General features: G+C 37.8%; 102 protein-coding genes and 3 pseudogenes (1 of these 105 running past the window's edge). 26 read left to right on the forward strand and 79 right to left on the reverse strand.

Annotated elements, in window-relative coordinates; genetic code table 11:
* From Q0162_RS06995 to Q0162_RS07040, 10 genes and pseudogenes are all read right to left on the reverse strand, one after another.
* Positions 1-1867: pseudogene (locus tag Q0162_RS06995) on the reverse strand (hypothetical protein); the annotation flags it as partial.
* Between the two features lie 104 nt (positions 1868-1971).
* Positions 1972-2964 (reverse strand): OmpA family protein, encoded by a 993-nt coding sequence (locus Q0162_RS07000; RefSeq protein ID WP_297890651.1) that lies wholly within the window; start codon positions 2962-2964, stop codon positions 1972-1974.
* A 125-nt stretch (positions 2965-3089) separates the two neighbouring features.
* Positions 3090-3770, reverse strand: a complete 681-nt coding sequence (locus Q0162_RS07005; RefSeq protein WP_297890652.1) for a hypothetical protein — start codon at positions 3768-3770, stop codon at positions 3090-3092.
* A 157-nt stretch (positions 3771-3927) separates the two neighbouring features.
* Positions 3928-5406 carry a proline--tRNA ligase gene (gene proS / locus Q0162_RS07010; RefSeq protein WP_297890653.1) on the reverse strand — a complete coding sequence of 493 codons (1479 nt, stop codon included), beginning with the start codon at positions 5404-5406 and terminating at the stop codon, positions 3928-3930.
* Between the two features lie 19 nt (positions 5407-5425).
* Positions 5426-7069, reverse strand: coding sequence for a S41 family peptidase (locus Q0162_RS07015; protein ID WP_297890654.1), 1644 nt, complete (start codon positions 7067-7069; stop codon positions 5426-5428).
* Positions 7070-7078: 9 nt separating this feature from the next.
* Positions 7079-9103: a thioredoxin family protein gene (locus tag Q0162_RS07020; RefSeq protein WP_297890655.1), complete on the reverse strand. Its 2025-nt coding sequence runs from the start codon at positions 9101-9103 to the stop codon at positions 7079-7081.
* A 530-nt stretch (positions 9104-9633) separates the two neighbouring features.
* Positions 9634-10845 carry a methyltransferase domain-containing protein gene (locus tag Q0162_RS07025; RefSeq protein WP_297890656.1) on the reverse strand — a complete coding sequence of 404 codons (1212 nt, stop codon included), beginning with the start codon at positions 10843-10845 and terminating at the stop codon, positions 9634-9636.
* A 179-nt stretch (positions 10846-11024) separates the two neighbouring features.
* Positions 11025-12611 (reverse strand): OmpP1/FadL family transporter, encoded by a 1587-nt coding sequence (locus Q0162_RS07030; protein WP_297890657.1) that lies wholly within the window; start codon positions 12609-12611, stop codon positions 11025-11027.
* Positions 12612-12628: 17 nt separating this feature from the next.
* Complete coding sequence (locus Q0162_RS07035; RefSeq protein WP_297890658.1) at positions 12629-13645, reverse strand: hypothetical protein; 1017 nt, start codon at positions 13643-13645, stop codon at positions 12629-12631.
* 68 nt (positions 13646-13713) lie between these two features.
* The gene (locus Q0162_RS07040; RefSeq protein WP_297890659.1) at positions 13714-14019 is read right to left on the reverse strand and encodes a DUF4286 family protein; all 306 of its coding nucleotides are present in this window, start codon (positions 14017-14019) and stop codon (positions 13714-13716) included.
* 76 nt (positions 14020-14095) lie between these two features.
* Between Q0162_RS07040 and Q0162_RS07045 the strand changes: the two genes are divergently transcribed.
* Both Q0162_RS07045 and Q0162_RS07050 read left to right on the forward strand, forming a co-directional pair.
* Positions 14096-14353 carry a hypothetical protein gene (locus Q0162_RS07045; protein WP_297890660.1) on the forward strand — a complete coding sequence of 86 codons (258 nt, stop codon included), beginning with the start codon at positions 14096-14098 and terminating at the stop codon, positions 14351-14353.
* Positions 14354-14416: 63 nt separating this feature from the next.
* Positions 14417-15391: a lytic transglycosylase domain-containing protein gene (locus Q0162_RS07050; RefSeq protein ID WP_297890661.1), complete on the forward strand. Its 975-nt coding sequence runs from the start codon at positions 14417-14419 to the stop codon at positions 15389-15391.
* An 18-nt stretch (positions 15392-15409) separates the two neighbouring features.
* On the opposite strand, the gene murI is transcribed toward Q0162_RS07050, so the two are convergent.
* The 8 genes from murI to Q0162_RS07090 all read right to left on the reverse strand — a co-directional run bounded on the left by murI (position 15410) and on the right by Q0162_RS07090 (position 24780).
* Positions 15410-16225, reverse strand: a complete 816-nt coding sequence (gene murI / locus Q0162_RS07055; protein ID WP_297890662.1) for a glutamate racemase — start codon at positions 16223-16225, stop codon at positions 15410-15412.
* 102 nt (positions 16226-16327) lie between these two features.
* On the reverse strand, positions 16328-16861 hold the full coding sequence (locus Q0162_RS07060) for an OmpH family outer membrane protein (RefSeq protein WP_297890663.1): 534 nt from the start codon (positions 16859-16861) through the stop codon (positions 16328-16330).
* A gap of 35 nt (positions 16862-16896) precedes the next feature.
* Positions 16897-17814 carry an OmpH family outer membrane protein gene (locus Q0162_RS07065; RefSeq protein WP_297890664.1) on the reverse strand — a complete coding sequence of 306 codons (918 nt, stop codon included), beginning with the start codon at positions 17812-17814 and terminating at the stop codon, positions 16897-16899.
* Between the two features lie 20 nt (positions 17815-17834).
* Positions 17835-20366 (reverse strand): POTRA domain-containing protein, encoded by a 2532-nt coding sequence (locus Q0162_RS07070; RefSeq protein WP_297890665.1) that lies wholly within the window; start codon positions 20364-20366, stop codon positions 17835-17837.
* Positions 20367-20370: 4 nt separating this feature from the next.
* On the reverse strand, positions 20371-21093 hold the full coding sequence (locus tag Q0162_RS07075; protein ID WP_297890666.1) for an isoprenyl transferase: 723 nt from the start codon (positions 21091-21093) through the stop codon (positions 20371-20373).
* A gap of 7 nt (positions 21094-21100) precedes the next feature.
* Complete coding sequence (locus Q0162_RS07080) at positions 21101-21802, reverse strand: DUF6089 family protein (protein WP_297890667.1); 702 nt, start codon at positions 21800-21802, stop codon at positions 21101-21103.
* A 295-nt stretch (positions 21803-22097) separates the two neighbouring features.
* Positions 22098-23504: a dihydrolipoyl dehydrogenase gene (gene lpdA / locus Q0162_RS07085; protein WP_297890668.1), complete on the reverse strand. Its 1407-nt coding sequence runs from the start codon at positions 23502-23504 to the stop codon at positions 22098-22100.
* A 31-nt stretch (positions 23505-23535) separates the two neighbouring features.
* The gene (locus tag Q0162_RS07090) at positions 23536-24780 is read right to left on the reverse strand and encodes a hypothetical protein (protein ID WP_297890669.1); all 1245 of its coding nucleotides are present in this window, start codon (positions 24778-24780) and stop codon (positions 23536-23538) included.
* Positions 24781-24905: 125 nt separating this feature from the next.
* Here Q0162_RS07090 and prmA point away from each other — a divergent pair, with 125 nt between their 5' ends.
* The 3 genes from prmA to Q0162_RS07105 are packed head-to-tail and all read left to right on the forward strand — an operon-like array spanning position 24906 to position 27931.
* Positions 24906-25742, forward strand: coding sequence for a 50S ribosomal protein L11 methyltransferase (gene prmA / locus Q0162_RS07095; protein WP_297890670.1), 837 nt, complete (start codon positions 24906-24908; stop codon positions 25740-25742).
* A complete protein-coding gene (locus tag Q0162_RS07100) occupies positions 25742-26428 on the forward strand; it encodes an SMUG2 DNA glycosylase family protein (protein WP_297890671.1) in 687 nt (228 codons plus the stop codon). Before prmA ends, Q0162_RS07100 begins: the two co-directional genes overlap by 1 nt.
* Before the next feature lie 3 nt (positions 26429-26431).
* Entirely contained in the window at positions 26432-27931 is a 1500-nt protein-coding gene (locus Q0162_RS07105) for an NAD(P)/FAD-dependent oxidoreductase (RefSeq protein ID WP_297890672.1), read from the forward strand.
* Here Q0162_RS07105 and Q0162_RS07110 read toward each other — a convergent pair.
* The 24 genes from Q0162_RS07110 to lepA form a co-directional block, all read right to left on the reverse strand.
* On the reverse strand, positions 27895-29958 hold the full coding sequence (locus Q0162_RS07110; RefSeq protein WP_297890673.1) for a M13 family metallopeptidase: 2064 nt from the start codon (positions 29956-29958) through the stop codon (positions 27895-27897). The two genes, Q0162_RS07105 and Q0162_RS07110, sit on opposite strands and share 37 nt — an antisense overlap.
* 150 nt (positions 29959-30108) lie before the next feature.
* Positions 30109-31356, reverse strand: coding sequence for a methionine adenosyltransferase (gene metK / locus Q0162_RS07115; protein ID WP_009412826.1), 1248 nt, complete (start codon positions 31354-31356; stop codon positions 30109-30111).
* 277 nt (positions 31357-31633) lie between these two features.
* On the reverse strand, positions 31634-32164 hold the full coding sequence (locus tag Q0162_RS07120; RefSeq protein ID WP_297890674.1) for a hypothetical protein: 531 nt from the start codon (positions 32162-32164) through the stop codon (positions 31634-31636).
* Between the two features lie 8 nt (positions 32165-32172).
* Complete coding sequence (locus Q0162_RS07125; protein ID WP_297890675.1) at positions 32173-32556, reverse strand: hypothetical protein; 384 nt, start codon at positions 32554-32556, stop codon at positions 32173-32175.
* An 8-nt stretch (positions 32557-32564) separates the two neighbouring features.
* Entirely contained in the window at positions 32565-33590 is a 1026-nt protein-coding gene (gene mltG, locus Q0162_RS07130) for an endolytic transglycosylase MltG (RefSeq protein ID WP_297890676.1), read from the reverse strand.
* A 12-nt stretch (positions 33591-33602) separates the two neighbouring features.
* A complete protein-coding gene (locus Q0162_RS07135; protein ID WP_297890677.1) occupies positions 33603-33755 on the reverse strand; it encodes a hypothetical protein in 153 nt (50 codons plus the stop codon).
* Between the two features lie 6 nt (positions 33756-33761).
* Positions 33762-34181: an HXXEE domain-containing protein gene (locus tag Q0162_RS07140; protein ID WP_297890679.1), complete on the reverse strand. Its 420-nt coding sequence runs from the start codon at positions 34179-34181 to the stop codon at positions 33762-33764.
* A 125-nt stretch (positions 34182-34306) separates the two neighbouring features.
* Positions 34307-36541: a polyribonucleotide nucleotidyltransferase gene (locus Q0162_RS07145; RefSeq protein WP_297890681.1), complete on the reverse strand. Its 2235-nt coding sequence runs from the start codon at positions 36539-36541 to the stop codon at positions 34307-34309.
* Positions 36542-36663: 122 nt separating this feature from the next.
* Positions 36664-36933: a 30S ribosomal protein S15 gene (rpsO, locus tag Q0162_RS07150; protein WP_002677173.1), complete on the reverse strand. Its 270-nt coding sequence runs from the start codon at positions 36931-36933 to the stop codon at positions 36664-36666.
* A gap of 99 nt (positions 36934-37032) precedes the next feature.
* On the reverse strand, positions 37033-37473 hold the full coding sequence (locus Q0162_RS07155; RefSeq protein ID WP_297890684.1) for a dCMP deaminase family protein: 441 nt from the start codon (positions 37471-37473) through the stop codon (positions 37033-37035).
* Positions 37436-38362, reverse strand: coding sequence for a bifunctional riboflavin kinase/FAD synthetase (locus Q0162_RS07160; protein WP_297890685.1), 927 nt, complete (start codon positions 38360-38362; stop codon positions 37436-37438). Before Q0162_RS07160 ends, Q0162_RS07155 begins: the two co-directional genes overlap by 38 nt.
* Positions 38359-40131 carry a long-chain fatty acid--CoA ligase gene (locus Q0162_RS07165; RefSeq protein ID WP_297890686.1) on the reverse strand — a complete coding sequence of 591 codons (1773 nt, stop codon included), beginning with the start codon at positions 40129-40131 and terminating at the stop codon, positions 38359-38361. The genes Q0162_RS07160 and Q0162_RS07165 overlap by 4 nt, the downstream gene beginning before the upstream one ends.
* A 120-nt stretch (positions 40132-40251) precedes the next feature.
* Positions 40252-40704: a pantetheine-phosphate adenylyltransferase gene (gene coaD, locus Q0162_RS07170; protein WP_096088828.1), complete on the reverse strand. Its 453-nt coding sequence runs from the start codon at positions 40702-40704 to the stop codon at positions 40252-40254.
* 17 nt (positions 40705-40721) lie between these two features.
* Entirely contained in the window at positions 40722-41699 is a 978-nt protein-coding gene (locus Q0162_RS07175) for a D-alanine--D-alanine ligase (protein WP_297890687.1), read from the reverse strand.
* A gap of 13 nt (positions 41700-41712) precedes the next feature.
* Positions 41713-43017, reverse strand: a complete 1305-nt coding sequence (gene der, locus Q0162_RS07180) for a ribosome biogenesis GTPase Der (RefSeq protein ID WP_297890688.1) — start codon at positions 43015-43017, stop codon at positions 41713-41715.
* A gap of 59 nt (positions 43018-43076) precedes the next feature.
* Entirely contained in the window at positions 43077-44000 is a 924-nt protein-coding gene (locus tag Q0162_RS07185) for a DUF4300 family protein (RefSeq protein WP_297890689.1), read from the reverse strand.
* Positions 43948-44490 carry a GNAT family N-acetyltransferase gene (locus Q0162_RS07190; protein ID WP_297890773.1) on the reverse strand — a complete coding sequence of 181 codons (543 nt, stop codon included), beginning with the start codon at positions 44488-44490 and terminating at the stop codon, positions 43948-43950. The genes Q0162_RS07185 and Q0162_RS07190 overlap by 53 nt, the downstream gene beginning before the upstream one ends.
* Before the next feature lie 146 nt (positions 44491-44636).
* Positions 44637-47108 (reverse strand): M1 family metallopeptidase, encoded by a 2472-nt coding sequence (locus Q0162_RS07195; protein ID WP_297890690.1) that lies wholly within the window; start codon positions 47106-47108, stop codon positions 44637-44639.
* A gap of 108 nt (positions 47109-47216) precedes the next feature.
* Positions 47217-49619 carry a TonB-dependent receptor gene (locus tag Q0162_RS07200; protein ID WP_297890691.1) on the reverse strand — a complete coding sequence of 801 codons (2403 nt, stop codon included), beginning with the start codon at positions 49617-49619 and terminating at the stop codon, positions 47217-47219.
* Positions 49620-49690: 71 nt separating this feature from the next.
* Positions 49691-50068 carry a DUF6331 family protein gene (locus tag Q0162_RS07205; RefSeq protein WP_297890692.1) on the reverse strand — a complete coding sequence of 126 codons (378 nt, stop codon included), beginning with the start codon at positions 50066-50068 and terminating at the stop codon, positions 49691-49693.
* Positions 50069-50143: 75 nt separating this feature from the next.
* Positions 50144-50740 carry a hypothetical protein gene (locus tag Q0162_RS07210; RefSeq protein WP_297890693.1) on the reverse strand — a complete coding sequence of 199 codons (597 nt, stop codon included), beginning with the start codon at positions 50738-50740 and terminating at the stop codon, positions 50144-50146.
* Positions 50741-50804: 64 nt separating this feature from the next.
* The gene (locus tag Q0162_RS07215; protein WP_297890694.1) at positions 50805-51278 is read right to left on the reverse strand and encodes a Panacea domain-containing protein; all 474 of its coding nucleotides are present in this window, start codon (positions 51276-51278) and stop codon (positions 50805-50807) included.
* Complete coding sequence (locus Q0162_RS07220; RefSeq protein ID WP_297890695.1) at positions 51275-52084, reverse strand: hypothetical protein; 810 nt, start codon at positions 52082-52084, stop codon at positions 51275-51277. The genes Q0162_RS07215 and Q0162_RS07220 overlap by 4 nt, the downstream gene beginning before the upstream one ends.
* Positions 52085-52088: 4 nt before the next feature.
* Positions 52089-53885: a translation elongation factor 4 gene (lepA, locus tag Q0162_RS07225; protein WP_297890696.1), complete on the reverse strand. Its 1797-nt coding sequence runs from the start codon at positions 53883-53885 to the stop codon at positions 52089-52091.
* Positions 53886-54118: 233 nt separating this feature from the next.
* Between lepA and Q0162_RS07230 the strand changes: the two genes are divergently transcribed.
* The 8 genes from Q0162_RS07230 (at position 54119) to metG (ending at position 64484) form a co-directional block, all read left to right on the forward strand.
* Positions 54119-55054 carry a phospholipase D-like domain-containing protein gene (locus Q0162_RS07230; protein ID WP_297890697.1) on the forward strand — a complete coding sequence of 312 codons (936 nt, stop codon included), beginning with the start codon at positions 54119-54121 and terminating at the stop codon, positions 55052-55054.
* A 10-nt stretch (positions 55055-55064) separates the two neighbouring features.
* Positions 55065-56177, forward strand: a complete 1113-nt coding sequence (locus Q0162_RS07235) for a hypothetical protein (RefSeq protein WP_297890698.1) — start codon at positions 55065-55067, stop codon at positions 56175-56177.
* Positions 56174-57652, forward strand: coding sequence for a YfcC family protein (locus tag Q0162_RS07240; RefSeq protein ID WP_297890699.1), 1479 nt, complete (start codon positions 56174-56176; stop codon positions 57650-57652). Before Q0162_RS07235 ends, Q0162_RS07240 begins: the two co-directional genes overlap by 4 nt.
* A gap of 13 nt (positions 57653-57665) precedes the next feature.
* On the forward strand, positions 57666-58292 hold the full coding sequence (locus tag Q0162_RS07245) for a rhomboid family intramembrane serine protease (RefSeq protein ID WP_297890700.1): 627 nt from the start codon (positions 57666-57668) through the stop codon (positions 58290-58292).
* An 85-nt stretch (positions 58293-58377) separates the two neighbouring features.
* Positions 58378-58662, forward strand: a complete 285-nt coding sequence (locus tag Q0162_RS07250) for a hypothetical protein (protein WP_297890701.1) — start codon at positions 58378-58380, stop codon at positions 58660-58662.
* Positions 58663-58675: 13 nt separating this feature from the next.
* Positions 58676-59476 (forward strand): hypothetical protein, encoded by an 801-nt coding sequence (locus Q0162_RS07255; RefSeq protein ID WP_297890702.1) that lies wholly within the window; start codon positions 58676-58678, stop codon positions 59474-59476.
* Positions 59477-59606: 130 nt separating this feature from the next.
* Positions 59607-62336, forward strand: a complete 2730-nt coding sequence (locus Q0162_RS07260; RefSeq protein ID WP_297890703.1) for a PD-(D/E)XK nuclease family protein — start codon at positions 59607-59609, stop codon at positions 62334-62336.
* Between the two features lie 81 nt (positions 62337-62417).
* A complete protein-coding gene (metG, locus tag Q0162_RS07265; protein ID WP_297890704.1) occupies positions 62418-64484 on the forward strand; it encodes a methionine--tRNA ligase in 2067 nt (688 codons plus the stop codon).
* 77 nt (positions 64485-64561) lie between these two features.
* Here metG and serC read toward each other — a convergent pair whose 3' ends face one another.
* The 3 genes from serC to Q0162_RS07280 are packed head-to-tail and all read right to left on the reverse strand — an operon-like array spanning position 64562 to position 66881.
* Positions 64562-65623 carry a 3-phosphoserine/phosphohydroxythreonine transaminase gene (gene serC, locus Q0162_RS07270; RefSeq protein WP_297890705.1) on the reverse strand — a complete coding sequence of 354 codons (1062 nt, stop codon included), beginning with the start codon at positions 65621-65623 and terminating at the stop codon, positions 64562-64564.
* Positions 65610-66575, reverse strand: coding sequence for a D-2-hydroxyacid dehydrogenase (locus tag Q0162_RS07275; RefSeq protein ID WP_297890706.1), 966 nt, complete (start codon positions 66573-66575; stop codon positions 65610-65612). Before Q0162_RS07275 ends, serC begins: the two co-directional genes overlap by 14 nt.
* A gap of 24 nt (positions 66576-66599) precedes the next feature.
* Entirely contained in the window at positions 66600-66881 is a 282-nt protein-coding gene (locus Q0162_RS07280) for an N-acetyltransferase (protein ID WP_297890707.1), read from the reverse strand.
* A gap of 159 nt (positions 66882-67040) precedes the next feature.
* Here Q0162_RS07280 and Q0162_RS07285 point away from each other — a divergent pair, with 159 nt between their 5' ends.
* Positions 67041-67706 carry an alpha/beta hydrolase gene (locus tag Q0162_RS07285; RefSeq protein ID WP_297890708.1) on the forward strand — a complete coding sequence of 222 codons (666 nt, stop codon included), beginning with the start codon at positions 67041-67043 and terminating at the stop codon, positions 67704-67706.
* 3 nt (positions 67707-67709) lie between these two features.
* On the opposite strand, the gene mraY is transcribed toward Q0162_RS07285, so the two are convergent.
* Both mraY and Q0162_RS07295 read right to left on the reverse strand, forming a co-directional pair.
* Positions 67710-68948 carry a phospho-N-acetylmuramoyl-pentapeptide-transferase gene (mraY, locus tag Q0162_RS07290; RefSeq protein WP_297890710.1) on the reverse strand — a complete coding sequence of 413 codons (1239 nt, stop codon included), beginning with the start codon at positions 68946-68948 and terminating at the stop codon, positions 67710-67712.
* 96 nt (positions 68949-69044) lie between these two features.
* Positions 69045-69743: a hypothetical protein gene (locus Q0162_RS07295; RefSeq protein ID WP_297890711.1), complete on the reverse strand. Its 699-nt coding sequence runs from the start codon at positions 69741-69743 to the stop codon at positions 69045-69047.
* Between the two features lie 145 nt (positions 69744-69888).
* On the opposite strand from Q0162_RS07295, the gene Q0162_RS07300 reads away from it, so the two are divergent.
* The 5 genes from Q0162_RS07300 (at position 69889) to Q0162_RS07315 (ending at position 73735) form a co-directional block, all read left to right on the forward strand.
* The gene (locus Q0162_RS07300) at positions 69889-71145 is read left to right on the forward strand and encodes an ABC transporter permease (protein ID WP_297890713.1); all 1257 of its coding nucleotides are present in this window, start codon (positions 69889-69891) and stop codon (positions 71143-71145) included.
* Positions 71120-71569 carry a thioesterase family protein gene (locus tag Q0162_RS07305; protein WP_297890714.1) on the forward strand — a complete coding sequence of 150 codons (450 nt, stop codon included), beginning with the start codon at positions 71120-71122 and terminating at the stop codon, positions 71567-71569. The genes Q0162_RS07300 and Q0162_RS07305 overlap by 26 nt, the downstream gene beginning before the upstream one ends.
* 328 nt (positions 71570-71897) lie before the next feature.
* Positions 71898-72161 (forward strand): DUF3289 family protein, encoded by a 264-nt coding sequence (locus Q0162_RS13290; RefSeq protein WP_315039218.1) that lies wholly within the window; start codon positions 71898-71900, stop codon positions 72159-72161.
* Positions 72162-72563: 402 nt separating this feature from the next.
* Entirely contained in the window at positions 72564-73214 is a 651-nt protein-coding gene (locus Q0162_RS07310; RefSeq protein WP_297890715.1) for a hypothetical protein, read from the forward strand.
* Positions 73211-73735, forward strand: a complete 525-nt coding sequence (locus Q0162_RS07315) for a hypothetical protein (protein WP_096088808.1) — start codon at positions 73211-73213, stop codon at positions 73733-73735. The genes Q0162_RS07310 and Q0162_RS07315 overlap by 4 nt, the downstream gene beginning before the upstream one ends.
* Before the next feature lie 72 nt (positions 73736-73807).
* Here Q0162_RS07315 and Q0162_RS07325 read toward each other — a convergent pair.
* The 23 genes and pseudogenes from Q0162_RS07325 to Q0162_RS07435 all read right to left on the reverse strand — a co-directional run bounded on the left by Q0162_RS07325 (position 73808) and on the right by Q0162_RS07435 (position 95774).
* Positions 73808-74426, reverse strand: a pseudogene (locus tag Q0162_RS07325) (hypothetical protein).
* Positions 74427-74433: 7 nt separating this feature from the next.
* Positions 74434-75744 (reverse strand): phenylacetate--CoA ligase family protein, encoded by a 1311-nt coding sequence (locus tag Q0162_RS07330; protein ID WP_297890718.1) that lies wholly within the window; start codon positions 75742-75744, stop codon positions 74434-74436.
* Between the two features lie 73 nt (positions 75745-75817).
* Entirely contained in the window at positions 75818-77821 is a 2004-nt protein-coding gene (locus tag Q0162_RS07335; protein ID WP_297890719.1) for a hypothetical protein, read from the reverse strand.
* A gap of 79 nt (positions 77822-77900) precedes the next feature.
* Positions 77901-79154, reverse strand: a complete 1254-nt coding sequence (locus Q0162_RS07340; protein WP_297890720.1) for an NAD(P)/FAD-dependent oxidoreductase — start codon at positions 79152-79154, stop codon at positions 77901-77903.
* A gap of 44 nt (positions 79155-79198) precedes the next feature.
* Positions 79199-80872 (reverse strand): VWA domain-containing protein, encoded by a 1674-nt coding sequence (locus tag Q0162_RS07345; protein ID WP_297890721.1) that lies wholly within the window; start codon positions 80870-80872, stop codon positions 79199-79201.
* Positions 80873-80924: 52 nt separating this feature from the next.
* Positions 80925-81281, reverse strand: coding sequence for a 4Fe-4S binding protein (locus Q0162_RS07350; protein ID WP_002677354.1), 357 nt, complete (start codon positions 81279-81281; stop codon positions 80925-80927).
* Between the two features lie 79 nt (positions 81282-81360).
* Positions 81361-82011, reverse strand: a complete 651-nt coding sequence (locus tag Q0162_RS07355; protein WP_297890722.1) for an ElyC/SanA/YdcF family protein — start codon at positions 82009-82011, stop codon at positions 81361-81363.
* A 109-nt stretch (positions 82012-82120) separates the two neighbouring features.
* Positions 82121-82717: a hypothetical protein gene (locus Q0162_RS07360; protein WP_095902200.1), complete on the reverse strand. Its 597-nt coding sequence runs from the start codon at positions 82715-82717 to the stop codon at positions 82121-82123.
* A 262-nt stretch (positions 82718-82979) separates the two neighbouring features.
* A complete protein-coding gene (locus Q0162_RS07365; RefSeq protein WP_009414234.1) occupies positions 82980-84143 on the reverse strand; it encodes a sigma-54 dependent transcriptional regulator in 1164 nt (387 codons plus the stop codon).
* Between the two features lie 137 nt (positions 84144-84280).
* On the reverse strand, positions 84281-84832 hold the full coding sequence (locus tag Q0162_RS07370; RefSeq protein WP_297890723.1) for a thioredoxin fold domain-containing protein: 552 nt from the start codon (positions 84830-84832) through the stop codon (positions 84281-84283).
* 30 nt (positions 84833-84862) lie between these two features.
* Positions 84863-85873 (reverse strand): tetraacyldisaccharide 4'-kinase, encoded by a 1011-nt coding sequence (lpxK, locus tag Q0162_RS07375; RefSeq protein ID WP_297890774.1) that lies wholly within the window; start codon positions 85871-85873, stop codon positions 84863-84865.
* Positions 85874-85901: 28 nt separating this feature from the next.
* Positions 85902-86579 carry a TIGR02117 family protein gene (locus Q0162_RS07380; RefSeq protein WP_297890724.1) on the reverse strand — a complete coding sequence of 226 codons (678 nt, stop codon included), beginning with the start codon at positions 86577-86579 and terminating at the stop codon, positions 85902-85904.
* Complete coding sequence (locus Q0162_RS07385) at positions 86576-87598, reverse strand: NAD-dependent epimerase/dehydratase family protein (RefSeq protein ID WP_297890725.1); 1023 nt, start codon at positions 87596-87598, stop codon at positions 86576-86578. Before Q0162_RS07385 ends, Q0162_RS07380 begins: the two co-directional genes overlap by 4 nt.
* A complete protein-coding gene (locus tag Q0162_RS07390; RefSeq protein ID WP_040360619.1) occupies positions 87598-88128 on the reverse strand; it encodes a ferritin in 531 nt (176 codons plus the stop codon). Before Q0162_RS07390 ends, Q0162_RS07385 begins: the two co-directional genes overlap by 1 nt.
* An 80-nt stretch (positions 88129-88208) precedes the next feature.
* Positions 88209-88976, reverse strand: a complete 768-nt coding sequence (locus Q0162_RS07395; protein ID WP_297890726.1) for an ABC transporter ATP-binding protein — start codon at positions 88974-88976, stop codon at positions 88209-88211.
* Positions 88973-89854, reverse strand: coding sequence for an ACP S-malonyltransferase (gene fabD / locus Q0162_RS07400; protein ID WP_297890727.1), 882 nt, complete (start codon positions 89852-89854; stop codon positions 88973-88975). The genes Q0162_RS07395 and fabD overlap by 4 nt, the downstream gene beginning before the upstream one ends.
* A 35-nt stretch (positions 89855-89889) precedes the next feature.
* Positions 89890-91074, reverse strand: a complete 1185-nt coding sequence (coaBC, locus tag Q0162_RS07405) for a bifunctional phosphopantothenoylcysteine decarboxylase/phosphopantothenate--cysteine ligase CoaBC (protein ID WP_297890728.1) — start codon at positions 91072-91074, stop codon at positions 89890-89892.
* An 84-nt stretch (positions 91075-91158) separates the two neighbouring features.
* Positions 91159-91473, reverse strand: a complete 315-nt coding sequence (locus tag Q0162_RS07410) for a DNA-directed RNA polymerase subunit omega (protein WP_002677367.1) — start codon at positions 91471-91473, stop codon at positions 91159-91161.
* A gap of 7 nt (positions 91474-91480) precedes the next feature.
* Positions 91481-92287, reverse strand: coding sequence for an outer membrane protein assembly factor BamD (locus tag Q0162_RS07415; protein ID WP_002677223.1), 807 nt, complete (start codon positions 92285-92287; stop codon positions 91481-91483).
* A 36-nt stretch (positions 92288-92323) separates the two neighbouring features.
* Positions 92324-93070: a 3-oxoacyl-[acyl-carrier-protein] reductase gene (gene fabG, locus Q0162_RS07420; RefSeq protein WP_002677431.1), complete on the reverse strand. Its 747-nt coding sequence runs from the start codon at positions 93068-93070 to the stop codon at positions 92324-92326.
* Positions 93071-93104: 34 nt separating this feature from the next.
* Positions 93105-93428, reverse strand: coding sequence for a translation initiation factor (locus tag Q0162_RS07425; protein ID WP_297890729.1), 324 nt, complete (start codon positions 93426-93428; stop codon positions 93105-93107).
* A gap of 2 nt (positions 93429-93430) precedes the next feature.
* Positions 93431-94954, reverse strand: coding sequence for a DUF4270 domain-containing protein (locus Q0162_RS07430; RefSeq protein WP_297890730.1), 1524 nt, complete (start codon positions 94952-94954; stop codon positions 93431-93433).
* A 10-nt stretch (positions 94955-94964) separates the two neighbouring features.
* Positions 94965-95774: a glycogen/starch synthase gene (locus tag Q0162_RS07435; protein WP_297890731.1), complete on the reverse strand. Its 810-nt coding sequence runs from the start codon at positions 95772-95774 to the stop codon at positions 94965-94967.
* A gap of 110 nt (positions 95775-95884) precedes the next feature.
* On the opposite strand from Q0162_RS07435, the gene panC reads away from it, so the two are divergent.
* Entirely contained in the window at positions 95885-96727 is an 843-nt protein-coding gene (panC, locus tag Q0162_RS07440; protein WP_297890732.1) for a pantoate--beta-alanine ligase, read from the forward strand.
* A 13-nt stretch (positions 96728-96740) separates the two neighbouring features.
* Here panC and Q0162_RS07445 read toward each other — a convergent pair whose 3' ends face one another.
* The 4 genes and pseudogenes from Q0162_RS07445 to glmM all read right to left on the reverse strand — a co-directional run bounded on the left by Q0162_RS07445 (position 96741) and on the right by glmM (position 100635).
* Positions 96741-98192: a beta-N-acetylhexosaminidase gene (locus Q0162_RS07445; RefSeq protein WP_297890733.1), complete on the reverse strand. Its 1452-nt coding sequence runs from the start codon at positions 98190-98192 to the stop codon at positions 96741-96743.
* Between the two features lie 37 nt (positions 98193-98229).
* On the reverse strand, positions 98230-98853 hold the full coding sequence (locus tag Q0162_RS07450; RefSeq protein ID WP_297890734.1) for a rhodanese-like domain-containing protein: 624 nt from the start codon (positions 98851-98853) through the stop codon (positions 98230-98232).
* A 25-nt stretch (positions 98854-98878) separates the two neighbouring features.
* Positions 98879-99145: pseudogene (locus Q0162_RS07455) on the reverse strand (YfbK domain-containing protein); the annotation flags it as partial.
* Positions 99146-99249: 104 nt separating this feature from the next.
* A complete protein-coding gene (glmM, locus tag Q0162_RS07460; protein WP_297890735.1) occupies positions 99250-100635 on the reverse strand; it encodes a phosphoglucosamine mutase in 1386 nt (461 codons plus the stop codon).
* 149 nt (positions 100636-100784) lie between these two features.
* Between glmM and Q0162_RS07465 the strand changes: the two genes are divergently transcribed.
* The 5 genes from Q0162_RS07465 to Q0162_RS07485 all read left to right on the forward strand — a co-directional run bounded on the left by Q0162_RS07465 (position 100785) and on the right by Q0162_RS07485 (position 106005).
* Positions 100785-101939, forward strand: coding sequence for an ATP-binding cassette domain-containing protein (locus Q0162_RS07465; RefSeq protein WP_297890736.1), 1155 nt, complete (start codon positions 100785-100787; stop codon positions 101937-101939).
* An 87-nt stretch (positions 101940-102026) separates the two neighbouring features.
* Positions 102027-103049, forward strand: coding sequence for a hypothetical protein (locus tag Q0162_RS07470; protein ID WP_297890737.1), 1023 nt, complete (start codon positions 102027-102029; stop codon positions 103047-103049).
* A gap of 67 nt (positions 103050-103116) precedes the next feature.
* Positions 103117-104142, forward strand: coding sequence for a hypothetical protein (locus Q0162_RS07475; RefSeq protein WP_297890738.1), 1026 nt, complete (start codon positions 103117-103119; stop codon positions 104140-104142).
* An 80-nt stretch (positions 104143-104222) separates the two neighbouring features.
* On the forward strand, positions 104223-105086 hold the full coding sequence (locus Q0162_RS07480) for a hypothetical protein (protein WP_297890739.1): 864 nt from the start codon (positions 104223-104225) through the stop codon (positions 105084-105086).
* A gap of 73 nt (positions 105087-105159) precedes the next feature.
* The gene (locus tag Q0162_RS07485; protein WP_297890740.1) at positions 105160-106005 is read left to right on the forward strand and encodes a hypothetical protein; all 846 of its coding nucleotides are present in this window, start codon (positions 105160-105162) and stop codon (positions 106003-106005) included.
* 46 nt (positions 106006-106051) lie between these two features.
* Here Q0162_RS07485 and Q0162_RS07490 read toward each other — a convergent pair whose 3' ends face one another.
* The gene (locus Q0162_RS07490) at positions 106052-108082 is read right to left on the reverse strand and encodes a recombinase (protein ID WP_297890741.1); all 2031 of its coding nucleotides are present in this window, start codon (positions 108080-108082) and stop codon (positions 106052-106054) included.
* 146 nt (positions 108083-108228) lie between these two features.
* Entirely contained in the window at positions 108229-111105 is a 2877-nt protein-coding gene (locus Q0162_RS07495) for a TonB-dependent receptor (RefSeq protein WP_297890742.1), read from the reverse strand.
* 354 nt (positions 111106-111459) lie between these two features.
* On the opposite strand from Q0162_RS07495, the gene Q0162_RS07500 reads away from it, so the two are divergent.
* Positions 111460-112779 carry a sugar MFS transporter gene (locus Q0162_RS07500; protein ID WP_297890743.1) on the forward strand — a complete coding sequence of 440 codons (1320 nt, stop codon included), beginning with the start codon at positions 111460-111462 and terminating at the stop codon, positions 112777-112779.
* A gap of 43 nt (positions 112780-112822) precedes the next feature.
* Here Q0162_RS07500 and Q0162_RS07505 read toward each other — a convergent pair whose 3' ends face one another.
* From Q0162_RS07505 to Q0162_RS07515, 3 genes are all read right to left on the reverse strand, one after another.
* Complete coding sequence (locus tag Q0162_RS07505) at positions 112823-113473, reverse strand: hypothetical protein (protein ID WP_297890744.1); 651 nt, start codon at positions 113471-113473, stop codon at positions 112823-112825.
* 79 nt (positions 113474-113552) lie between these two features.
* Positions 113553-115241: a lysine--tRNA ligase gene (gene lysS, locus Q0162_RS07510; RefSeq protein ID WP_297890745.1), complete on the reverse strand. Its 1689-nt coding sequence runs from the start codon at positions 115239-115241 to the stop codon at positions 113553-113555.
* Positions 115242-115273: 32 nt separating this feature from the next.
* A protein-coding gene (locus tag Q0162_RS07515) for an acetyl-CoA carboxylase carboxyltransferase subunit alpha (protein WP_297890747.1) crosses the window boundary here: on the reverse strand, positions 115274-115343 show its 3' portion. 884 nt of this gene lie beyond the right edge of the window; the window shows 70 of its 954 coding nt (coding positions 885-954); its start codon lies off the right edge, out of view; its stop codon occupies positions 115274-115276.

Here is a 115343-nt window from a genome sequence, read left to right on the forward strand (position 1 = left end):
CAGATTTAGGGCAAAGACTGTAAGTTAGCGTATAAGTCCCTGCAGGCGTATGAGCTGGCAAGAGCACTTCACCTGTAGCAATTGCAATGTAAGGGACATTTGTCAATGCGATGGTTGTGCTAATGGTAACACTTGCCGTCGTTACCGATTGAGTGTTGTAACTATCGTTGGTGAGGATATTGCCTAAGACAATTGTTTGGGTTGTAGTGGTATGACTGAAAGTATCATCGGTAGTTTGTAGTTTTATAGAAGAAGGATTGACGATTACTGTAACGGTAGCAACTCCACTGCAATTATAAGGGGCTGATTTAGCGCAGAGTCTGTAAGTTAGTGTATAAGTGCCTGCAGGAGTGTGAGCAGGTAAGAACACTTCACCAGTTTGTGTAGCGATGTAAGGGACATTTGTCAATGCGGTGGTTGTGCTAATGGTAACACTTGCCGTCGTTACTGATTGAGAGTTATAGCTGTCATTGGTGAGAACATTACCTAAGACAATGGTTTGGGTGGTAGTGGTATGGCTAAAAGTATCATCGGTAGTTTGTAATTTTATAAGATGTAAAAGTGTTTCCTCTATAGGAATGGTTACTTCTTTTTTGATTGAGGTATAGAGAGGAGTAGCCATACAAGTTTCTCTACCGCTTTCTTCTGTGGTATAATATACCATTTTTGAAGAAGGCACAAACGTCAGTTTTTTATTGGTTTGTAATTTTAAAGTATAATCAAAAGAATCGTTTTTCTTTTTCCCTTGAGGCAATAAAAATGTATATTCTGTGACATTTTGAGATAACGGCACTACACTTTTTAAATCTCCCAATGAGAATACAGGTGTAATTCCTACTGGCAATTGTATTTTAAAATATGATTTTTCACCCATTTGGATTGTTTTATCAATTGAATTTATTGTAATTTTTCCTTTATACACCACTTCATCTGTGATTTCACCCCTTATTTTGCCTTCTTGATAGGAGAATAAGTTTGAAACAGTATAGTTGGAAACTATTTTTTCAGTAATTTTAGAGGTTTCAAACAAACCTTCCGTTGTAAAATCACTTCCCCAATAAACTTGATATTGTATAGGTGTAGATGAAAAACAATTGGTTATCTCATATATTTCAGAAAAAGAAACTCCTATAACGCTTTCTTTTTTCAGCACACCTGCGTTTACTTTATAAAAATACCGTCCTTTGTTAGCAAGTTCTTTAGGAACTGTATTTTCTGGAACAAGTAAATATTCTTTACCATTATTTTTCCTATAGCTAAGAGCTTTATTCTTTATGTTATCGGGATATTGTACAGAAAGATAAAATTCCTTTATAGCACCTTCTCCTAAGTTTTTAACACTAAAACCTCTTCTGTTTTCTCCTTTTTCTCCTACTTCTATAGGTTCTGTTACTATTGATAATTTGGGAAATCTAAATTGATAAGGCACAGAAGTAGATTTTTCAATTGTTTTGCCTCCAATCATAGCTTCTACTACATCGTTATAATTCACATTTGCCTTTACACATTTGCTAAATTTTCTATAAACTAAAAAATTTACAACACTTTCAGGCTTAGCAGTGACTACAAAAACGGGATTATTGATTGTAGAATCAGTTGTTTTTTCGACCTTAACAAGTGTTTTTTCTTGTTGAGGCACTTCAATTCTAGAATAATTTATTCCTTCAGGGAAAGAAACCTTTAGAGTTACAGAAGTCTGCTCTTTGGGGATTTTGAGTTGAATTACCAAAGGAGCTTCAAAATTTACAGTGGCGATGTTGATAGTAGAATCAAGTGTTAATCTACTAATAATATTTTGGCTGTAAGCAGTGCTTATTATAAAGAATAACAGAAGACTGCTAATGAATATTTGTACTTTCCTACACATTTTCTCGTATCATTTAGTAAATACGATGCAAATATAGGAATTTTATTTTAACAAAACAAGAATAAAAATTAAATCTTTTTTGTCAACATTTAACATATCAAGTTTTAGTCGACGATAAACTCTACACGTTTATTTGCCTGATGTTCTTCTTCAGTGCAAGGCACTCCTTTTTCACAACCATTTACTAACTGGGTAGCACCATAGCCTTTCGCAATAATACGGTGAGAAGCAATACCTCGTTTGATGAGCCATTGTTCAATAGATTTTGCCTGTACCTCAGTAAGTTCTCTGTTATATTTATCATCTCCCCTACTGTCAGTATGTACTTTTACGATAATTTTTAAGGTAGGATTATCTTCTAGAAAAGCAACTATTTTAGCTAATTGTACTGAAGCATCTTTGCGAATATTAGTATGTCCAAAATCAAAATAAATATTATCGATATTGAATATATTAGCCAAATTATCTCCTTTATTTATCTGAAAAACATTAGGATATAAGCTGTATACTTTCTGCTGTGCTGTAGTTAAAACAATAGGCTGACTCATCAGTTCGTAGTTAGGTTTTTGTATTTCGATATAGGCTTCTTGGAAGTTAGGATATATTTTATTAACCGAAAAGACGAAAAAGCCATTTATATCGGTAGTATCGGTGAGAGTTTCGCCTGCAGCATTTATTAAGAGGATTTGTGCCCCCTCTACTACAGTTCCTTTCTCGGCATCGGTAACTAATCCCATTAAATCATTTGGGGTTGTATTGGGGTGTTTAGTAAAAAGCAATTGCATTTTATCATCAAAGATATTCATTTGCTTTTTAGCTTCATTTTTTTTATTAGTTTTTTGTAATAGTACAGCATAACGATAATGCTCTATAGGTTCTAATTGATAACCTATCCCCCTCATCAAATTTTGATAGTATTTGAGTGCTTGAATCTCGTTGTGATTACTGTAGTAGTAATTAGCCAAACGCGTTACTACTTCTTGTGTTTCATAACCTCGCTCTACTATTTTTTGATAGAGTTGAGCAGGAATTACTTGTACTTGTGCTGTAGCCAAAGTAACATTGACCAATAACAGCCATAAAACTTTTGCTTTCATATTATTATATCTTTCTTGGCTACAAATATACAAAAAATAATCACAAGTTGTATTTATAAAAGTAAAAATAAAATAGGCTTCTTGATAAAACAAGAAGCCTATTTTATTTTTTTATAAACTACCTATTAGAAGTAAGCGTTCAAAGTAGCAGATAGGATACCAAAACCTTCTCTACTTCCTATATTGAAAGAGAATTTGTTAGTTTCAGTGTTACCATTGTTAGTAAACATAAGACCTGCTCCATAAGTGTATTGAGCACCAAGAGCTACTTTAGGGAAGATAAAGTATTCAACTCCTGCAAAACCTTGAACTCCAAGACCAAATCCAAATTCTTTTTTAGCAGGAGCTGTAAAGCCTACTAAAGCATCTGCCCCATAGAAGCCTTGCAAACGAGTAGTTCCTTTTCTCCACTCTTTACCATAACCTACAGTTAAACCGAAAGCGGTAGAAGCATCAACATCTTTTTGTTTATCGATATTGAAGTTAAAGTTAACTGTATAACGAGTTGCTTTGTTATCTTCGTCGAATTTTTTACCTACAAAAGTAATACCTTTTACAGTGCTTGAAAGAACACCGGTACTAAAGTCTAAAACGTTAGAACTTTCTCTAAAAAGATCGTTTCCTGAGTTAGTTGTACTTCCATTGAAAGCTTGACCTAAGTAAGTTAGAGCATTTCCAACATTGAAACCGATTGACCAGTCACCTTGTTTAGGTAGATATTCTTCACCTTTTGAAGAAACTAATTCTTGAGCTGAAGCAGCACCAAAAGCAAATACAGCTGCTAGTGATAAAATGATTTTTTTCATCGTATAAATGTTTTTAGTTAAAAATTATAAGGCAAAGATATACTCCTTTTGTATATATACCAAATAAAATGTGAAAAAAATCACAGTGTTTTTTTAAAAACAAATGAAATACAACAATTTATAAATACACAAGCAACTACTTTTTTTCTACATTTTTTTAATAAGCTTTAGCAAATAGCACACGTTTAGTAGAGGGTTTACCTGAGTAAATACATACCCCAGCTTCTTCTTTAGCATCCAATGGAATACAACGTATTGTCGCTTTAGTTTCCTCTTTGATACGTTCTTCGGTTTCGGGAGTACCATCCCAGTGAGCTGAAAGGAAGCCGCCTTTAGTTTCGAGCAATTCCTTGAACTCATCATAGCTATTTACCTCAGTAATATGGGTATTGCGGTACTCCAATGCTTTGCTATAGATATTGGCTTGTATATCCTCTAATAATTGCTGAATATGAGCTACAATTTGGTCTCCAGCTACTGTTTCTTTGGTAAGAGTATCACGACGGGCTACCTCAAAGGTGTTATTTTCTATATCGCGTTGTCCTACAGCTAAACGAACAGGCACTCCTTTGAGTTCGTACTCGTGGAATTTAAATCCTGGTGATTGAGTATCACGATCGTCGAATTTCACGCTAATACCGCGTCTTTTAAGTTCTTCTACCAAAGGTTGAATGTGTGTACGCACTTTCTCTAATTGTTCCTCACCTTTATAGATAGGTACAATCACTACTTGTATAGGAGCTAATTTAGGAGGTAAAACTAATCCGTTGTCGTCACTATGGGTCATAATCAAAGCACCCATTAAGCGGGTTGAGACCCCCCAAGAGCTCGCCCATACGTATTCTTGTTTACCTTCTTTGGTAGCGTATTTCACTTCAAAGGCTTTGGCAAAATTCTGACCTAAGAAGTGTGAGGTTCCTGCTTGTAAGGCTTTACCATCTTGCATCATTGCTTCTATACAAAATGTTTCATCAGCACCTGCAAAACGCTCACTTTCAGTTTTCAATCCTTTAATTACAGGCACTGCCATAAAGTTCTCTACAAAGGTAGCGTAGACATTCATCATTTTTTCTGCTTCTTCAAGAGCTTCGGCTTTGGTAGCGTGAGCGGTGTGTCCTTCCTGCCATAAAAACTCAGCAGTGCGCAAAAACAAGCGGGTGCGCATCTCCCAACGCACTACATTTGCCCATTGATTGATGAGTATTGGCAAATCACGATAAGACTGAATCCAGTTTTTATAAGTACTCCAGATAATTGCCTCGGAAGTAGGACGTACAATGAGTTCTTCTTCTAATTTAGCTTCGGGGTCTACTATTAATTTTCCTTTTTCATTAGGGTCGGTTTTGAGGCGATAGTGAGTTACTACCGCACATTCTTTAGCAAAGCCTTCGGCATTTTTTTCTTCTGCTTCAAAATAGCTTTTGGGGACAAACAGCGGAAAATAAGCATTGGTATGCCCCGTTTCTTTGAACATACGGTCGAGCTCTGCTTGCATTTTTTCCCAAATAGCATAGCCATAAGGTTTGATTACCATACAGCCACGCACGCCTGAACTTTCGGCTAAATCGGCTTTTACAACCAATTCATTATACCATTTAGAATAGTCTTCACTACGTGATGTTAAATTCTTGCTCATATATTTTTTTAAACTCTTTTTATAAATTAGCGGCTCTTCTCTTTATAGTTCTTGTTTTATGAGGAGAAACGGTTGTGTGTTTTGTTTCGTAGTAATACAAACATTTTTCTATATAAAAATCATTCTGATTGCGAATGAGTCCTGCTACATTGTCGTTGAACCAAATTTCGGCTAAACTCGCTTTGAGATGTTTAGATATATCACCGATATTTCTATTGAAATCTATTTGGATTCGTCTATTTTTTAGGAAAGCGGCAAAGGCTTTCAGCATTTCTTTTGATATTTTATAATCGGTGATGAAATGTGCCTTGGAGGGTTTCCTATTTTGTAAAGGGTGTTTATCCAAAAATTCAAACAAAAAGAAATTTGTAAGTCCTGAATTGAGCACCTCATTCACCATATAAGTTTCAGGTTTCATATCTATAGGAACATATACATCGGGGTAAATTCCGCCGCCGCCATAGACGATTTTTCCTTTAGGAGTGATAAACTTGAGTGAATCGGGGATGGAAGCTTCATCTATTTCAAAACTTCTGCGCTGATGACGCAAGTTATAAGGTTTCTGGATAGAGCGCCCTGTAGGAGTGTAGTAACGGGCAGTAGTAAGGCGTACTGCAGAACCATCGGGCAACGGCATTTCACTTTGTACCAACCCTTTACCAAAAGTTCTGCGTCCTACAATCACTCCCCTATCATTATCTTGCAAGGCTCCTGCTACAATTTCACTTGCTGAAGCACTATTTTCGTTTACTAAGACAAACAAAGGTTTATTCTCAAAAAGTCCTCCTTCGGTAGCATAAGTTTCTTCTATTTCTTTGCGATTGTTTTTAGTATATACAATCATCTTGTTCTTATGCAGGAATTCATCGGCGATTTGTATACCTACATTGAGGAATCCACCTGAATTGTTTCGTAAGTCTAAAATCAAACTGTTAATACCTTCTTTTTCTAAAGCTTTCAAAGCAGATGTAAATTCATCGGTAGTGGTTTCGGCAAAGCGATTCATACGAATATAGCCCAGTGTGTCATTCACTTTGTAGAAGCAATCTATACTCCTAATAGGGATAAACTTACGCTCTATAGACAATTTGAAAATACTATCGCTGCTTTTGCGGTAGATTGTCAAATCGACTTTAGATTCCATTTCACCTTTGAGGATATTTTTGATTTTATCGGTGTTTAAATGTTTCTTAAACAGCGTATCACGTCCAGCCATCAAAATTCGGTCGCCAAAGTGGATACCTTTGTGCATTGCATCGCTTCCCTCAACAGGTTTGATTACAGCAATTGTATCATTATACATATAGAAGCTAATGCCTACACCGACAAATTTACCACTCATTGTTTCGGCTACCTCTTGAATATCGGTTTTAGAAATATAAGTGGAATGAGGGTCTAACTTGCGCAAAATACTATTAATTGTAAGGTCTACGATGCTATCGGTATTTACCTTATCCACATAATCTTCCTCTATATAGTCTATAAGTTTACCGAGTTTTACCTTATAAGGATTTTCGGGTACCGTATCTATATCGGTGATAGGCATAGGTACGGGAGGAGGCGGTTTGGGAATATAGAAGTTCGCCAACTGACGACCTAATATAAGCCCCAATGCCAAACTTAAACCTATAAGAATTGGGAGTATGTAGAGTTTGTTTTTCATTGAATGATATTATTTGCCAAAGGCTGTAATCCCCTGTTTGAGCCATTTGTAAAACTCATCGGGGTCATCGGTATCGAGGGTATAACCAATAGGTGCTACCAAGTTCTCTCCTTGGTGATTCATCAACACATAAAAAGGTTGAGTGTTAGCTTTATACTTGAGAGTTTGAAATTCACTCCATTTTTGCCCAATAGTTTTAATCATCTTGCCCTCTCTGATTTGCGATGGTTTCACTTCGCTCTCAGGGAGTTCGCGTTTGTCGTCTACATATAATGAAATCAATACCACTTCATTTCTAAGGGCATCAAGTACTTGAGGATTAGGCCATACGTTTTGTTCCATTTTACGGCAGTTTACACAAGACCATCCTGTAAAATCTAACATTACAGGTTTATTCACTTGTTTGGCATAAGCCAATCCTTTTTCATAATCATTAAAAGTAACGATATTATGAGGTTTGAACAAATGAGCTCCTTCAGGAAGAGCCCCTTCATCTACATTTGTACTACCTCCTCCAGCGGTATAGCCTACACCATAAGGAGATTCACTATAGTGTTGTGGAGGTGGAAATGCATTGATAAGGTTGAGTGGCGCACCCCATAGCCCTGGAATCATATAAACTGTAAAACTAAGGGTTAGTAAGCCTAATAGCAAACGACCTACAGAAATACGATCGGTAACATCATCGTGAGGCAAGCGTATTTTTCCAAAAAGATAGAGTGATAAGGCAGCGAAAACAGCAATCCAAATAGCGATAAATACCTCACGTTCAATCCAATGGTATTGCAATACCAAGTCGGCATTAGAAAGGAATTTGAACGCTAACGCCAATTCTAAAAATCCTAATACTACTTTCACGGTATTCATCCAACCCCCTGATTTAGGCAATGAATGCAACCAGCCAGGGAAGGCTGCAAACAAGGCAAAAGGCAAGGCTATTGCTAATGAGAAGCCGAACATACCGATAATAGGAGCAATACCTCCTTCGGAAGCTGCTTGTACTAATAAAGTTCCCACAATAGGACCTGTACAAGAGAAAGATACTATTGCCAAAGCTAATGCCATAAAGAAAATTCCTACAAAACCACTGCGATCAGCTTGTGCATCTACTTTGGTACTCCACGAGCTAGGCAAAGTAATTTCGAACGCTCCTAAAAACGAAATGGCAAACACTACCAATATCAAGAAAAAGATAAGGTTGAACCAGAAATTACTTGCTAAAGCATTCAAAGCATCTGCTCCAAAGATAGCGGTAATTGCTGAACCCAACAACACATAAATCACAATGATAGAGATTCCATAGATTACAGCATTTTTGATGCCTTTAGCTTTAGTTTTGCTCTGTTTGGTAAAATAGCTCACAGTCATAGGTATCATAGGGAAGACACAAGGAGTGAGCAAGGCAGCAAAGCCTGAAAGGAAAGATATAAAGAATATTGTCCAAAGACCTTGATGTGAGATAGGGGTAGTAGCAGGAACTTTTGGTGTTGTTTGGCTTACAGTAGTTGCAGTAACTGTATTATTGGCATCGGTGTTATTACCAAAAGTAAACTGAGGAGTTGCGCCTTGATTAGCCGCAGCAATCCCTGAAAGGAAAAATTCTAAATCTACTGAATCGGGGGGCAAGCAGTTGCTATCGTCACAACTCATAAACTCAACTTCTGCTTTGATAGACATAGAAGTAACTTCACCCAAGAGTTTAATACGTTGTTTGAAGACTGCTTGTTTATAGAAATAAGCAATCTCCATATCAAACACCTTATCGTGTTTTACAATAGGTTTTGACTCTTCAGTTTTTCCTACCAACTCAAAAGTAGGCTCTTGGGTATATTTAAATGAAGTAGGTACCGGTCCGTTAGGTGGGATGTTTTGTCCGTAGAGTTTCCAGCCTGCCTCAATGGAAGCTGTTGCTACCAAATAATATTCGTTATCGTTGATTTTTTCAACCGCTGTTTTCCATTTTACAGGGTTGTGTATTTGAGCATTTGCTATAGCTGCAAAAGCAATAAGTAGTAATGTAATGAGTTTTTTCATTTGGTCGTTTTATTTAAGAGTGCAAAATTACAACAAAATAATGATATAGACAATAACAGACTTTTATAAAGTCTTAAAGCTCTCCGACTCACTCAGCAGACAATAGGCAACAGAGCTAATTTGCAAAAATAATTAACGTGAACTCAATATAAGTAATCATTTAACAATCAGTTAAATATTCTAAAATCTCCAACAAATTTCACGAATTTGAGATTGTATAAAACTCTTTACTTTATATTATCTCACAAATTTTCACCTAATGGTGAATTGTTTTGTAAATATATTATGATACAAAACTGTAAAATCAATGTTCTGTTATATCGAACTGACGTTATAGATTGCAAATAAATAATAAGGCTGCACAAAAAGGCCTATTTATAAGAAGGTGTTCAAAAAGTTTTTTGTGAGGGCGTTTGCAAAACGCCCCTACATACCCCCTATATAACATACCTTAAAAGTAATTGATTAGCAATGCAATCAATTTTGATACAGTAGCAGTAATAAACAGCTTTGCTGTAACTGATGTTATATTAAAGGGAAAGTCTTGCCATATAGAAGCCATCATAACCTGATTGATGTGCAAATATCACTTCTTCAGCTTCTAAACGAAAATCTTTTCCTGCTTCTGAGGCTAAGAATTTTTCTATTTGTTGGTGGTTTTCAGAAGGCAATATAGAACAAGTTGCATAGATGAGTTTTCCTCCTTTCTTGAGTAATTTACTATACTGTTGTAAGATTTCTTGTTGGGTAGCACGTATCTCGTCTAAAAACTCAGGGCGTAATTTCCATTTGGCATCGGGGTTACGGCGCAATACTCCCAAACCACTACAAGGGGCATCAATAAGTACACGGTCGGCAGTGCCTTGTAAGCGTTTGAGTTGTTTAGGATCTATGAGTTTGGCTTCTATGTTGAAAGCCCCATTACGGCGCGCTCGGCGTTTAAGTTCTTGCAACTTCTGTTCATAGATATCCATTGCAATTACCTGACCTTTGTTTTGCAATAGATTGGCTATATGAAGCGTTTTGCCTCCTGCCCCAGCACAAGTATCGATTACACGCTTCACCTTGTCGTCTATTTGCATAAAAGGAGCAACTTTTTGAGAGGAAGCATCTTGTACCTCAAATAGACCATCGGCAAAGGCTTGGGTTTTAAAGATATTGCCCCGTTCTACTAATTGCAAGGCATTAGGGTAGTTACGCAAAGGATAAGTCTCTATTTTTTCTTGTCGTAGAAACTGTTGCAAGCGTTCCAAAGAAGTTTTGAGGGTATTGACACGCAACACCACTGGAGCTAAACTATTGAGAGCGTGCAGTTCGTCATTCCACAAGGTTTCGCCTAATTCTTGTACTCCCAAGGTATCTAACCAATCGGGTACTGATTCACGGAATTTTCTGAGTTTAGAAAGTTCATCGAACTTACCTTTAATTCGGCGAGCAGGCGTATCTTCAAAATAGTTACCCCAATCGGGCAAGGTGATACTTTTTAGGGTTGCCCACACAGCAAAAAGCCGGCGCAGGTTATGCACTGTAAAGGGTTCGTGTACTTCGGCAATTTCGGCATAGAGGCGTTTCCATCGCACGATGTCATAAATAGTTTCGGCAATAAAAGCTCTATCCCGTGCGCCCCAACGCTTATCTTTTTTGAGTTGTTTTTCAACTACTTTATCGGCATATTGCCCCTCGTTGAAGATAAAGGTGAGTCCCTCTATCACGGCATCTACTAAGTTTCTGTGTAATTTCATTAGTTTTTAAAAATTGTCCGATGGATTTCACGAATTTAGACAAAAATCATTTGAGTGTGATTATTTGTGGATATACAGTGAAATATTATTGTAAATCAGGGTTATATATTATAGTAAAAATGAGACGGTAATAAAAATTACCGTCTCTTTTTATCTCTTATCTCTTATCTCTTATCTGCTTAAAACAATTGTGCTGTAAAAGTAAACAAGAAGTTACCATAAGTAGATTTGATTTGAGCGTTATCAGTAAGAACTGTTTCGTACATTTGGTATAGGTTAGTTTGTTTAGCGATATCATAAGAAGCGTCTAAACGGATTCCTCCTAAAGTAACCCCTGCCCCAAATGAATAACCATTAAGGTCTCCTATAGTCGCTACTTTCATTCTATAGGGGCTTTGCTCATAGCGATAGCCTGCACGGAGACTTACGTAGTTTGCTGTTTCTTTTGTTTTAATTGGTATTCTAAACTCAGTTCCTATACGCACTGTAGAAGTTTCACCTAACTGTTTTTCTATTATATCATTTTCAGAGTTTTTAGCAGCAGATCTAAAGTGGAGATTTTTATAATCTTTATAAATATAATCTACACTTACAATAGCGTATTTACTAAATAAATAAGCCGCACTTGCTGTCCAGCTACCTGGTGTTCGGAATTTATAATCAGGAAGGGTAACAATCACTCTTGGATCTGCAAAGCTAGCACGATTATTTGTGCTCAAATATTGAGTATATTCTTGATTAAAAGTATACCAAGTTGGAGAAGTATAAGTTACACCTAAACGCAAGTCCTTAGTAGCTTTTACTATTGCACCTAATTGGAAAGAGAAACCACTACCTTTAGTAAGGAATTCATTTTCAAAATAAGCATTTGTTATTGTAGAGGTACTTCCATAAGTTTCCCAGTGTGATAGTTTATCCTTTTGATTGATACGATGTGCATTCAAGTTGAGCCCTAAATACAGAAAATCATCGTATTGAGTTGAAAAGTTAAAATTATATCTTGTAACTCCCCCACTTGTAACACGTTCAAAATTTTGGTTAGCTCCATCACTTACATTTTTATCGTATTGTGTTTCTTGCAGAATAGCATTAGCCACAGCATCAGAATCTGTCGTTTTAATTTCATCTCTTCCTATATGAGGACGAATAAGCCCTACATAATGACCTAAAAGTGCATTTCTAAGGGTATAAGCTCTATTCCCCCCAGCTCTTCCCATATTAAAATAAATATCTTGAAGCGTATTTCTATCTACTACTACTTTATTTTGATATGTTTCTAACAATAAATCTTGTTGTTGAATACCATCTGCATAATATTTAAAATAGTCTCCTAAATTTTGATCAGATTTTCCAGAGAATGAGAAATTACTAGCGTCAAAATTTTTAGTATTTTGGTAATTAAAGCCAAAAGATATTTTCTTCCACCCTGAAGTGCTAATAGGGATAGGGAATACTGCGCCAAATTGATTGAGATTAAAGTCAGTATCTCTATTTTTAACTTGAGTACCATTATAAGTAATTGTATTTTTTGTAACATTACTTCCTAAAGTACCTCCTATTTGGCCTCCTGAGAAAACAGAACTTCCTGCAGGGTTTATTGAAATTGCAGAGAAATCCCCTCCAATAGCTCCAAAAGCACCGCTCATTCCTTTGAAACGCGCTGTACCATCAAGATCTTCTGTTGAATAGCGTAAAGCATCTTTATAATTTTGAGCAGACACATTATACATCACAAAAGACAGCATAATTAATGTTATTTTTTTCATATAAAATTCTTTTTAAGTTAGTAACTTCTTCTTGTAGTTCCAGCTCCTGAAGATTGGTTATTACCCCCTCCGGAATTACCTCCTCCATAATTACTTCCAGAATTATAACGGCCACTGTCATAACTTCTTCCAGAATCGTATTGAGGAGAACTATAACCGCGATTATAGTTATTATTTTGTTGGTTATCGCTACGATATCTTCCTTCGTCGTAAGGACGGCTATATGAATTTCTTGAACGATTTTCGTAAGAAGGATAATCTCTATGATTGTAATCTCTTGGTGTATCATCAGTGTAAGACCTTCTATATCCTCTCTCTCTTACACGATAATCGCTATCATAGTATCTTCTATCGTAATAGCCTCTGTCGTAATATCCATAGGGGTAATAACCATAACCATAGTAAGGATAATAGCTGTGACCATAATAAGGATAATACCCATAACCATAATAAGAATAATAACCATAGTATGGATCATAACCATAATAAGGATTGTAACCATAGTAAGGATAGTAGCCTCCATAGTAGTAGTTATCCCAATAAGGATCATAATAACTACTCCAACCCCAACCTAAAGACACACTCCATCCAGAACGATAAGGGCGGTAGTAAGGATGACCATAATAGCCATAGTAAGGATTTGCCCAAGATCGATTGTATATATTTACATTCACTTGTGAAGGGTTAGACCCCCAACCACCATAAGAAGAAGTACCTGAAGCATAAGTATTAGAGCGGTAGCTATTTACATCGGTAAAATGAGTAAAACTACTATCTACTGTAGGGTTTTCATACTGTTTAGCTTTATCCCTAAAATAGCTGTTATAACCATTATCCGCATAACGATTTTCAGGTGGATAATCATAACGTTGAGGAGGCATTTCTCTCTCTACATAACGTGGCCTTTCGGGCACGGGGTCGTTATAAATGCCATCGGCATAGTAATAGCCAACGCAAGAAGTCAATGCAAATGAAACTAGCATTGTCAAAGCAAATTGCTTCATTACATTTGTAAATTTTACATTCTTTTTCATATCATTTCTATTTTTAGTTAATAGTGATGTGTAATAGTTACAAATCAATTTCTATGCCAAAAATCTCTTTAGGCTTCACTTTTCATTTCTTTGAGTTGAGTTCCCCAAAAAAGCACTTTCTCTCCAAAAGTTTCAGCTGCTTGTTGTAAAATTTGAGGAATTGTACATTCTATAAAGTGTAATAACTGAGCGGGAGAAGAGGTTTCACAATGTACTGCATAATGTTTTTCAGGAGTATCTAACAATTTAAACACTCGCACATTTTCTATTGTATCCACAGCTTTTATAGCTGGTAAATAAACACCTTGTAACCACTCTTGCCACTTGGTAAAGACCTCATCGCCAACTACCATTGTTAAATTATACACATACATAACTGATTTATTTTTTGCAAAGATAAGAATTATTTTGTAACTTTGCACTCAAAATCACCATTAATTATAATAACATATGGCAAGTATTCGCAATTTAAAAAAAGACATCAACTATGTGTTAGGAGATATCATTGACGCTGTATATTTCACTGGTAAGATGCAAACTGAAGAAGGTAAAGCTCTTGTGGGAGAAATTCTAAATGATTTTGACTCTCTTATCGATAAAGTAGCTGACAAATCTGTAGAAAACAGAGGTGCACACCTCAAGCAAGTGAGAAAAGAGTTCGAAGAAAAAGCAGGTGCTTTAATTGAAAAACTCAGCTCCTTATCATAAATTTTCTTTGCTAAAGGCGTAGTACACCTTTAGCAAAGTTTTATTTTTTAGCCCAAAATAATAATGAAAAAAACTTTACAACATATCCTTATCAGTGTTAGCATCATATTACTCTCTGGCTTCTTAATGAATGCTATGTCTGTAAAAAAAGAAGATAACAATATTTTTGAACGAGCTGAAGCTGAACTAGCTTCCCCTCTTACTACTGAAGAAACTCCTTTAAATCACAAAGAAGATTTTTTTAATAACTACAGAACATATGCTATTGACCTACCTGAAAAATTAGACTTTGCAGGCGAAAAAGTACCTATGGATGACCCTGATGTGTACGAACGATTAGACCGAGAATTTCTCGTGAATGTTTATTGGCAGTCTAACAGTTTGTTGTTATTCAAGCGCGCTAACAAATATTTCCCCATCATAGAACCTATACTCAAACGCAACAATATTCCTGACGATTTTAAATATTTAGCTGTTATAGAAAGCGGACTCACCAATGCTGTATCGCCTTCAGGAGCTAGTGGTTTTTGGCAGTTTATGAAAGCTGCTGCTCAAGAGTACAGTTTAGAAGTAAGCGACCAAGTTGATGAACGTTATCACTTAGAAAAAGCAACGCAAGCTGCTTGTGATTATCTAAATAAAGCCAAACGTAGCACAGGTTCGTGGACTATGGCGGCAGCTGCCTATAACGCTGGTGTAGCAGGAATGAACAAACAGACTACTTTTCAGCAAACTAATAACTACTACGATCTATACCTAAACAGTGAAACTTCTCGCTATGTATTCCGTATTTTGGCGGTAAAAGAAATAATGAAATACCCTAAAAAGTATGGATTTATCTTCGATAAAAAGCACTTGTACAACGAACTACCTACTTATAATGTAATGGTAGATAGCACTATAGAAAATCTTACTGATTTTGCTAAAAGCCAAAACATCACTTACAAAGAGTTAAAAAACTACAACCCTTGGCTACGTGATAGAAAACTTGACAACAAAGAAGGTAAAGTTTATTACATTAGGGTTCCTAAGAGATAAAGATTTAGGTGTTAGGGATTAGAATTTAGCAATTTGCAAATTTTCTAATCCCTTTTCTTTAGGAACAAACTGCTTTAACACCTCAATATTTCCATTGGCGATCCAAAGATGTTGTGGCGTTATACTTGTGTTTTCATTAAGTAAATAATGCTGTAATAAAATATTTTTTGTTTGCCTAGCTACTGCATAACCTGAATCAATAACTTTGATATGAGGTGGAATAATTTTTTGTATTTGGGGCAACAAATAGGGATAATGAGTACAACCCAACACTAAATAATCAATACCTAAGGCTACCATTGGTAAAAGATGATGGCGCAATAATTGAGTCATTTCAGGACTTTCTATACGGCCTGCTTCTATAAGATCTACCAACCCCTCGCCTACTTGTTCTATAATTTCTACTTGTTCCTCTTGTTTGAGATGTTCACTAGTTTTAGCAAAAAGATCACTTGCAAGTGTACTACGAGTAGCTAAAACGCCTATTTTTTTAGTTATACTCTGTAAACTCGCAGGCTTAATAGCAGGCTCTATACCGATAAAAGGTACTTCTTTATATTTATTTCTCAAATAAGAAATTGCATTAGTCGTACCTGTATTACAAGCTACTACTATAAGTTTAGCTTTTTGTGCTAACAAAAATTGAGTATTAGCATCACAAAGAGTTATAATTTCTTCCTTTGTTTTTTCTCCATAGGGAGCATTCTTATTATCAGCCAAAAAAAGAGTACTTTCGTTAGGCAATAGAGCATTGATTTCCTTCCAAATAGTAGTCCCTCCTATCCCTGAATCGAACAAACCTATAGGATCTTTACAGAATGTAACTTCACTCATTTTTAATTATCTTATTATAATGGATGCAAAAATAAAAAAAAGTGTTCACATAGCGAACACTTTTTTGTAAATAAACAATTTTGTAATATGTGTAGTTTTCAATTAGAATCCTAATTTCTTTTTCACACTAGCATAGAGGTCTTCACCTGTAGCGACAATTACGCTTGAACCTGCGCTTGAATCTAATACATATTGCAATCCTTTTTCTTTAGCGATATTTTCGATAGCAGTTTTTACTTTTTTAAGCAAAGGTTCTACAAGTTCTTGTTGTTTTTTTTGCAAACTTTCAGCAGCTGTTTGTTGAGTTTTGCGAATATTTTCTTCCATTGTTTTAATTTCCTCAGATTTTTTAAGGAACTCAGTTTCTCTTGCTTTTCTTTGAGCGTCAGAGAGGGCTGCATACTCATTGTCATATTTCTGAGCTTTTGCTTGCAATTCTTTGATTGCTGCTTGAATATCATTCATATAGCCTTGCTCCATTTTCTTCAACTGAGCTTCTATAGATTTTCTTTCAGGCATTTCTTCTAAAAGTTTTTGCACATCTATATGGGCAACTTTCACTTGTGCAGTGAGCATTGTTGTAGCTCCAAAAAAGAGAGCCAATGCAATCATCAATGTTCTAATGTTTCTCATCATCTTGTTTGTAATATTAGTTATTTTAAAATTTTTACTTAATTTGTTGTGCGAGTTTGTGTTCTCACTTCTTGTTGTTTTTGCAAACGTTCTGCTTGTTCTTTTTCACGTTGTGTTTTTAAGGTTTCGCGTTCCTGTTGCATTTTCTGTACGCGTTCTGCTTGCTCTTTTTCACGTTGTGCTTTTAAAGCTTCACGCTCTTGTTGTGCTTTTTGTTGGCGTTCTGTTTGTTCTTTAGCACGTTGAGCTCTAAAGTTTTCACGCTGTTGTTTCATTTCTTCTGTTTTGCGCAAACGTTCTTGTTCATATTGCACTCGGCGTTCTTCACGAGCTTTTTCGGCTTCTTTGCGTTTTTTTACACGTTCTTCTACAAATTCAAAATCGTAACTTTCTTTTAAGAGCTCTGCCATATCTTTATTGCGATCGGCAGCATTATCTTTTTTCTTCAGGGCGCGAAGTACTACCTTACTAAGGTTGTGTTGCTCGTTAGAAAACAACATTGTCGCATCACTTTTTTCAAAAATAAAGTCATACTTGCGCAATTTACCTATCTCTTGCACTATGTTGAACACTTGGTCTTGAATAGGCTTGGCGAGCAAAAACTTTTGATTGATGTACTCTCCATCTTTAGCATCAAACTTTTGCTGTTTGTAGGCATTGAGGTTATATTCCATCAAAGCGATTTCTTCTTCCTTATCTTTTATCAATTCAGGAGTAAGTAATGCTTTTTCAGCCTCTAACTTATCTTTTTCAGCTTGTATTTTAGTCAGGCGTTTTTCTATCTCTGCTTGCCATTGTTCTACTTGCAATGCAAACTGCTGGTTTGCTACTTTGTAGTCTTCCAAATTAGCCAAAATATAGTCCATATCCACATAGCCTATACGGGAAGGCTTTTGTGCAAATGAAAGTGTTATTGTTGCCAATAGCACTGCAAAAAGAACTGATAACTTTTTCATAGAAAATATCGTGCCAAAAATTAGAATTGTTGTCCAAAAATGAAATGAGTTTGCCAACCACTGCGGTTTGTACTATTGGCAGGATTATCAAATCCATAACCAAAATCAATACCTAACATACCAAATTGTGGCATAAAGAGTCTCAACCCTAAACCTGCTGAACGCTTGAGTTGGAAAGGATTGAAGTTTGACAATCCATCGTGTACATTTCCTCCTTCGGCGAATGCCAAAGCATAGATAGAAGCCATAGGTTTGAGTGTGATAGGGTAACGCAACTCTAATGAGAATTTGTTGAATACAGTTTCTCCACTATCTGAAGAAAGTCCGTAGTTCTCATAACCGCGCATTTGTATGTTTTCACGACCATCCATACTATAGTAGCCTAAACCATCGCCTCCCATAAAGAAACGTTCGAAAGGTACTATACCACGATTGTTGTTATAAGCTCCGAGATAACCAAAGTCGGCTCCAAATTTCAATACAAACTTGCTGTACAAATTAGTATACCAAGCCGAAGTGAATTTGAATTTATAGAATTCTAACCAGCGGAAGCGTTCTTGGTCTATAGAAGCTATTTTGTCGCTATCGTTATTCGCAATAGCTTGTGTACGATCCTCTAACAACTTAGCGTAATTCACTCCATTAAACAAAGAATAAGGAGGGGTAACCTTTGCGCTGATAGTAAAGCTACTACCCGTCATTGGATAGATAGGGTTAGGTCCGCTAGAATTACGTGATAGAGCAATAGTATAAGCAAAAGAGTTAGAGGAACCATCTTTGAAAGTAAAGAGTCCTAAGTTAGGGTAATCTTTCAAATCGTAGTGTTTATAGGTGAGTGTGTGAGCTATTTGGAAATAGTCGTCTGGAACTCTAAGACGTTTTGCTAATCCTAAGCTAAACTCAGTGATATATACACGACGGCTTTTATCTACATCATAACTTCTATAGCTATAACCAAATTGTTCAGTACGGCTAAATGATACTGAGAACTGCACTGGTTGTTTACCTCCCATCCAAGGTTCGGCAAATGAGAATCCATAAGTGCGATAGTATCTACTCACTTGCAAGCTGAGTGATAAACTTTGTCCGTCACCCATAGGTACAGGACGATAAGCTTTTCTATTGAATATATTTTTGATGGAGAAGTTGTTGAACGATAGAGCTACCGTTCCAATAAAAGAACCTCCTCCATAACCACCTTGTAATTGTACCTGACTTGAACCTGTTTCGGTAAGGTTATACTCTATATCTACTGTTCCTGCATTAGGATCGGCATTTTTGAAATCAGGATTGATATTTTGAGCATCAAATAGTTGTAATTGACCTAATTCACGCACAGTACGCACTACGGCATCTTTGCTATATAGGTAACCAGGGCGTGTACGCAATTCACGATAAATCACATAGTCGTTTGTTTTTTCGTTACCTTTTACTGTTATTTTATTGAAATAAGCAGGTTTCCCTTCTACAATGCGTATTTCAAAATTGATAGTATCGTTTACCACTGAAGTTTCTACAGGGTGTACTTGAGAGAAAAGGTAACCACTATTTTGGTATAAGTTGGTAATATCTTCAGCATCGGGTTTGGTATTATCCTGCACACGTTTTTTGAGTAACACTCCGTTATACACATCTCCTTTTTTGATACCTAAAATTTGATTGAGTACGCGGTCGTTGTAGACTGAGTTCCCCAAAAAGCGGATATCACCGAAATAATAACGTTTGCCCTCTTCTACTGCAATATTTAAACTTACATTACCATCTTTTTCTTTGATGAGAGAATCGCTTACTACACGAGCGTCGCGGTAACCTTTTTCTTTATAGAAATCAATCAGATTTGTAAGATCTTCCTCATAGTTCTTTTTCACATACTTAGAACGTTTCCAAAAGCGGCCAAACTGTATTTGTTTGGTTTTTTTGAGTTTTTTACGCAACTTAGCTGAAGTGAACTGCTGATTGCCCTCAAAAACGATTTTATCTACTTTTACTTTACTACCTTTATCAATATGGATAAGCATATCCACTCCGTTCGCATCAGTAGTATCTACCTTAGTATCAATAGTTACTTTAGTATTTAGGTAACCATCTTTTCGATATTTATTGGTGATATAGTTTCTAGTATTAGCAATCAAACTTTCATTTACTTTAGCACCTTTTTTAATATCTGCATCTTTGAGGAGAGTTTCACCTTTTTTCTGTCCAATACCTGATACTTTTACATTTACAAGAGAAGGAGTTTCTTTAATAGCTAATTCTAAAAATACTGTATCGCCCTCTACCCTTTTGATATAGATATTGATATCGCTAAACAACTTATAACTCCATAATTTATGGATAATTGCACTGAACTTCTCACTAGGGATTTCAATTACATCTCCAACCTTCAAACCAGAAGTAGTGAGGATTGTTTGTTCGTTATAACGCTTGGCACCAGTAACTTCAATGCCACCTATGGTGTATTTTTTTCCTTGTCCTAATGATATTCTTTCTTCTTGTGCATTCACAAGGCTTACCAAAGCCAAAAAGGCGAGTAATATAATTTTTTTCAGCATAGTTTTACGTAAGTTGTTCGCTTGTTTTTCCAAATCGTCTTTCTCTATTTTGATAATTGAGGAGTGCATCCTCTAAATGTTTTTTTGTAAAATCTGGCCATAGTACCTCAGCAAAATAGAGTTCGGCATAGGCTATTTGCCATAACAAAAAGTTACTAATACGATATTCTCCACTAGTGCGGATGAGCAAATCTACATCGGGCAAATTATTAGTGTACAAATGTTGTTGTAGTGTTTGCTCGGTGATAGCATCGGCAGTTAATTCGCCGTCTTTTACCTTAGTAGCAATCTGTTTTACAGCGGTGAGCAATTCCTCTCTCGACCCATAACTAAGGGCTAAAGTGAGGGTAACTCCAGTGTTGTGTTTTAGTTTATCAATAGTAGCTAGCAGTGTTTCACGAGCTTTGGGTGGAAAGCGGCCTAAATTGCCTATAATATTCAATTTTACATTGTTTTTCAGCAAACTATCCCCCTCTTTTTTTAAGAACTTCACTAATAATTCCATCAAGGCTTTTACTTCTAAAGCAGGACGGTTCCAGTTTTCAGTAGAAAAGGCATACAAGGTGAGATACGGAATTTGATGTTCTACACAATATTCGACTACCTGCCTTACGGTTTGTACACCTTTTTCATGACCAAAAGCTCTGAGCAAACCTTGTTTTTTTGCCCAGCGCCCATTGCCATCCATTATAATAGCCAAGTGTTTCGGGTATTTGGTTATTTCCATTGAATTATTATTTTCTACAGTAACAAGGCCATTCTCCAAAAGTATAGGTAAGGGACAGTCCTGAAAGGGTGTACCAATCATAACTTCTACCTATATTTCCAAACACGAAGGGGCGGTTTTTAGGAGCCGTACCATCTAAATTATTTGTAAAGGTAAAGTGAAACATCACTTCAGCTGCTAATACTAATCGATTTGTAATCTTAGTTTTCACACCAAAAGCTACTGGGATTGCAAAGTCGAAATCTCGTCGAGAAGTATCAATAGCTTCTGCAGGTGTAGGGTAAGCAGGGTCAAAATACAAATCATCATGCCAAAATCCTGTAATACCTCCAAAAATATAAGGAGTAATAGGGCGATCGAGCAAATTTTTGATTTTGTAATTAAAAAAATGCCATTCAACTCCTACAGTCATATCGGTAACATCGGTATGAAAAGAGAATTGACGATTGCGTTTTCCTGGTATATCCGATTGGGCATCGTTACCACTAAGAGCAGTTTTAGTTATCTGCACGCGAGCAGACATACGTTCATGGAAGTTCCATTTAAACAGTCCTCCAAAAGCAAATTCATTAGGGTACACATAGTGAGTACGACCAATATCAGCAATGGGGTTACTTCCTCCTAGGAAGCCCCCTAATTCATATTGCTGAGCTGAGGCGAATTGCGCCATCAATAATACTATGAGTACGATGTGTATTTTTTTGTACATATATACTATTCTATGCAAGGCGCAAATATAAGTGTTTTATATGACATAACACTCATTATTTGCCATTTTTTATTTTATTTAACACTTTTATTTTTTCAGAAAAAACACCTATATGATTGATTAAAAAAAACATACGCTATAAACTACTCTTTTTATAAAAAAAACACGTTATAAAAAAACTCTACCAAGATTGTGCCAAAACAGCAAGATTGACATATAAAAATAACTTTGCCAAAGGTCATAGCGTTATAAGCAATAGCTTTGGCAAAGTTTTATTAGTTATTAATAATTTATTTTATGCGTGAATAGCACGATTTTCAGTAGCTGCTAAGGCGGCTTCTTTTACAGCTTCGGTAAAAGTAGGATGTGCATGACAAATGCGAGCAATATCCTCAGCGCTAGCATGAAACTCCATAGCTGTAACAGCTTCAGCTATCATATCGGCTGCACGAGCTCCAATGATATGCACTCCTAACACTTGGTCAGTTTGAGTATCAGCTAAAATTTTGACAAAACCATCGGTATCCATACTGGCACGAGCACGCCCCAAAGCACGAAAAGCAAACTGACCTACTTTATAAGTAACTCCATCGGCTTTGAGCTGTTCTTCAGATTTTCCTACTGAGGCAACTTCAGGCCACGTATAAACCACCCCTGGTATGAGATTATAGTCGATATGAGGTTTTTGTCCGGCGAGTTGTTCCACTACCAATACCCCCTCTTCTTCAGCTTTATGAGCGAGCATAGCCCCTCGTACCACATCGCCTATAGCATAGATATTAGGCACATTAGTTTGCAAGTGATCGTTTACTACTACCCTACCCCGTTCGTCTTTTTGTACGCCAGCAGCTTCAAGATTAAGCCCACGAGTATAAGGAAGACGACCGACGGCTACCAAGCAGTAATCACCTTCTAAACTAATAGTTTCCCCTTTAGGAGAGATTGCTTTTACAGTTACTATATTACCGTCGCGAGTAACTTCGGTTACTTTATGGCTTGTATAGATGTTAAAACCTTGTTTTTTAAGCACTTTAGTGAGTTCACGCCCTAAACCTCTATCCATTGTAGGGATAATACTATCGGTGTATTCGACTACTGATACTTTAGCCCCAAGGCGGCTGTACACTTGTCCTAATTCCAAACCTATCACCCCACCCCCTATTACGATAAGGTGTTTAGGTACTTCTTTAAGTTTGAGAGCTTCGGTAGAGGTAATCACACGTTCTTTATCAAGTTTGATAAAAGGCAAAGTTGCGGGTTTAGAGCCTGTAGCGATAATAGCATATTTTGTTGTTATAGTTTCGGAAGTTCCATCTGAAGCTGTTATTTTTAGTTCAGTAGGTGATTCAAAACTACCAACTCCTGTAAAAACATCAACTTTATTTTTTTCCATCAAAAATTTCACTCCTGCGCAGGTCTGTTCTACTACAGTTGCCTTGCGAGCTATCATTTTCTCTAAGCTAAATTTTACCTCTCCAGCAATTTCGATACCGTGAGCCTCAAGATGTTGTGTTACTTCCTCGTAATGATGAGAGGAATCGAGTAGGGCTTTAGATGGAATACAACCTACATTGAGGCAAGTACCTCCCAAAGTATTGTACTTTTCTATAAGGGCAGTTTTGAAGCCCAATTGTCCAGCGCGAATAGCAGCCACATAGCCTCCTGGACCTGAACCAATAATTACAATGTCGTACATTTTCATAATAGTTACTATTTAATTGTCAATCTGTTTTTTATAATTCTATTTGATATTGCAACACAAAAGTACCCAATCGAGTACTCACTTTTTTATCAGTAGTACTGAAAATAGGGCGGTTCTCATAAGCTAAAGAGAGTTTGCTTTTTTGTCCTTTGAAATAGGTATTTACCCCTACAGAATAAATATTCACATTGCTATTTAGGGCTTTATAGTTTGCAAAGCGCCAACTTGCATTAGGTTGCACACGGATATCAGAGTTTTCCCATTTGGGGAGCAGATATCCAAATTGCAAAAACAAACTGCTACCTGTACCTACCGCAGGAGTATCATTACCTTTTCCATTAAGAGAAGTTCCCCCTCCAAAAATACTGTTGGCTCCTACAAATCTTATATAATCATTTCCTAAATAGATATTATTGAAGCCCACATATGCTGTAATAGCATCATTGCGTTCGGAAATAGGGGTGTCTATAAAGAAATCAACAGCTAAATTGAAGTAATCACGATAAGAAGTAGTTGTAGTATTGGTAAAAGTTCTCACTTTAGCTTGATATTCATATCCTAATCCTAGGTTCATAATATGTTTGTTTCCTATGTAAGTACCAGTACCTCCGCTGGTGGGGAGAAGACCACTTTCGTTGTCCCAAAATTCATATTTTAGGTAAGCCGAAGTAAAGGGTTGAGGATGCCCTTTGCTGTAATTGAGAGAAGATGGAGGTGTTGTTGAATTTTGTAAAGCGATAAAATAGTCGATTTTCCCTAACTGTCCTTTAGCATAAAGGCCTATTCTACGCCCCATATCATCGAGGTGATTGAGGGTGTTGAGGTAATAAACAGAAGGGTCGAGGGTGAGCATAGAAGCATTAGAAAATCCATTAGAATAACGTCCAGCTCCACGGAAAGTAGTTTTAGCTACTCCAATACTCAATTTTTCGCTAAAAGTATACTGACCTAACGCATCAAGCAGACGGAAATCACTACTTCTAAGAGAATTTTGATTTAAGTTGTTGTTCCCCATCAAAATATAGAACAACCACTTCTTTTCTACTTGAGCATAAGTACCTAAACGATAACGACGTACTGAAAGATCGAAGACATTGTTCACAGCTTCTCCATTCACTGTCGTACTAGGATTAGTCTCTGTATAGCGTGCCCAAAACTGAGCACGTGCAATACCTTGAATGAAAGTATTGCCTTCATCGTCAAAATTATGGCGTAACAATTGAGCAGAAGCAGGAATTGCTGTCCATAAAGCTACTAAAAACAGTATTTTTTTCATTTTTGGTTGTATTCAATAAAAATTACTATAGACCCCGCAAAGATATAACTTTTTTCTTATTTATCACGTTCTATTTGCAATTATTTCTTATTTTTGCGCTCTAAATAGATTTTATCCTTCATTAAATGAATTATATAGAATACACTTTTACCATTGCCCCTATGGGGGTTGCTTCTGAAATATTAGTAGCTGAACTGGCTGAAGTAGGCTTTGAGAGCTTTGTAGATACTGAAACCGGTTTGCAGGCTTATATACAAGAACCTCTTTGGAATGCTGACATACTCTCTGACATACAGATACTTCGCAGTGAAGAGTTTCAAATCACCTACACACATCAAACTATTGAACAAGTGAATTGGAATGAGGAATGGGAAAAACACTTCGAGCCTATCACTGTAGACAAGCAATGTACTGTGCGAGCCACTTTTCACCCTGAAGCCCATACCCCTTATGAGATTGTGATTGACCCCAAAATGAGTTTCGGCACTGGTCATCACGAAACTACTTATATGATGTTGCAATTTCTTTTAAAGGAAGAACTCAAAGGCGAAAAAGTGCTTGATATGGGTTGTGGCACGAGCGTACTTGCTATTATGGCAGCCAAACGCGGTGCTACTGAGGTACTCGCCATTGATGTAGATGAATGGTGTGTAGAGAACTCCATAGAAAACGTAGAGCGCAATAGTTGTAAACACATAAAAGTACAGCTAGGAGATGCTTCTTCACTAGCTAATGAAAAAGACTTCGACCTTATTATTGCGAATATCAACCGCAATATTCTATTAAATGATATACCGCTCTATGTACCAGCTCTCAAAGCAGGAGGTACCCTCTTGCTCAGTGGTTTTTACAAGGAAGATATCCCGCTTATCCGTGAAAAAGCGGAAGTATACAGTTTGCAATACATCGAGCACTTAGAGCACAACAACTGGGTAGCAGTGAAATTCAAAAAACAAGCCTAATGAGTACTTTTGCCGATAGAGTTATCAACTTCAACACACATTTGGCATACAACGATGCCCTGCCTAAGGGTTTTGATGTGCTCAATCCTTATATGGATAACCCTGAAACTATGGAGGTAATGCGTGCTTTTTATCACAAATTCTACAACGATAACCGCCAGCGGAAATTCATTATAGGTATCAATCCCAGTAGGCACGGAGCAGGGGTTACAGGGGTTCCTTTTACTGATACCAAGCGATTGGAAAGCGAGTGTGGTATTGTGATGAAATCGGCACATACCCACGAAGTATCATCGGTTTTTATGTATGATATGATAAAAGCATACGGTGGCGTTACTAAGTTCTACAATGATTTTTATATCAATTCACCTTTCCCTTTGGCTATTGTGCGAAAAGCTAAAGATGGCAAGTGGCTCAATGCTAATTATTACGATGATGAGGCGCTTTTTAAATCAGTAAAGGAGTATATGATAGAAACTTTAAAAAAACATATCGCCTTAGGTGTAGACACTCAGAAGGTATTCATTTTAGGCAAAAAGAACGCTACTTTCTTAGAAAAGTTGAATAAAGAGACTGCTTTATTTGGAGAAATGGTAGTATTGGAACACCCTCGCTTTATTCAGCAGTATAAATCAAAAGAGAAAGAGCTGTATATCGATAAGTTTTTAACGAGTTTTGAAATATAGACAATGAAACAATACGATGTTTTGGTAATAGGTAGTGGGCTTTCGGGGCTCTTTTCGGCTTTGCTCTTGGCAAAAGCAGGAAAAAGCGTGTGTGTATTGGAGAAAAATGAGCAGTATGGAGGTAACCTACAAACTTTTGTGCGCAATAATACGCTATTTGATACAGGAGTGCATTACATAGGAAGTTTTGCTGAAGGTCAGGTGTTATACGAGTATTTTAAAGATGTAGGTATTGCCAATCATCTTTCGGTAGAACGCCTTGATATAAATGGCTACGATCGTATTTGTTTTGGAGATACACCTAACATGATGTATCCTCACGCTCAGGGGTATGAGAACTTCGTGCAACAACTCCTCGCCTACTTCCCCAATGAAAAGAAAGCCTTAGAAGCGTACGCCCACACAATGCAATCTATTTGCGATAAGTTTCCTCTCTACCGTCATAAACAAGCCGTAGCCGATTACGATGTGCATACACTTTCTTTAAAACTCTTAGACTTCCTCAATGGTATTACTACCAATGACCGACTCAAAGCGGTGCTCTTAGGCTCTAACTTTCTCTATGGAGGCATTGATGAGCAGATACCTCTGTATGTGCACGCACTATCGGTCAACTCATATATAGAAAGCGCTTGGCGACTCACACAAGGAGGAAGCCAAATCACCCACTTACTCATTGAGAAACTACGTCAATATGGTGCTGACCTTTTCAACCAAACGGAGGTTATAGGCTTTGAATATAGTGAAGGGCATACTATCAACACAGTACTCACCAAACAAGGAGAGCAGTTTACTGCAAAACAAATCATCTCGGCTATAGATGTAAAGCAACTGCTCAACATCACAGGCAAAACGCCTTTTAAGCCTTCTTTTTACAAACGCGTGCAGGGCTTACAACCTACGGTTGCTGCCTTTTCATTGCATTTGGTACTCAAACCAAATGCTTTTCGCTACTTGCCCTATAATGTGTATTGGTTTAAGGATAACAATAGCGTTTATCACGCTACTAATTACGCTACTAACGACTTCCCAACTTCGTATATGCTCTCTATGAATCCACCCAAGGACGGCAGGGAATATACTGATAATATTACTATCCTCACCTATATGAATGCCAATGAATTGCATCGCTGGCAAGATAGTTTTACTACCAATACCGAGGGTAACCCAAGAGGCAACCAATATGAAGTTTTCAAGCAACAACGTGCTATGGATTTATTAGATGCAGTTGCTCAACAATTTCCTACACTCAAAAGTGCTATTGCACATTACTACACCTCTACGCCACTCACTTACCGCGATTATATAGGAAACCCTACGGGAGCATTGTACGGCTACAAAAAAAACGCTAACCATATAATGGAAAGCGTTTTTATGCCACAAACTCACATCAAGAATTTGTATGTTACAGGGCAGAGTGTTGCAATGCACGGATTAGTAGGAGTTACTATCAGTGCGGTGCTCACCTACCAAATTTTGATGCGGTCTTCAGTTTTTTTATAGAGTTTATCACCTTCTTTTACATCAAAGGCTTTATACCAAGCATCTACATTCACAAGTGGACCAAATGAACGGAAATATCCAGGACTGTGAGGGTCGGTTTTTACTTGGTTTGTAAGGTATTTATCAGTAGAAAGCGTACGCCATACAGTAGCCCAAGAGATAAAGAAACGTTGATCTTGAGTAAAATTGCTTATTTTATCTACATTACCTTTGTCTTTTAAGTACATTTGCAAAGCATCAAAAGCGATGTTCACCCCACCAAGGTCGGCTATGTTTTCACCACTAGTGAATGTACCATTTACAAATACTCCTTTTACAGGTTCGTATTGGTCGTATTGTTTAGCAAGGGCTTGGGTAGCATTCTCAAAGTTCTTTTTATCTTCAGCAGTCCACCAGTTTTGCAAGTTACCATCACCGTCAAATTCAGCACCACTATCGTCAAATCCGTGTGTCATTTCGTGACCTATTACAGCACCAATACCACCGAAGTTCACCGCAGGGTCGGCTTCGAAATTGAAGAAAGGAGGTTGCAGGATAGCCGCAGGGAACACGATTTCATTATACAATGGATTGTAATACGCATTGACTGTTTGAGGTGACATACCCCATTTGGTTTTATCTACAGGTTTGCCTACTTTTTCTAAACTCTTTTGGTAAGCCCATTCATTCACACGTTGCAAATTAGTGTAATATACACTTTTAGCAGCTGGTTCAATGGTCAATTTAGAGTAGTCTTCCCATTTATCAGGGTAACCTACTTTCACTGTAAATTTATTCAGTTTAGCCAAAGCCTTTTCCTTAGTAGCATCTGACATCCAAGTTACATCTTTGATATGCTGTGCAAAGCTCTTTTTGAGATAGTCTACCAAAGTAACCATTTCTTCTTTAGCTTTAGGTGGAAAATACTTTTCTACATACAATTTACCAAAGGCTTCACCCAAAATACCATTGATCACACTTAGCGCGCGTTTGTTCATTGGGCGTTGTTCTTGTTGCCCTTGTAACTCTTTGCTATAGAAGTTAAAAGAAAGCTCATCAAGTTCTTTGGTAAGGTTGCTAGCATTATCGGCTACTAATTGGTATTTAAGGTAATCTTTGATAAGAGGCAAGTTCTTTTCGTTGATAAACTTATCATATTGTTTATACAAACGAATTTCAGAAATAACCACTTTATCAGTATTTACGCCTACGTTTTTAAGAAGTTGAGGCAAGTTTATATTCTTCACTAACTTGCTAAGTTCAGCCATTGTTTGAGGGTTGTAGCTAAGGTTAGGATTACGGTCTTCCTCATTGGTGAGCATTAGTTTGGCTATAGAGCGCTCAAAATCTACCATTTGTTTAGCTTTTTCGGCAGCTTTGTCGTCTTTTAGCACTTTGAAGATAGCCATTACATAATCTTGATACTTTTGTAAAGCCTCAGTATTTTCCTTATTGTCTTTTTGGTAGTAATCGCGCCCCATACCGATGCTAAAATTACCGAGATAAACGGTATTCATATTAGAATCTTTCATATCGGCATATACCCCCCAAGCACAAATAGGATTTTCACCCTCAGGAGTTACCTCTTCTAGATATTTTTGAAGGTCAACAAGAGTTTTGATATTATCAATTTTAGTAAGAAGTCCCTCAATAGGTTTAAGCCCTTCGGCATCGCGTTTTTTCCAATCAATAAACGATTCGTAGAGATCTTTTATCTTTTGACCTTCGGTACCTTGAGCAAAGTTTTCTTTAAGGAGGTTATCTAAGATAAGCAAGCAATTCTCATCGGTTTTCTCACGGAGGATATGGAAAGAGCCCCACGTAGGTTTATCGGCTGGTATTTTGGCAGTTTTAGCCCAAGTACCGTTTACATAATTGTAGAAATCATCTTGCGGACGCACCGTAGTGTCCATTTCAGCAAGGGAAAGCCCCTTGTCAGCATTTTTGTCTGTCATTGCATTTTCTGATTTTTTGTTATTTCCGCCACAAGCAACGATGAGTGCTGCCGACGAAAACAACAGTGCGGTTTTTACTGTTTTTCTCATCATCTTGTATAATGTTTTTGTTTAATGAAGGCAAAGGTAGAAAATAATTGACAATTAACAATAAAGAACAGAAAAAATCGATATAAAAAACTTTGCCAAAGTTTCAATTTTGGCAAAGTTTATCACTCGTAATTTATAATTTGTAACTCGTAATTAAAAAAATGCTGCTTTTACTTTTTCAACGAAATCTAATTTTTCCCAAGTAAAGAGCTCTACTTCTATCGTTTTTGTTTTGTGATAAGGCGATGAGAATACTTTGGTTACAACCTCAGGAGTACGCCCCATATGTCCGTAAGAAGCTGTCTCGCTGTAGATAGGATTGCGCAATTTTAGGCGTTGTTCTATATCATACGGACGCAATGGGAAGATTTCTTGTATTTTTTTAGCTATTTCACCATCAGTGAGGTTCACTTTGGCAGTACCATAAGTATTTACATACACACCTGTAGGCTCAGCTACCCCTATGGCATAACTCACTTGTACCAATATTTCATCGGCAACACCTGCTGCTACTAAGTTTTTAGCGATGTGACGCATAGCATACGCCGCACTGCGGTCTACCTTGCTCGGGTCTTTACCAGAGAATGCTCCCCCACCGTGTGCTCCTTTACCACCGTAAGTATCTACAATAATTTTGCGACCAGTAAGCCCTGTATCGCCGTGAGGACCTCCAATCACAAAAATACCTGTAGGGTTGATGTGATAAATAATTTTATCGTCAAAGAAAGGTGCGTACTGAGGATACTTTTTAATCACACGCGGAATGAGAATTTTCACGATATCCTCTTTAATTTTTTGAAGCATTTTCTTTTCAGTATCAAAGTCGTCGTGTTGGGTTGAAATCACAATCGTGTTCACACGCACCGGCTTGTTGTCATCGCTATACTCAAGAGTTACCTGACTTTTAGCATCGGGACGCAAATAGGTAATCTCCTTGTTTTCACGGCGTAATGCTGCCAATTCTCTCAACAAAGCGTGTGAAAGGTCTAAAGCGAGTGGCATATAATTTTCGGTTTCGTTCACCGCATAGCCAAACATCATTCCTTGGTCGCCAGCACCTTGTTCTTCAGGTTTTCCGCGGTCTACTCCTTGATTGATATCAGGTGATTGTTCGTGAATAGCCGAAAGTACCCCACACGATTTGGCTTCAAACATATAGTCGCTTTTGGTATAGCCAATTTTCTCAATCACGTTGCGCGCGATTTGTTGTACATCGATGTAAGTGTTTGATTTTACTTCGCCAGCCAATATAACCTGACCGGTAGTTACTAATGTCTCGCAAGCCACTTTAGAGTGGGGGTCGAAAGCGAGGAAGTTGTCAATAAGTGCATCGCTAATTTGGTCAGCGATTTTGTCTGGATGTCCTTCTGAAACGGACTCAGAGGTAAATAAATATCCCATTGATAATTATGATTTAGCAGGGGACGCCATTGTAAAGAAGAACTGTTTTAGCATTTTTTGGGGAACACCCCAAGAGGTTGCAATCAGTACAAATTTGTCCTCTTTGTTATTAATTGGCGGCAAAGTTACGAATATTTTATCAATTAACAAATTTTGGAAGTTAGTGGTTTGTTTTTTATAAACGTTGGGAAATTAGTTATTTTTTATAATTTATTTCAAAGAGAGTTTTTTAGAAATTAAAAAAGTATCTTAAAAAGTCTTAGAGGAGTTGGAATTATTATTTTTTATGTATTGTTGATTGTAATAATTTACATCCTACATATTTTTTGAAATTGGGGTGTGCATTTCTATAGAAACAATCCCAATAACTAGCAATACGGCTTTCTATACGCTTTTGGTAGAGAGGGTTTTTACGAAAGAAGACCTTTAATTTATCACGAGTGTTATTAGGAAGTTCGCGGTGAAGCACTTCTAATATTTCTATCACATAATCACCAATAAGTTTGGCTATAAAGGGCAAGGCAAAATCTTCTTTTACTGTTAACAATTTCCTTAGGTAAAATTCTCTTAAATGACCATTACAATGACACAAATATAAGCAATTAAGCATTTGTTCTTGAACCAAAGTCAGGTTTTGGGTGTTGAATTCTCCAAAATAGATTCTTTGAGGTAACTCTAAAACTTCCCCATTGAAGCAAACGACTTCCATTCCTATAGTTTTGAAGCTATTAGGGTCATTTTGCTGTAGAAAATCTGCAATTTTATCAGCATCTTTGTGTAAATAAGAAGGGAAGGCTTTTTGTATCATTATTTGTCTTATTTTTGTAAAGGAGAGGTATCATAACCCAATGATTGCAAAAAAAGTAAACCATTTAAAGGAGCTGTTTTGTTACTACCTGTCCAACCTTGTGTTTCTGCCCAATCAATAAGTTTGGGGATGTATTTAGGTTCATTAAGGTTAATATTATCCTCAGTTTGTGTATTTTTATTCAACAAATTGATGTTCCCATTGAGGGGTTGCCCCATAAACTCATCTTCAATGGTAATAAAATCAATACACAAGGGCATATTTTTCTCTCCACTTAAGAAAATACGCACAGAAAGTAATGAGGCATTATCTCCTTTAGTGTTGTAAGCAGTATTTACACGATATAAATACTCTTGACTTTTATGAACTAATTTGCGTAATTTCTGTTTCATAATTATTTTTATTTAACGCCTTTTTCATCAGCCCATTTGTGATATTTTTTAGCTTCTTGAGAGTGTTGCAAAAAGGTGCGTGAGAACTTGTGATAACCAAAATTTTCGGTATCGGCAGCAAAGAAGAAATAATCGTGTTGTTCGGGATCGAGTACTGCCTCGATAGACGAAATATCGGGCATAGAGATGAGACCTATAGGCAAACCGTAATTTTTATAAGTATTATAAGGATTTTCTAAACTTGTATGCAATCCTGTAACGCGTTTAACTACAAGAGTATAGTCATTTAAATGGTTTTTATAGCCAAAAATAGCAGTAGGGTCGGCTTGCAACATCATATTGCTATGCAAGCGGTTGAGGTAAACTCCGGCAATGCGTGGGCGCTCATCAACTTTAGCAGTTTCTTTTTGTACGATAGAAGCCAATATACTGACTCCTATAGGTGTAAGGTCTTGCTTTTGGGCTTGCGTTTTGCGTTCAGGCGTCCAAAAACGTTCATACTCTTTGAGCATGCGGTCGCGAAAGTCTTCGGCTGAGGTATTCCAATAAAACTCATAGGTATTAGGGATGTACATAGCCAATGCAGTAGCATCGGTGAAGCCGTTTTCTTTGAGGAAGTTAGGGTTTAAGAAAGCACGCATTAGAGTAGCGCTATCGGGTTCTATTTGAGCCGCAATGCGTCCAGCAAAATCTTCTAATCGCTCCTGATTGTTGAATTTGAGTTTTACAGGAGTATTGCGATTGCGGAGTGTGCGCACAATATCTATATTGGTAGCCCCTTTTTTGATGATGTATTTACCTGCTTTTACTTTATCAGCATAGCCCATACGTTTGGCTACTTGAGTAAAAGAGGTAGGGTCTTTCAGTAGCGGACTCATCACGTGTAATACCTCGCTAAAATCAGCTCCTGTAGGGATATATACTATTTCTTCTTTGGTTTGAAAGGCTGTATTGCCTACCAATACAGCGCGATAAATAAAGAAGCCTACTACGGCTACAGCGGCTATAACCGCTCCTATAATCCATTTTTTCATAGTTGTTTTATTTTAAAATTTCCATTCTATGGTTTTGTCTTCTTTTTCTCGAAATTCCTTTTCTTTAGCAATCTCATTTTGTAGATGCTTAGTATACCGACCGAAGTTCAACAAGGTTTCTAAACTAAGTGCTCTGTAAGTTTGTTTGATTTCTGAAATAGTCATTGGTTTCTATCTTTTAAACAACTGATACCCCCATTTCGGGATGAGATAAACGCCTATGAGACAGGTTACCATTACGGGTGAATAGGAATGGGTGAAATAGCTTATTAAGATATGCCATACCAAGAAGAAAGTCAATCCTGCAAGGTATAAGCCAAGAGCAATACGTGTTACTTTTTCGCTCTTTCGACATAAAAAAGCAATAAGAACTACGACTGCTATTTGTCCTATAGAAGCCCACACAAAATATTCAGGGTGTTCATTAGCTAAATGAGCATTCTCAGCAATTCTGGGGAGTTGCAACCATTGGGGTATCTTATCTACAAAGTCGATATACCATTGCCAGAATGAAATACTCTCTTCTACTTGATGCAAAGCGTGTAGTCCCATTATAGGTAACCATAAATGTATGTATCTATTGGTTTGCATTTTGCAAATCTTTTATCTGATGGCAAAGATACTAAAAAAAAGAAAAACCGAAAACTTTATACTATAAAAGTACCAAATCTTCGGTTTAAAAAATATTATGAATACAAAAATTCTATAACATACGTCTATTCTTGACGTGGTTTTTGGTTATTATTGTGTCCTTTAGGGCGGTCGTTACGAGGTTTGCCGTTGTAAGGTTTATCCGATTTTGGACGGTCTTCTCTCGCTGGACGGTCAGGGCGCTCTTCGCGTGGTGGACGTGGCAACAAGGCTTTGCGTGATACTCTTGTTTTCTTGGTTTTAGGATCGATACCAAGATATTTCACTTCTATGATATCACCTTCTTTAAGAGCATCTTCTATTTTCTCTATTCTATCCCAAGATACTTCTGAGATATGGAGCAATGAATCTTTACCAGGAACAAATTCTACAAAAGCACCGAACTCTACCAAGCGCACTACTTTTACAGTGTAAGTTTCGCCTTCTACAGGTTCAAATTTTACTGCGTTTACTGCCTCAATAGCTTCTTGGATACCAGCTTCATCAGTACCTAAGATTTCTACGATACCCAATTCGCCCACTTCTTCCACCACAATGGTAGTATTGGTGCGTGCTTGCAAGTCTTGAATATTCTTACCACCTGTACCGATGAATGCTCCGATGTACTCTTTAGGCATATCCATCTTAACGATTTTAGGAGCGTGAGGTTTCACAGTTGGGTTAGGTTGAGCAATCGTATCGGTGATTTTACCCAAAATGTGCATACGTCCTTCGCGGGCTTGGTTCAAAGCTTTTTCGAGTATTTCGTAAGAAAGACCTTTAATTTTGATGTCCATTTGGCAAGCGGTAATACCATCGGCTGTACCGGTTACTTTGAAGTCCATATCACCTAAGTGGTCTTCATCACCTAAGATATCAGAAAGTACTGCATAACGTTCGCCATCGGTGATGAGCCCCATAGCTATACCAGAAACAGGTTTTACCATTTGTACCCCTGCATCCATCAAGGCTAAAGTACCTGCGCACACAGTTGCCATTGAAGATGAACCGTTAGATTCCAAGATTTCAGAAACTACACGAACGGTATAAGGGCAATCCTCAGGAATCATACGTTTGAGGGCGCGTTGTGCTAAGTTACCGTGACCTATCTCACGACGTGATGTTCCGCGTAACGGACGAGCTTCACCAGTAGAGAAAGGAGGAAAGTTGTAATGCAAGTAGAAACGTTCTTCACCTTGTTCTGAAGGTAAATCAATCACGTTTGCTTCGCGTGAAGTTCCCAAGGTAACAGTAGTAAGTGATTGGGTTTCACCACGTGTAAAGATAGAAGAACCGTGAGCAGATGGCAAGTAGCCTACTTCGCACCAGATAGGACGTATTTGGGTAGTATTACGACCATCTAAACGGATATTTTCGTTTAAGATAAGGTTACGAACAGCTTCTTTTTCAGCATCTCCAAAATAACGAGTGATGATAGGAGTAAGTTCTTCTAATTCTTCTTCGGTAAAGAGTGCTAAACACTCTTCTTTTACGGCAGCAAATTTCTCACCGCGTTCTTGTTTAGTAGTGTTTTCTTTGGCTATAGCATAACATTTATTGTAAGCAAAATCATATACTTTTGCTTTTACTTCTTCATTTTCTACTTCAGGTTCGTAGCTGCGTTTTTCAGTTTTACCTACTTTTTCAGCCAAACGTAACTGTGCTTCGATATGAGATTTGATAGCTTCGTGTGCAAATTTGATAGCTTCAGCCATATCTTTTTCGCTCACTTCGTCCATTTCACCTTCTACCATTGCTACGAAGTCTTTAGAAGCACCTACCATAATATCAATATCAGAGGCTTCTAATTGTTCACGGCTTGGGTTTACAATAAACTGACCGTTTACACGACCTACGCGCACTTCGGAAATAGGACCATCAAACGGAATGTCAGACACTGCCAAACAAGCGGAAGCAGCAAGACCTGCTAAAGCATCAGGCATTACATTCTCATCGTGAGAGATAAGCTGAATCATCACTTGTGTTTCAGCGTGATAATCTTTAGGGAATAGAGGGCGCAATACGCGGTCTACCAAGCGCATTGTCAAGATTTCTTGATCGCTAGGACGAGCTTCGCGTTTGAAGAAGCCCCCAGGGAAACGACCTGCTGCTGCAAACTTCTCACGATAGTCTACAGTAAGAGGTAAAAAGTCAGTTTCAGGATTAATTTCTTTTGCAGATACTACAGTAGCCAATAGCATTGCATTTCCCATTTGCACCACAACAGCACCGTCGGCTTGTTTAGCCAACTTGCCAGTTTCGATAGTGATGGTACGACCATCACCTAATTCGATGATTTCTTTTTTTACTTCTGGAATCATTGTGAATTGTTAATTGTAAATTAATAAATTTTTTATTAGTTGTGTTGTGGGCTTTAGGGTTTTTAACCAATGAAAAACTGCTGTAATAAACAAAAGGAGGCACAAAGCCTCCTTAGTATTGCTTATTTTCTGATGTTTAGTTCTTTGATAATCGCACGGTATCTCTCGATATCGTTGTTTTTCAAATAATCGAGCAAACTTCTGCGTTTACCTACCAATTTCACCAATGAACGCTCGGTATTGAAATCTTTGCGATTTACTTTCAAGTGTTCTGTAAGGTGATTGATTCTAAGGGTAAAAAGAGCGATTTGCCCTTCTGCTGAACCAGTGTTGGTTTCTGAACCTGCGTACTTTTTAAAAATTTCCGCTTTTACTTCTTTAGTTAAATACATTCCAATATTAATTTAATGATTATTATGTACAAATTTTTTCGGGCGCAAAGGTAGTAAAAATTTTCTAACTACCAAAGAAATAGCACTTATTTTTATTTTTTATTCACTTACATCTTCTAAGTGGACGAGTTCTACACCTGCTTTTTCGAGGAAAGTTAAGCCCTCGTTGTCGCGATAGCCTTCCTTATACACCACGCGTTTGATACCCGATTGATAGATGAGTTTGCTACATTCTTTGCAAGGCGACATTGTGATGTAGAGTGTAGCTCCTTCCGATGATTGGGTAGATGAGGCAACTTTCATTATCGCATTGGCTTCGGCGTGCAATACATACCAATGAGTATTGTCTTCCTCATCTTCACAACAGTTGTCAAAACCAGTAGGCGTACCATTGTAACCGTCAGAAATAATCATACGGTCTTTTACCATTATAGCACCTACTTGCTTGCGTTGTGAATAGGAAAGTTTAGCCCATTCCATTGCCATACGCATATAGGCTTTGTCATACCGCAATTGCTTTGCGCGCTGCTGTTTCGTCATCTTGTAATTGTTTTTTAAGGAGGTCGATAGTAGCAAATTTCTGTTCTTCACGTAGGTATTGTACAAACTCAATGGTGAGTTTTTGGTCGTAAAGGTCGCCGTTGAAGTCAAAGAAATACACCTCAATAGAAGCTCCTTTTCCTTCGACAGTAGGGTTCTTGCCAATGCTCATCATTCCATATACTTTACGACCGCCAATGTGGCTATATACGGCATATACGCCATCTTTGGGAATGAGTTTATAGTCTTCGGTTACTTGTATATTAGCCGTAGGGTAGCCTAAGGTGCGCCCTAATTTAAGTCCGTGTACTACCCTGCCTGTGAGGCTATAAGGAGTCCCGAGATAATGTTCGGCAGTGGTAACGTCGCCTTTGTTCAATGCCTCTCTGATTTTGGTGGAACTCACCGATACTTCATCTACTTCTTGCACCGATATTTCTTCTACAGCAAATCCATACTTTTTACCAAATAAACGCATATCGTCTATATTAGCAGTACGATTGCGTCCAAAACGGTGGTCGTAACCGATAATCACTTTTTTCACATTGAGACGTTGCACCAAAATAGTACTTACAAACTCTTCGGCAGTAAGTTGAGCAAAAGCCTCATTAAAAGGTTGCACGACGAGCAAATCGACCCCTAATTGCTGGAGTAGTTGCTTTTTCTCTTCCAAAGTGTGAATGAGTTTTAAGCCTTTGTCGTGTTGCACTACCATTCGCGGATGCGGAAAAAAAGTGAATACAGTAGCCAAAAGCCCCTCTTGACGTGCAGTGGTTACTACTCTTTCAACAATTTTTTGATGTCCTAAATGCACACCATCAAATGTGCCTATGGTGAGCACCGTAGGCTGCTGGGTTGTAAAAGTAGTAATATCGGTTATTTCTCTCACTTGTTGTAGAACTTGTTGTAAATGTCTATATATTTTTCTTTAATCACGCGTCGTTTGAGTTTGAGGGTAGGGGTGAGGTGACCACCATCTATTGTCCATTCATCGGGGGTGAAATCAAAAAGTTTTACTTGTTCCCACTTGCCGAGATGACTATTTACTTTTTCAACTTCTTTAGCAATACGGTCGTGAACCGCCTGATTTTGTATGATTTCTTCGTTGGTTTTACCTAATTGTACTTTGTGACGGCGCGCCCATTCTTTTACAAATGGGAAATTGAGCTGAATAATAGCAGCAGGCATTTTTTCACCTTCGCCTACTACCATCGCATTCTCAATAAAGCGAGAGAGTTTCAATTGGTTTTCAATCAGCTGAGGCGATACGTACTTACCGCCTGAAGTTTTGAAGATTTCCTTTTTGCGGTCGGTGATTTTAAGGAAGCCATCGGCATCGAGTTCGCCTATGTCGCCTGTGTGGAAGAAACCATCGGTGATGTTTTGAGCTGTTTGCTCGGGGTCTTTATAGTAGCCCAACATTACATTCTCGCCTTTCACGAGTATTTCACCATCTTCGGCGATTTTTACTTCTATATTCACAATAGGTTTTCCTACAGTTCCTATTTTCCAAAATCTACCCGATTCGCGGTTTACTGCAATAACGGGAGCGGTTTCGGTAAGACCATAACCTTCCATAATTTTCAGCCCTGCGGCAGAGAACACCTTAGCCAAACGCGGTGAGAGAGCAGCGCTCCCTGAGACAATCATCTGTATACGCCCGCCTAAGGCTTCGCGCCATTTACTAAAGATGAGTTTGCGCGCTAATTTTAGTTTGAATTGATACCAAGCGCCATTGGCTCCATAAGGTTCATACTTGAAGCCCAATTCCAGAGCCCAAAAGAAGAGTTTGCGTTTAATGCCTTTGAGTTCAGCACCTTTTGCGAAGATTTTGTCGTAAATCTTCTCTATAAGTCGGGGTACAACTGTAATGATATGCGGTTTTACTTCGCGTAAGTTATCACTGATTTTATCGAGAGATTCAGCAAAATAAACACTTAGACAATCGTACTGATACAAATAGGTGAGCATACGCTCAAACACGTGGCACACAGGCAAAAAGCTGAGTGCTGTAGAGCCTTCGCTAATAGGCAAACGGTCTTGGCAGTTCAGTATGTTAGAGATGATATTCCAGTGAGAGAGCATTACCCCTTTTGGGCGGCTGGTAGTGCCCGAAGTATAAATGATAGTCGCCAAATCGTCTTTCTGTATGCTATCTTTGCGTGCTTCGACTTCTGCTTGATTGCTCTCATCGGCACCTAAATCGAGGATTTCTTGCCAATGGTGAGCATAAGGTACATCGTTGAAGGTAAAAATAGTTTTTAGATGAGGCAATTTATCTTGGATAGAAGAGATTTTCTCCCATAGTTCTTTATCGGAGACAACACAGTATTTACATTCCGAATGGTTGAGGATATACTCGAAATCCTCTAAGTTGATAGTGGGATAAATAGGTACATTCTGTGCGCCTACTTGCAGGATGCCGATATCGAGCACGTGCCATTCGGTGCGATTTGTACTTGAAATGATAGCTATTTTATCATTTTTTTCAATACCTAAGCGCAATAAGCCACGGCTTACTGTATTCGCTTTTTTGATATATTCAGTAGTAGTGGTTTTTGCCCACTCGCCGTTGTATTTGGTAGCAAAAGCGACCTCTAAAGGATGTTTAGATAGTTGATAGTAAGGTATATCGAATAAACGATTTACGGTATTCATTGTTCTTTTTTATTTTTGGTTATGCTAGCAAAAGTAATATTTTTCTGTTAAATAACAAATAAAACAATGGGGCAACTTACATACTTATGCAAATTAGCCCATTTCTATGTTCAAAATTAATTAAACTCTTACACTTTCAGGGACTAACACCGTGTAATCACCGTGATTGCGAATAACATCGCGCACAATAGATGATGATATAAACGAAGTGCGTGCTGCCGTAAGTAAAAAGACAGTTTCTATTTGAGATAATTTGCGGTTTGTATGTGCAATAGCTTTTTCGAACTCAAAGTCGGCTGGGTTGCGCAAACCTCTAAGGATGAACTGAGCATCAATTTCTTTACAGAAGTCTACCGTAAGCCCTTGATAGGTAGTAACTTTTACTTTGGGTTCATCGGCAAAGGCTTGTTCGATAAACTCTTTGCGTTGTTCTACCGTAAACATATAGTTCTTGTCACCATTAACACCTATGGCAACCACAATTTCATCGAATAGGTCTAAAGCGCGTTTGATAATATCGTAATGACCTAAGGTAATGGGGTCAAACGACCCTGGAAATAAAGCTCTTTTCAATGATTAACAATTAAGTATTAATGTTTCAGTACTCGTTCTATTTCGCTTTCGAATAGTTCTTCAAGGCTGATGCCTGCTACTTTAGCTTGTTGAGGCAATAAACTTGCTTCTGAAAGCCCTGGTGTAGTATTCATTTCGAGCAAATAAGGTGTATCACCTACGATGATGAACTCACTTCGGCTGAAGCCTTCCATTTTTAACAATCGGTATACACGTTCTGCCAAAGCGTTGATTTTAGCAGTCATTTCGGCAGAAAGACGCGCAGGAGTAATTTCTTGCGACTTACCGTTATATTTGGCATCATAATCGAAGAAATCGTTTTCGGATACTATTTCAGTCATTGGAAGGACTTTTATTTTTCCGCGATAGTTGATTACCCCGATAGAGATTTCAGTACCTTTTAAGAAACTTTCGATGAGGATTTCGTCGTCTACTTCAAATGCTTTGTCTATATACATAGGCAGTTGAGCCTCTTCATATACTTTATATACTCCAAAACTACTCCCTGATTTATTAGCCTTCACAAAGCAAGGTAAGCCTACTTTGGCTACAATATCAGCTGTATTGTAGTCTTCACCTTTGTTGAGATAGTAAGAAGGGGCTGAAAGAATGCCAAATGGTTTGAGTACTGATAGCATATCACGTTTGTTGAATGTAAGAGCCGAAGCATACATACTACATCCTGTGAGCGGTAAGCCAATCAAATTGAAATAGGCTTGCAAATAGCCATCTTCACCTGGAGTGCCGTGAATGGCATTGAAAACAGCATCGAAAGTAATTTTACGTCCGTTTACTGTTACCGAGAAGTCGTTTTTATCAATAGGATGTTCGTTGTTTTGAGCATCTACATACACCCATTTATCGCGGTCGATACGAACGAGGTAAGGTACATATTTATTTTGGTTGAGGTTTTTGGCTACTACTGCAGCACTTTTTAAAGAAACGGGAGCTTCATCAGAGTAACCTCCCATTATGATTGCTATATTTTTTTTCATTTTTTCAATAGTATTACTTCTGACGGAAATACACATCAATAGGTACCCCATTAAAATCAAAGTTCTCACGGAGTTTATTTTCTATAAAACGTCGGTAAGGGTCTCTTACATACTGTGGCAAATTCGCAAAGAAAGCAAACTGTGGCATAGGGGTAGGCAACTGGGTGCAGAATTTTATCTTGATGTATTTTCCTTTGATCGCAGGGGGTGGATAGTTCTCAATAATAGGTAACATTACCTCATTGAGTTTGCGAGTAGGGATACGCTTAGTGCGGTTGTTATACACTGCTACTGCAGTTTCTATCGCTTTGTAGATGCGTTGCTTATTCAATGCCGATACAAACAAGATAGGCACATCGGTGAAAGGTTCTATTTCTTTGCGGATAACTGCTTCGTACTCTTTAGCGGTATTGTTTTCCTTCTCTACCAAATCCCATTTATTAACCAATATTACTATGCCTTTGCGATTGCGTTGCGCCAACCAGAAGATATTAGCATCTTGGCTTTCAAAACCTCGCGTAGCATCAAGCATCAAAATACACACATCGGAGTGTTCTATAGCGCGAATAGAACGCATCACTGAGTAGAACTCCAAATCCTCTTTTACTTTAGATTTACGGCGGATTCCAGCTGTATCTACTAGATTGAACTCAAATCCAAAACGGTTATATTTCGTATCGATAGCATCGCGTGTGGTGCCTGCTATATCGGTAACAATATAGCGGTCTTCACCTATAAGGGCGTTGATAAAGGAGGATTTACCCGCATTAGGTCTTCCTACTACAGCAAAGCGCGGTAAGGTGTTTTCTTCTTGTGGTTCTTTTACGGGTAAGAGTGCTACCAAATCGTCAAGCAATTCTCCTGTTCCACTACCATTTACGCTTGATAGGGCATAGAGATGTTCAAAGCCTAAGGCATAAAACTCGTGCATATCGTTGCGACGGTTGTTGCTATCTACTTTGTTTACCGCTACCAATATTGGTTTATGGCATTTGCGCAACATCTCGGCTACAGCTTCGTCCATACTAGTAAGCCCTTCTTCTACGTTTACCATAAAGATAATCGCATCGGCTTCGTCTATGGCTAAGGCGACTTGTTTGTTGATTTCTTTCTCGAAAGAATCATCACCTCCAGCTAAGTAACCTCCTGTATCTATAACTGAAAAAGAAACCCCATTCCAGTCGGTTTTACCATAATGGCGGTCGCGTGTAACGCCACTCACGGCGTCCACGATAGCCTCACGGCGTTTTATCAAACGGTTGAAAAAAGTGGATTTACCTACATTGGGGCGTCCCACTACAGCTACTATAGCACTCATAATATACCTTCTTATTTTTTGCAAAGATAGAAAATAATTGACAAATGGCAATTATCTTCTTATAAACGCTGTTCTTTTTTGTACGGATTAGGGCGATAACCTTCCATTAATGCATCGTTTTCCATTATAAACGGAATGGCATTGGGTTGCTCCCATTCTACATCATAACGATTCATTAAGTAATCGCTAAGTTCTGCGCGATTGGCAAATTTTATCGCTTGATAAGGTTCTTGGAAAGCGAGTTTTTCGATGAAGAGTAGCTTGCCTTCAAAAGGTACTAATACCCCTACGTGTCCTACAAAGAGGGTGTTCTCCTCTGGGGTGATTTGGGAATGGAAGACTGCTGATATGAGCGATGCCTTAGTGGGGTCGTTTTTATAACGGAAATCTATACCGCGTTCTTTCCAAGCACTTTGCATTGTTTGTAAGTGAGTGTTTATATCTTTAGTATTAGTAGTGGGCACCTCAGTAAAAAGGGTGAAAAAGTTGTTTTCTTCCTCTGGGGTAAAAAACTTTTTAGGGGTATTGTGCAAAGACTCTCGGTCTATAAAAAGCACCTCATCTTCCTCTTTGCTAGCAAACTTTTTATCTGCAGGGAAAGTAATCAAATCACGCAAGAGGGTAAAAGAGGTTAGACGACAGTTATAGCCCTGAAAAATAGGGTATTTGGCTGTCCAAATATTTTGTATAGCAACCTCATCATACTTAGGTAGCAGGCTATCAATAGTTACAAATCCTTTGGGTACTAAGCCTGCTTTATCGCCTACGGTTTGGTTGAAGAGGGCTACACTCTCCAAAAAAGAGGCTACATTTTGCTCAGATATTCCGGCTGCTATAAGGGCTTTTTGCACTTCTTCTTGAGTAGCAGTGTCTACCAAATTAGAATAAGTGAGCGGAATGCTCGTTTTTTCTGTTGTTGCTTTCTTCTGCTCACAAGATATTGCTCCTAATGATAGAATTGTTATTAATATAAGTTTTTTCATATAATGTTATTTTATTGTTTTTTAATGTATATACTAAGCTTGTATGCCTCTCTCCTATAAGCGGAAACAAGAAATCTTCAAGGGTATGATGATAACGGAACCCACATTTTTCAAGTACTCGCTGTGAGGCAATATTTTCCTTGTATGCGACTGCCCATAACTGGGTAAGATGCAACTCATCAAAAGCATATTGCAGTACCCTTAGGGCTGCTTCAGTAACATAACCCTTACCCCAAAAGCCTTCTCCAAGCCAGTAGCCTATTTCGGCTTCATTTTCCCCTATAGGGAGATTGCTCTCTCCTTGTAAAAGCAAGCCTATGCTACCAATAGGTGTGTTATTGGGCAGACAAATAGTAAAACTATGAGGCTTGCTAAGCACAACCTCAATAATCTCTCGGCTCTCATCTACACTTTTGTGAGGGTTCCAGCCACACCGCTTGCCTATAATAGGATTGTGTGCTTGTGTGTATAAGGCTTCGGCATCGGTAATTTCTCAAGGGCGAAGCAAAAGATGTTTTGTGTGAAGTGTTTTCATAAGATTAGATATTATAAACACACTTTGCCAAAGGAGCGAGCCGCACGGGCAGATAACTTTGGCAAAGTGTGCAATGTAAAAGAAATTAATTGCTTGTCGTGCTACGACTTGAACATTCCTTTAATCTCTTCTAACATTTTAATCTGTTTTTTCACAGATTCAGTTTGGTTTAAACCGCGTTTGATAGTGATACCTTCTTCTAAGACATTTGTAAGCATCTCTTTAGCTGCAGGATTTTCCATATCTTTAGCGATTTCTTTGAGTGATTTAGCTAATAATTCTACGTGTGAAGTATTATCTAAATGCATTGCCCATTCATAACCTTTTTTGAAGTTTGCAGCTGTATCAGGGTTATCTTTTTCAAAGAAAGGATAGTATATAAAATAAGGAAGTATAGCAGGGAGATATTGCTCCATTTGGTTGTCTATAATTACTCCTGATAATCCTGCTAATTGGTCGGTATCAAAATCTTTGATGCTTCCTTTTTCAAGGATTCTCTTAGCACGTGCGGGCTCGGTGCGAGCTATACCATTGATAGCAGCATTTTTGATAGCCCCTGAAGAAGATTCAAGGTTTTTTTCGAAGATAGGAGTATATTTCTTTTTGTCCTTAGAGGTTGCCAATACCCACATAGCTGCTGATTTAGCTAAATTTTGAGGATCGGAAGAGGCAATTTTTTCAACCATAGCCATTTCTTTGGTATTGAGATCGTAGTTGGCAAGTTTTTGCAATGCTAGAACGCGCACTTGGAAGAAAGGATCTTTAAGAGCTGCAATTAGAATGTCTTTGCCATCTGGTTCCATAGGGGCACTTACCGCCTGCAATCTGCTTTTGAGTGATTTAGCGTGTTGCATTTGGAACAAATACTCTGCCCACGATTTTTGGTATTGTTCATTGATTAATATCACTCCTTCTGGATTAATATCTATAAGATCTGGCATTTTTTTCACAGGGAAGGTAAAAACATTCTCTTTACGAGCTTCTACCCAAACAGTATGTCTTTTTAGTTGATTGTTGACATACAAATCTATATCTAATGGAAATTGAAATAATAAGTTTTCATTTTGTGTTTGTATAATTTTTAGAGTGAGTATGCCTTTATCAAAGCTTTTTTCTACATTCACTACTGGGTTACCATTGCCGAAATACCATTGATTGAAGAACCAGTTAAGGTCTTTACCACTCACTTTTTCAAATGAAAGGCGCAATTGATGAGCTTCTCCTGTACCATATTCATTAGTTTTGAGATAATCGGTAATCCCTGCAAAGAAAGCCTGATCGCCCAAATAGTGACGCAACATATGTAAAATTGCTCCTCCTTTGTTGTAAGAGACTAAATCAAACATATCTTCACGAGAATCATAACCAAAGCGCACTAAGTCTTTAGCAAAATCATTAGGGCGATGTTGGTATTGTAGGGTGTTGTTGCTCAAGTGGTATTCGGCAGCATCTTTGCCGTATTTGTGCATCAACCACAAGTATTCACTATAGTTAGCAAACGACTCGTTTACAGTGAGGTTTGACCAGCTTTCGGTAGTTACCAAATCACCAAACCAGTGGTGCGCCAACTCGTGAGCGATGATAGGCTCCCAATAATTTTGGTCGGCTAAAGCACCTGCAGTTTGATAAGCGCTCTCGGCGTGGCTAACGGCTGTAGTATTTTCCATTGCCCCACTCACAAATTCGCGTACTACCATTTGAGCATATTTAGACCAAGGGAAATCATAGCCAAAGCGTTCGGAGAAGAAAGTAATCATTTCACCTGTGTTACCAAATATCTGTTTAGCAACAGATTCATATTCTTTTTCCACATAGTATTCAATAGGCACTGTACCACGCCAAGGGGTATCTTTTACCACAGCAAATTCTCCTGCTCCCATAAAGAAGAGGTAAGGAGCATGAGGTTTATCCATCACCCAATAGTCGGTGCGCATATTGTCTTTCTTGTCACTACTTTTTAGTAGACCATTAGAAAGGGTAACAAAGCTTTCAGGTACAGTGATTTCAATTTCTTGGGTTGTTTTTTGGTTAGGTTTGTCGATAGTAGGGAACCAGCAGGAAGAACCTTCAGTTTCACCTTGTGTCCACACTTGGCGCATAGGTTTATCGGGTTCTCCTTTAGGGTTGATGAAGTATAGACCTTTTGCATCGGTAATCGCTAAGCTACCCTTATCGGTTACTTTCTCAGGCTGAGCTGTGTAGCGGATATAAATAGTAAAATATTCGTTTTTTTGATAGGTTTTATTGAGTTTTATTTTTAGTAAATCGTTTTTATAGCTATACGAAAGCCCACGTTGTTTGCCGTTTTGGTCTAAGGCTACATTATGAATAAGCATTGCTTTAGCATCGAGTACAAGGCTATCGGTAGCGTAAAAATAAGGGGCTGCAGTGAGCCATTCTTCCCCATTGAGAGTTTGGTCATTAAAATTAAAACTCACCTTCAACTTAGTGTGTTTCAAGGCTATTTTCTTCTCAGGAGTTGCACGGTAAAGACTTCTACCCGAAGTATCGGTCTGTGCAAAAGTGTAGCCCATGAGCAATAGGGCAATAATAGTAAAAAGTGTTCTTTTCATCGGTTTATCTTATTTGCTTGAAATATACTGATAATTTATTTTCAAGGGATGATTTCAACTGCAAAGATATATCTTTTTACTATTATAGCGAAATAAAACGCTAAAAAATTACAATCGCCCTACTTCTTCAAGTTCGTTTGTATGGACTTCTTTGGCTTTTCCAAACTGATAAGTGAGGTTTAGTTTGACTTGCCGGCTTTCGCTATTGCCGTAAGCATAAAGGTCTAAGTTAAGCAAATGGCTCTCGCTGTCCCAGCGCTGGGTATGGAAAATATCGGTAAAACTAAGGGTGGCTGTAAGGCGATTGTTTAAGAAAATGCGCTGTAACCCAAGGTCTATACCGCCTGAAGATTTGGCTATCTCGTTGATACCTGCTAATCTGCGCGAATTGTAAACCGCAGTGAGTTCGCCTTTGAGTTGCCAAGGCAAACGAAAGTAATTTTGCATTGTTATACTATATTGCCAACGATTGAGGTGTAACTCGCTACCTTCTAATACAGTGCCTTTATTCTCTATATAACTGAGATTAGGAGTAAGGGTCGTTTGGCAACCCTTGCCCCAATTCAGTTCTTGATAGAGTGAAAAGAGCAAATGGTGCTGACTGCCTATATTTTTAGGAATTGAAATGATTTTGTTACTTTGGAAAGGCTCACTGATACTGCTAAAAAAGTCGGTAGAGTAGCTGTAAGTCATTGTGAAAGAAGTTTTTTTATACGAAGCTGAAAGGGTAGCTTTTTGTATTTTTTCAGGAGCTAAAAATGGATTTCCTTTCCAATACGACAATTCGTCTAAGAGGTATTCAAACGGGTTGAGATTTTGGTATTCAGGTCGGTTGATGCGAGTGCTATAGCCTGCAAATAGCTGTAGGTCATCATTGTATTGGTATTGCAAACTCAGGGTAGGGAAGAAGTTAGTATAGTGTTTTTTATGCTCTTGTTGGCTATTTCCACTGCCCTCAATAGGCAATAAAAGTCCGTTAGAAAAAGTGGTCTCGTTGCGCACGCCTACCTCAGCAGACAGGCGGTCGGTAATAGGGTAGTGATATTGCACATAAACGGCAAAAATACGCTCTTTGAAGTCGAAAGCATTAGAGCGGTTTACATCTATGATGTTATGGGAAGCCAAGTGTCTGTAAAACTGAAAGCTATTATCCGAAAACACTTGTGAGTACTTAGCTCCTGCTGTAAGGCTGCCTCCCCATAGCGGTAATTCCGAACGAAAAGAAGTAGCGAAGATATGTATTTTGCGGTCGTTTTCGGAAAGATATAGCTCGTGAGAAAGCACATTGCCCGCAGGCGTGCGGTAAGTATTAGGTTGCCAATTCCCTGAACCACCATCGAAAAAAGCGTAATCTATGTCCAACTGATAGCGTTCGTTATCGGAAGGTGCAAAAGTGTAATAAGCATTAGCACTGTAGCGGTTAGCTTTTTGCATAAAGTAATCGTTGTAGCCCGATAATGTCTTTTCCAATACATTGGCAGCATTGAAAAAGCGAGTGGTTGTACTAGTAGTTCCTTTGCCAAATAGGGTGTTGGCAGAGAGTTGCACGCCTAAAGTATGTTGTTCATCAGGTAAATAGTCATAGCCAATATGTCCTGCAATAGTTTTGCGTTTTTCGGTATCATCGGTAGGACTTTCATAACGCAAGCCATTTTGTAGGCGCTCGCTGCCGTAATCCATTGCGTAATGCCCTAACTGATGATTGTAACCCAAACGCAATATACCTTTTTTTACGCTGTGTTGCAGCTGGAGTTCCGTATTTTGGCGCAGATTCCACCAATACGACAGCCCGTTGTTCAAAGAGAAGAACGTACCTTCCACCATTTTTTTATCCAATACGATGTTCACCGCACCTGCTCCCCCTTGAGCCTCGTACTCGGCAGGAGGGTTGAGCAATAATTCCGTTTTTTTGATTTGTGCCATTGGGATAGATTTCAGATAACTCGCCAAATCGTCGGGTTGCATATAGGTAGGTTTTCCATTAATAAGCACCAACACATTGCTTTTTCCGCCAATGCTCAGGTGATTTTTGCTATCTACTACTACATTAGGAGTGCTTTTTAGCGCATCGAGAGCCGTTCCAGAGGCGTGTGTTAGGCTGTTTTTAGGTGAAAATACAATCTTGCCCTGTTCCATATATACCGCAGCTTTCTTTTGAGGAGCTGTAATGACTACTTCTTCTAAAGCAACTGATGTTTTTAGTTCGATAGCAAGCATTTCAATAGATTTATTCAGCTGAAAAGGTTCGCCTGTATACGACAGATAGTCGTTAGTACCTTCAATATAAATACGCAATTTGCGAGGGGAAGAAGTAAAGCTAAAGAGTCCGTTAGCTTCGGTAATAGGTTCACTTACAATAAAGTTTGTATCGGCATCTAATACTTTGATAGCCACATTGGCAATGCCTTCGAGTGAAGCGTTATGCACAAAACCTTTTACGGTGTACTGTGTTTGTGCAGAAAGGGTTGTGAGTGTGCATAGCAGGCACAATAAGAAACTTAATCTTTTCATTGTACAATAGTTGTTGGTGAATAATGGTGCAAATGTAAAAAAAAAACACACTCTACAAAATAAATGTGTTTTTATTGTGATTCAATGGTTTTTATAATATGCGCTAATAGTCGCAAAAATACTTTTCTATCAAAATTATTGTTTAGAATAGTGCTGCCTACAGTGTTGTACCACCATTGTTCCTCAATAGTAGTTTGCATTGCTTTGAGTTGTGTTACAATAGTTTCAGTAGATAGTCCTACAAGCGCCTTGTGGATATCCTCAGGCATAAACGAAAATGCCTGAATACCACAGCACTCCCTAACACATTCTACCTCTAACTTATTAAAAAATATATTTAGCGGTACAATATAAGGGTCGAGATCTAATAACTTCCCATTGTAATCTATTGGGAGTTCTTTGATAAAGAGGTTATTGTTGATGAGGATGGGCATAGGGAGGATTAACAATTGAAAATTGATAATTAACAATTAGGTTTAGATTAAGGTTATTTTTAATAATATTATCTAATATTTCGCTCATACTTAATCTTTACTTTTCAGTTCTTTTATCTTTGCTTTTATACTTCTAAAATCTTCAACACTTCTCATTTGAGCCCATAAAGACTCTAATTGTTCAAATTCTTCTTTGTTAATAATTGGTTTTAACATTTTTAAATCTCTCTCAAATTCAGAAACTTCTTTATTAATTATTTCTGAAAGAGCAATACGAACTCCAAAAAATAATATTATAAAATAGATTACTCCTTTAAATATTATATTTAAACAATCTATCAATTTTATATTACGATCAAGCTCTGCAATTTTTCCTGCCTCTGTATAAAGTTCAACTTTTGGTTTTTCTCCTTCTCTGTATATTGATAATTCTGTCCTATATTTTTCATTCTGATTTTCTAGCTTAACTTGTTTGGGAATAAAAATTCCAAAAAGTATCAGCATAGCTACAAATACTATATTGGTATTCAAACCATAATGGTAATTCCTAAAGCTTAGCTTTGTATAAATAAAGTTACTAAATTTCTTATTTTGTCTCTGCAAAAAATCTAATACAGATTTTGAAATCCATTTCCCTGAAATACAAAGAAATAAAGGAAAAGCTACTTGAAAAAATAAATTATTCATTTTTGTGTTATATAACTTGTACGATTTCTTTAGCGAGTATTAGCTTGGGTATTGTCATAAAAAATTAATTATTATGAAGCTTATTAAACTCTATCGCTAATTCTTTTAAATTTAAAGTTGAATATTTTAGATTCACTTTTATAGGATATGATGAGTAAACTAAATTTATAAAATCACTCCAAGTTAATTTGTATGTATAATCTATAAATCTGTCCACTATACTTTTTATATTCTCATCTAATTCAATCTTTGTTTTATCAACTAAATCAAATTTATCTGTATTACCTCCTCCAAAAGGATTGGAATAAGTTTCTACTTTAAAGATATTAGGATTTTTCTTCATTAAGTTAATAACATCATTAACATAAGGTCCATAATGATTGTACACCCAATTAATATCTGTATATTGTTTCCCATTTTCGATAGTATACCGCCAATCTATAATATAGATAAGTTTTACTAATCTTGGTTTTGATAATTCCTGAAGATTAGGGTAATTTAAGAGAATATATCTAATTAATTTTTCTAAATTATTCATATATTCATATTATTTTCTATTGCTACAACACCATTGTTTTTTTCTGTAAACATTATTAATGGCTGCTTCACATCTTTTAATTTTTCTATAATAAAGTCTTTTTTAAATGCTTTTTCTTTTAAACTTTCAAAAACTAATACTGCTTTTGGGGAACTATCATATCCATTAATTCTATATACAAAATAAGTTCGAGATTTCATTTTTATATTATCAACAACGTCCCGTGGAATTTTACTGATAGTATTAATTCGATTATAATAAGTTTTGTTAGAAGAATCTGGTAGATCATCTATAAAGAAATCCCTTTCTGCCCAACCTTTTCCTATAAAACCCTGATCTATTGGATAATCTTTTCTCCCTTCTTCTTCTAATGTTGGATTTTCAGAGGTTCTTCCTATAAGTTTAAATCTATTATTATAAACTTTATACATACTAATTCTTTCTGTATGAGAAAAGTTAAGATTTCTAATTAATAGTCTTAAATATGATTTGAATAAGTCATTAGTATCATTGACAACATTATTTAAACTTGACTCTAAATCTCTTATTTTTTGACTCTTATTCATATTTTCTTGCTCTAACTTATCAATTTCTTTTCCATAAAAAAATGATATCACACAAAAAGAAAAAAAGATTATTATTACAAAACAATAGAATACTTTTCCTAATGGAAACTCTGAGCTACCAATAACATATTCATCAAGATTTGATATATCTATTATAGATAAAGCTAAACCTAAAATAGCTAAAACAATATTAGATTTATCAAACATCCAATCTATTGAGTTTTTTAACTTATTTCTCATTTCACTAATCATTCAGCTTCAACACCGCCATAAACGCACTCTGTGGTATCTCTACGTTACCCACTTGGCGCATACGTTTTTTACCGGCTTTCTGTTTCTCTAAGAGCTTACGTTTACGCGAGATATCCCCTCCGTAACACTTAGCAGTAACGTCTTTGCGGAGGGCTTTAATAGTCTCACGTGAGATAATTTTAGCCCCAATAGCAGCTTGGATAGGAATGTCAAACTGCTGGCGCGGGATCAGTTCGCGGAGTTTCTCACACATCTTTTTGCCTATATTATAAGCATTATCGGCGTGGATAAGGGCAGAGAGGGCATCTACCGATTGTGAGTTGATGAGAATATCCACTTTCACAAGGTTGGAAGCACGCATCCCAATAGGTGAATAGTCAAAGGAGGCATACCCCTTGCTGACGGTCTTGAGGCGATCGTAGAAGTCGAACACGATTTCAGCAAGTGGCATATCAAAGTTCAGCTCCACACGCTCAGGGGTGAGGTAGTGCTGATTGGTGATGACACCGCGTTTTTCAATACAGAGCGACATCACCTGACCTATAAAATCTGATTTAGTAATGATGCTCGCCTTGATATAAGGCTCTTCCACGCGGTCTAATTTAGAAGGGTCGGGGAGGTCGGAAGGGTTATTTACGATAATCGCTTTTTCGGGTTCTTTTTTGGTAAAGGCGTGGTAACTTACGTTGGGTACGGTAGTAATCACGGTCATACCAAACTCGCGTTCCAAGCGTTCTTGTACGATTTCTAAGTGTAACATTCCTAAGAATCCACAGCGGAAGCCAAAGCCCAAAGCGGCAGAACTTTCAGGGGTAAACACTAAGGAAGCATCGTTCAGTTGGAGTTTTTCCATTGAGGCGCGCAACTCTTCGTAATCTTCGGTGTCTACCGGATAAATACCCGCAAATACCATCGGTTTTACGTTTTCAAAACCATCAATAGCCTCTTTGCAGCCATCTACTGCCGAGGTAATCGTGTCACCCACTTTCACCTCACGCGCATCTTTGATACCAGTGATAAGGTAACCCACATCGCCAGTGCCTATCACTTGTTTGGGCACTTGGTTGAGTTTGAGCGTACCCACTTCGTCGGCATCATAGATTTTTCCGTTGGACATAAATTTGATTTTCTGTCCTTTGCGTATTTCACCATTCATCACGCGGAAGTAGGTTTCCACCCCACGGAAAGAGTTGTACACCGAGTCGAAAATCAACGCTTGTAACGGTGCTTTAGGGTCACCAGTAGGCGCAGGAATACGCTCGATAATAGCCTCTAAAATTGCCTCTACCCCCAAGCCTGTTTTTCCACTGGCAGGGATAATGTCATCGGGCGAGCAACCGAGAAGATCTACAATATCGTCTTTCACCTCTTCGGGGTTAGCACTGGGGAGGTCTATTTTGTTGAGTACGGGAATGATTTCAAGGTCGTTTTCGAGCGCCAAGTAGAGGTTGGAAATCGTTTGTGCCTGAATGCTTTGAGCGGCATCTACGATGAGGAGAGCCCCCTCGCAAGCAGCGATGGAACGGGATACCTCGTAAGAGAAATCCACGTGACCTGGGGTATCAATAAGATTGAGGGTATATTTTTCGCCTTTGTACACATATTCCATTTGGATAGCGTGGCTTTTGATAGTAATACCGCGCTCGCGCTCCAAGTCCATATTGTCCAACAATTGGTCTTGTTTTTCGCGTTCAGTAACGGTTTGGGTAAAGTCGAGCAAACGGTCGGCTAAAGTGCTCTTGCCGTGGTCGATATGTGCAATAATACAGAAGTTACGTATGTTTTTCATTGTATAAATTAGTCGTTAGCTATTTAGTTGATAGTTGTTGTTACGAGGCGATATGCCGCAACTATCAGTAATTAAGGGCGCAAAGGTAGTAAATAATTAGTGAATTAACAAAAATACTCATTAGAAGCCTCTCTAGAGAAGTTACTAAAAAGCTAAAATCCATCATACACTAATCCTCTAATATTGTTATTCATTTTTTTTTTATTATCTTTGCCTCGTAATAAAAAAACACTATGGACTTTTTAACTGGAAAACCGCTATCGGATACTATTTACGACACTCTTTTTAAGGCGGAAAAAGAACTTATCATCATTTCGCCTTATATTCAGCTGGGTGATTACCTCAAAGATAATATCTTTAAACAACACCTGAACAACTCCAAACTGCATATTCTCATTGGCTTTGGCAAAAACGAACGCAATAAAGAGCGCAGTTTCAAAAGGGAAGAAATAGAATACTTCTTGACTTTCCCGAATATTACTATTGTTTACATCCCCGAATTGCACGGCAAGTATTATGCGAACGAAAAACAGTCGGTCATTACCTCTATGAACCTTATGGACTATTCCTTGGTAAACAATGTAGAGTTTGGCGTACTTGCCGAAAAAGCCCTCACCGACCTTGTGAACAAAAACAACTTCTTCGAGACTTCCAAAAATACCATTATGAGTGTGCTTGACAGCGGTTACACTATCTTTGCCAAACGCCCTAACTACAACAAGAAGTTTTTAGGTCTGGCAAAAGACTATGTAGGCTCTACCGTACATTTAGACTTGGTAGATGATGTACTCTCAAACAGAGCCGTGAAGCCTATCCGTTACTCTTCTTTTGTGCCTGAAAACTATGTAAATGCGGAGAACAGACAACGCACAGAAAGAGAGCCTGCACCTGAAAAAGCAGTACAAGAGGAGACTCCACAAGCTATAACACAAGAAATAGTACAACCTATTGCACAAGCTGCTCCACAAGAAAAGAAAGGACATTGCATACGTTGTAATACCGAAATACCACTTAATCCATTGATGCCTTTATGTGAAAGTTGCTACCCTATATGGGCAAAATTTGGCAATCGTTTTTATGAGGAAAACTACTGTCATTGTTGTGGTGAAGAGAAAAAAGTAACCGTAGCAACACCTTTGTGTTATAGTTGCTATGCCAAACAATCATAAAATAAAGCAAATGTCCCAATTCATTACTCAAAAAGACCAAATCATCGCGCAAATGCGTGCAGAACTCTCTGCAACCATTGAGGAAGACCGTTACTATACTGAAGAAAACATCACCGATTGTAACGCTCATTTGGAGGCTTTCTTGGCTAAATTAGAAAAAGCTGACCAAGCCACAGACAAACAGACTTACCTCGCAGAAGCTATACAAACCCTCTGCGAGCAACTCTCTACTTTTAATAACCCAGAGGAAGAAGAAATGCCTGAATTCCTTTGGGGATTTTTGTATCTTGGCTATACCAAAGAGCTTACTGATTTTATTCGTGAAGCAGCCTTGGCGTATGGTTTTAAGCCTACCCCTACAGTAATAGATTTGTACTATTGCAGGGTAGAAATAGGTGGTTTTGATTGGTTTTCAGTAGTATTAGGAGGTATAGAAGAGGAAAACTTTGCATGTTTGGATTATGATCCTAATACACATCAATTCTATTATGATGAAAACCCTTATGGTGACCCTTTTCCTCTACCTCTTTACAATGTACAAGCAAAACCTGACTACAGCGAATTATCTTTTGAAGTGCTTTCAAGAGATAAACTTCAGCACTTCTGCTTCTTGGCACAATATCCATCGGATAAGGTGTGGATTAAAACTATTTACGATTTACATACTGGGCAAGTACTCTTAACCAAACATAAAAAACACTGGAGTAGTATTACTTTGGTTACCGAAAATGGAAAGCTCAAAGAACTACGCCCCATACAATACGATGAGAGTGGAGAGGTGATTGATATTTTCCAAGAAAACGGCGGTTTTGATGTCTTCCCAATGGGAATCAATGAAAATGGCGAACTACAAGGCAAATACGTGATTGCCAACACCAAGATTATCGAGGAAAAAGTATTCTTTGCCGACCATCGTACAGAGTGGCAACTTTATGAGTTACAAAACATCACTATGCAAAAAGGCAAAATAACCCTTACCTCTACAGAAAAACGATATACTCGCGACCAGAATGGCAAACTGCTTATCAAAAACATTACCCCTATAAGTCTCAGTTACGAACTGAAAAACAGCGATTTTGTATTACACTTCATCGAAGAAGTAATCAATGTAACAAACCAATGAAAAAACTAAAATTCCCTACTCCCTATACGGTACTAATGTTGGTAATTATTTTAGCTGCCAGCCTTACTTTTTTATTACCTTCGGGGGCTTATAACACCTTACAGTATAACAAAGCAAACGATACTTTTGTAATTCACACTTCCGATAGTACTTATGCACTACCTGCAACACAAGAACAGCTCAAGGATTTGGGGATCAACATTCAGTTAAGCAAATTCAAAGAAGAGAAAATACGCAAACCTATCTCAATTCCCAATACGTATGTACAGAGCCAACCGCATTATCAAGGTGTTAAATCAGTGCTCTTCGCTCCTATCAAAGGAATTTACGACACTATTGACATTATATTGTTCGTATTAGTATTAGGCGGCTTTATAGGGGTATTCAATAGTTCGGGAGCTCTAAATATGGGGGTTGGCTATTTAGCGCACAAACTCAAAGGACGTGAGGGTATCCTTATCATTCTGCTCACTACACTTTTGGCATTAGGAGGTACATCTTTTGGCTTAGCTGAAGAAACTTTAGTGTTCTACCCTATGATAGTTCCTATTTTCTTGGCAGCAGGCTACGACCTAATGGTACCGTTGGCTGTAATCTACATAGGTTCCAACATAGGTACATTGGCATCAACTACCAATCCGTTTGCAGTGATTATCGCTTCCGATGCCGCGGGAGTAGATTGGACATCGGGATTGAGTATTCGCATCATAGCTTTGTTTTTGTGTGTTGTGATAAGTATTATTTATATTATCCGCTATGCCGAAAAAGTGCGCAAACACCCCGAAAAATCAATTGTATATGGAGTAGCTATTCCCGAAATATATGCTTCTAACAGCTCCGAACCTACCACTTCTCTCAAAGTTTCTACTAAAATAGAACTCTTAGTATTTGCGCTCTCATTTGTGATTATGATCATAGGCGTATCGCAATGGGAATGGGGTTTTATGGAAATGACTGCACTATTTTTGGTTGCTGTCATTGCTATTGCATTCTTGCAACGCTGTGGTGAACAGCAATTCATCAGTGAATTTATGGCAGGAGCTCGCGATTTATTAGGCGTTGCTTTTATCATTGGGATAGCCAGAGGAGTATCGTTTATATTGAACGACGGACAAATATCAGGTACTATTTTACATTATGCTACCGACCTTGTGCAAGGAATGTCGCCTATGGTCTTTCTGCCAATGCTAATGCTTATTTTTGGGCTACTCAGTTTGTTTATAGCTTCCTCCTCAGGAATGGCTGTACTAACGATGCCCATTATAGGCTCACTGGCTTCAGTTGTAGGAGTAGAAGGACATAGTGTGGTAAGTGCCTACCTCTTTGGAATGGGAATAATGGCTTTTATCACCCCTACCGGACTCATATTGCCTTCACTAGCAATGGTAAATATCAACTACAAACAGTGGTTGCGTTTCATCTCACCACTAGCACTCATTCTTATAGTAGTACTCACTATTTTATTATGGATTTAAAAATACAAAACTTATGAATATCACTTTTATCATTATTCTTGTTGCTACAATTGCAATAAGTTATCACGGTTTCAACAACCCTACTTTCTTCAACCGCTACAAATTTAATGTAGGAGCGGTGCAAAAAGGCGATTATGTGCGTCTGTTATCTTCTGGTTTCCTCCACGCCGATTGGCAACACCTCATTTTTAATATGATTTCACTCTATTTCTTTCAAGATGTGATTATCGGTTCTATGGGTAACCTACTATTCTTGCTCATTTATTTTGGGTCAATGCTACTGGGGAGCATCTTTAGTTTGCGTATCTATAAACATCAACCCTATTACTCTGCCATAGGAGCTTCGGGAGCTGTATCGGGGATTATCTTTGCTGCTATTGCTCTATATCCTACAGCATTGAGTGTAAACTTCTTGCCAGGATGGCTCTTTGGAGCATTGTACTTTGGGTATTCGGTATTTATGATGTTCAACCCACAACAAGGCGACAATTTAGGGCACGCAGCTCATTTAGGTGGGGCACTCTTTGGCTTGGCAGTAGTAATAGTCTACGCCCCTGAGGTAGTGATACGCCACGCTTTCTATTTGGGAGTAATGGCATTGCCTTTGGGCTATATGGGAGTACGGTTGTTAAAAAAGTAATAAGATGAGAGTCTTTTAAAAATGCAAAAATTGTGGGTATGAAAATTCTTGTGCTACTGAGGCCACAAGTCGTGTAGAGTTTGCAATGCAAGAAGGAGAATACAAGAAAATCACTTGCAAAAACTGCAATTATTCTCATCAATATCAGCCTAACGATTTTTACGCCAAAACTTCAAAAGTACCACAAATTATAGCTCTGAGTTCTTTTGTAGTGGGAATGACATTGCTAATATATAGCTATATTACCAGTTTTGATGGTATAGGCTGGGGAATGCTTATTCTTATCCCTTCAATAATATACATCTTTTTTATAAAAGAAGAAACTCGCCGTGTAAGTGGTTTTAACCGAATTTCATTTCGTAGAAAATAATTAAAATAACCTTATGTATATTTCTATTATTTTAATAGCAATACTCCTTACTTATTACTTTGTAAAGCGATTTCGCCCTCAATCAGGGATTCTTACTTATCTTATCACTTTTGCAATAGTATCCCCTATTACTTTAGCTGGAACATTGCTCCCGATAACCGTTGTTCAATATATAAAAGACTTAAACCAAAGTGAAACTTACAACGCTAAAATCGTAGATTTTGTATATGAAACAAGAGAGAAAACAGATAGTAGCGACCATACAATAGAAGTTACCGTAAAAGTACCTGTGTTTCAGTTAGTAACCTCACAAGGAGATACAATTACAAAGAAAGCTGTGCATTACAATAGTTCATATTCCTACAAGGAGGAAACAATGTATTGCAAAGTAAACTACAATCCCTCTACAGGGAATATTTTTATAACAGATAGAGGATTCTATAAAATGCTATCCGTAATGATTTTCTTTGCCTTGTTTTTTGATTTTCTCCTCGTAGGAATTGTGCTTTATGCCTTGGGTAAAGATATGACGCGTTACAAGCAAATGCTGGGGATTGTAGTTTTTCGTATCACTATTCCAATGGCAATACTTGGCTTTGCGGCAATCCTTTTGCTTGCTGCTTATGAACAAAGTGATATGTCCTTATTTGCCAAAATAGCTTGTATTGGTTTTGGAGTACTGCTTTTATTAGCTTCTATAGGTTTAATAATACTATCCAACTCTAAAAACAAAAAGAGGAATAGAAAGAGAAACAGCAACAACCCTCAAAACAACCAACGCTCTCATCCATCTTTTTTAGAATTCAGAAATTAAAATATAAAAAACTTTATACAAAGCTGATTTACAACTATATTTACAAATTGTCCCCTTTCTGGAAAGCTAACGAGTGCTCACTATTAGATATTTGGAGGACAAATTGTTAATTGTTAATTGTCAATTGATTATGAGTTATTTACAAGAAGTTATTACCGATGTTTTAGAAAACTATCCCGATAAGATAGAGCGCCTTGTATTTGTTACTACAGGGAAACGCCCTGCGCTCTTCCTCAAAAAACACTTTGCCGAGCAGGTAAAGCACGCTACTATTGCTCCTGAGTTCATCGGTATAGCCGACCTATTTACGCGTATTTCAGGGGTACAGTCTATCAGCAATTTGCCTTTGCTTTTTGAGTTTTACAATTGCTACACAAAAACTTGTAAAGACACCCCCGATAGCTTTGAAGAGTTCCTCAGCTGGGGACAAACAGCTCTCAAAGATTTTAGCGAAATCGACCAGTATTTGGTAAACCCCGATAAGATTTTTCCTTATATCCACGCCCTCAAAGAAGCCGAACACTGGTCGGGTATGGACGAGCTTAGCGAGATGCAGAAAAAGCACTTAGCTTTCTGGAATAGCCTCGGCGATTACTATTTCGCTCTCAACAGCAAACTCACCGAAATGGGTAAAGGTTATGGCGGTTTCATCGCTAAAAAAGCTGTTGAAAAACTCCCCAAATACCTGCAAACACACACTAATACTATTCATATATTCGTCGGTTTCAACGCCCTTTCCAAAGCAGAACAGCACGTGATTCAATCTATATTAATGGATATAGGCGGTGAAATTTATTGGGATGGCGATACTTATTTTTTGAACAACCCTGCTCACGATGCAGGTTTCTTCTTGCGCAAATATACTAACAGTTGGCGCTATTACCAAACCCATAAACCTAAGTTTATACAAAGCAATTACGAAAAAGAAAAAGAACTCTATCTCACGGGAGTACCCAAAAGCATCAATCAGGCGCATAGTGTAGCCGAACTGCTCAAAAACACGCCTACCAAAGCATTGGAAAAAACCGCCCTCATCATCGCCGATGAGAATCTGCTCATCCCCGTGCTACAAACTGTACAACCCAAAACAAGTGTGAACATCACGATGGGCTACCCTTTGCAACAAACGCCTCTCAACGACCTTTTTGTTGCCTATTTCCGCTTGCATCTCTCCAAGAGTTTTTACCATAAAGATATACTGAACCTGCTCTCTCAACCTTTCTTGCACACCTTGCTAAAAGAAGAAGTAGTACGCCATATTTCGGAGTTCATCAAAACAAACAATCTCACCTATATTACTCGTAAAAAATTATTTGAGTCGGTAGATGAAACCGAACACGAGATGCTTACTTTGCTATTCCCCGATGCCAAAGGCAAGGCTCTCATCACTACCCTTATCGACAATGCTATTACGCTTATCTATCGCCTAAAAGCACAAATAGACCCTGAGAGCAATACTCACCTACTCACTCAAGAGTATGCTTATCGCTTCTTTCAGTTATTCAATCAGTTGAAGCAGTTGCAAGAACAATACGGCTATATCGATTCGGTGAAAACACTTTATCATTTCTATTTAGATGTCTTACAGAAGAGTTCGCTCAATTTCCGCGGTGAGCCTTTGGAAGGCTTGCAAGTAATGGGTGTGCTGGAAAGCCGTAGTTTGGATTTTGACCGCGTGATTATCACCTCAGTAAACGAAGGGGTACTTCCATTAGGCAAAAGTGGTGATTCGCTTATTCCTTACGATGTGAAACACGTGTTAGAACTACCTACTTTCAAGGAACGCGATGCCGTGTATAGCTATAACTTCTACCGCATTTTGCAGCGTGCCAAGCAAGTACACTTGTTTTACGACACCGAGATGGACAGCCTGAAAAGCAAAGAAAAAAGTAGGTTTATCCTCCAATTGTTAGCTGAGAAAATCCCCACCCACAAGGTGATACACCAAATCAAAGCTCCTGAAGTATATCCAGCCATATTGCGACCGCTTACTATCGAAAAAACAACTGCTGTAATCGATGCACTAAAAGTCCTTGCCGAGAAAGGCATTTCACCTTCAGCACTAACTACTTACATCCGCAATCCGCTCACTTTCTACGAGCAACAAGTACTGCATATATACGAAGAAAAAGATGTGGAAGAAACTGTTGAAGCACGTACTTTTGGAAATATTGTTCACGGCACTTTAGAAGATTTGTACACGCCTTTCTTAAACGAAATACTCACCGAAGAGCACATCAAAAAAATGCAACCTTTGGTACTCCCTACTATCGAAAAACGCTTTGAAGAAGAGTATAGAAGTACTGATTTTAGAACAGGAAAAAACTGGCTCATCTTCAATGTAATAGAAAAGTATGTACGCAGTTTTTTAGCTTTAGAACTCAACGAAATAAAAAGTGGTACCGAAATTATTCCTCTCTATTTAGAACAGAAAATAAAGATACCTTTCCAAGCTCCTCACCTCCCCTTCCCTATCTATTTCAAGGGGATTATCGACCGTGTAGATAGGCGCAATGGGGTGTTGCACATTATTGACTACAAAACGGGTATTGTAGAGGAAACCGATGTGCGCATCAAAGATTGGAATAACCTCATTACCGATATTAAGTACGGCAAAGCCTTCCAGCTGCTCACTTATGCTTATATGATTACCAAACACCTAAATATCAATGAAAAAATGATAGTTGCGAACCTATCATTCAAGCGTTTGCAAAAAGGTCTTTTGCCTTTCCATACCTATATCGACAAGGAGAAAGATTACGATGTAACCGCTAAAACTCTCGCTTTGTACAGTGAATACACTGAAGAACTATTGCGCGAAATCTTTGATATCAATACCCCTTTCTATGAAAAATCCTAACAATTAGCTAATTGACAAATTGGCTAATTGACAAATTATTTGTAATTTTGCCGTTCAAATTCATAATTCAAAACTCAAAAGATGTCTAAACGTTATACTATTACGGCGGCTTTACCCTATACCAATGGACCTATCCATATTGGTCACTTGGCGGGAGTATATGTGCCAGCCGATATTTTTGCACGCTATCAACGATTGAAAAACAACGATGTAGCCTTTATTTGCGGGAGCGATGAACACGGAGTAGCAATCTCTATCAAAGCTAAAAAAGAAGGTACTACCCCTCAGGCTATTATCGATAAATACCACGCGATTATCAAGCAATCATTTGCCGATTTTGGCATTTCATTCGATAATTATTCGCGTACTTCTGCCCCTATTCATCACCAAACAGCTTCCGATTTCTTCAAAAAACTATATGAACAAGGTGATTTTATAGAAGAAATATCCGAACAACTCTACGACGAAGAAGCACACCAATTCCTTGCCGACCGCTTTGTGATTGGTACTTGCCCAAAATGCGGCAACCCCGAGGCTTATGGCGACCAATGTGAGCGTTGTGGTAGTTCGCTCAACGCTACCGACCTCATCGACCCTAAATCGTCAATTACTGGTAGCAAACCTACCCTAAAAGCCACCAAACACTGGTTTTTGCCCCTCAATCGCTACCAAGAGTTTCTGGAAAAATGGATATTAGAAGGTCATAAATCCGATTGGAAACCCAATGTATATGGGCAAGTGAAAAGTTGGCTTGACGACGAGCTAAAACCACGCGCTGTAACCCGCGACCTTGATTGGGGAATTCCTGTACCTGTAGAAGGTGCTGAGGGCAAAGTGCTCTATGTGTGGTTTGATGCGCCTATCGGTTATATCTCATCTACTAAAGAATGGGCTGAACGCGAAGGCAAAGACTGGCGTCCTTATTGGCAAGATAAAAACACTGAATTAGTGCACTTTATTGGAAAAGATAATATCGTATTCCACTGCATTATCTTCCCTGCAATGCTCAAAGCCGAAGGCAGCTATATATTGCCTACTAACGTTCCTGCCAATGAGTTCCTCAACTTAGAAGGCAACAAACTCTCTACCTCCAAAAACTGGGCAGTATGGTTACACGAGTACTTGCAAGATTTTCCTAATCAGCAAGATGTATTGCGCTATGCCCTTACCGCCAACGCTCCTGAAACCAAAGACAACGACTTTACGTGGAAAGACTTCCAAGCGCGCAACAACAACGAGCTTGTGGCTATCTTTGGAAATTTCATCAATCGCGTGGCTGTGCTAACGCAGAAATATTACGAAGGAGTTATACCTGCTGCAGGAGAATTCAACGACATAGACACCGAAACGCTTCGCCAAATCACAGAACTTACCGAGAAAATAGAACAATCGTTAGAACGTTATCGTTTCCGTGAAGCTCAACAAGAACTGATGAATATGGCGCGCTTAGGCAATAAATATTTAGCCGATGAAGAGCCTTGGAAACTCATCAAAACCGACCCTGAACGCGTAAAAACAGTAATGTACGTCGCTTTGCAGATTGCCACTGCTTTGGCAGTTGCCAGCGAACCTTTCTTGCCTTTCACTTCTGAGAAACTGAAACGTATGTTGCAATTGGGGGCTATCACTTGGGAGAACCTAAAAACAAATGCCACCGAATTGCTAAAAGCAGGACATCGCATTGGCACTGCGGAACTCCTTTTCGAAAAAATTGAAGATGCTGCTATCGAAAAGCAATTACAACGTTTAGAGAACACCAAATTAGCGAACAAACAAGAAGCTCAAGCCAATACCGAAGTAACTGTAGCTCCACAAAAAGAGCTCATCAGTTATGATGATTTTGCAAAAATGGATATTCGTATTGGTACTATTTTGGAAGCTGAAAAGATGCCTAAAGCCGATAAACTCCTTATCTTAAAAGTGGATACGGGCATCGACCAGCGCACTATTGTCTCAGGAATTGCGCAAAGTTTTGCTCCTGAAGAGATTATTGGCAAAAAAGTAACCGTATTAGTAAACCTTGCTCCTCGCAAGCTACGCGGTGTAGAAAGTCAAGGAATGATACTAATGGTAGAGAATAGTGAAGGCAAATACACCTTCATCAACCCTGATACCGAGGGTATTGCCAATGGTACTGAAGTAAAATAAGTTTTTTCATTGAATAAAAAGCCCCCAAGAGTATTTGCTCTTTGGGGGCTTTTTTATTGTTTCAACTAAAAAATGTATTATGCAGTGCGTTCAAATTCTTTGAGTACATCCACTAATACTTGTACACTTTCTAAAGGCAAAGCATTGTAGATAGAAGCGCGATAGCCTCCTACGCTGCGGTGTCCTTTTATCCCACTGATATTCGCTTCTTTACACAAAGCATCAAAGCGTTCTTTGGTGCTTTCATCGGTGAGGTTGAACACTACATTCATTAGAGAGCGGTCTTCTTTGTTAGCATAGCCTACTACTAATGGGTTGCGGTCGATTTCTCCGTAAAGCAAATCGGCTTTAGCTTGGTTGCGTTTGCCTAAGGCTTGCAATCCACCTTGTGCTTGTATCCACTCGAGTACCAATAAGTTCACATATACTGCAAAAGTAGAAGGTGTGTTGAACATACTATCATTTTTGATATGCAACTGATAGTCCATCATTGAAGGCAGCTTACGGCTTACCTTACCTAATATATCTTTCTTCACAATCACCAAAGTAGAGCCCGAAGCGCCTAAATTCTTCTGTGAACCGGCATAAATCAAACTAAACTGTTTGTAGTTTAATGGGCGCGAGAAAATATCAGAACTCATATCGGCTACCAAAGGAATATCAGTTTGTGGCAAGCTGTGAAATTCAGTGCCATAGATAGTATTATTGGTAGTGATGTGCAGATAGTTAGCATCTGTAGGAACACTTACATTTTTAGGAATGTACTTATAACCATCAGCTTTAGAAGAAGCGATTACTTCGGTATTGCCAAAGAGCGCAGCTTCTTTTTGAGCTTTGTTAGCCCAAGTTCCTGTATCTATATAAGCAGCTTTGGTTTCGAGCAGGTTGTAAGGCACCATTAGGAATTGCATACTTGCTCCCCCTTGTAAGAAGAGTGTGGTGTACGAATCATCTAAACCAGCGATTTCCAATGCCAAAGCACGTGCGCGTTCTATCACGCGTACAAACTCTGGACTGCGGTGAGATACTTCTATTACCGATAAGCCTGTCCCTTCAAAATCTAACAAGGCTTGAGAGGCTTTTTGAAATACCTCGGGAGCTAAGATAGAGGGACCTGCACTAAAATTATGCTTTTTCATTTTGTTTGTGTTCAGCTTTGTATTTTACAATAAATTCTTCAACTTGGCGTTTGAGGATGCGCCACAATTTATCTTGTGCATACTCACTTGCCCAAGCTACGTGAGGAGTATAAATCACACGAGGATGATCGGCTATTTTTAGAAGAGGATCAGTAGCAAAAGGAGGTTCGCTCTCAAATACGTCGGTAGCAAAGCCCATAATGCGGTTACTTTCAATAGCTTCGTATACTGCTTGAGGATCGACTACTGCACCGCGCGCCATATTGATGAGCAATGGTTTTTTGCGAAGTTTAGACACAAAGTCTTCATTTACTAAATGTTTGGTTTCAGGAGTAAGTGGGCAGTTGAGGGAAATGATATCGCTCTGCGCTAATACTTTATCAAAATCAGTATATTCTTTGCTACGTGGTGCTTTGCCTTGACGTTCAGCCCATAGCACTTTCATACCGAAGGCTTCAGCTACTTTGCTAATAGCTTTACCGATATTACCTACTCCTATGATTCCTAAGGTTTTGCCGTGCAATTCAAACACTGGAGGTTCAGTAAGACAAAAACGACCATCTTTTTGCCAAGTGCCATCGCTTACATTTTCGTGATAGGTCTTGAGAGCGCGCATAGCTGAAAGCAACATCATAAAAAAGTGCTCGGTAACACTCTCGGTAGAGTAGCCAGCTACATTTTTTACTTCTATACCCAATGCTTTAGCTGCTTCTTTATCGATATTATCCATACCCGTAGCGGTGAGATGAATAAGTTTGAGATTAGGCAACTGCCTAAGGGTAGTTTCATCGAGTTTCACCTTGTTTACTATAGCAATATCAGCAGGTTTGAGGCGTTGAACAATTTCGTCAGGGGCAGTTTTTTGGAAAGCAACCCATTGGGCTACCCCTTTAGGAATATCCACATCTATGCGCTCAGAGAGCGTATTGCGGTCTAAAAATACGGCTTTCATATATATAACTAATGATTAACAACTTTATATTCGGATGCCAGCGGGTAATACATCTTTATATTCCTTATTGCGTTTGAAAAAAGCAATAGCCACAGGACACACGGGCACAACCCTATATTTTTTCTGGGCTACTAACTCTAAGACTCCTTTGAAGAACTCATCGATAAGGGCTTCATTAGCTGATTCAGGTAATAAGGTTTTAGTAAAGAATATTTTACGCTCTTGTATAGCGTAGTCTACAAAGGCAAGTTCACCATTTATTTTGGCTTGATACTGGCGTGAAAATTCACTATCTATTACTTCCATTGTATTGCGTTTTTTAGTTTTTTAATTAGTAATATGTATTATTCAACAAAAAGTTGTAACTTTGCTTCTGTTAGGTAAGAAGTAAGAGATAATAGGTAAGATTATTACCAAATTATTTCGCCGCAAAGTTACTAATTTTTCGTAAAAAAACAATACTAAATGAATATAAAAGATAATCTTGCTATTTATTTAATGCCGGGAATGGCTGCCAGTCCTAAGATTTTTGAGCGTCTGCAATTTCCGAGTAACTATCGCGTGCACTTGCTCGACTGGATTACTCCAGAGAAAAACGAGAGTTTATCACATTATGCAGGACGTATTGCTGAAGAAATAACCGAACCTTCTCCTATACTTTTGGGAGTATCATTTGGGGGTATTATCGTACAAGAAATTGCTAAACAATGCGACAACTACAAGAAGTTGATAGTTGTATCGAGTGTGAAAACACAATATGAACTGCCTAAAAAAATGCTTTTGGCGCGCTATACCAATCTGCACAAGTTATTACCTACACGCGCTATTAGCGATTTAGAATTTTGGAAGAGATTTTCATTTTCTGAAGTGCTCAGCAAACGCATTGCTCTATACGAAAAATACATCGGGATGCGTTCGCCTGCTTACCTTGATTGGTCGATAGATCGCATTGTGAATTGGCAACAAAAAGAGCCTTTACCCCGCACAATTCACATTCATGGTGATAAAGACCCTGTTTTTCCTATTCAGTATATAAAAAATGCCGTTGTAGTGAAAAACGGCACTCATATTATGATTATCAATCGGTATAAATGGTTTAACGAAAAACTAATTCCTCTATTATTTTCTTGAGAATTATCTAATTTTCAGTGTTACTATACTGATAACTGCTAAAAAGATACCTACAATGAGGAAACGCATTACGATTTTGCTTTCGTGATAACCTTTCTTCTGATAATGGTGATGCAAAGGTGACATCAAAAAGATACGTTTGCCTTCGCCATATTTTTTCTTCGTATATTTAAAATAAGCGACTTGTAATATCACCGATAAGTTTTCAATTAGGAAGATACCACAAAGGACAGGGATGAGCAATTCTTTGCGTACTGCTATAGCAATCACAGCGATAATCCCCCCTATGGTCAGACTACCCGTATCGCCCATAAACACTTGAGCAGGATAGGTGTTATACCATAAGAATCCTACCAAAGCCCCTGCAAAAGCTGCTATGAACACCGTCATTTCACCCACTCTTGGGATATACATAATATTGAGGTATTCTGAGAAGATAATATTACCCGAAATCCAAGCAAATACCCCCAAAGTCAGGACTATAATTACCGAGCTTCCCGCCGCCAGTCCATCAATACCATCAGTGAGGTTGGCACCATTAGAAACAGCTGTAACAATAAGGATAACAATAGGGATAAATATGAGCCACACATAGTGGTGATAGTTATCACCTGTCCACGCAATGAGGTCGGCATAGTCAAACTCGTTGTTTTTCACAAATGGAATAGTAGTTTTAGTAGATTTTACTTCAGGTACAACCACATTATCGGTATTGGTTTGAGCAACTACTTCAGTACGCACACGCCCGATACCTGTTTTTTCGTTTTTGATAGTTACATTGCTATTGAAATAAAGGGTTGCCCCTACGATAATCCCCAAGCCTACTTGTCCTAATACTTTGAAACGCCCTTTAAGACCTTCTTTATTTTTGCGGAAAGTTTTGATATAGTCGTCGATAAATCCAATAGTTCCCATCCACACAGTAGTAATGATGAGAAGCAGCGTATAAACATTGTCTAACTTTGCAAGGAGCAATACAGGAATGAGAGTTGCAAGTATGATGATAATTCCCCCCATTGTAGGTGTACCTGCTTTTTCATTCTGACCGCTAAGACCTAAGTCGCGCACCGTTTCACCTATCTGTTTGCGTTGTAAGAAACTGATAATACGTTTTCCATAAATAGTGGAAATGAGCAGAGAGAGCATCAAAGCCAAACCTGCACGAAATGACAAATATTTATATAATCCCGACCCTGGAAAGTCATAATATTTTTCAAGATTTTCTAATAAATGGTATAACATTTTTCAATGAACAATTAACAATTAAAATGGGGTTATTTTTTAACGTGAAATAGTACACTCCTTATTTTACTTTTTCGCCAAAAACGAAAATAACAATTATTTTGTTATAATCACAATTTCATTATCGCGTTTCTTTTTCTTCTTGCCTTCTGGAGCATTTACATCTATTTTTATAGTGTGTGCGTCTATTTTTTGAATAAAAGGATGTTTGCCTTTTATTTTCTTTATTTTATTTTCAAAAACAAGGGTATTATTGAGTTCTATGTTGAACATTTTTTTCATTTGAGCAAGACACTCTGCTTGTTCATCATCGTTTTTGGAGTCGAAAACATTCATATCAATATGTAATTCTTTACCTTCCCATTTAAAAGATGGCAATTGCAGTGGAGTGTTTTTCTGCTTTCCTTTGTCTAAAATAGTAGTGATAGAAGCGAACTGTTCAGGAGGAAAATGACTAAAACGAAGCTCAAATCCCACTTCTTTATCGTCTTTAAACAGTCCTTTAATCATAGAGCGTTTGAGCAAAGTAGCCTCTTCTTCTGAGATAGAATCCTTACTACCTATAGTTTTTTGAAAATCATATACTGATTGCCATTCTTTAGGAAACTTAGGCATATTCACATTCTTCAGGCTATTTTCACCTTGTTTTGCTTTAGCCTCCATAGCGAGCATTTCGCTCATATCTAAGGTCATATCAGTGGAAATAGTTCCATCATTATGAAAAGTAAATACATTGGTTACACTGCAAGACTGCAAGGTGATAAATGCTATAGCTAATAGAATAAATTTCTTCATTTGTTATATAAGTTTAAGAAAGCAACAAATCAAGGCGCAAATGTACAAAATAATTATGAATGACGAAAAATTTTAGGAATTAGGATTTAGAAATTAGGAAATAATTGGCAAAATATCTGTATCTTTGCCCCCTATTCAAACCGTTATGTTTCAATCTATAAAAAAAGAAGCCTTATTGCTACTGCGTGATATAGGAGCACTTATCATTCTCTTTGCAATGCCATTACTATTAGTGGTAACCATTACACTATTGCAGGACGGAGCTTTTAAGAATATCAGTGAGCAGAAAACAGCCGTTCTGTTAGTGGATAACGATGGCGGTGAAATTGCTAAAAATATCAGTAAGAGTTTAGAAGGAAGTGCTTTTCAAATGGTGAAAACGCTGGACGGCAAACCTATTGGTGAAGCTATGGCGCGTGAGCAGGTGCTGAAAGGCAACTACCTACTGGCTATTGTAATTCCTGCTGAACTCTCCTCCACCTTGCAAACTAAAGTGCAACAGAATGTAGAGACGATTATCAGCACTTTTGCAGGTGAGACTGTAACACCTACTGAAACGGCTTATACTACCAAAGAAATACGCCTCTATTTTGACCCTACTTTACAGACTTCATTTAAGGAGAGTGTGAAAAGTGGTATCGATAAATTGCTATACCAAATAGAAAATCAGTTTATTTATAAAGCCTTTGAGAGTCAGTTAGAGGAAGGGGTGCGTTTACCAAAAACAGAAGCATTAGTGAGTTTTAGAGAAATCAACCCTAATACGGCTACTGCTGCTATCCCCAACGCTACCCAGCACAACGTACCCGCGTGGGCTCTCTTTGCTATCTTCTTCATAACCATACCGCTATCGGCGAGTATTGTAAAGGAAAAAACACAAGGCACAGGACTCCGACTCTTCACGAGTCCCCTACCCTACTGGGCATTGCTCACCGCTAAAATCATTGTTTTTCTGATGATTAGCTTACTACAATTCGCCTTGATGGTAGTAATGGGCGTGTTCGTATTTCCTTACTTAGGCTTACCAACATTGGACGTGGGAGGTAAACTTTTACCCTTGTTGTTAGTCGCTATAGCCTCAGGGCTTTCGGCAATAGGATTGGGGGTACTCTTAGGGACTTTGGCAAAAACACAAGAACAATCAGCGCCTTTGGGAGCTACCCTCACGGTGCTTTTTGCAGCCATTGGAGGCGTGTGGATACCCACCTTTGCAATGCCCCACATTATGCAATTGCTTTCTAATATTTCGCCTATGAACTGGGGATTACAAGCCTTCTACGAGGTATTGGTAAGAGGCGGTTCTGCGAGTAGCTTGTTGCCTAAAATAGGCGCTTTACTGCTCTTTTTCATCAGTTGTATTCTTATCTCTATTTATTATGACAAAGCCAAAAGAAACGTATAAACCTGCGAATTTATCTGAGAGTCTTATTATTACGGTACGCTTTAGCGAAACCGACCCACTTGGCATTGTGTGGCACGGTAACTACATCAAATACTTTGAAGACGGACGAGAAGCCTTTGGGAGAAAGTACCGTATTTCTTACCTTGATGTAGAGCGCGAAGGCTATGCAACCCCTATTGTGAAGAGTGTATGTGAACACAAGAAAATGGTGCGCTATGGCGAACGCTTGCGCATTGAAACTCAATATATTCCCTCCAATGTAGCGAAACTCATCTTTCTGTATTTTATCTACAATGAAGCTAATGAGTTGGTTTGTACGGGAGAAACTGTACAAGTGTTTACTTCTCTAAAAGATAATAGCTTATCGCTATATAAACCCACTTTCTACGAAGATTGGGAGAAAAAAGTGATAAGTGACAATTGATTATTATCAAAAAAAAACAGTTTTTTCTTGTTTTTGAAGGTTATTTTTTTCTTACTTTTGGCGAAAAAACAGAGAGATTTCTCATAAAACTTTTTCTATTAACAATGAAAAATATGAAATTATAAAACTTCCTGATGGGTTATTAAAAAAAGCTAAAGAACAAGATAACCTAAAAGAATTTATAAAAACAACAAAACATCACATAAGGAATTACATCACAAAAGAAAAAGCTAATACAGATATAAATAGTTATAGAATATCTGATGATATATCAGGACCTCTTTATGATATATTTAAAAGTGCTAAAGGGGAATATGAAGTAAAAGTTATTACATTTGGAACAAGTAATACTGCATTAACCTTATTAATGCACACCGTTTGGACATATAAAATATATATTCAAGATTATAATAAGGATACAGGAGAACTCACACTTCGATACTATCTTTATGATCACTTTGGATTGGATGCTAATGATATTTTTGAACATAGGCAACAGTTTTTTCTTGACTGGTTCGTATTACAGCATTTTTATGGATATAAACCTTTTGCTACTGAGTTCTGCTTTGATGAAAAAATCATATTAAAATGAAATTTTTAAAAAACATATTATTTGTTATATTTCTAACAAAATTTTGCATAAGGTTTTGGTTGATTCTTATTCGATCTATAATGTTTAATAGTAACTTTATAAAAGATTTTTTTCTAAATCCCGATGAATTCCAAGAGTATTTTTATACTACTGATGTGATTATGAGGATAATAGGATTTTTTATAGTTTTTATAGTTATTAATCTTTTATTATTTTATCTTTTAAAATACTATATGCGGAAACAGTTTAATAAAAATAATTTTTACTTTATTTATATTTTTATTGTATTAGTATTAACAGTACCAATATTTAGCTTGCTTAAGTATGTTTTTAATTTATAAAATAGTGGGCAAATACTGCACTTTCTAACTTTATCAACTTTCAAACAAAAATCATTCTACAATGAGAACGGTTATATATTTGGAAGAATTTGTAAAAAAGGTTTATAAAAAATTAACTGACGAAGGATATGAGTCAGATAAAGATGATACACCTTCTTTTATATATTTTACTAGAACAGAGGAAAATCATCAATTTGAAATTGCACTCTGCTTTATGAGAAATAGGTTCACAACCTACGTAAACTATCGGAATCTCTTAGTTTTAGAGCAGTTGAAAGCATTAGGTATTAGCCCTTTTCACAGTGAATTAATAGGGTGTACTTTTTCTGAGATCCCAGACAAATATTCTTTTGGTAGACGTTTGACACTTGAGGAACTTAGAAAACACACTATGATACGCTATAAAGAGCCTGAGGAACTTTTTGAAGAATGGGAAGAATATTATAAAACTATTATGATACCTTTTCTCAATGAATGTTATGACATCAAAAAAGTATACAATTGGGTAGTTCAAGAAAATTTAGATTCCACTCCTATATTCTTTGATAGATGTCTTTACTTTTACTTTGTAGGAAAATTAGCAAATGTCCCTAATGAAGAACTAAAAAAATTATTCAACAAATATAGTAAAATCATTGAAAAAGATAACTTTTATGAATTTAGTGAGAAATTTTCACTTTTAAAAAATAAAGTACTAAAAGAATTAAAATGAACGAATTTATTGAAAGATTAGACTTCTACATAGAGTCTTACGATGTAGAAAAAAGGCTTTACGAAGAGGGAAAAGAATGGCGTAAAAAAGGTTATCTTACCAAAGATGAGTTTATGCAAATTTGCTTGTGGAAATCACGTCGTGCTAAAAAAAGATATGATTCCAACGATGCTGCCCTTGTAGAGAAAATCACTAGAGAAGCCTTTGCAGAAAGTGATGAGAAGAAAAAAATAGAGAAGCTTACAGAACTCAAAGGTGTAAGAATTCCGGTCGCTTCTGCAATTTTAAGTGTAACAGATAGTGATAACTATCCGATTATTGATGAACGCTGTATGCAAGCTTTAAAGACTCTTTACAAAATTGAATGGAAAGTTATTACTTCTAATAGCTGGCTTAATTATTTAGATTTTCTGCGAAAACTTGCAAAAGAACATAACAAAACAGCCCGAGAAATAGAAAAAGGGCTTTTTGCTTTCAATCGAATGGTATTAGATAAAGATTTAACAAATCTCTATTCTTGAAAACAAAAAAACTTTGTCAAAGTCCTTGGACTTTGACAAAGTGTATTGAAGTTAAAAGTGTTGTAATTATTGTTACTTTTTAAGGCGTTTGACAATAAGCTTCCCAAAGGATTTAGCGGTTTTTGCAAAGCCCTCGCCTATACGTGATTCATTGCTAAAATTATTACCAAACTGATCACCTGGAGCCTCAATAGAACGCAACTGAAATAGTTCTTTATCTTTGTTTTGTGTTTCTACAAATTTCAAGACCATTGTTACTTTGGCAGCTTGTTTCATCAATCACCCAAGCGTCCCAGCCTGGATATATCCATTGTACATCCACAATGAGAGTATAAGGGGCATCAGTAACTCCTTCTTTAAATTCAATACCTTTAGATGATGTAATAGTCTTTACCATAAGCTCTAAAAACTTGGGTTGCCAAATACCTTCTTTAGCATTTTCCCACTTCTTAAACCAAACATCACCATTTCCTTTATCTTTATTATTTAGGTATTCACGACGTTCATCTACATATTCTTTTTCGGTAACATTGTCTTTCATTAGTCGCAAATTATCGTATTTAAACTCTACATTTACGACTTTTTGATCTTTCAGAAAAGATAAATTACCTCTTTCTTCTTGAAAATCTTGGGCTGTTACAGCTAAAGTAACACATAAAAATAAGATTGCTAATAGTTTTTTTGTTTTCATATACAATTTAATTTAAGGGTTTGCGTTTATCTACAAATTTCATCGGTTTGCGACTGCCCAATGGATAGAGCTGTTGCTCAATGAGAGCTATGTCGCAGAACTCAATCTTAGGGACTACCCTTAGTTTAGCGCGAAAATGATTACATATTTGCTCACGAAGGGTTTCAGTAGGAGTTTTTGTTCCTATTTTGATAAGAATTTCATCGGTGAGGATATCATTGGTATTGATTTCTATAATGTAATTCTCTATAGCCTCAAAGCCTGTAAGCAAATCCATTAGGGCTGGCGGGTAAAGAGTAGTTCCTTTGTATTTAATCATCTGCTGTTTGCGACCCAGTACAGGGCTCACTCGTGCCGTATGTCGCCCACACTTACAAGGAGTACGATGCATCGCTACTATATCGCCTGTACGAAAACGCAACAATGGCATACCTTCCACTCCTAAAGTGGTAATCGTGAGCTCGCCACTCTCACCATCGGGTACGGGGTGACCATCGTCGTCTAATACCTCAGTGATGATGAGCTCGGGGTGGTGATGCCCTCCGTGTTGGTACTCACACTCGGTGAAAGTAGTGCTCATCTCGGTAGAAGCATAAGTGGAGTAAAGTTGCAATCCCTGCCATTTTTCGGTAATCTTTTTTGCTAAGAGCGTAGGACTAAAATCTTGATTGCGCAATGCCTCACCTATACACACTACTCCCTTTACGGAAGAAGTGCGATAATCGATACCATTCTTCTCGGCATACTCTATCATTTTCAGCACAAAGGAAGGCACTGCAATAAGGTATTTAGGTTCGTACAATCGGATAGAATCCCATTGCAATTCGGGTATTCCTGCTCCTACCCTAATGATGCTCGCTCCCATTTGGCGTATGCCTAAGAAATAAGCCAAACCTGCCATAAAACGGCGATCGATAGTAGTCATCAGTTGCACTACATCGCCCTTTTGAATGCCTGCACAAGCTAATGAGATAGCTTCGTTGTACGCCAAACGATCTAAATCCTTGTCGGTAAGACCAAAAGTAACGGGCGTTCCCATAGTGCCTGAGGTAGAAGCATAGTCTACAATAGCACTTTTAGGCACACAGAGGAAAGCGTCGTTCTCGCGTTGCAAATCGTCTTTATGGGTAGTAGGAATTTTTTGTAAATCGGCAAGGGTGCGGATATCCTCTATACGGGTATGGTGTTTACGGAAGAGATTTTGATAAAAAACCGATTTTTTATTGAGATATTGCAATAGTTCTCTCAGTTTTTCTTCTTGAAAAGCAATAATTTCGGCTTCAGATTGGGTTTCTATGGTTGGAAGCAGTGCACTCATTATTTTTATTAATAAAACTTTGCCAAAGGTTCTATGCCTGTGTGGCTAGTACCTTTGGCAAAGTGTAAGTATCTTATTTAAAAAGTCGTTTTAAGGAGTTTAAGAATCCTTTTTCTACCACATCGATACCGATACCGAAGTTGCTATCAGCCATAGTGTGATAATCTTCACGAATAGGCTCCAACTTATGTAGTGGCAATTCGATATTTGTGAGCGGATTGTACTCTACAATCACCTTACCAGAGTTTTTAGTGATAAACTTTTGAGTTTTATGGGTGAAATACTCATTTTTGATATCACACTCTTGTACGGTGTATTTTTCCTTAGTATCGATATTCTCATCGGTTTTGAGTTCAATTTCATAACGCTCGCTATCGAAGTTATGCCAAAAACTCGCATCGCTGTGCTGGTGTTCGCGAATATTATTTTTCAACACACTACCATCGTAGTACATCAAGAAACGACGACCTTCGCTATCTACAAAGTAAGGTTGCTCAATAGTTGCTTCGTACTTCACTACAAATTCGTTTTCCACCTTGTCATCCTTTACTATTTGTAAAGTTGCATCTTTGAAAATCTCGCGGAAATCTTTGCCTTTGCGGTCGTTTACATAGTTGAGTGCATAGAACAAAGAGTTGTTCCAGCTGTCCAAACGTTCGTTTTTGTTGCTCGACTTGAAGTAACCACGCATAGAATTAGCACGATTATAACGATAAGTAGTTAGCAGTTGGATTTTACCTATATTGCCTTTGGCTTCTAAAGTGATGCGTTCATCGATACAAAAATCATCGAAATAAGTAGGTTTACGCACTTGTAACTCTTGGTTAGGCAAGATTTCCATAAAGTGACAGAAAGAAATCACAGCGCGTTTCTCCAATCTACCAAACTCATTACGAGCCGTAGCGTCCACAAAGTACTCTTTTCCTTTATAGTTGATTTTCACTATCACGTGGTTGAACGAAAGCAATGAAGGAAGGTAGAACTGCATATAGTAATCGGAATTGTAGTTCACCAATACCACTGAAGCCTCTACACCTAGATAGTTGAGGATAGATTTTAACAATACACATTTAGCTTTACAGTCACCTTGTTTATTTTGGTAAGTAAGAGCAGGCGCCTGAGGTTTGTGTCCATTCATCTCATCGGCGTTGTACACGTAGTAGATATTGTTTTGCACAAACTCTATAGCGTATTGTAATTTCTCGTCGAGGGTAGCCATACTATTGAGTTTCTCCACCAAATCGGGGGCGAAATCAGCGGGTTGTGCTTTGAATACCTCTTCGTAAAGCGGATAGATATAGTTAGACAAGTCTTTCCAAGTACTATCGGTAGCGAAATCTATAAAAGGGAAGATTTCGCGGTTAGGGTCCACTGGGTTGATATAGTTTTCTTGTACTATTTCAAATGCTTCACCCTGTGCTAAGTATTTCACCTGACTTGGGATTACGTTACCTTGCTCGTCGCGGAAGAACACATCTTTATAAGCTACGCGTTTGTTGCGATTGTTGATGAGCTTGAAGTGGTATTTGCCATACGCCCAATAAGTATCGGGGGTTACATATACGTACTTCATAAAGTCACGGCGCAAAAACTCTTTTTCAGTAAACACTTTTTCTTTGGTGTCTTCCAAAATGAGGATATCGTCGAGGTGAAGGTCTTTGATTGAGAAGTTCAGCTTTTTAGAACTGCTAATAATACCACGACCACTTTGCCCTTCATTATCCAATACTTTTATAGTGGTATCGGCAGTTTTATCAATCAGCTGACCGTTGCGATACACACTAATACGATGGATGCTAAAGTACTCATTTTCCTCAAGTACCATATCGTACATAGAGGCACGTTCCAAGTTTTCGGGTTGAGTGAGGGTGTAAGCCATCAACGTATAATCGGAAGTACTATTATTATCTACTTTGCTGTATTTATGTAGGAAATAGCAGTAGTCACGTCCCTCATCAGTTTGTTCACGAGAGAAATCAGTTTCTACTAAAAGTTGTACCATTTCATTATCTGAAAGGGATTTAGCCCAATCAGGTGCTTCTGAGAAGCTGTATAGTTCTTTTTCTTCTGTTTGCACTTTTTTGTTTAGAGTTTTTAAATTAAGAGTTATGAAAGGCGCAAAGGTAATACTTTTTTACTATTTAGCCAAAAAACGCTTACGCTTCTTTCATTCCCAAGCCATTGTTGATAGCATACGCCATATTTTCGATGATGTGTTTGTGTTTGGTTACAAACGGATTGGTGGTATCCCACACATAACCTGCTAATACTGCACAGATTTTTTCTTTTACATCCTCGTTACCAGGCTGGTGGAAGAAAAGTGTTTGCAAATTACCTGTATACCACTCTCTTACATAAGAAGTAAACACATCAATACCGCGTTGCATATACTCTGTATATTCTTTTTGCCAATCTACTTTTTCTCCGGCAAGTTCGCGTTTTACCAATTTGGCTGCTAACATACCCGATTCGGTAGCAAAAGCCACTCCTGAGGAGAACACAGGATCTAAGAACTCAGTGCTATTACCTGTGAGTACAAAGCCATTGCCAAAGAGTTTTTTCACTGAACAAGAGTAGCTTTGTATCTTGTTAGGCTCAAATAGAAAATCGGAATGCTGGAAGCGCTCTCTGTAAAAATCTGAGGTTACGATAGCCTTGCGCAAAGCTTCAGTGGTATCACCGGAAGCCGATAGACTATTGATGTAGTGCGTAGGCCCTACAACTCCTACACTGGTATTGCCATTAGAGAAAGGAATCACCCAAAGCCATACTTCTCTTTCTAAAATATCAAAAGAAATGAGTGTTCCTTCTTCACCTTCAGGACGTACCTTATCTTCTTTGATATGAGTGAATATAGCCGAGTGATCGTCTAATTTAGAAGGAGAATTTAAGTCTAACAAGCGAGGCAATACACGACCGTAACCACTAGCATCGATGACGAATTTAGAGGTGATTTCATACACTTCCCCATTCTTGTCTTTTACGGTAGTAACTTGATGATCATCAAAAAACTGCACGTTCGTAACTTCGGTTTCAAAGCTAAGAGGCACGCCTTTGCGAATAATTTCTTGAGCTAAAACATTATCAAAATCGGCACGAGGCACTTGCCACGTCCAATCCCAACCTTTACCATACTTCTTACCGAAATCAAACTGACATACTTGTTCACCACGGATAAAACGGGCGCCCCATTTTACTTCGTACTTTTGGGCTTCCAAGGCAGGCATAAAACCCGCTTCGTCAAAATGATCCATCACACGCGGAATAAGGCTCTCCCCTACTACCAAACGAGGGAATTTAGTTTTTTCTACTACGCGTACTTTTACGCCATTGTTGTGCAAATAGGCAGCTGACACACATCCTGAAGGTCCTGCACCTATTACTAATACATCAGTTACTTCTTTTTTCATAAAAACTTTTTTTAAAGCTACGGGGCAAATATAGGAATTTTTTACTATTTAGCCAACAATTTTGCACTTTTTACTAAGCGTACAAATTCTTTGCGATAACCTTCTTCATCTTTGCCTATAGCACCATTAGCTAATTCTACTACTTGATCGTAAGTAGCTTGGGCTTTATTGCTATTACCACGCAGAAGGATACCAAACTCGGCTACACTAGCTGCAAAGCGAAAATCTACAGAAGTTTCATTTAAAGATTTCTTAGCAAATAACAAAGGTTCGGTTACTTCTACACTTTTGGCATCTTTTACCTTAGGGTCTTTATAACGTATTTTGAGGAATCCTAACTCATTGCCTTTACCTTTTTCGTTGAGTTCTTTTGTTTGGTAGCGGAGATTTTGAGCCACTTTACCTTCCGATGGAATGAGTTCATAGAGGGCTGTAACAGTATGCCCTGCGCCTATTTCACCTGCATCTTTCTTATCATCAGTAAAATCCTCATTAGCAAGTATACGGTTTTCATAACCTATGAGCTTATACTCTTTCACGTATTTAGGGTTGAACTCGATTTGCAGCTTCACATCTTTGGCTACGGCGAAAAGCGTACCGCTAAACTCGTTTACCAATACTTTTTTAGCTTCGGTAAGATCATCGATATAAGCGTAATTACCATTGCCTTTATCGGCTATGGTTTCGGCCATATCATCGCGATAATTACCCATACCAAAACCTAAAACTGACATATAAATACCACTTTCGCGCTGTTTTTCAATGAATTTTTCTAACTCTCTTGGATTACTAATCCCCACATTGAAATCGCCATCAGTAGCTAAAATAATACGGTTATTACCATTTTTAATGAAGTTTTTTTGAGCTTCTTTGTAAGCTAATTGAATACCATTACTACCTGACGTAGAACCACTTGCATACAGATTATCAAGTACTTTTTCTATTTTTTGTCTCTCTTTTACAGGAGTAGACGAAAGGGCTACTTTTGTACCGCTGGCATAAGTTACAATCGCCACTCGGTCAGTAGGTTTGAGCTGAGTAAGCAAGAGTTTGAAAGAAGATTTTAGCAAAGGGAGCTTGTTAGGCTCATACATTGAGCCCGATACATCAATTAGGAAAACAATATTAGAAGGTGGAGCTTGAGCCAAATCCAATTTTTTAGCTTGCAAACCAATGCGCAATAGCAAATGCTTAGGATTCCAAGGTGTAGGAGCTAATTCGGGGGTCACGCGCAAAGGAGAAGTAGCCTCCTTAGTAGGTGCAGGATAGTCGTAATCGAAGTAGTTTATCATCTCCTCTATGCGAATGGCATCTTTAGGAGGTAACTGACCATAACCTAACATACGACGCAAATTAGCATACGAAGCGCGGTCTACATCGGCAGAAAAAGTGGTAACGGGTTGTTGTGCTACTGCTACAAATGGATTTTCAGAAATCTCTTTGTAGGTTTCATTACTACGTGGTTGCTGTTGAGAAGGTTCTTCAGAATTGGCAATTTCCATTTCTTCTACTACAGCATCATACGCAGGTGGTGGGGGTGGCGGAGGTGGTGTTTCAGGCGAAGCCATTTTGTCCGCTGTAAGTTCTTCCACTGTTGTAGCAGGTGAAGGAGGTGGAAGCTGGTTGGATGAATTGCTTGAATTTCGGTGACCTTCGGGGTTACCACAAGCCGCTAATAACAAAGCTGATAACAGCATTAAAGATACATTTGTTTTCATAAGGGTAATACATTAAAAATCTTACCTTTATAAAGTCAAATGTTATGCCAAACTAAGCTTCTTCGTTGTGAATAAATCGCTTTTTAGCATAAAGTTCCTCATCAGTTTCTTGATGAGCATCATCGGGCACACAACAATCTACAGGGCATACCGCAGCACATTGAGGTTCATCGTGAAAACCTATACACTCGGTGCATTTATCGGCAATGATAAAATAAATATCATCGCTGATAGCTTGTTGAGGCTCATCGGCATCTACTTCCAATCCGCTGGGCAATACTACACGTCCTTTTAAGGCAGTACCATCGCTATAGCGCCAATCATCGGCACCTTCGTAGATAGCGTTGTTAGGACATTCAGGTTCACAAGCCCCGCAGTTGATACAATCATCTGTTATTATTATAGCCATTTTTTAGTCGTTAGTGATTAGAGAGTTAGAGGTTGGGAGGTAGGAAAGGGCGCAAAGATAATACTTTTTTGTTAATTTGCTACTTTTTGAATTTTGGTTGTACATCAAACCACAAGTCAACAAAGAGTTTCGTGCGTGCTAAACATTCGCGCAAACGAGTTTTAAATCCATTGTAGGCTGTAACATCTTGGGCATTGAAACCTATGGCTTGTACGTTATGACGTTTAGCTAAAAAAAGGGCGCGCTCGTTGTGAAAACGTTGTGAGATAACAATAAATGTATCGTTGCCAAATACTTCTTTGGCTCGCACTACCGAGTCTAAAGTTCTAAAGCCTGCATAGTCTAAGACAATACGTTCTTCGGGGATTCCTCTTGCCATTAAGGCTTGTTTCATTTCTTCGGGTTCGTTGTAGTCATTTCTATGATTGTCGCCACTCACTAAAATATATTCAATTTTCCCTGCCTCATATAGTTGCACAGCAGCCTCTATTCTATAAAGAAAATACTTATTGGGCGCCCCACTTCTTAAATAAGGATTCGTACCTAAAAGCAAACCTACTTTATGTGCAGGCACTTCAGCAACTTGAGTGTACAACAAGTTTTTAGTCTCTTTAGTTACCTGCACGTTACAAGCAATGATTACTAAGAGCAACCACAGTGATAGTAGGACTGTAACTTTCCAAAAGCGTTTGGTTTTTAAGGGTTTTAGAAAAGATTTTATTTTGTTCATTTTGTTTAGGTAAAAAAAGAGTTGTAATAAAGCCCCCAACTCACTTACTCAGCAATTGCCGACAATTCTGAAGGGGGACAATCTGTAAAGGCGATTTTCATTGTAATTCTCAATTTACTTTATTAGTTGTTTTAGAGTATATTACTTCATTTTTCTCTTTGCCATAACTTTTAAATTCTGCCGAATAATAAAACGCTACTATTTTTGCTACTGATAGTTGATTATTTTTAGCGATGAGATAAATATCATAACGATGATATCCTCCTGAAGTCCAAGTATAATTGCCAAAAGTAAGTTTTAAGAGTGTTTCACTTTTCTTTTTTTCATATATCAGTTTTTCAGGATACATAGTCTCTGTGCCAAACTCTATAAACGCAGTGTCAATAACAATAGATTGCTCATTCAATTGAATTTTTACATTTCTCAAGTTCTCTAAATTCTTTGCTAAAGCAGGTGTTAGTTTACATTTAGGCTCATCGAAGTATAATGGAGGAGTTTCTGAATAAACAGCTATTTTAAGTGTATCTTTCTGCAACTTTTTTTCTGTAATCAGAAATACAGCATAATATTTCTTCTCATCTTCTGAATAGTGATATCCTTTTTCATTAGGAATAAAAACAGTGCAATAATCTAACTTGCTTTTTATAGTTTGAGCTTGACTATAGAAAGTTATAGAGAAAAATATGATTAATAAGAATTGTTTCATCGTATTGAAATTTTCATTTGAGGTGCAAGTCTTTCAGAGTGTGTCAAAAAAGTTCTATTAGTGTGGGCGTTTGCAAAACGCCCCTACACAACATACTCTAAAAGCAATTGATTATCAGTACAATTGAATTTACCAAAAGAGCAATCTACACAGGCGATTGAGAATTTTGGCAAAGTGTAGCCACGCAAAATGTAAACAACTTCACCAAAATTTGCAATACTATATCCTTTCACTAAATAAAAACTACTCGTGTGGCTCACATTTATTTACCAGCAAAGGCTTTGACATCGTCTTCTGAGATTTCTTTACCCCCTAAGATGATAAGTCGCTCTACTACATTGCGCAATTCGCGAATATTACCCGTCCAATCTTGTTTTTGGAGGAGTTCTACCGCTTTTTTGCTAAATTTCTTAGGACTAATACCTTGTTCTTCGGCTATTTTTACTGAAAAATAATCGATGAGTAGAGGAATATCATCTCTTCTTTCATTGAGTGAAGGTACACGAATAAGAATTACTGCCAAACGATGGTACAAATCCTCGCGAAAACGACCTTCGGCTATTTCTTTTTTCAAATCTTTATTGGTTGCGGCTATCACACGTACATCTACATTGATATCTTTATCACTACCTACACGGGTAATCTTATTTTCTTGCAAAGCACGCAATACTTTGGCTTGTGCAGAGAGACTCATATCACCTATCTCATCTAAGAAAATCGTACCATTGTTAGCAGCCTCAAACTTACCTGCACGATCTTTTACCGCTGAAGTAAACGCTCCTTTGATATGCCCAAAGAGTTCACTTTCTATCAGTTCTGAAGGGATAGCTGCACAGTTCACCTCTATCATAGGGGCTTCACTGCGCTCACTCTGGTAGTGAATAGCGTGAGCTACCAACTCTTTACCTGTACCATTAGATCCCGTGATGAGCACACGCGCTTCAGTAGGCGCTACTTTTTCTATCATCTGACGGATTTGTTGCAAAGGTGCACTTTCTCCTATCATCTCATAGCTCTTGCTCACCTTCTTTTTGAGGTGTTTATTCTCTACTACTAACTTCTTCTTATCGAGAGCATTGCGTACTGTATTGAGCAAACGGTTCAAATCGGGTGGTTTTGAGATATAGTCGTAAGCCCCAAGACGCATTGCATTTACGGCTGTTTCGAGGTCGCCGTGACCAGAAATCATTACAAAAGGGATTTCAGGTTTCACCTTTTTAATCTCGGTGAGTACCTCCATACCGTCCATTTTAGGCATTTTGATGTCGCAAAGCACCAAATCGTAGTCCTCTTTTTTGAGTTTTTCTACGCCTTCGATGCCATCAACCGCCTCCTCTACTTCGTACTCTTTGCTTTCTTCTACTAATATTTTGCTGAGTACACGGCGAATAGCCGATTCGTCTTCTATGATAAGTATTTTTGCCATAATTCTAATTTGCCAATTTAGTGCGAGCTGCACGGGCATTAATTTGCCTATTTATGTGGCAAAGATAATAAAAAAATAAAAAACTCTTGACATTTTGCCAAGAGTTTTTCGCGTGTGTTTATGAAAAAGTGTATTTATTAGTTTTTAAATGTAGGTTTGAACTTTGCTTGATATGCTTGGAACTCTTGTTGGCTAGTAATGCTTTTATGTTCGTCATTTTTGAACATTTTCAAGTAGAGTTCTAATTGGGTAGGTGACATATAGCCAGTGATACCTGTAATCAAATCGTTTTTCTCGTCTAAGAACACCATTGTAGGGTATGCTTGCACTTGCAAGTAATTAGTGAGCGGGTGGAGTGAGTTGCGCGATTGAGCTCTTGCAGGATCATAATCCTTATTCTCAAACTTTTGACCTTTGTAATTTACTACTTCGTTACCTTCACCATTGAATTTCACAGCGTAGTAGTTATCATTTACATAGTTCACTAAGTCTTTGTTCTTAAAGGTGTTATTAGCTAACATTTTGCAAGGACCACACCAATTAGTGTATACATCTATAAATATTTTTTTAGGTTTTTTCTTTTGAGCAGCAATAGCTTGATCAAAAGTCATCCATTTAATTTCCTGAGCTTGAAGGGTAGCAGTTGTTGCTAAAACAAAAGCTACAATAGCGATGAGTTTTTTTGTCATAGTTGATAAAAGTTTGAAATTATTTCGTGTTTACAGATTTTCAAAAACCGTGCCAAATGTATGTTCATCGGAAGGGGTGAGGAACTGCATTGCAATGGGCAAATAGTATAAGTTTTGCAAATGAGGTTGCAGGCGCACATAGTCTTTTTCGGTAGTAAGAATACATTTGTCTTGCAATTGCTGTATTTCTTCTGAACTAAAATGGTGATGATCGGGGAAGTTTAAGTGCTGAAAATCTGCTCCTTGTTCTTTTAAATACACTAATAGAGGTTGCGGATTGGCAATACCTGTTACCAGCGTAAAAGGTTTTTTGATAAAGTTTGACAAAGAGATAGCTTCATCTTGTTTGAACACTTGTTCATCATAAGCTATAGTAGCAAAAACTATAGGGCAATGAGTCTTTTTTTGCAACTGTCTTTCAATAAAGGAACGTTCACTTTGAGACAAGGAAGTAGGACATTTGGTTACTACCACTATATCAGCTTGTTGCACTCGACTTACTACATCACGGAGTTGCCCCATTGGCAGTAGCCAATCGTTAGTGAATAACTGTTTATAAGCTGTAAGTACTATATTGATTTTTGCTTTTACGGGACGATGTTGGAAAGCATCGTCTAAAATGATTACTTCGGGAGGCTCTGGTAGTGCAAGCATCTGCTCTATTCCTTCCACCCTATTACCACATACAGCTAATATAATATTATCTTTAAATTTCTTCCAGAACTGAAAAGGTTCATCGCCTAAATCGTATACTGTACTATTTCCAGTAGCTAGTACAAAACCTTTAGATTTGCGTTTATACCCTCTGCTCAACACCCCTACTCTACACTTAGTAATCCACTGCCTGATAAGATATTCTACCATTGGACTCTTGCCTGTCCCTCCTACCGCTACATTGCCCACGCAAATAGTAGGCACCACAAAAGTATGTACTTTAAAAATACCAACGTTATAGCACCAGTGTCGCAATCGAACGATAAGACCATAGAGCAGCGCAAAGGGGAATAGCAAAGGACGAATGACGAATGACGAACGACGCATTATTAAGTTGTTAATTCTCAATTATTAATTATTTATAGTGCCTAAATATTCCTGAATCGGTGGCAGTCCAGAGGGCGTATTTTTGTCCGGCAGCGCGAAGCCCATAGTCTGCCCAAGTGTTGCAGGTATAGAGAAAGTTGTAAGTACTTTTAGCTTCGTAGAAAGCATCGGTAGTGCCATAAACGGCATTGGTGGGTATAGGTATATATTTACCTTGTGTATCTTTGTCGAACTGCTGATCAATATAGCTTACCAAACGCTTGTATTGTGCAGCTGTAAGACTTAGTTGTGCTACTTTTTCATATCCTTCACTACCGCCTAAATAGGTGGTGTGCATAGCCGAATCACTCATCCAAAAAGCAGCTTTTACTGCTGTAGAAAACTTTAAATCAGCCCAAGTAGGGGTATTGAGGTAAAAGCCTTTGTCGCCCCAACCAAAAGCCAACCAATCACCTCTCTTTTTTCCTTTGGTATCATCAGGAGAAACTTTGGTAGTCCAATCTATAAACTCATTTTGAGTAGGGAGGACTAAATCGGTATGCATTCCGTTAGAGAGAAGGTAGATGGTAATAGTTTTGGGCTCTGTAGTTTTTTCTGCAGAAATGGGAATTAATGGCAACAGCAAGCACAGTAGTACGTAAAGTACTACAAAACCTACTACAAAGAGTATGGTTTTTAGGAAATATTTTAAAAGTTTTTTAATCATAGAGAGCTTCCGAGAGTTGTAGTTTTTATTTTATGACAAATTTCTTGGATTACTTCATCAATGTCGCTGTATTGAAAATCAACAAACTTTTTAATTTTATCACCATTATAAGTGGTTACCAATCCGAGAGCATCGGCTGTTTGGAGAGTGAGGGTTCGCTTTTTGATACCCAAGAAACTTAAAAAGCCGTCTAAACGCGCCAAACGACGCAATACTTTATGTGAAATCTTTTTAGTAGGAGCTTTCACTCCTAATCCTTTGGCTATCTTTTCAAAAACTGATTGATAAGTAAGGTTAGCTGTATTTAGCACAAAACGTTCTCCCGTAACTTCGGAGAATTGTAAGGCAATCATTGCACGTACCACATCGTCTACTGCCACAAAACCTGTGCCCCCTGTGGGGTAATATTTTAGTCCGCTAGCTACTTTTTTAAACAATAAACCAGATCCTTGCTCGTAGAAATCAGCACCTAACACCACTGAAGGATTTACAATAACTACTGGCAATCCTTCTTGAGAGCCACGCCATACTTCCATCTCACCGCCGTTCTTACTGATAGCATAATCGGTATTATTTTCCTCATTATTCCAATCGTTTTCCTCGTCAATAGGTGTGTGAGGCAAGGCAGAAAGGGTAGCTACAGAACTTACATAACAGAGTTTTTTCACCTTAAAATCAATACACAAGTTTACAATATTAGCCGTTCCCTCTACATTCACTTTGAGGAGTTGAGCAAAATCTTTAGGTTGGAAAGAGATAAAGCCTGCACAATGAAAAACAAAAGTAACATTCGCAAATGCTTGTTCAAGCGCTGGAATGTTACTTATATCGGTTTGTACCCACTCAATAGAGCGGAATTGTTCCGCTCCATTGGGGGATTGTTGTATAAAAAGTTGTTCGACTTTCTCTAACGAATGGGCACTGCGATAGATAGCCCTTACTTTATGCGCCTTGTTTTGAGTAAGGTAAAAAAGCAAGCGGCTGCCAATCAGCCCTGTTCCGCCAGTTACTAAAATCATTATTTTTCGTCTAAAGGAATACGTTCGTCGATAAGTTTGAGAGCTATAGGCGAATCGTTCTCATTGTAGAATTCGAAGAGGTCGAGGATAGAGTGTACCAAACGTTCTTCTTCTAACTGTTCTTGAACAAACCATTGCAAGAAGTTTTCGGAAGCGTAATCATCTACTTGGCGTGCTTTTTTGAAGATAGCGAAGATAGATTGAGTAACTTTGATTTCGTGTTCCAAAGTTTTTTCATAAACTTCTTTAAGTGAATCAAATTCTTGTTGTACCTCACCTACTTTAGGAGCAAAAGCACGTGCGCCATTTTCGTTGAGGAAGCGGAAGATTTTCATCATATGATCTCTTTCTTCTACAGCGTGGTCATAAAAGAACTCGGCACTGCGAGAGTAGCCATTATATTCAGCCCAAGAAGCCATAGCTAAATAGAGAGAGCTTGCTTCAGCTTCTTTACTTACTTGGTCGTTCAATAGGTCAATGATTTCAGGGTGCAAACTAGTTTGCGATCTGGTGTACTTGTGTTTTGTCATTTTAATAAATTGTTTTTAAGTTTTTTTAGTGGGTGCAAAGATAGTAATTATTTGCTAAATACGGACAAAAGAGTTGTAATTTAGACGTGTTCTTCCAAATACGCCTTTCGCACTTTTTTGAAGAGTTCCGATGAATACACGAAATCAGTAACGGCTTCATTGTCTGTACGGAAAATAGTATCTTTAGAACCTTCCCACTCTTTGTATCCATTTTTCAAGAAAACAATCTTAGCCCCTATTTCCATTACGGAGTTCATATCGTGAGTATTGATTACAGTAGTGATATTGAACTCTTGGGTAATTTCCTGAATAAGGTTATCTATTACGATAGAAGTTTTTGGATCGAGACCTGAGTTAGGTTCGTCGCAGAACAAGTAGTTAGGATTATTTACAATAGCGCGAGCAATAGCCACCCGTTTTTGCATACCTCCAGAAATTTCGGAAGGCAATTTGTTTTCGGCATTTACCAAATTCACCCTGCTGAGCACTATATCAGCGCGTTCACGGATTTCATCAGCTGATTTTTGGGAAAACATCTTCAAAGGGAACATCACATTTTCAAGCACCGTCATCGAGTCAAATAAGGCACTACCTTGAAATACCATTCCCATTTTTTGGCGGAGGGTTACTTGTTCTTTGCGTTTCATATCGGCGTACTTTACCCCATCGTAGATGATATCACCTGAATCGGGGGTGAAGAGTCCTAAGAGTGATTTGAGGAATACTGTTTTTCCTGAACCACTTTGCCCAATAATAAGATTTGTTTTGCCTTTTTCAAATACGGTGGAAATGCCTTTCAGCACTTCAGTTCCATTGAAAGATTTATGTAAATTTTCTACTTGTATCATAGTTCAGCCGAGGCTACCACAGCCTCTTTATTTATCTTTTTCACCAAACCTTGTAGTACTTTACCAGGTCCTACTTCAATAAATTCGGTAGCGCCATCAGCAATCATTTGTTGTACGCTTTGTGTCCATTTCACAGGAGCGGTAAGTTGCTTGATAAGGTTGGTTTTGATAGCATTTTCATCGCTTACGGCTGTAGTGGTTACATTTTGATAAACAGGGCATAACGGCTTGTGGAATGTTGTTTGTTCAATTGCTGCAGCTAATTCTTCTTCAGCAGGTTTCATCAGTACTGAGTGGAATGCACCACCTACGGGAAGAACAAGAGCGCGTTTAGCGCCTGCTTCTTTCATCTTTTCGCAAGCCGCTTCTACTGCTTTGAGTTCGCCTGAAATCACCAACTGACCTGGGCAATTATAGTTGGCAGGAGTTACAATCCCATCAATTGTTGCACAAAGTTCTTCCACTTTGGCATCCTCTAAGCCCAATACGGCAGCCATTGTACCAGGTTGTAATTCGCAAGCCTTTTGCATTGCAGCTGCACGTTTGGCTACTAATTGCAAGCCATCTTCAAATGAGAGGGTTCCATTGGCTACTAAAGCAGAAAATTCACCTAATGAATGTCCTGCGACCATTTGAGGAGCAAAATTTTTACCAAGCACCTTGCTAAGGATTACTGAGTGCAAGAATATAGCAGGCTGGGTAACTTTGGTTTGTTTAAGGTCTTCATCAGTACCACTGAACATTATATCGGTAATAGAGAATCCAAGAATGCCATTAGCCGCTTCAAAAAGCGCTTTAGCTTCAGCAGATTTTTCATATAAGTCAAGCCCCATACCTACAAATTGGGCTCCTTGACCAGGGAAGATGTATGATTTCATTTATTTATTTTTATAAGATTGAAAGTACAAAGATATTACTTTTCTATAAGAATGCCAAATATTTGCGTCAAAATATCTTTAGCAACTTCTTCTTTAGTTTTTAAAGGAAAACTGATTTGTGTTTCTTTAGTAATAAAAGTAACTTTATTAGTATCGGTACCAAAACCTGCCCCCGCATCACGCAAGGAGTTGAGTACAATGCCATCTAAGTTCTTTTTCTCTAATTTAGCTTGGGCATTAGCTTCCTCATTTTCAGTTTCTAAAGCAAAGCCAATGAGTGTTTGAGTAGTTTTAATCTTACCTAAAGACGCCAATATATCGACGGTAGGGAGTAAGGTTAGACTGAGATTACCGCCTTTCTTTTTAATTTTTTCGGGGGCTACAGTTTCAGGAGTATAGTCGGCTACAGCTGCGGCGAGGATAGCGATGTCACAAGTAGAAAATTCGGTTACAGCAGCTTCGTACATCTGTTGAGCGCTTACCACCCGATGTAAATGAATTTGTGAGTGAATATTCTTTTCAGAAGATGGTCCTAACACTAAATGTACTTCAGCACCTTGTCGTACGGCTTCATTAGCAAGAGCAATCCCCATTTTGCCAGAGGAGAAGTTTCCTATAAATCGCACGGGGTCGATAGCCTCATAAGTAGGACCAGCGGTGATAAGTATTTTTTTACCCTTAAGAGGAAGATTTTCGGAAAGTGTATTTTCTAAAAACAGAACTATATCTTCGGGTTCAGCCATACGTCCCTGCCCTACAAGTCCGCTAGCAAGTTCGCCATAAGTTGCGGGAATAATGTGATTGCCATAAGATGCTAATTTCGCTAAATTCTCGGTAACCGTAGGGTGAGCATACATATCCAAATCCATTGCAGGAGCAATGAATACAGGTGCTTTAGCGGAGAAATAAGTAGCCAATAGTAAGTTATCACATATCCCGTGAGCCATTTTAGCAATGGTATTAGCCGTAGCAGGAGCGATGAGCATTGTATCAGCCCAGAGTGCTAACTCCACGTGGCTATGCCAATCACCCTCGGGAGATGAAAAACTCGTAAGCACCTGATTTTTAGATACTGTACTGAGAGTAAGAGGTGTTACGAACTCCTTTGCATTTTCGGTAAGGATAACCTTTACATTGTGTCCTTTTTTAGTGAGCAAACGCACCAATTGAGGCGTTTTGTAGGCGGCAATTCCTGCTGTAATACCAAGTACTATATTCATAATTAAACAGATTGAAAAAGGCTTTAAACGGCAAGCGATAGCTTACTACTTAAAGCCTAACAAACAATTTATAAATACCCATTTTTATTCGGTTTCACGATAGTATACCTTACCATCTAACCATTCTTTTACAGCAATAGCTTGAGGTTTAGGCAAACGCTCGTAGAAACGAGATACTTCTATTTGCTCTTTGTTCTCAAAGATTTCCTCTAAACTGTCGTTATTAGTAGCAAAAGCCTCTAACTTTTCTACCAATTCTTTTTTAATTTCGGCGTTTATTTGGTTAGCACGTTTGGCAATAATAGAGATCGCCTCGTAAATATTACCAGTAGGTGCTTCTATAGCCGATTTGTTGTAAGTAACCGTAGAGGTAGGAGCATCTATTTTTTTAAAATCCATAATGTAATTATTTTTGTGATGTAAAACTTTTTAGTGATGTATTAATTTTAGCAAGCATATTCTCAGCTTCCTTTTTGAATTTGCTTTCAGGGTAAGCGCGCAACAAGTTGTCGTAGGCTTCTTTAGCGGTGTTGAGGCGTTCTTCTTTTTTGCTTTCCACACTATTGATTGCCCACTCATAGGCTGAGTGCAAACGGGTGTACAAGGCTTCTTCTCTGAAAGGACTTCCAGGGTTATTGGTCAAGAAATTATCTAACGATTTCATCGCAGCCTGATAGTCGCGTATTTTATCGTATTGTTTGGCAATTTCAAAATCTTTCTTTTCTAAACGCGTTACCAAATCTAAGGTAAGTTCGTTAGCCTCTTTGGTATACTCACTATTAGGGTATCTATCCAAAAAGTACTGCAATTTTTCGAGAGCCTGATAAGTATAGGTTTGATCTACACTATATTTAGGTGTTTCTAAGTAAAGCGACTTAGCTTCTAAAAAGGAGGCTTCGGTAGCTTTTTCACTACGAGGGTACAGCTTCTGCAAACGTTCGAACTGATAGGAAGCTAAACTGTACTGCTTGAGTTGATAACAAGCGTCACCATACATATAGTAGATGCGTTCCCCTTGAGGTTTTCCTGCATATTCTGAGGCTATTTGTTCAAAAAGGCGATTCGCTTTTTTGTATTTTTTAGCCTTATAGAGCTTTTCGGCTTCTATGTATTTTACGCTCCCATCTGTAGATTTCAGAGCTTTTTGGTACTCACCACAGGAGGCAAAAAGCACACCGAGCAGACCGATGATGATATATTTTTTCATTAACATTCGGCAAAAGTAAAAAGTTTTTCTGATATAACAAAATTATGTGAGCATTCCGCCATCTACATTAAGCACTTGCCCAGTGATATAAGCCGACATATCGGAGGCTAAAAACACGCAAGCATTGGCTACATCTTCTGGCTGTCCGCCACGCTTAAGAGGAATAGCATCACGCCATCCTTGTACTACTTTTTCATCGAGTACAGCAGTCATTTCGGTTTCGATAAATCCTGGTGCAATAGCATTGCAACGGATGTTACGAGACCCCAATTCTAAAGCTATAGATTTAGTAAAACCAATGATTCCCGCTTTAGAGGCTGCATAGTTAGACTGACCAGCATTACCTTTTACCCCTACCACGCTACTCATATTGATAATAGAGCCTTTGCGCTGTTTGAGCATCACACGTTGTACTGCTTTGGTCATATTAAACACTGATTTGAGGTTTACTTCAATTACTTTATCGAAATCCTCTTCGCTGATACGCATTAGCAAGTTATCTTTGGTGATACCAGCGTTGTTTACAAGGATATCAACAGTGCCAAACTCGGCAACTACAGCATCAACAAACTCTTGAGATTGAGCAAAGTTAGAGGCATCACTTTGATAGCCTTTCACTTTTACACCTTGTGCGGCTAATTCTTTTTCTAGAGCTTTTGCAGCATCTACCGATGAGCTATATGAAAAAGCAATATTCGCTCCGTGAGCGGCAAATACTTCGGCTATACCACGACCGATGCCACGACTAGCACCAGTGATAATAGCTGTTTTTCCTTCTAATAATTTCATATTATAATTGTTAATTATGAATTGTTAATTATCTTTAACCTCCTACGCGTTTTACTTTAAATCCTTTTTCTTTAAGGAGTTGCATAATAGTATCTCGGTAATCACCTTGTATGAGAATTGTGTCATCTTTTATTGTTCCGCCCACCCCAAGGTATGTTTTGAGCTCTTTAGCCAGTATTTTGAAATCGCTATCGGATCCATTATAACCTTCGATTACTGTTACAGGTTTGCCTTTGCGCTTTTCGTATTTACAAAGTAGAGGTTCGTCTTGCAACCATATAGTAGATGGTGTTTCTTGAGGTACTTCCTCTTCTATATGGTCGGGGAAAAGATTTTTAAGTTGGTCTCTTAAGTCCATACTTATTTTACTTTGGTATAGTTGATAATCAATTTTACATCTTTAATTACCACTCCTAAAGGGGTAGCAAGGGCTGTATTGGCAATTTTGCCTTCACCACTTGCACTTTTATAACTACCTGCTGCAGTTTGCTTTATATTAGACCCTATAGCAATTGCTAAAGGTACATTCGCACCATTATTAGTTACCATATTAAGAATATGGTTAGTAATCCTTAGTTGGTAATATTTACCTACCCCATTTTCTTTTTGTAATTTTCCTAAATGCACCAAGTGTGAATAGGCAGAAGTAGTGTTGTTAGCGGTAGGGTCGTACTGATAATCGGCTAACACAGCCCCCGTTTGAGCATTATAGATATAAAGGCGCTCAGGAGTTTTGCTATAAGTCACGCTTTCATCTACATAAAAGAACAAACTTGCATCAGTTACTAACCATTTTTCAGATTTGATACGATCAATCTCACTGTCTGAAAGAGTGATAGAAACTGTTTGTCCTAAAGCACCACTCAAATACACCTTGCTACTATCAGTAAGACTTTCGCTAATATTGTTAAAGAGATTTATAGTAATGCCATTAAGAGGCAAATCATAACGGCTGTACTGAGTTTTAGTAGCTGTACTACCACTTACATAAGCGGTATAACTATACTCCAACTGTATTTTGGCATTTGCCATATTGAGGAGCATCATCACATCTTTAGAGAAGTTAGAGGCAGTGATTTGTATCCCTTTAAAATACTTTTTAAAGTCGGTAACACTTGCTAATTCACTACTACCTTCTTTGTCTAATATTTTTGTTTGGAAAAAGGAGGGGCTAAGAGGAATGCGCAAACCAGGGGCTAACACATCGTGTACAGTTTTAGATTCATCTGCTGTAGTTTCAGGATCGTCAAATTGGAATCGAGTAATTGCTTTGTTATTAATAGCAATAGGTGCGGTAGTAGCTGAGACAATAGAACTACCTAAATTTGTAAGTACATCAGTATCATTAGAATAATATACTTTTGTTTTGAGGTCGGTACCTATATCGCTGAGGAAGTAGTTAGTTTCCTTCACTTCTACAATAAAAGAGGCATTTTTGTCACCATAAATAGAATCTAACTGATATTCAACATCTTGGCTATATACAGCATTATTACTTGAGCTATTAGGGTTAAAGAAAGGGATATACAAATAAGCATTAGTTACTTTCTCGTTTTCGGGTTTATTTTCACTATTCTCTACAGCTTGAGTTTTACTACCAAAAGTAGGATTAGCAGTTGAGAGTCCCACTTGTGCTACTATAGTAGCAGATTTACTACCAAAGGGAGCTTGAGTATATTTACCGAGCAAATATCCTTCTAAACCATTAGTTTGCACAGCAGTTTGTTTAATTTGACTTACCGAAATAGTAGCGGTAAAGACATTAGTTTCGTAGTTAGGATTTTTGAGTAGAGCTCCATCTATTTCATTGAAATCATCGGAGGAACAGGCCGTGAAGATTGTTAGTATAGTAACAAAAAAAAGTAATTTATAAGTGTTATTCATCAGTTTATTCTTATTTTTTTAATATTTTAGTATAAAAATCACGATAAACATCTTGAAAAGTTTCTTTATCGCTATTGTAAATCACTGGTTTTCTTAAATTTTTAAGGTATGTTTTAAAATCATCAGGCATATCTTCACTTACTACGATCACGCCATCGGAATGCTTAATAGCGATACGCATCAAGTTGTAATAAGTAGGGTTTTTGAGAGGATCAATTGTTTTTTTACTAATACCATCAAAAGCTACTTTGTTGATAAGTGAGGGATCTAGAGCGTCTTCGTAATCACTATCGAACACTGAGGTAATAATTTTGCTTTCAGAAAAGATAGGTTCATCTTTGTAGTAAGTGCGTAAGTAAAGAGGCAACAAAGCAGAGACCCAACCATGTATGTGGATGATATCGGGTAACCAATTGAGCTTTTTAACTGTTTCTACAATGCCTTTTGCAAAGAAAATACAGCGCTCATCGTTATCTGGATACATATTGTTTTCCTCATCAAAGAGTGTGCCAGTGCGTGCGAAATACTCATCATTATCAATAAAGTACACTTGAATGCGTTCCTTTGGGATGGAGGCTACTTTGATAATGAGCGGCACATCGATGTCGTTGATAACAATATTCATACCCGATAGGCGTATCACCTCGTGCAACTGGTGACGACGCTCGTTGATATTGCCAAACTTAGGCATAAAAATACGTATTTGTCCGCCGTTAGCATTCACCATTCTAGGGGTTTCAAACGACATTTTAGCCAACTCACTATAAGGCGAATAAGGCAATACTTCCGACGACACGTAGAGTACTTTTTTATCTTTCATAAAGAGTATTTCTTTAATTTATTTTGCTCTTAGAAGGCACAAAAGTACAAAAAAATATGCACATATCCATAAAATTATATAAGTTTGCACCCAAAAAAGATTTTATACCGATGATTTACACACAGCAAAAGGAACTCCATTCAGTTATGGAAACCCTTAAAAATCAAGGAAAAACAATAGGTTTAGTGCCTACTATGGGCGCTTTACACGACGGACATTTATCACTCATAAAAAAAGCTAAAAAAGAGAATGATATAGCAGTTGTGAGCATTTTTGTGAACCCTACACAGTTCAATAATCCTACCGATTTAGAGAAATATCCGCGTACCCTAACAGCAGATGCCGAAAAAATTGCCCAATACAGTGAAGAGGTAATTATATTTGCCCCTACCGTTGATGATATTTACGGTGAAGAGGTAGTCGCTCAGCCTTTTGACTTTGCAGGATTAGACAAAGTAATGGAAGGCAGCTCACGACCTGGGCATTTTGATGGTGTAGGTACGATTGTTAAAAAACTTTTTGAAATTGTAATGCCCGACAGAGCTTACTTTGGTGAAAAAGACTATCAACAACTGCTCATTATCCAGCAAATGGTACGACAAACAGGCTTACCAGTGACTATTGTTCCCTGCCCTATCGTGCGCAATAGTGAAGGATTAGCCCTCAGCTCACGCAACGCTCTGCTAAGTGAAGCAATGACACAGCGCGCTTCGTTCATTTATCGCACCCTTTTGGCTGCCAAAGAGCGTTTTGCCACTCATACACCTGCTGAAGTAGAAGCGTGGGTGGTAGATACTTTTGCTAAAGAATCTGATTTTACCTTAGAATATTTTACAATCACTGATGCTCATAACTTGCAACATATCACTACGAAAGAAGCTGGCAAAGAGTACCGTGCTTTTATAGTAGTATATGCCGAGGGAGTAAGATTGATTGATAATATATCCTTATAAGTAAAAGGTTGTATCAGCGATACAATTCTACTGGAGGGCGGTAGTTGATGCCTCTATGAAGAAGAAATCTCAATTGAAAATCCAACTTTCTTTTAAAATTTTGTGGATCACGTTCTTGCATCTCTGTCCACCCTGCCTCAGCTAAGGCTAGAGCTCGGGGATAGGTCATATAAAAAGCCCTAAATAAGTCTTTTACACTTTCTCCCCACAAAGTAGCTTCTACCCCCAAAATATATTGTTTCTCCTCTTCTTTACTCAGATTAAAACCTGGATTAAAGAGTAGTACTTTTTCTAAAGGGAGTGTAGGCATCCAATTTACATTTGGCAAGTCGTCTTTAGCTTGTGGGTAATCAAAGTAGGCGTATTCACCAGGAGAACAAATGAGTTTAAAATTATCTTTTTTAGCTCGTTCTAATACTTGTTTGGTTGTGTTTATACGCCATAGATACATTATACTATTTTTTGGATAAACAGGCACATCAAGTTCCATCCAGATAAGAGGTTGCTTACCATTTTTTAACAAAGAAGTATTTACTTTTTCAAAAAAATAGCTCATCAGCTGGCTATCATCTTTTAAGTTTTCTTTATTTTTTAAAGTTCGGACTTCTTTACTCTCTTGCCACTTATCCATAGGAGCTTCATCACCACCTATATGAAAATAAGTACAAGGAAAAATTGTTGAGAGTTCTGTAATGACATCATCTATAAAAGAAAAGACTTTTTCTTTACCTACACATAGTAAATTTTTAGATACACCTGATGTAGTACGTACTGTTATAATTGTATCATTACAACTCAAAAAAGGATAAGCAGCTACAGTGGCGTCATTATGCCCAGGCATATCAAACTCAGGAACTAGTTGAACATTACGTTCTAAGCCATACGCTACAAGGCTTTTCATTTCTTCCTGAGTATAATATCCTTCATTGTTACGTTTACTTCCCTCAAAATCTGTACGTTTAGCTCCTACTTCTGTAAGTTTAGGATATTTTTTTATTTCTATACGCCATCCTTGATCATCATTAAGGTGTAAATGCAAATAGTTAAGTTTATATTGAGCCATCACATCAATATACTTTTTAATGTCTTCTACTTTCCAATAATGGCGCGCTGGGTCTATCATCAAAGCACGGTAGGAAAATCTAGGAGCATCAATAATAGAGAGGCAAGGCAAGACCTTTTTACTCTCTTGTTCTGCTTGAAAGATAAGCTGAGCAAGAGTTTGTTCTGCGTAGAATTTTCCTGCTTTTGATGAAAATTTAAGGATTATTTTTTTAGGTTGCACAATAAGTTCATACCCTTCCTTTGAGGGTATAGAATTATCTGTAATATAGGTAATAGGAGTTTTCAAAGGGCAACTACCTTTATGATACTCTATTTTATTAGGTTGAGGTATCACATTTACCTGTGCTGAAAGTGGTAAAACAACAAATAATAGTAATAAAAAAATATAATAAATTTTCATATCTTCTTGTCTGTTTTTTTTAGGTTGTTAATTAATTTTAATTACCTTTGGTTACTATAAAAACATTTTCTTTCTCTATTCCTATCACTTCGTGTTCTACATCTACGGGTATTTGATAGGTATCAAGGTCTTTGAGAACAACTTCTTCACCATTGATAAGAAAACGTACAGTTCCTTTTACCATAATAAGGGTTGCTGGAATATTAGTAGTATGTTTTTTTAGTACAGCTCCTTCACCTAAAGCTATGGCTACTTGTCTCACATTTTGACCATCTTTTACAAAATAGGTAGTTTGTTTATCATTGCGGAAAGTAAGTTTATCGGCTAAATTTACTTTTTGCAAAGATTTTATATGCTCTACTGTTTTACCATTCACGGCTGCAATATTATGCTTCTTGAGAATATCTTGTGCTTTGCCAGCACGAATCCCCCTACGACAAAAGAGTACAACATTCTCTTTTCCTTTTAATTCTTGCCATCGGGTTCCTATTTCTTCCAACGGGATATTAATTGCTCCTTCGGCTGTACCCTTAGCAAATTCTTCGGGGGTACGCACATCAATTAAAGTAGCATTTTTAGCATTAATATGCTCGGCGAGCGTTTGAGCTTTTGCTGTAATGATCGTAAGCAAAAGCATTCCTAAAGTTATTGAATATTTCATTATTGTTAGTTTGTTTATTAGTTTATTATTTTATTTTTTCAGAAAGTTCGACCAAGCGAATGAACTCTTTGCGATAGCCCTCTTCATCTTTTCCAATCGCATTCTTAGCTAAATCTATTACTTGTTTATATGAGGATTTTGCTTTGTATTTAGAATCTCTTAAGAGCATTCCCCACTGGGCAACAGCAGCGGCAAAGCGATAATCATCATCAGTTTGGGAAAGGTCAGTGAGTTTAAAAGGAATAGGAGTACTTTCTTCTACACTTTTAGCGTCTTTTATCACAGGGTCTTTTATAAGGAGATTCTTTTATTTCTCTCTTTATTTATCGTTATAAGCTGGTAGAAGTTTTGCTACTTCTGTAGTTTTTTCACTATTAGGGGTAAACTTTTAGTTCATTAACCGATTGCTGCCATTTCCTCCATAAAGCGAGTGGCTAAAGCATCGGCTTCTGCTTGGGTTTTAGCCTCAGTATAGATGCGGATAATCGGCTCGGTATTCGATTTGCGCAAATGTACCCAGCTGAAAGGAAAATCAATTTTAAGTCCGTCGATAGTGGTGATTTGCTCGTGTGCGTACTTTTCTTGCATTGCGAGCAACACCTTGTCCGGATTAAGTCCGCTAGTGAGTTGGATTTTATTTTTGCTCATAAAATAAGCAGGGTAACTACGGCGCAAAGCACTCACAGTAGTATCTTTTTCAACCAAAAGAGAAAGGAAAAGCACTACCCCTACTAAGGCATCGCGACCATAATGCAATTCCGGGAAAATGACACCACCATTGCCTTCACCTCCTATCACAGCATTTACTTCTTTCATTTTGGTTACTACATTCACCTCACCAACAGCAGCAGCTGCATATTCTACCCCGTGTTTTTCGGCTATATCGCGGAAAGCACGTGAAGAGGAGAGGTTTGACACCACATTACCTTTCTTTTTACTGAGGTAATAATCGGCGCAGGCAACAAGGGTATATTCTTCACCAAACATTTCGCCTTCTTCGGTAATAAGCGCAAGGCGGTCTACATCGGGGTCTACCACCACCCCTAAATCGGCTTTTACTTCCACTACCTTAGCACAAATATCGGAAAGATGTTCTTTAAGAGGTTCGGGATTATGCGGGAACTGACCGTTAGGTTCACAGTAGAGTGGTACTACCTCAGCCCCCAAGCGTTCTAACAAAAGTGGGATAGCGATACCTCCGGTAGAGTTTACAGCATCGACCGCTACTTTGAATTTGCGTTTGCGAATAGCTTCCAAAGTTGCCAATGGCAAGAGCGAAAGCACCGCATCGATATGGCGTTGTATATAAGTATCGTTGTGAGTGATATGCCCTAGTGCATCTACTTCGGCAAAAGTAAACTCATTGGCAGCAGCAATGCGCAAGATTTCTTCGCCTTCCTGAGCGTTGAGAAACTCACCTTTGTTGTTCAGCAATTTGAGGGCATTCCACTGTTTAGGGTTATGACTGGCAGTGAGGATAATACCGCCATCGGCTTGTTCCATAGTAACCGCCACTTCCACGGTAGGGGTGGTACTCAAACCTATATCTACCACATCAATTCCTAAACCTACAAGGGTGTATTGGACGAGATTCTGCACCATTTCACCCGAAATACGCGCATCGCGACCTACAACCACCTTCACACGAGTTTTATAAATATGTTTTTTGAGCCAAGTGCCATAAGCAGCGGCAAATTTTACAGCATCAATGGGGGTTAAGTTGTCATCGGGCACTCCCCCTATAGTACCGCGAATGCCTGATATAGATTTTATTAGAGACATATTCTTACAATTAAAATTTTATAATTTAGAATTAATAAGCGCAAAGGTAATAAATAATTACGAATTACGAGTTACGAAAGATGTTTTTTTATACTAATTTGCTAATTTATTAATTATTGACTATTTTTGTCGCATCAAATTATTCGTTTATGACAAAACATCAACTCCGCGTGCAAGATGCTCTTAAATTCTTTGCACAAAAAGATACTGAATTAGGCTTTCGCAAACTCTTAGATTGTGTAGCCGACACACAACAAATGCCTCTCTACCTAAAGGCTATAGAACTTACCAACTGGAAGGAAAACAATCCTAATAAGTTGGATCAACTTACGGAAAAGGCTTCTGTCTTACTTGAAGAAGTAGGGCGATGCACCGTAGAGGAGGTAATAACTGAAAAAGCTGTGCTTGTTGCTAAAGACATTAAAAAAACCTACAATTCGGGAATGTTTTCATTAGGTCCTGTATCACTTACTATTAATAAAGGACAAGTTTATGGCTTAGTAGGTGAAAATGGCAATGGGAAAACAACCCTTTTGCGCATCTTAGCGCACGATCTCTCTTATAATTCGGGCGAAATAACCTATTACTTCAAAAAAACGCCCACTAATGAATACGATTTACGCACTAAATTAGCTTACATTCCCCAACGCACCGACAAATGGTATGGTAGTTTGAAAGACAATCTCAAATTTACTTTGGCGTGCTATGGTATCCCTGCTGAAGAAAACGAACCACGCACTCTGCTAATGATTGCCCGTTTAGGTTTGTGGAAATACCGCAATCTAAACTGGAATGCGCTATCATCAGGGTATAAAATGCGTTTTGAATTAGCGCGCACCCTATTACGTCAGCCAGAATTATTGCTTTTAGATGAGCCTTTAGGGAACTTAGATGTATTGGCACAACAGGTAATATTAGAAGACCTCAAAATGATAGCCAACTCAGTAAATCACCCTATCGCTTTGATATTGAGTTCTCAACAACTCTTTGAAGTGGAAAAAATATCTGACAAGGTAATTTTCCTCAAAAACGGACAATACCGCGAAAATGTTGAGACTACCCAAGAGAACACCCCTACCCCACTCATCGTAGAAATTGACACTACTAACAGCAGAGAGGAATTATTAGCAGTATTTAGCACTTTTAATCTTGAAAAATTGCAGTACAATGGAGGTATTTACATCGCTTATTTTGCTGAAGGTACAGAATATTCTACTGTGTTAGAAGCTCTTGGTAAAGCAAAAATAGAGCTCACTTATATACGAAATATTTCGGCTAGTACAAGGAGATTTTTTGTGAGTTAGGAGTTAGGTTTCAGGGGTCAGGTGTCAGGGGGCAGGTGTTAGGTTTTAGGAGGTATAGGTTATTAATTATAAAACACTCATTATCAATTGAAAAAATATTTATTAGAACGTTATCCAGCAATTTGGAATACACACGTGGTATTGTTATTACCACTGATACTCTTATCCCATTTAGTCTTTTTTGGATTGGGATTTATAATGCTCACTGATAGCACGTTAGGAATTTCCTATTACCCGTGGGGAAACTTGTTTAATGGCTTACCTATGTTGTTAAACTTTATTATAATTGTTTTGCTATTAGTAGGTTGGCTTATTTATTTGTTTAGAAACAATGCTTTTGAGCGTTTCTACCCTGTGAGTCGTTGGCAATTGTTTTGGCGTTTTGTAGTATACTTTGCTGTTATTGGCGGAATTACAAGTTCTAGTTTTTCATTTATGGCAGGTGAGAAAGCTAAAGTATACTGGCGGTATACCGATAGCTACATTCATAGTGTATTACGACAATACCCTGAGGATATTCGTGATTCTGAAAGGGAACAATTATCTGATGATCAACTAAAGGAATATCACATAGTTCATAATGCATCACAAATAAAAAAACAAGTGTTTATAGAAAATTTTGATGATGAAATTTTTCTTGTAATCATTATTGCTTTTGTTTTAACTATATTGATTTTTACAGTACGTATCACCTCATTGCGTACAGTGTTGCTCTCTATTGTTTTCAGTGGCTTGTTGTGCTTGCTGCTTGGCTTAGTGCTCATATTGGTTTTGGAGAGCAATATGTTTGCAATACGAGATGTATATGTAGTGCTGACAATCTTATGGTTGACTTACCTTTCAGTGATTGCTTTATCTATTTTCTCTAACAAAAAACAATACCGAGGTATTGCAATGAATACTTCACTATTTGGTTTTCTACCTATAACAATCACTACTCTAATAGTTATAGGAGAGAGATATAATTGGTGGTATTTTTTAGAAAAGAATTACAGTTATTGGTACGATATAAGAGAACTTATAATTTCAATAATAGGGATACTGCTTTCATTTGTGTTTGTAGGGCTTTATACGAATGTTATCAAACGATGGAAGGCAATGCCGGAGTAGAGTGTCAGGGGTCAGGTGTTAGGTTTTAGGAGGTATAGGTTATTAATTATAAAACACTCATTATCAATTGAAAAAATATTTATTAGAACGTTATCCAGCAATTTGGAATACGCAGGTGATACTGTTATTACCACTGATATTCTTATCTCATTTAGTCTTTTTCGCTTTGGGATTTATAATGCTCACCGATGGAAAGTTATGTAAGGGGTATTACCCGTGGGGGGACTCGTTTAATGGCTTACCAATGTTGTTAAACTTTATTATAATTGTTTTGCTATTGGTAGGTTGGTTTATCTATTTGTTTAGAAACAATGCTTTTGATCGTTTCTACCCTGTGAGTCGTTGGCAATTGTTTTGGCGTTTTGTAGTGTATTTCGCTGTTATTTTGGGGATTATCAGTACTGGTTTTTCATTTATGACAGGTGAGAAAGCTAAAGTATATTGGCGGTATACTGATAGTTACCTTCACAGTGTGCTACAACAATATCCTGAGTATATTAGCGATTCTGAAATGAAACAATTTTCTGAAGCTCAGCGAGAAGAGTATTACATAGCTCATAATGCATCACTTATAAAAGAGCGAGTGTTTACAGAAAAATTTGATGCGCAAATTAACTTTATAATTATTATCGCTTTTTTACTCACATTATTACTCTTTGCGGTACGTATTACCTCATTCCGTATAGTGTTACTCTCTATTGTATTTAGCGGATTGTTGTGTTTGCTGCTTGCCTTAGTAGTGACACTTATTGTATATGTAGACACAAGTACAAAATTCAAAATATTTGCTGCTTTATCCCTGCTATGGATTAGCTATCTATCGGTGGTTTTCCTATCAATTACATCTAAAAAGAAACTATACCGAGGTATCGCAATGAATGCCACTCTATTTGGCTTTTTTCCTGCTATAGTTATTACTTTTGTAATTATAGAAGATAGGTACAATTTGTGGAAGTTTATAGAATATTATTTAGATCCTATTAAGAATGATATAAAAATACTTATCCTTTGGGGAATTGGAATATTGCTTTCACTTGTGTTTGTAGGACTTTATACGGGAGTTATCAAACGATGGAAGGCAATGCCGGAGTAGAGTGTCAGTGGTCAGGGGTCAGGGGACAGGTGTTAGGTTTTAGGGGGGTAAATTGTTAATTATTAATTGTAAATTGTAAATTGAAAAAATATTTATTAGAAAATTATCCGTTGATTTGGAACACTAAGCTGTTGCCAATGTTAGGTCTCGCTGCTTGCGGACACGTTTTTTTCTTTCTGTTGGGCTATATCGTTGATAAAGGCAGTATATATGAAAGAGTTTATACAATAGGAGAAGAATTTTTCCCTCTTCCTTTTTTGTTACACCTTATTGTGAGTATCTTGCTATTAGTGTTCTGGCTAATGCAACTCTCTAAAAACAATGCTTTTAAACATTTTTACCCCAGCAATCAGCTGCAATTAATCGGTTCATACACACAATACTTTATAATTATTTTTGCAGTAATTTCTTTCTCTCTTTCGTTTATGGCAGGCGAAAAAGCTTACTTACTTGTGATCGATAGACCGTTTTATAGCGCTGAGGAAGGAACTATTGTGCAAGGGCTGCTCATCGCATCGCTTTTTATCTCACTATTAGTGCTTTGTGTACGGATTACTGAGGTTAGAACCTTATTGCTTACAATTGTATTTTCGGGGGTATTATCACTCGCGTTAGGGATGGTGTCGGCATTTTTATTCAGTATTTTTTCTGATGCCAATTTGTTTTTTTCACTTGTTGTTTGGATGTATGTGGCAATTCCTTTTATTGCTATATTGATAGTTGTCACTAATTTAGCAACAATGCCCAAACTCTTTTCGGGGATTCTCATCAACTTTTCACTGCTGTTCTTTACCCCTGCCCTTTATGGAGCTATCTTATTAATTTTCAAAGAAGAGACTTTTGACAATATGCCTATATTGAATTATGGGGTACTCTTGTCTAATTTCCTTTTCATATTGTTATACGCTCCTGTACTGCACCAATGGAGAGCAGTGCCGGAATAGGTATCAGGTGTCAGGAGTCAAGTGTCAGGAGGCAAGAGGCAGATTTTATTAATTATTAATTGTTGATTATCAATTGAAAAAGTATCTTTTAGAACATTATCCATTAATTTGGAGTACGCGAGCAGTGCCAATGCTAATTGTAGCTCTTGGCGCGCATTTGTTATTCTTTTTGTTAGGACTTATTGCTTCTAACAGAGGAGGAATGGGGTTTGCTGAAGACTTTTGGGCACTTCCGTTTGAAATCTATCGCATTGGACTTATCGTCTTCTTTGTAAAATGGCTGATGGATTTGTACAGATTCAATGCCTTTAATTGGTTTTATCCTAACAGTCCGCTAAACTTGTTTGGAACTTTTGTACTCTTTTTTCTTGTAACGCTCAGTGTGATTGGTTTGCCAGTATCATTTGCTTTAGGAGTGTTATGCACTTCTTCTTTTGCAGGCACCGAGATTAGTGATTTAACTAATATTCATTTCTTTATCACCAAAGCTCCTTTTTCACTTTTTGCCTTAGGGATTACACTTATCATCTTCTGTGTGTATATTACCAAATTGCGAACTTTCTTACTCACCATTGTTTTCACCAGTATTTTAGCACTCATTTTAGCGATGTTGTGCATTATAATTGCTATTGTAGGTAATATTGACTTTCAGTTAGTTGTATGGATATATCTATTCACTTACTTTGCTGTAGCGATAGTCTCGGTTATAGGAGCACCTTTGCTTCCCAAACTCTATAGTGGTATTCTCATCTGTTTCAGCCTATTGCTCTTCCCTGCTGCTATTTTCACCATTGCTTTGCTAAAAGTAGGTATCGACCAATTTTCTCAATCACTTTACTACCAACTTTTAGCTGTAGCTTTCCTATTTATATTTCTATACAATTACCATATCCAGCAGTGGAAGGCAATGCCAGAATAGGTTTTAGGGGTCAGGTATCAGATATCAGGGGTTAGGTGTTAGGAGATTAAGATTTTTTATTTCTTACGGGGAAGAAAAAAGCTCTGGGGCGTTCTTTAAAGGCTCGCCATACACACCTAACTAAGTATTTGAGCTCGGAAGCTGGAACTTCACGAGAGCGCAAGGCTATCCATAATGACAAGCCAAAACTCACAATAAAGTTACCCAAACCAATGATACCTATTCCAAAAACACACCAAAGGATATTTTCTAAACTGATGATAAAATTCATACCATACAAGCCATAAGCAAAATTACCGCTTGAAAAAGTGATGTGGCGTATATCGATAGGTAAACCAAAGAATTCACCTACTGCCCAAGCGCTCCCCATAAACACTCCAAACCAAATATTTGAAACAATACTTGGCCATTTTTTCTGCATCCAATTGGCAACGCGTTGCATACGCATTTTGCCAAAGAATCCTTTGAGGAAAGGGTGCTCGGATAGGCGGTAATAGAAGTTATTGAAGTTATTCACACTAGCAACATTACCGGCAATAATACCCGATAGAAACAAAAACACCCCAGCAATACAAGCGTGTAAAAATACTGGTGAGTGCCATATATTGAGATCTTCTAACAGATGCAAACTCTTTTTAGTGGCAATATTATAGCCCTCTAAATAGCTCATTCCTATTACTAAGAGCATCGAGATGGGGAAAGCCCCAAACACATTACCTACAAAAGCAATGAACTGCGAACGGAATAAACGCGTGAAGAGCGCTGAGAACTCAGTATATTGACGGCGTTTTTGTTTATCGTTGTTGTCATTTAGGTTCTCTAAGGTTTTAGCAATGGTAGAAGCCGTCATTGCAGGCTGCTTGGTAGCCAAAGTAGATCCTGTGAGGTAAATAATCACAAAACCAATAGCGTAATTAAAACTATAGTTTAAGGCGCGGAAAAACGCACTTTGGTCAGGTACCATAGACATATAGAGTTTTACCAAACACATAAAACTCACAATCACTCCTCCCCACAAAGCCGTTTTTAGCATTTTGAAATACTCTCTACTCGTAGAAGTGATATAGTGTTCACCTGTTTTACCAGTATAGTTAGTAATCTCGTAGGTGATATTATAAACGCTATCGTCTATCAGTTTACGAATATTATTCTTTTTAGAATTGGTTTTTACCATATCCAAATAGAAAGCAATTGTCTTTTCGCGCTTGTCGGCTTCTTTTTCTATAAATAGATAGTTATAAAGACGCTTGATGCGTTTAATCTGCTGACGGATAAGCAAAAGTGTTTGGTTCACGCTAAAGGTTACCCCATATTTTTCGGCGTTAGCATCGGCTTTGTTTACAAAATCCTCACATTGGGCAGCTAAGATATTGAGTTGTTTATAGTCTAATTCGTGTTCTTGTATATAGAGGTAAGGTTTATCTTCTTCATCAAGGGTACGCGCAAGTTGGTTCAGTTCGTCGTCAAGAGCAATAAAAGGACTGTTTAGGTGAGCGTATTCAGGCACCATACGGTGTACATCGGTTTGCAAAGCAAATCCTCCCATACGTTGTGAGAGAATCATTATTGCCAAAAGGATTTGTTTAGAGGTAGCTTTGATTTCACTATCCTCATAGAAAGTAGACACAGTGAGGATATCAAAAAGCTCTTTCCAATTATCTAACGGGATTTGTTGTATCCATTTAGCATCGGAAGGGCTGTAAAAAATCTGATTTAGTACGTATTGAATATTTTCTTGTGAAGGCTGATCGGGCAATAACTGCCTACTGATACGGCGGCGCAATTCCTTGAAAAATGAAACGCTGTTGAGCAAGCCTGCATCGGTGAATAGAAGTACTTTTTGTTTGTTAGCAAATACATTGTGGAGTTTTTCTCGGAAGAAAGCGATACGCTCGGGTTCGTGTTTTATTTCGGCGATGAGCTCATCGATATTAAGAGGAGATTTTTTATCTTTACTTTTGCGGCGAAAGTAGTTCACTACATCAAATACGAAGTCTATATCTTCGTAGCTAGATGAGTGTGTATAAGTCTCAAAGATTTCATAGATAGATTTATATTTTTTTACAAATAGCAACATATTTTAGAATTAACAATTAATAATTTAGAATGGGGCAAAGATACGAAAAATTTGTCAATTCCCCAATTTGTTAATTTATCAATAAAAAAGCTGCCCAAGTGATGGACAGCCTTTTTATTACTTATTATTTATTACTTAATTACTTATTAGAAATTATATCGTACAGCAAAGCTAAAGGTACGACCTTCACCGAAGTATACTTGGTTTCTTACATCAATACCTTGATAAGTTTTACTACGATCAGTAGTATGGATACTTGTGTATGATTCAGCGATGTAGTAAGTATCTAATAGGTTATAAGCGTGAGCTGAGAAAGTGAGACGTTGTTTATCCGTAAGTTGCCATTTATAAGAAGCTGAAAGGTCAAACAAATGATAAGCAGGTAATTTTATAGCTCCTTTTTCGGCTACTTCTTTTTTAGAAAAAGTACCTATATTCAAATTAGCATATAGGTTATCTACATAGCGCCAATCGATATCAAGATTTAATCCTTTAGCAAAACGAGGGAGGAAAGATAACCCTAAAGCAGCTGTAGTTTGAGCTGTTTGTCCTACTTTTGCTTTATCTAAGTATAATTTAAGTTCAGCAGCTCTACCAGCAGGCACCTCATTACCTTGTAAATCTATTGCATTACCATTTTCGTTCAAAAGGGTTCCTGAAGCATCTCCTTTGTAATACCAGTCACCGAATGAGAACATACCATTGAGTTTTAAGTAATCGGTAATAGTAGCTTTGAAATCTACTTCTACCCCATTGTGTATCTCTTGGATACCCAAAATATTGGCAAATCCTGTATTGCTACCTCTACCTGAGAAATTTTCGATAATATAAGTTTGACGAAGGAATCTATCTTTCCAAGTAGTGTGATAAAGGTTTAAATTACCACTAAAAACTCTTGATTTAAAACCATATCCAGCTTCTACTCCAAATATTTTTTCATTGGTAAGTGAAGGATTTAAATAGTTTAGATTGTTAGGATATACAGAGTTAAAGAAAGGTTGTTTAGAATAATATCCTATGTTAGCATATACATTATGCTGTTCGTTGATATTATAATTCACTCCTCCTTTGATATTATAACCTATTAAGTTTTTAAATCCTGTTTTAGTATACATTACTGTATTGGGATTTGTAGTTACAGCACGAGAAACTCCATCTTTCAAAAAGTTATCGATACGTTGGTAAGACTGCATAGAGGTAGATCCTTGTACGAAAGCTGAAAAATGGTCATCAGAGTATTCAAATTGAGAGAAAAGTCCCATCCATTTCACCTCTCCTTCACTACTATAACCTATACGATTTTCAAGAGGTTCTACTTTTTGGAAAGGATTCCAAGAAGGCTTAGTAGATACCGCAGAGCGAATTACAGTAGGAGTTGCCAAATTCTTGTTGTTATTTCGTGTATTATCGGTATAACTGTTGTTACCCAACAAATCAGTTACTACTTGGTAGTGATAACCATAGTAATAACGACCATCTAATCCCATATTCACAGTGAAACGGTCATTAATTTGGTGTTGCAAGTTAGTAAGGATACCATACCAGTCGTGTGAATTTACTGAACCATTTAAGGTAAAGCCTTCACCATAACCTGTAAATGCACGACCACCTCCTGGATTAGCAATTGTTACGTTCTTACCAGCTTCTCTTGGGTGTTGCATAGGTAACAAATTATCTACAGTTTCACCGTTATTATAGCGTACTACTTTATCAAAATCTATTTGCCCGTCATCTTTACGGAAAGAATTTAGATAGTTTTTTTGAAGTGAATAAGTAGTAGTACCACTAGAAGTTTTTGAAGCGATTGAGTGTGCTACCCCTGATGAGTTTGTACCCATACCACGACCTAATGAACCATATATCACGGTACTAAGAGAAGTACTTTCGTTGATATTCCAATCCCAGTTGAGCATTGCTACGGGTTTGTGGTAAATATTCTTTTTAATAGTATGTTCTTCACCATTTAAGTATCCCCAATCAGAATTGTATCGACGGTTAGGTTTATCTTCAGAACCATATTTTTGATAATCGGAGATAAGTGGACTCACATTGCGTTGATTGTGCCATTGAGGAGCGCCTGTGAAGGTAAATTGGAAACTGTGTTTTTTAGAAGGTTCATAACCTAATGCAAAATAATAGCTATAGCCATCAAACTGAGTTCCATCAACATATTTACGTCCTGCATTTTTGCTGAACAACACAGAAGCAGACCAACCAGTGAGGCTTTTCCCTGTATTGTAAGAAACAGTACCTTTATACTCTTTGTTAGTACCATAACTAAAGCCGATATTTCCGCCTTCTTGCATATCAGAAGCGCGCAAAATAAAGTTCATAGTTCCCCCTACTGATGCAATTGCTAATTTAGAAGCGCCAAGCCCGCGTTGTACTTGCATTGCAGAAGTTACATCTGAAAGTCCTGACCAGTTACTGAAATATACAGTACCGCCTTCCATATCGTTTACAGGCATACCATTTACCATTACAGCAATGTTTTTACTATCAAAACCGCGCATGTTGATTTTAGAGTCGCCGAATCCTCCACCACCTTTAGTGGCGTATACAGATGGCGTACGATTGAGTACTTCAGGAAGTTCACGAGTACCCAATTTTTCTATAATTTCAGCAGCCTGAATAGTAGATACAGCTACTGGAGTTTTACGCTCTTTGGCAATATCCAATAGCGTACTTTTAGCGGTTACTACTACTTCTCCCAATGCTTGTTGGTCGGCAGAAAGAGTAACCTTTACATATGCTTTACCGTTTACTAATTTGTAAGAAACGGTCTTGGTTACATACCCTAGGTATGAAAACTCCAAGGTGCCTGTAGGGGCATTTACATTTAAGGAATACTTACCTTGCATATCGGTAGAAACACCGTGAGTAGTACCCTTAAGCAATACATTTGCCCCCATCAGAGGTGCATTATACTCACCATCAATCACTTCACCCGTTATAATACCACTTTGGGCATACGTAATTGTTGCAAGCAATAAAATTGCGACATTTAAAAACCAGCTTTTCATTTATATTTAGTTAATTAGTTTCTCAGCCGATGGTTAGTAGATTGCTTATACACAAAGTGACTAAAAAAACAAAAAGCCGTTTCACTTCTTATTTCAGCGGCAAAATTAGTGTTTTTTTATGAAATGCAAACTTTTTTGTTGGTTTTTTTATAAACAGAGTAATCAACATATTATCAAGCATTGAATATATAGGTAATTTATAAATTTTATCTCTAACAATAAAAAAACACAACAAGGTTGATAATAAGATACTTACATTTATTAGTTGCAATTATAACAAAAATATATTGTTAAAATTTAACGTTTATTTAGATATAAAATGTATTTTTGCAGACTAAAAATTGACCAATTATAATGAATAAAACAAAAAAATGTATTAAAACTTTTGTATTTATTGGAATTCTATTTTTCTTATTTGGTGGTATTACAGTATTAGTACAACTATTAGTTCCCCACCTAAAAGATATTTTTGAACTCAATTACACTCAAGCAGGACTTATACTCTTTTTTTTCTTTTTACCTTATTTGTTATTTTCCATCCCTGCAGGATTGATTATCAACAAAATAGGATATCAACGAAGTATTACCTTAGGACTTATTATTGTTGCCCTAGGTGCTATGCTTTTTTACCCTGCTGCCGAAATACGCTCTTTTTGGGCATTTATGACAGCTATTTTTATACTAGGTAGTGGCGTTACCTTCTTACAAGTAGCTGCTAACCCTTACATTGCTGCCTTAGGCAGGGAAAGTTCCACCTCTAGTAGGCTGAATTTCTCTCAAGCCTTCAACTCTTTGGGAACTAGTTTTGCTCCTATTATTGGGGGCATCTATTTATTAAGGGATAAAGTAAAAACAGGGGGCGAAATACAACTCTTAGATTCTTTTGAAAAAAGTATCTATTTACAAAATGAGGCACTAGCTGTACAAACTCCTTTTCTATATATTTCATTAATAGTAATTGCTTTGGCTATTGCATTCAGTATTGCAAAACTGCCTTGTTATCCCGCCGAGGAGGAAGAAACTATAAATCACACTAATTATTTTTCTCTTTTAAAAAGAAAATCATTGCTTTTAGGGAGCATTGCTATTTTTTCATATGTAGGTGCTGAAGTTGTTATAGGGAGTTTTACTATTAATTATCTAGTAGAAATCAATATGGCTGAAATATCAGAATGCCCTATAGGAGGACCTATGTGGCAAGCCTTAGGAGTCATTTTCGACAATCCCAACCTCATCAATGCCGATCCAAAGGCTATGGTTGCCATATTCTTGTGTTTCTATTGGGGGGGAGCTATGGTAGGAAGATTTATAGGAGCACGACTTAGCCGGCGTTTTTCTCCCTCTAAAATGCTGACAACAGTAGCTTTATGCAATGTCGCTCTCATCTTACTAGCTATCAACACTACAAGCCTTTTTTCAATGATAAGTTTGCTATCAGTAGGTCTTTTCAATTCTATTATGTTCCCTACTATTTTTGCTTTGGCTTGTGAGGGTATTGACGAACTGAAATCTCAGGCTTCTGGACTATTATGTACTATGATTGTAGGTGGCGGACTGATTCCTATCTTATTTGGTTTCTTTACCGACCAAGTAGGATTTATTTTGGCTTTTCTCACCTTAGTAGCGTGTTATGGTTATATCACTTTCTTTGGATTCTACAAAAGCAGTAGATGATTTTCAATTGATAATTCATAATTGCTAATTGACAAAAAATCTGTTAATTTGCTTTGACAAATTGGCTGATTTTTTTGAATCCTTTATAAATTCCTAAAAGTGCTACTAATCTTACTACTTCATAAACCAATGGAGTTATTAAATTTGCTAACTTTATTTTGGCTCCGTGTCTTGAAGCAAGTATATCGTTATCAATAAAATATATAAAAGGAGAGGGCGTTTGCCACACAATAAGCTCTATGATATACAACAGAAGAAATGCATAAAATAACTGCCAACGATAGTGTAACAGCTTCTTTTTCTCTGTAGCCAAATATAAAACCAAAGCCCCATTTAAAAGAGATAGTATTGCAAAAACACCATTATTATTAAATTGCATCACAGCAGTAATCCCTATCAATACCCCCGTGATGAGCAGAAAATAACCTATATTTTTGCACAACATAAAACCGTATAAATAATCTCTAAACTTTATATTTAGAGCCAACAAACGATCGCGTTGTTGTTTCTCTTCATCGTTTAAAAGCTCATAAGCTGTTCCTGCTAAGGGCATCATTTCTTTCATTACCTCTTTGAGCAAACGTTCGTCTTTTATCTGTTCAAGGAGTTCAGCAGGGTATTTCCTTTGTGCTAAAATCATTTTAGCTCGCGTGATGAGTCTTTCTTTATAGGCTAATTTCTCAGTGATATTCATTGCTATATTTTTTTAAAAGAAAATGCCAAAGATTATAACACAACCTTTGGCATCTATAATTTGCTAATTGTCAAATTGACTAATTTGCTAATTCTACGAATAGTTCTTCTCCTTCTTTTACTACTTTAGCAACTTTCTTGCTGGTAAGCCCTTTGATAGCCTTATCCCATTTCTTGTTAGAGAAAGCGGTTTGTGTTTTAAGAGCATCTAAAAGAAGTTTTTCTGATTTTTTTAGTAGTTCGAACACTACTTTTTCATCTTCTGACAACTCTACCGCTTTCTTCTCTGGTCGCATTTGAGGGAAGAAAAGTACTTCTTGTATGCTCTCATTATTGGTGAGGAACATAATCAATCTATCCATACCGATACCCAAACCAGAAGTAGGTGGCATACCATATTCAAGAGCGCGCAAGAAATCTTGATCGATGAACATAGCCTCATCATCACCTTTCTCAGAGAGTCGCAATTGTTCTTCAAAACGCTCGCGCTGGTCGATAGGGTCGTTGAGTTCAGAGTAAGCATTAGCAATCTCTTTACCACATACCATTAGTTCAAAACGCTCGGTAAGAGCAGGGTTATCACGGTGTTCTTTGGTAAGAGGTGACATCTCTTTTGGGTAATCGGTGATGAATGTAGGTTGAATGAAGTTACCTTCGCATTTCTCACCAAATATCTCATCTATGAGCTTGCCCTTGCCCATTGTTTCATCTACTGCAATACCAATAGAATGTGCAAAGGCTCTTAGTTCTTCTTCTGTTTTCCCTGTGATATCAAAACCTGTAAACTGTTTGATAGCGTCGGTCATTGTAACACGTGGGTAAGGAGCTTTGAAATCTACTGTATGAACCCCAAAAGTAGCCTTGGTAGTACCATTCACTGCCATAGCACAGTACTCAAGCAAACGCTCGGTGAAGTTCATCATCCAGTGGTAATCTTTATAAGCCACATAGATTTCCATCGCAGTAAATTCTGGGTTATGAGTTCTATCCATTCCCTCATTGCGGAAGTTTTTAGAAAACTCATACACCCCATCAAAACCTCCTACAATAAGGCGTTTTAGATAGAGTTCGTTGGCAATACGCATATAGAGTGGAATATCCAACGCATTGTGGTGAGTGATAAACGGACGCGCACTGGCTCCCCCTGGAATCGCTTGCAATACAGGTGTTTCTACTTCCAAATAGCCTGCATCATTAAAAAACTGACGCATCGCGTTGAATAGTTTTGTACGCTTGATAAACACCTCTTTCACGTGTGGATTTACTACCAAATCTACATAGCGCATACGGTAGCGTTGTTCAGGGTCGGTGAAAGCATCGTGCACTTTGCCATCAGCATCTACTTTAGGCATTGGCAGTGGGCGCAATACTTTAGATAAGAGGGTAAAATTCTTAACGGCTACTGTTTTTTCACCCATCTTGGTGATGAACAAATAACCTTCTACCCCTATAAAGTCGCCTAAGTCGAGGAGTTTTTTAAATACCTCGTTGTAGAGTGTTTTATCTTCCCTAGGGCACATCTCATCGCGATTGAAATACAACTGCATTGTGCCCTCGCTGTCTTGCAAAGTAGCAAACGAAGCTTTTCCTTGTACGCGCAACGACATCAAACGACCGGCAACCACTACTTGCTTGCCTTCTTCATAATGATCGGCTACATCCTTAGAAGTAGTATCGACAGGATATAATGGAGCGGGATATGGATTAATCCCTAATTCTTTCAATTTAGAGAGTTTTTCTCTACGAATGATTTCTTGTTCTGATAACATCTTTTTTAATGATTAATGTTCAATGATTGATACTACTCTTTATACACTCCCATATTCAAATACTTATCCATACGCTTTTCTATGAGGCGGTCGGCAGGAAGT

Source organism: uncultured Capnocytophaga sp., assembly GCF_937936315.1.
Lineage (GTDB): Bacteria > Bacteroidota > Bacteroidia > Flavobacteriales > Flavobacteriaceae > Capnocytophaga.

Excerpts from the sequence above, each read along its gene's own strand:
- Q0162_RS07000 (WP_297890651.1), bottom strand. The coding sequence starts at position 2,964 with ATGAAAGCAAAAGTTTTATGGCTGTTATTGGTCAATGTTACTTTGGCT.
- Q0162_RS07005 (WP_297890652.1), bottom strand. The coding sequence starts at position 3,770 with ATGAAAAAAATCATTTTATCACTAGCAGCTGTATTTGCTTTTGGTGCT.
- proS (WP_297890653.1), bottom strand. The coding sequence starts at position 5,406 with ATGAGCAAGAATTTAACATCACGTAGTGAAGACTATTCTAAATGGTAT.
- Q0162_RS07015 (WP_297890654.1), bottom strand. The coding sequence starts at position 7,069 with ATGAAAAACAAACTCTACATACTCCCAATTCTTATAGGTTTAAGTTTG.
- Q0162_RS07020 (WP_297890655.1), bottom strand. The coding sequence starts at position 9,103 with ATGAAAAAACTCATTACATTACTACTTATTGCTTTTGCAGCTATAGCA.
- Q0162_RS07025 (WP_297890656.1), bottom strand. The coding sequence starts at position 10,845 with ATGAAATTACACAGAAACTTAGTAGATGCCGTGATAGAGGGACTCACC.
- Q0162_RS07030 (WP_297890657.1), bottom strand. The coding sequence starts at position 12,611 with ATGAAAAAAATAACATTAATTATGCTGTCTTTTGTGATGTATAATGTG.
- Q0162_RS07035 (WP_297890658.1), bottom strand. The coding sequence starts at position 13,645 with ATGAAAAAGAATGTAAAATTTACAAATGTAATGAAGCAATTTGCTTTG.
- Q0162_RS07040 (WP_297890659.1), bottom strand. The coding sequence starts at position 14,019 with ATGTATGTGTATAATTTAACAATGGTAGTTGGCGATGAGGTCTTTACC.
- Q0162_RS07045 (WP_297890660.1), top strand. The coding sequence starts at position 14,096 with ATGGCAAGTATTCGCAATTTAAAAAAAGACATCAACTATGTGTTAGGA.
- Q0162_RS07050 (WP_297890661.1), top strand. The coding sequence starts at position 14,417 with ATGAAAAAAACTTTACAACATATCCTTATCAGTGTTAGCATCATATTA.
- murI (WP_297890662.1), bottom strand. The coding sequence starts at position 16,225 with ATGAGTGAAGTTACATTCTGTAAAGATCCTATAGGTTTGTTCGATTCA.
- Q0162_RS07060 (WP_297890663.1), bottom strand. The coding sequence starts at position 16,861 with ATGATGAGAAACATTAGAACATTGATGATTGCATTGGCTCTCTTTTTT.
- Q0162_RS07065 (WP_297890664.1), bottom strand. The coding sequence starts at position 17,814 with ATGAAAAAGTTATCAGTTCTTTTTGCAGTGCTATTGGCAACAATAACA.
- Q0162_RS07070 (WP_297890665.1), bottom strand. The coding sequence starts at position 20,366 with ATGCTGAAAAAAATTATATTACTCGCCTTTTTGGCTTTGGTAAGCCTT.
- Q0162_RS07075 (WP_297890666.1), bottom strand. The coding sequence starts at position 21,093 with ATGGAAATAACCAAATACCCGAAACACTTGGCTATTATAATGGATGGC.
- Q0162_RS07080 (WP_297890667.1), bottom strand. The coding sequence starts at position 21,802 with ATGTACAAAAAAATACACATCGTACTCATAGTATTATTGATGGCGCAA.
- lpdA (WP_297890668.1), bottom strand. The coding sequence starts at position 23,504 with ATGAAAATGTACGACATTGTAATTATTGGTTCAGGTCCAGGAGGCTAT.
- Q0162_RS07090 (WP_297890669.1), bottom strand. The coding sequence starts at position 24,780 with ATGAAAAAAATACTGTTTTTAGTAGCTTTATGGACAGCAATTCCTGCT.
- prmA (WP_297890670.1), top strand. The coding sequence starts at position 24,906 with ATGAATTATATAGAATACACTTTTACCATTGCCCCTATGGGGGTTGCT.
- Q0162_RS07100 (WP_297890671.1), top strand. The coding sequence starts at position 25,742 with ATGAGTACTTTTGCCGATAGAGTTATCAACTTCAACACACATTTGGCA.
- Q0162_RS07105 (WP_297890672.1), top strand. The coding sequence starts at position 26,432 with ATGAAACAATACGATGTTTTGGTAATAGGTAGTGGGCTTTCGGGGCTC.
- Q0162_RS07110 (WP_297890673.1), bottom strand. The coding sequence starts at position 29,958 with ATGATGAGAAAAACAGTAAAAACCGCACTGTTGTTTTCGTCGGCAGCA.
- metK (WP_009412826.1), bottom strand. The coding sequence starts at position 31,356 with ATGGGATATTTATTTACCTCTGAGTCCGTTTCAGAAGGACATCCAGAC.
- Q0162_RS07120 (WP_297890674.1), bottom strand. The coding sequence starts at position 32,164 with ATGATACAAAAAGCCTTCCCTTCTTATTTACACAAAGATGCTGATAAA.
- Q0162_RS07125 (WP_297890675.1), bottom strand. The coding sequence starts at position 32,556 with ATGAAACAGAAATTACGCAAATTAGTTCATAAAAGTCAAGAGTATTTA.
- mltG (WP_297890676.1), bottom strand. The coding sequence starts at position 33,590 with ATGAAAAAATGGATTATAGGAGCGGTTATAGCCGCTGTAGCCGTAGTA.
- Q0162_RS07135 (WP_297890677.1), bottom strand. The coding sequence starts at position 33,755 with ATGACTATTTCAGAAATCAAACAAACTTACAGAGCACTTAGTTTAGAA.
- Q0162_RS07140 (WP_297890679.1), bottom strand. The coding sequence starts at position 34,181 with ATGCAAACCAATAGATACATACATTTATGGTTACCTATAATGGGACTA.
- Q0162_RS07145 (WP_297890681.1), bottom strand. The coding sequence starts at position 36,541 with ATGATTCCAGAAGTAAAAAAAGAAATCATCGAATTAGGTGATGGTCGT.
- rpsO (WP_002677173.1), bottom strand. The coding sequence starts at position 36,933 with ATGTATTTAACTAAAGAAGTAAAAGCGGAAATTTTTAAAAAGTACGCA.
- Q0162_RS07155 (WP_297890684.1), bottom strand. The coding sequence starts at position 37,473 with ATGACGAAACAGCAGCGCGCAAAGCAATTGCGGTATGACAAAGCCTAT.
- Q0162_RS07165 (WP_297890686.1), bottom strand. The coding sequence starts at position 40,131 with ATGAATACCGTAAATCGTTTATTCGATATACCTTACTATCAACTATCT.
- Q0162_RS07175 (WP_297890687.1), bottom strand. The coding sequence starts at position 41,699 with ATGAAAAAAAATATAGCAATCATAATGGGAGGTTACTCTGATGAAGCT.
- der (WP_297890688.1), bottom strand. The coding sequence starts at position 43,017 with ATGAGTGCTATAGTAGCTGTAGTGGGACGCCCCAATGTAGGTAAATCC.
- Q0162_RS07185 (WP_297890689.1), bottom strand. The coding sequence starts at position 44,000 with ATGAAAAAACTTATATTAATAACAATTCTATCATTAGGAGCAATATCT.
- Q0162_RS07195 (WP_297890690.1), bottom strand. The coding sequence starts at position 47,108 with ATGAAAAGAACACTTTTTACTATTATTGCCCTATTGCTCATGGGCTAC.
- Q0162_RS07200 (WP_297890691.1), bottom strand. The coding sequence starts at position 49,619 with ATGAAAAGATTAAGTTTCTTATTGTGCCTGCTATGCACACTCACAACC.
- Q0162_RS07210 (WP_297890693.1), bottom strand. The coding sequence starts at position 50,740 with ATGAATAATTTATTTTTTCAAGTAGCTTTTCCTTTATTTCTTTGTATT.
- Q0162_RS07215 (WP_297890694.1), bottom strand. The coding sequence starts at position 51,278 with ATGAATAATTTAGAAAAATTAATTAGATATATTCTCTTAAATTACCCT.
- Q0162_RS07220 (WP_297890695.1), bottom strand. The coding sequence starts at position 52,084 with ATGAGAAATAAGTTAAAAAACTCAATAGATTGGATGTTTGATAAATCT.
- lepA (WP_297890696.1), bottom strand. The coding sequence starts at position 53,885 with ATGAAAAACATACGTAACTTCTGTATTATTGCACATATCGACCACGGC.
- Q0162_RS07230 (WP_297890697.1), top strand. The coding sequence starts at position 54,119 with ATGGACTTTTTAACTGGAAAACCGCTATCGGATACTATTTACGACACT.
- Q0162_RS07235 (WP_297890698.1), top strand. The coding sequence starts at position 55,065 with ATGTCCCAATTCATTACTCAAAAAGACCAAATCATCGCGCAAATGCGT.
- Q0162_RS07240 (WP_297890699.1), top strand. The coding sequence starts at position 56,174 with ATGAAAAAACTAAAATTCCCTACTCCCTATACGGTACTAATGTTGGTA.
- Q0162_RS07245 (WP_297890700.1), top strand. The coding sequence starts at position 57,666 with ATGAATATCACTTTTATCATTATTCTTGTTGCTACAATTGCAATAAGT.
- Q0162_RS07250 (WP_297890701.1), top strand. The coding sequence starts at position 58,378 with ATGCAAGAAGGAGAATACAAGAAAATCACTTGCAAAAACTGCAATTAT.
- Q0162_RS07255 (WP_297890702.1), top strand. The coding sequence starts at position 58,676 with ATGTATATTTCTATTATTTTAATAGCAATACTCCTTACTTATTACTTT.
- Q0162_RS07260 (WP_297890703.1), top strand. The coding sequence starts at position 59,607 with ATGAGTTATTTACAAGAAGTTATTACCGATGTTTTAGAAAACTATCCC.
- metG (WP_297890704.1), top strand. The coding sequence starts at position 62,418 with ATGTCTAAACGTTATACTATTACGGCGGCTTTACCCTATACCAATGGA.
- serC (WP_297890705.1), bottom strand. The coding sequence starts at position 65,623 with ATGAAAAAGCATAATTTTAGTGCAGGTCCCTCTATCTTAGCTCCCGAG.
- Q0162_RS07275 (WP_297890706.1), bottom strand. The coding sequence starts at position 66,575 with ATGAAAGCCGTATTTTTAGACCGCAATACGCTCTCTGAGCGCATAGAT.
- Q0162_RS07280 (WP_297890707.1), bottom strand. The coding sequence starts at position 66,881 with ATGGAAGTAATAGATAGTGAATTTTCACGCCAGTATCAAGCCAAAATA.
- Q0162_RS07285 (WP_297890708.1), top strand. The coding sequence starts at position 67,041 with ATGAATATAAAAGATAATCTTGCTATTTATTTAATGCCGGGAATGGCT.
- mraY (WP_297890710.1), bottom strand. The coding sequence starts at position 68,948 with ATGTTATACCATTTATTAGAAAATCTTGAAAAATATTATGACTTTCCA.
- Q0162_RS07295 (WP_297890711.1), bottom strand. The coding sequence starts at position 69,743 with ATGAAGAAATTTATTCTATTAGCTATAGCATTTATCACCTTGCAGTCT.
- Q0162_RS07300 (WP_297890713.1), top strand. The coding sequence starts at position 69,889 with ATGTTTCAATCTATAAAAAAAGAAGCCTTATTGCTACTGCGTGATATA.
- Q0162_RS07305 (WP_297890714.1), top strand. The coding sequence starts at position 71,120 with ATGACAAAGCCAAAAGAAACGTATAAACCTGCGAATTTATCTGAGAGT.
- Q0162_RS07310 (WP_297890715.1), top strand. The coding sequence starts at position 72,564 with ATGAGAACGGTTATATATTTGGAAGAATTTGTAAAAAAGGTTTATAAA.
- Q0162_RS07315 (WP_096088808.1), top strand. The coding sequence starts at position 73,211 with ATGAACGAATTTATTGAAAGATTAGACTTCTACATAGAGTCTTACGAT.
- Q0162_RS07330 (WP_297890718.1), bottom strand. The coding sequence starts at position 75,744 with ATGAGTGCACTGCTTCCAACCATAGAAACCCAATCTGAAGCCGAAATT.
- Q0162_RS07340 (WP_297890720.1), bottom strand. The coding sequence starts at position 79,154 with ATGAAAAAAGAAGTAACTGATGTATTAGTAATAGGTGCAGGACCTTCA.
- Q0162_RS07345 (WP_297890721.1), bottom strand. The coding sequence starts at position 80,872 with ATGAAAACAAATGTATCTTTAATGCTGTTATCAGCTTTGTTATTAGCG.
- Q0162_RS07350 (WP_002677354.1), bottom strand. The coding sequence starts at position 81,281 with ATGGCTATAATAATAACAGATGATTGTATCAACTGCGGGGCTTGTGAA.
- Q0162_RS07355 (WP_297890722.1), bottom strand. The coding sequence starts at position 82,011 with ATGAACAAAATAAAATCTTTTCTAAAACCCTTAAAAACCAAACGCTTT.
- Q0162_RS07360 (WP_095902200.1), bottom strand. The coding sequence starts at position 82,717 with ATGAAACAATTCTTATTAATCATATTTTTCTCTATAACTTTCTATAGT.
- Q0162_RS07365 (WP_009414234.1), bottom strand. The coding sequence starts at position 84,143 with ATGGCAAAAATACTTATCATAGAAGACGAATCGGCTATTCGCCGTGTA.
- Q0162_RS07370 (WP_297890723.1), bottom strand. The coding sequence starts at position 84,832 with ATGACAAAAAAACTCATCGCTATTGTAGCTTTTGTTTTAGCAACAACT.
- lpxK (WP_297890774.1), bottom strand. The coding sequence starts at position 85,873 with ATGCGTCGTTCGTCATTCGTCATTCGTCCTTTGCTATTCCCCTTTGCG.
- Q0162_RS07380 (WP_297890724.1), bottom strand. The coding sequence starts at position 86,579 with ATGATTAAAAAACTTTTAAAATATTTCCTAAAAACCATACTCTTTGTA.
- Q0162_RS07385 (WP_297890725.1), bottom strand. The coding sequence starts at position 87,598 with ATGATTTTAGTAACTGGCGGAACAGGGCTGATTGGCAGCCGCTTGCTT.
- Q0162_RS07390 (WP_040360619.1), bottom strand. The coding sequence starts at position 88,128 with ATGACAAAACACAAGTACACCAGATCGCAAACTAGTTTGCACCCTGAA.
- Q0162_RS07395 (WP_297890726.1), bottom strand. The coding sequence starts at position 88,976 with ATGATACAAGTAGAAAATTTACATAAATCTTTCAATGGAACTGAAGTG.
- fabD (WP_297890727.1), bottom strand. The coding sequence starts at position 89,854 with ATGAAATCATACATCTTCCCTGGTCAAGGAGCCCAATTTGTAGGTATG.
- coaBC (WP_297890728.1), bottom strand. The coding sequence starts at position 91,074 with ATGAATATAGTACTTGGTATTACAGCAGGAATTGCCGCCTACAAAACG.
- Q0162_RS07410 (WP_002677367.1), bottom strand. The coding sequence starts at position 91,473 with ATGGATTTTAAAAAAATAGATGCTCCTACCTCTACGGTTACTTACAAC.
- Q0162_RS07415 (WP_002677223.1), bottom strand. The coding sequence starts at position 92,287 with ATGTTAATGAAAAAATATATCATCATCGGTCTGCTCGGTGTGCTTTTT.
- fabG (WP_002677431.1), bottom strand. The coding sequence starts at position 93,070 with ATGAAATTATTAGAAGGAAAAACAGCTATTATCACTGGTGCTAGTCGT.
- Q0162_RS07425 (WP_297890729.1), bottom strand. The coding sequence starts at position 93,428 with ATGGACTTAAGAGACCAACTTAAAAATCTTTTCCCCGACCATATAGAA.
- Q0162_RS07430 (WP_297890730.1), bottom strand. The coding sequence starts at position 94,954 with ATGAATAACACTTATAAATTACTTTTTTTTGTTACTATACTAACAATC.
- Q0162_RS07435 (WP_297890731.1), bottom strand. The coding sequence starts at position 95,774 with ATGAAAGATAAAAAAGTACTCTACGTGTCGTCGGAAGTATTGCCTTAT.
- panC (WP_297890732.1), top strand. The coding sequence starts at position 95,885 with ATGATTTACACACAGCAAAAGGAACTCCATTCAGTTATGGAAACCCTT.
- Q0162_RS07445 (WP_297890733.1), bottom strand. The coding sequence starts at position 98,192 with ATGAAAATTTATTATATTTTTTTATTACTATTATTTGTTGTTTTACCA.
- Q0162_RS07450 (WP_297890734.1), bottom strand. The coding sequence starts at position 98,853 with ATGAAATATTCAATAACTTTAGGAATGCTTTTGCTTACGATCATTACA.
- glmM (WP_297890735.1), bottom strand. The coding sequence starts at position 100,635 with ATGTCTCTAATAAAATCTATATCAGGCATTCGCGGTACTATAGGGGGA.
- Q0162_RS07465 (WP_297890736.1), top strand. The coding sequence starts at position 100,785 with ATGACAAAACATCAACTCCGCGTGCAAGATGCTCTTAAATTCTTTGCA.
- Q0162_RS07490 (WP_297890741.1), bottom strand. The coding sequence starts at position 108,082 with ATGTTGCTATTTGTAAAAAAATATAAATCTATCTATGAAATCTTTGAG.
- Q0162_RS07495 (WP_297890742.1), bottom strand. The coding sequence starts at position 111,105 with ATGAAAAGCTGGTTTTTAAATGTCGCAATTTTATTGCTTGCAACAATT.
- Q0162_RS07500 (WP_297890743.1), top strand. The coding sequence starts at position 111,460 with ATGAATAAAACAAAAAAATGTATTAAAACTTTTGTATTTATTGGAATT.
- Q0162_RS07505 (WP_297890744.1), bottom strand. The coding sequence starts at position 113,473 with ATGAATATCACTGAGAAATTAGCCTATAAAGAAAGACTCATCACGCGA.
- lysS (WP_297890745.1), bottom strand. The coding sequence starts at position 115,241 with ATGTTATCAGAACAAGAAATCATTCGTAGAGAAAAACTCTCTAAATTG.